The sequence below is a fragment of the Marinobacter zhejiangensis genome (assembly GCF_900114775.1).
Lineage (GTDB): Bacteria > Pseudomonadota > Gammaproteobacteria > Pseudomonadales > Oleiphilaceae > Marinobacter > Marinobacter zhejiangensis.
In genome coordinates this window covers 400,325-514,516 of sequence record NZ_FOUE01000001.1, presented here as the reverse complement: position 1 = coordinate 514,516, position 114,192 = coordinate 400,325, and the positions used below count along the sequence as shown (strand labels likewise).

General features: G+C 60.5%; 101 protein-coding genes and 1 pseudogene (2 of these 102 only partly in view). 51 read left to right on the top strand and 51 right to left on the bottom strand.

The genetic code is table 11. The annotated features are described in order from the left end of the window. Together BMZ67_RS02275 and BMZ67_RS02270 are read right to left on the bottom strand one after the other, a co-directional pair. On the bottom strand, positions 1-620 hold the beginning of the coding sequence (locus BMZ67_RS02275) for a DHA2 family efflux MFS transporter permease subunit (protein ID WP_245749843.1). 904 nt of this gene lie to the left of the window's left edge; 620 of the gene's 1,524 nt are visible here — the first part of the coding sequence; the start codon lies at positions 618-620; its stop codon lies off the left edge, out of view. Continuing rightward, complete coding sequence (locus BMZ67_RS02270; protein ID WP_175481814.1) at positions 617-1,732, bottom strand: HlyD family secretion protein; 1,116 nt, start codon at positions 1,730-1,732, stop codon at positions 617-619. The genes BMZ67_RS02275 and BMZ67_RS02270 overlap by 4 nt, the downstream gene beginning before the upstream one ends. A gap of 237 nt (positions 1,733-1,969) precedes the next feature. On the opposite strand from BMZ67_RS02270, the gene BMZ67_RS02265 reads away from it, so the two are divergent. Next, the gene (locus BMZ67_RS02265) at positions 1,970-2,332 is read left to right on the top strand and encodes a hypothetical protein (protein ID WP_092020285.1); all 363 of its coding nucleotides are present in this window, start codon (positions 1,970-1,972) and stop codon (positions 2,330-2,332) included. A 57-nt stretch (positions 2,333-2,389) separates the two neighbouring features. Here the strand turns inward: BMZ67_RS02265 and BMZ67_RS02260 are convergent, their stop codons facing one another. The 4 genes from BMZ67_RS02260 to BMZ67_RS02245 all read right to left on the bottom strand — a co-directional run bounded on the left by BMZ67_RS02260 (position 2,390) and on the right by BMZ67_RS02245 (position 7,267). After that, positions 2,390-4,897, bottom strand: coding sequence for an acyl-CoA dehydrogenase (locus BMZ67_RS02260; protein ID WP_092020284.1), 2,508 nt, complete (start codon positions 4,895-4,897; stop codon positions 2,390-2,392). Positions 4,898-5,043: 146 nt separating this feature from the next. Continuing rightward, a complete protein-coding gene (locus tag BMZ67_RS02255; RefSeq protein WP_092020283.1) occupies positions 5,044-5,832 on the bottom strand; it encodes an OmpA family protein in 789 nt (262 codons plus the stop codon). Between the two features lie 22 nt (positions 5,833-5,854). After that, positions 5,855-6,232 carry a DUF4398 domain-containing protein gene (locus BMZ67_RS02250; protein WP_092020282.1) on the bottom strand — a complete coding sequence of 126 codons (378 nt, stop codon included), beginning with the start codon at positions 6,230-6,232 and terminating at the stop codon, positions 5,855-5,857. A 147-nt stretch (positions 6,233-6,379) separates the two neighbouring features. Beyond that, positions 6,380-7,267 carry an AEC family transporter gene (locus BMZ67_RS02245; protein WP_092020281.1) on the bottom strand — a complete coding sequence of 296 codons (888 nt, stop codon included), beginning with the start codon at positions 7,265-7,267 and terminating at the stop codon, positions 6,380-6,382. Positions 7,268-7,471: 204 nt separating this feature from the next. Here BMZ67_RS02245 and BMZ67_RS02240 point away from each other — a divergent pair, with 204 nt between their 5' ends. Both BMZ67_RS02240 and BMZ67_RS18805 read left to right on the top strand, forming a co-directional pair. Continuing rightward, the gene (locus BMZ67_RS02240) at positions 7,472-8,650 is read left to right on the top strand and encodes a MalY/PatB family protein (protein WP_092020280.1); all 1,179 of its coding nucleotides are present in this window, start codon (positions 7,472-7,474) and stop codon (positions 8,648-8,650) included. Between the two features lie 732 nt (positions 8,651-9,382). Then, positions 9,383-9,475: pseudogene (locus BMZ67_RS18805) on the top strand (PEP-CTERM sorting domain-containing protein); the annotation flags it as partial. Positions 9,476-9,531: 56 nt separating this feature from the next. On the opposite strand, the gene BMZ67_RS02230 reads toward BMZ67_RS18805, so the two are convergent. Next, on the bottom strand, positions 9,532-10,992 hold the full coding sequence (locus BMZ67_RS02230; RefSeq protein ID WP_092020278.1) for a succinylglutamate desuccinylase/aspartoacylase family protein: 1,461 nt from the start codon (positions 10,990-10,992) through the stop codon (positions 9,532-9,534). 108 nt (positions 10,993-11,100) lie between these two features. After that, on the bottom strand, positions 11,101-12,750 hold the full coding sequence (locus tag BMZ67_RS02225; RefSeq protein ID WP_092020277.1) for an MBL fold metallo-hydrolase: 1,650 nt from the start codon (positions 12,748-12,750) through the stop codon (positions 11,101-11,103). 162 nt (positions 12,751-12,912) lie between these two features. Between BMZ67_RS02225 and BMZ67_RS02220 the strand changes: the two genes are divergently transcribed. After that, positions 12,913-13,338, top strand: a complete 426-nt coding sequence (locus BMZ67_RS02220; RefSeq protein WP_092020276.1) for an acyl-CoA thioesterase — start codon at positions 12,913-12,915, stop codon at positions 13,336-13,338. Here BMZ67_RS02220 and BMZ67_RS02215 read toward each other — a convergent pair. The 5 genes from BMZ67_RS02215 to BMZ67_RS02195 form a co-directional block, all read right to left on the bottom strand. Further along, positions 13,324-14,607, bottom strand: coding sequence for an MATE family efflux transporter (locus BMZ67_RS02215; protein ID WP_092020897.1), 1,284 nt, complete (start codon positions 14,605-14,607; stop codon positions 13,324-13,326). The genes BMZ67_RS02220 and BMZ67_RS02215 overlap by 15 nt on opposite strands. A gap of 165 nt (positions 14,608-14,772) precedes the next feature. Next, complete coding sequence (gene tpx, locus BMZ67_RS02210) at positions 14,773-15,270, bottom strand: thiol peroxidase (RefSeq protein WP_092020275.1); 498 nt, start codon at positions 15,268-15,270, stop codon at positions 14,773-14,775. Positions 15,271-15,365: 95 nt separating this feature from the next. After that, the gene (locus tag BMZ67_RS02205) at positions 15,366-16,598 is read right to left on the bottom strand and encodes a multidrug effflux MFS transporter (RefSeq protein ID WP_092020274.1); all 1,233 of its coding nucleotides are present in this window, start codon (positions 16,596-16,598) and stop codon (positions 15,366-15,368) included. A gap of 110 nt (positions 16,599-16,708) precedes the next feature. Next, complete coding sequence (locus tag BMZ67_RS02200; RefSeq protein WP_092020273.1) at positions 16,709-17,611, bottom strand: LysR family transcriptional regulator; 903 nt, start codon at positions 17,609-17,611, stop codon at positions 16,709-16,711. A 54-nt stretch (positions 17,612-17,665) separates the two neighbouring features. Beyond that, positions 17,666-18,919, bottom strand: a complete 1,254-nt coding sequence (locus BMZ67_RS02195; protein WP_245749842.1) for an alpha/beta fold hydrolase — start codon at positions 18,917-18,919, stop codon at positions 17,666-17,668. A 106-nt stretch (positions 18,920-19,025) separates the two neighbouring features. Here BMZ67_RS02195 and BMZ67_RS02190 point away from each other — a divergent pair, with 106 nt between their 5' ends. Beyond that, positions 19,026-19,916, top strand: a complete 891-nt coding sequence (locus tag BMZ67_RS02190) for an acyltransferase (RefSeq protein WP_092020272.1) — start codon at positions 19,026-19,028, stop codon at positions 19,914-19,916. Positions 19,917-19,947: 31 nt separating this feature from the next. On the opposite strand, the gene BMZ67_RS02185 is transcribed toward BMZ67_RS02190, so the two are convergent. Next, a complete protein-coding gene (locus tag BMZ67_RS02185; protein ID WP_092020271.1) occupies positions 19,948-21,945 on the bottom strand; it encodes a ribonuclease R family protein in 1,998 nt (665 codons plus the stop codon). A gap of 153 nt (positions 21,946-22,098) precedes the next feature. Here BMZ67_RS02185 and BMZ67_RS02180 point away from each other — a divergent pair, with 153 nt between their 5' ends. Beyond that, on the top strand, positions 22,099-22,479 hold the full coding sequence (locus tag BMZ67_RS02180; RefSeq protein ID WP_092020270.1) for an EF-hand domain-containing protein: 381 nt from the start codon (positions 22,099-22,101) through the stop codon (positions 22,477-22,479). Positions 22,480-22,495: 16 nt separating this feature from the next. Here the strand turns inward: BMZ67_RS02180 and BMZ67_RS02175 are convergent, their stop codons facing one another. The 8 genes from BMZ67_RS02175 to folE all read right to left on the bottom strand — a co-directional run bounded on the left by BMZ67_RS02175 (position 22,496) and on the right by folE (position 30,226). Continuing rightward, a complete protein-coding gene (locus BMZ67_RS02175) occupies positions 22,496-22,936 on the bottom strand; it encodes a DUF411 domain-containing protein (protein ID WP_092020269.1) in 441 nt (146 codons plus the stop codon). Positions 22,937-23,060: 124 nt separating this feature from the next. Further along, positions 23,061-25,586 carry a heavy metal translocating P-type ATPase gene (locus BMZ67_RS02170; protein WP_092020268.1) on the bottom strand — a complete coding sequence of 842 codons (2,526 nt, stop codon included), beginning with the start codon at positions 25,584-25,586 and terminating at the stop codon, positions 23,061-23,063. Then, positions 25,579-26,025, bottom strand: a complete 447-nt coding sequence (locus BMZ67_RS02165) for a MerR family transcriptional regulator (protein ID WP_092020267.1) — start codon at positions 26,023-26,025, stop codon at positions 25,579-25,581. The genes BMZ67_RS02170 and BMZ67_RS02165 overlap by 8 nt, the downstream gene beginning before the upstream one ends. Positions 26,026-26,090: 65 nt before the next feature. Next, a complete protein-coding gene (locus BMZ67_RS02160; RefSeq protein ID WP_092020266.1) occupies positions 26,091-26,408 on the bottom strand; it encodes a hypothetical protein in 318 nt (105 codons plus the stop codon). 32 nt (positions 26,409-26,440) lie between these two features. Beyond that, positions 26,441-28,687 (bottom strand): putative bifunctional diguanylate cyclase/phosphodiesterase, encoded by a 2,247-nt coding sequence (locus tag BMZ67_RS02155; RefSeq protein WP_092020265.1) that lies wholly within the window; start codon positions 28,685-28,687, stop codon positions 26,441-26,443. A gap of 104 nt (positions 28,688-28,791) precedes the next feature. Beyond that, positions 28,792-29,262: a CoA-binding protein gene (locus BMZ67_RS02150; protein WP_092020264.1), complete on the bottom strand. Its 471-nt coding sequence runs from the start codon at positions 29,260-29,262 to the stop codon at positions 28,792-28,794. Between the two features lie 2 nt (positions 29,263-29,264). Next, entirely contained in the window at positions 29,265-29,645 is a 381-nt protein-coding gene (gene folX, locus BMZ67_RS02145; RefSeq protein ID WP_092020263.1) for a dihydroneopterin triphosphate 2'-epimerase, read from the bottom strand. A gap of 14 nt (positions 29,646-29,659) precedes the next feature. Further along, positions 29,660-30,226: a GTP cyclohydrolase I FolE gene (gene folE / locus BMZ67_RS02140; protein ID WP_092020262.1), complete on the bottom strand. Its 567-nt coding sequence runs from the start codon at positions 30,224-30,226 to the stop codon at positions 29,660-29,662. Between the two features lie 213 nt (positions 30,227-30,439). Here folE and BMZ67_RS02135 point away from each other — a divergent pair, with 213 nt between their 5' ends. Then, complete coding sequence (locus tag BMZ67_RS02135) at positions 30,440-31,354, top strand: alpha/beta fold hydrolase (RefSeq protein WP_092020261.1); 915 nt, start codon at positions 30,440-30,442, stop codon at positions 31,352-31,354. A gap of 7 nt (positions 31,355-31,361) precedes the next feature. Here the strand turns inward: BMZ67_RS02135 and BMZ67_RS02130 are convergent, their stop codons facing one another. Next, a complete protein-coding gene (locus BMZ67_RS02130; RefSeq protein WP_092020895.1) occupies positions 31,362-32,387 on the bottom strand; it encodes a GGDEF domain-containing protein in 1,026 nt (341 codons plus the stop codon). A gap of 236 nt (positions 32,388-32,623) precedes the next feature. On the opposite strand from BMZ67_RS02130, the gene BMZ67_RS02125 reads away from it, so the two are divergent. Continuing rightward, the gene (locus BMZ67_RS02125; RefSeq protein ID WP_092020260.1) at positions 32,624-33,718 is read left to right on the top strand and encodes a patatin-like phospholipase family protein; all 1,095 of its coding nucleotides are present in this window, start codon (positions 32,624-32,626) and stop codon (positions 33,716-33,718) included. 11 nt (positions 33,719-33,729) lie between these two features. Here the strand turns inward: BMZ67_RS02125 and arsJ are convergent, their stop codons facing one another. The 3 genes from arsJ to BMZ67_RS02110 are packed head-to-tail and all read right to left on the bottom strand — an operon-like array spanning position 33,730 to position 36,724. Then, complete coding sequence (gene arsJ, locus BMZ67_RS02120; RefSeq protein WP_092020259.1) at positions 33,730-34,935, bottom strand: organoarsenical effux MFS transporter ArsJ; 1,206 nt, start codon at positions 34,933-34,935, stop codon at positions 33,730-33,732. Then, a complete protein-coding gene (locus tag BMZ67_RS02115; protein ID WP_092020258.1) occupies positions 34,932-35,942 on the bottom strand; it encodes an ArsJ-associated glyceraldehyde-3-phosphate dehydrogenase in 1,011 nt (336 codons plus the stop codon). Before BMZ67_RS02115 ends, arsJ begins: the two co-directional genes overlap by 4 nt. After that, the gene (locus BMZ67_RS02110; RefSeq protein ID WP_092020257.1) at positions 35,939-36,724 is read right to left on the bottom strand and encodes a metalloregulator ArsR/SmtB family transcription factor; all 786 of its coding nucleotides are present in this window, start codon (positions 36,722-36,724) and stop codon (positions 35,939-35,941) included. Before BMZ67_RS02110 ends, BMZ67_RS02115 begins: the two co-directional genes overlap by 4 nt. Positions 36,725-36,843: 119 nt before the next feature. On the opposite strand from BMZ67_RS02110, the gene BMZ67_RS02105 reads away from it, so the two are divergent. Continuing rightward, positions 36,844-37,095 carry a CDGSH iron-sulfur domain-containing protein gene (locus BMZ67_RS02105; RefSeq protein ID WP_092020256.1) on the top strand — a complete coding sequence of 84 codons (252 nt, stop codon included), beginning with the start codon at positions 36,844-36,846 and terminating at the stop codon, positions 37,093-37,095. 21 nt (positions 37,096-37,116) lie between these two features. Here BMZ67_RS02105 and BMZ67_RS02100 read toward each other — a convergent pair whose 3' ends face one another. The 12 genes from BMZ67_RS02100 to pilG form a co-directional block, all read right to left on the bottom strand. Further along, positions 37,117-38,565 carry a CHASE domain-containing protein gene (locus tag BMZ67_RS02100; RefSeq protein WP_092020255.1) on the bottom strand — a complete coding sequence of 483 codons (1,449 nt, stop codon included), beginning with the start codon at positions 38,563-38,565 and terminating at the stop codon, positions 37,117-37,119. 89 nt (positions 38,566-38,654) lie between these two features. Then, positions 38,655-39,467 (bottom strand): zinc ABC transporter permease subunit ZnuB, encoded by an 813-nt coding sequence (znuB, locus tag BMZ67_RS02095; protein ID WP_092020254.1) that lies wholly within the window; start codon positions 39,465-39,467, stop codon positions 38,655-38,657. Further along, a complete protein-coding gene (gene znuC / locus BMZ67_RS02090) occupies positions 39,454-40,239 on the bottom strand; it encodes a zinc ABC transporter ATP-binding protein ZnuC (protein WP_092020894.1) in 786 nt (261 codons plus the stop codon). Before znuC ends, znuB begins: the two co-directional genes overlap by 14 nt. Further along, positions 40,232-40,723: a Fur family transcriptional regulator gene (locus BMZ67_RS02085; RefSeq protein WP_092020253.1), complete on the bottom strand. Its 492-nt coding sequence runs from the start codon at positions 40,721-40,723 to the stop codon at positions 40,232-40,234. Before BMZ67_RS02085 ends, znuC begins: the two co-directional genes overlap by 8 nt. A 72-nt stretch (positions 40,724-40,795) precedes the next feature. Continuing rightward, entirely contained in the window at positions 40,796-41,260 is a 465-nt protein-coding gene (locus BMZ67_RS02080) for a chemotaxis protein CheW (protein WP_092020252.1), read from the bottom strand. Positions 41,261-41,271: 11 nt separating this feature from the next. Continuing rightward, positions 41,272-42,318, bottom strand: a complete 1,047-nt coding sequence (locus BMZ67_RS02075; protein ID WP_092020251.1) for a chemotaxis protein CheB — start codon at positions 42,316-42,318, stop codon at positions 41,272-41,274. Next, positions 42,318-50,489: an Hpt domain-containing protein gene (locus tag BMZ67_RS02070; protein WP_092020250.1), complete on the bottom strand. Its 8,172-nt coding sequence runs from the start codon at positions 50,487-50,489 to the stop codon at positions 42,318-42,320. Before BMZ67_RS02070 ends, BMZ67_RS02075 begins: the two co-directional genes overlap by 1 nt. A gap of 11 nt (positions 50,490-50,500) precedes the next feature. After that, a complete protein-coding gene (locus BMZ67_RS02065; RefSeq protein ID WP_092020249.1) occupies positions 50,501-51,400 on the bottom strand; it encodes a CheR family methyltransferase in 900 nt (299 codons plus the stop codon). Positions 51,401-51,428: 28 nt separating this feature from the next. Beyond that, positions 51,429-53,504 (bottom strand): methyl-accepting chemotaxis protein, encoded by a 2,076-nt coding sequence (locus tag BMZ67_RS02060; RefSeq protein WP_175481813.1) that lies wholly within the window; start codon positions 53,502-53,504, stop codon positions 51,429-51,431. 81 nt (positions 53,505-53,585) lie between these two features. After that, positions 53,586-54,131, bottom strand: a complete 546-nt coding sequence (locus tag BMZ67_RS02055; RefSeq protein ID WP_092020247.1) for a chemotaxis protein CheW — start codon at positions 54,129-54,131, stop codon at positions 53,586-53,588. A gap of 22 nt (positions 54,132-54,153) precedes the next feature. Next, positions 54,154-54,516, bottom strand: a complete 363-nt coding sequence (gene pilH, locus BMZ67_RS02050) for a twitching motility response regulator PilH (RefSeq protein WP_092020246.1) — start codon at positions 54,514-54,516, stop codon at positions 54,154-54,156. Positions 54,517-54,549: 33 nt separating this feature from the next. Continuing rightward, entirely contained in the window at positions 54,550-54,942 is a 393-nt protein-coding gene (pilG, locus tag BMZ67_RS02045; RefSeq protein ID WP_091812561.1) for a twitching motility response regulator PilG, read from the bottom strand. Positions 54,943-55,318: 376 nt separating this feature from the next. Here pilG and gshB point away from each other — a divergent pair, with 376 nt between their 5' ends. The 8 genes from gshB (at position 55,319) to BMZ67_RS02005 (ending at position 62,332) form a co-directional block, all read left to right on the top strand. After that, positions 55,319-56,266: a glutathione synthase gene (gene gshB / locus BMZ67_RS02040; protein ID WP_092020245.1), complete on the top strand. Its 948-nt coding sequence runs from the start codon at positions 55,319-55,321 to the stop codon at positions 56,264-56,266. 53 nt (positions 56,267-56,319) lie between these two features. Beyond that, positions 56,320-57,183, top strand: a complete 864-nt coding sequence (locus tag BMZ67_RS02035) for an energy transducer TonB (RefSeq protein WP_092020244.1) — start codon at positions 56,320-56,322, stop codon at positions 57,181-57,183. Continuing rightward, positions 57,180-57,743: a YqgE/AlgH family protein gene (locus BMZ67_RS02030; protein WP_092020243.1), complete on the top strand. Its 564-nt coding sequence runs from the start codon at positions 57,180-57,182 to the stop codon at positions 57,741-57,743. The genes BMZ67_RS02035 and BMZ67_RS02030 overlap by 4 nt, the downstream gene beginning before the upstream one ends. Further along, a complete protein-coding gene (gene ruvX, locus BMZ67_RS02025) occupies positions 57,736-58,170 on the top strand; it encodes a Holliday junction resolvase RuvX (protein WP_092020242.1) in 435 nt (144 codons plus the stop codon). The genes BMZ67_RS02030 and ruvX overlap by 8 nt, the downstream gene beginning before the upstream one ends. Before the next feature lie 55 nt (positions 58,171-58,225). Beyond that, positions 58,226-58,732, top strand: coding sequence for a bifunctional pyr operon transcriptional regulator/uracil phosphoribosyltransferase PyrR (pyrR, locus tag BMZ67_RS02020; protein ID WP_092020241.1), 507 nt, complete (start codon positions 58,226-58,228; stop codon positions 58,730-58,732). Between the two features lie 53 nt (positions 58,733-58,785). Further along, positions 58,786-59,793, top strand: coding sequence for an aspartate carbamoyltransferase catalytic subunit (locus BMZ67_RS02015; RefSeq protein ID WP_092020240.1), 1,008 nt, complete (start codon positions 58,786-58,788; stop codon positions 59,791-59,793). Beyond that, entirely contained in the window at positions 59,793-61,088 is a 1,296-nt protein-coding gene (locus tag BMZ67_RS02010) for a dihydroorotase (protein ID WP_092020239.1), read from the top strand. Before BMZ67_RS02015 ends, BMZ67_RS02010 begins: the two co-directional genes overlap by 1 nt. Before the next feature lie 296 nt (positions 61,089-61,384). Continuing rightward, the gene (locus BMZ67_RS02005) at positions 61,385-62,332 is read left to right on the top strand and encodes a putative solute-binding protein (RefSeq protein WP_245749883.1); all 948 of its coding nucleotides are present in this window, start codon (positions 61,385-61,387) and stop codon (positions 62,330-62,332) included. A 66-nt stretch (positions 62,333-62,398) separates the two neighbouring features. On the opposite strand, the gene BMZ67_RS02000 is transcribed toward BMZ67_RS02005, so the two are convergent. Next, positions 62,399-62,671, bottom strand: a complete 273-nt coding sequence (locus tag BMZ67_RS02000) for an HU family DNA-binding protein (protein WP_092020238.1) — start codon at positions 62,669-62,671, stop codon at positions 62,399-62,401. Between the two features lie 254 nt (positions 62,672-62,925). Here BMZ67_RS02000 and BMZ67_RS01995 point away from each other — a divergent pair, with 254 nt between their 5' ends. Both BMZ67_RS01995 and BMZ67_RS01990 read left to right on the top strand, forming a co-directional pair. Next, positions 62,926-63,990, top strand: coding sequence for a hypothetical protein (locus BMZ67_RS01995; RefSeq protein WP_342712795.1), 1,065 nt, complete (start codon positions 62,926-62,928; stop codon positions 63,988-63,990). A gap of 24 nt (positions 63,991-64,014) precedes the next feature. Then, positions 64,015-66,108: a TRAP transporter large permease subunit gene (locus BMZ67_RS01990; RefSeq protein ID WP_092020237.1), complete on the top strand. Its 2,094-nt coding sequence runs from the start codon at positions 64,015-64,017 to the stop codon at positions 66,106-66,108. A gap of 176 nt (positions 66,109-66,284) precedes the next feature. Here the strand turns inward: BMZ67_RS01990 and BMZ67_RS01985 are convergent, their stop codons facing one another. The 6 genes from BMZ67_RS01985 to mutM form a co-directional block, all read right to left on the bottom strand. Beyond that, complete coding sequence (locus BMZ67_RS01985; RefSeq protein WP_092020236.1) at positions 66,285-67,820, bottom strand: phosphoenolpyruvate carboxykinase; 1,536 nt, start codon at positions 67,818-67,820, stop codon at positions 66,285-66,287. A 188-nt stretch (positions 67,821-68,008) separates the two neighbouring features. Continuing rightward, positions 68,009-68,863: an Hsp33 family molecular chaperone HslO gene (gene hslO / locus BMZ67_RS01980; protein ID WP_092020235.1), complete on the bottom strand. Its 855-nt coding sequence runs from the start codon at positions 68,861-68,863 to the stop codon at positions 68,009-68,011. 73 nt (positions 68,864-68,936) lie between these two features. Next, positions 68,937-69,344, bottom strand: coding sequence for a ribosome-associated heat shock protein Hsp15 (gene hslR / locus BMZ67_RS01975; protein WP_092020234.1), 408 nt, complete (start codon positions 69,342-69,344; stop codon positions 68,937-68,939). 46 nt (positions 69,345-69,390) lie between these two features. Further along, a complete protein-coding gene (gene yrfG, locus BMZ67_RS01970; protein ID WP_092020233.1) occupies positions 69,391-70,074 on the bottom strand; it encodes a GMP/IMP nucleotidase in 684 nt (227 codons plus the stop codon). Positions 70,075-70,164: 90 nt separating this feature from the next. Beyond that, a complete protein-coding gene (locus BMZ67_RS01965; protein WP_092020232.1) occupies positions 70,165-70,491 on the bottom strand; it encodes a hypothetical protein in 327 nt (108 codons plus the stop codon). Between the two features lie 169 nt (positions 70,492-70,660). Next, positions 70,661-71,473 (bottom strand): bifunctional DNA-formamidopyrimidine glycosylase/DNA-(apurinic or apyrimidinic site) lyase, encoded by an 813-nt coding sequence (gene mutM / locus BMZ67_RS01960; RefSeq protein WP_092020231.1) that lies wholly within the window; start codon positions 71,471-71,473, stop codon positions 70,661-70,663. A 272-nt stretch (positions 71,474-71,745) separates the two neighbouring features. Between mutM and BMZ67_RS01955 the strand changes: the two genes are divergently transcribed. Continuing rightward, entirely contained in the window at positions 71,746-72,927 is a 1,182-nt protein-coding gene (locus BMZ67_RS01955) for a DesA family fatty acid desaturase (protein ID WP_092020230.1), read from the top strand. A 46-nt stretch (positions 72,928-72,973) separates the two neighbouring features. Here BMZ67_RS01955 and rsmD read toward each other — a convergent pair whose 3' ends face one another. After that, positions 72,974-73,582 carry a 16S rRNA (guanine(966)-N(2))-methyltransferase RsmD gene (gene rsmD, locus BMZ67_RS01950; RefSeq protein WP_092020891.1) on the bottom strand — a complete coding sequence of 203 codons (609 nt, stop codon included), beginning with the start codon at positions 73,580-73,582 and terminating at the stop codon, positions 72,974-72,976. Positions 73,583-73,783: 201 nt separating this feature from the next. On the opposite strand from rsmD, the gene ftsY reads away from it, so the two are divergent. The 8 genes from ftsY (at position 73,784) to BMZ67_RS01910 (ending at position 81,875) form a co-directional block, all read left to right on the top strand. After that, a complete protein-coding gene (ftsY, locus tag BMZ67_RS01945) occupies positions 73,784-75,007 on the top strand; it encodes a signal recognition particle-docking protein FtsY (RefSeq protein WP_092020229.1) in 1,224 nt (407 codons plus the stop codon). Positions 75,008-75,023: 16 nt separating this feature from the next. Then, positions 75,024-75,713 (top strand): cell division ATP-binding protein FtsE, encoded by a 690-nt coding sequence (gene ftsE, locus BMZ67_RS01940; protein WP_092020228.1) that lies wholly within the window; start codon positions 75,024-75,026, stop codon positions 75,711-75,713. Then, positions 75,703-76,707 carry a permease-like cell division protein FtsX gene (gene ftsX, locus BMZ67_RS01935; RefSeq protein WP_092020227.1) on the top strand — a complete coding sequence of 335 codons (1,005 nt, stop codon included), beginning with the start codon at positions 75,703-75,705 and terminating at the stop codon, positions 76,705-76,707. The genes ftsE and ftsX overlap by 11 nt, the downstream gene beginning before the upstream one ends. Positions 76,708-76,909: 202 nt before the next feature. Then, on the top strand, positions 76,910-77,770 hold the full coding sequence (rpoH, locus tag BMZ67_RS01930; RefSeq protein WP_092020226.1) for an RNA polymerase sigma factor RpoH: 861 nt from the start codon (positions 76,910-76,912) through the stop codon (positions 77,768-77,770). A gap of 106 nt (positions 77,771-77,876) precedes the next feature. Then, positions 77,877-78,809: an NAD(P)-dependent oxidoreductase gene (locus tag BMZ67_RS01925; RefSeq protein WP_245749841.1), complete on the top strand. Its 933-nt coding sequence runs from the start codon at positions 77,877-77,879 to the stop codon at positions 78,807-78,809. Between the two features lie 4 nt (positions 78,810-78,813). Continuing rightward, positions 78,814-79,602 carry a hydroxypyruvate isomerase gene (hyi, locus tag BMZ67_RS01920; protein WP_092020225.1) on the top strand — a complete coding sequence of 263 codons (789 nt, stop codon included), beginning with the start codon at positions 78,814-78,816 and terminating at the stop codon, positions 79,600-79,602. A gap of 101 nt (positions 79,603-79,703) precedes the next feature. Continuing rightward, the gene (locus BMZ67_RS01915) at positions 79,704-80,384 is read left to right on the top strand and encodes a winged helix-turn-helix domain-containing protein (RefSeq protein WP_092020224.1); all 681 of its coding nucleotides are present in this window, start codon (positions 79,704-79,706) and stop codon (positions 80,382-80,384) included. A 3-nt stretch (positions 80,385-80,387) separates the two neighbouring features. Further along, complete coding sequence (locus tag BMZ67_RS01910) at positions 80,388-81,875, top strand: HAMP domain-containing sensor histidine kinase (protein WP_092020223.1); 1,488 nt, start codon at positions 80,388-80,390, stop codon at positions 81,873-81,875. Here BMZ67_RS01910 and BMZ67_RS01905 read toward each other — a convergent pair whose 3' ends face one another. Together BMZ67_RS01905 and greB are read right to left on the bottom strand one after the other, a co-directional pair. Next, complete coding sequence (locus BMZ67_RS01905; RefSeq protein ID WP_092020222.1) at positions 81,876-82,163, bottom strand: hypothetical protein; 288 nt, start codon at positions 82,161-82,163, stop codon at positions 81,876-81,878. It abuts the gene before it with no gap. A gap of 245 nt (positions 82,164-82,408) precedes the next feature. After that, positions 82,409-82,918 (bottom strand): transcription elongation factor GreB, encoded by a 510-nt coding sequence (gene greB / locus BMZ67_RS01900; protein ID WP_092020221.1) that lies wholly within the window; start codon positions 82,916-82,918, stop codon positions 82,409-82,411. Between the two features lie 204 nt (positions 82,919-83,122). Between greB and BMZ67_RS01895 the strand changes: the two genes are divergently transcribed. Continuing rightward, complete coding sequence (locus BMZ67_RS01895; protein ID WP_175481812.1) at positions 83,123-84,004, top strand: alpha/beta fold hydrolase; 882 nt, start codon at positions 83,123-83,125, stop codon at positions 84,002-84,004. Here BMZ67_RS01895 and BMZ67_RS01890 read toward each other — a convergent pair. After that, entirely contained in the window at positions 83,988-84,449 is a 462-nt protein-coding gene (locus BMZ67_RS01890) for a MarR family winged helix-turn-helix transcriptional regulator (protein ID WP_092020219.1), read from the bottom strand. The two genes, BMZ67_RS01895 and BMZ67_RS01890, sit on opposite strands and share 17 nt — an antisense overlap. Positions 84,450-84,585: 136 nt before the next feature. Here BMZ67_RS01890 and BMZ67_RS01885 point away from each other — a divergent pair, with 136 nt between their 5' ends. The 3 genes from BMZ67_RS01885 (at position 84,586) to BMZ67_RS01875 (ending at position 89,666) form a co-directional block, all read left to right on the top strand. After that, on the top strand, positions 84,586-87,744 hold the full coding sequence (locus BMZ67_RS01885) for an outer membrane lipoprotein-sorting protein (RefSeq protein WP_092020218.1): 3,159 nt from the start codon (positions 84,586-84,588) through the stop codon (positions 87,742-87,744). Between the two features lie 2 nt (positions 87,745-87,746). Further along, on the top strand, positions 87,747-89,015 hold the full coding sequence (locus tag BMZ67_RS01880) for a DUF1302 family protein (protein ID WP_092020217.1): 1,269 nt from the start codon (positions 87,747-87,749) through the stop codon (positions 89,013-89,015). Positions 89,016-89,225: 210 nt separating this feature from the next. Beyond that, the gene (locus BMZ67_RS01875) at positions 89,226-89,666 is read left to right on the top strand and encodes a hypothetical protein (protein WP_245749840.1); all 441 of its coding nucleotides are present in this window, start codon (positions 89,226-89,228) and stop codon (positions 89,664-89,666) included. Between the two features lie 15 nt (positions 89,667-89,681). Here the strand turns inward: BMZ67_RS01875 and BMZ67_RS01870 are convergent, their stop codons facing one another. Both BMZ67_RS01870 and BMZ67_RS01865 read right to left on the bottom strand, forming a co-directional pair. After that, on the bottom strand, positions 89,682-89,993 hold the full coding sequence (locus BMZ67_RS01870; RefSeq protein WP_139214316.1) for a site-specific integrase: 312 nt from the start codon (positions 89,991-89,993) through the stop codon (positions 89,682-89,684). A 134-nt stretch (positions 89,994-90,127) separates the two neighbouring features. After that, positions 90,128-90,391, bottom strand: coding sequence for an acyl-CoA-binding protein (locus tag BMZ67_RS01865; protein WP_092020216.1), 264 nt, complete (start codon positions 90,389-90,391; stop codon positions 90,128-90,130). A 175-nt stretch (positions 90,392-90,566) separates the two neighbouring features. On the opposite strand from BMZ67_RS01865, the gene BMZ67_RS01860 reads away from it, so the two are divergent. From BMZ67_RS01860 to BMZ67_RS01770, 19 genes are all read left to right on the top strand, one after another. Continuing rightward, a complete protein-coding gene (locus tag BMZ67_RS01860) occupies positions 90,567-91,058 on the top strand; it encodes a DUF4442 domain-containing protein (RefSeq protein ID WP_092020215.1) in 492 nt (163 codons plus the stop codon). Positions 91,059-91,264: 206 nt separating this feature from the next. Continuing rightward, positions 91,265-91,759, top strand: coding sequence for a type VI secretion system contractile sheath small subunit (tssB, locus tag BMZ67_RS01855; RefSeq protein WP_092020214.1), 495 nt, complete (start codon positions 91,265-91,267; stop codon positions 91,757-91,759). 76 nt (positions 91,760-91,835) lie between these two features. Beyond that, on the top strand, positions 91,836-93,317 hold the full coding sequence (gene tssC, locus BMZ67_RS01850; RefSeq protein WP_092020213.1) for a type VI secretion system contractile sheath large subunit: 1,482 nt from the start codon (positions 91,836-91,838) through the stop codon (positions 93,315-93,317). 3 nt (positions 93,318-93,320) lie between these two features. After that, positions 93,321-93,758: a type VI secretion system baseplate subunit TssE gene (gene tssE, locus BMZ67_RS01845; RefSeq protein WP_092020212.1), complete on the top strand. Its 438-nt coding sequence runs from the start codon at positions 93,321-93,323 to the stop codon at positions 93,756-93,758. A gap of 4 nt (positions 93,759-93,762) precedes the next feature. Continuing rightward, a complete protein-coding gene (tssF, locus tag BMZ67_RS01840; RefSeq protein WP_092020211.1) occupies positions 93,763-95,535 on the top strand; it encodes a type VI secretion system baseplate subunit TssF in 1,773 nt (590 codons plus the stop codon). Then, positions 95,499-96,515, top strand: coding sequence for a type VI secretion system baseplate subunit TssG (gene tssG, locus BMZ67_RS01835; protein ID WP_092020210.1), 1,017 nt, complete (start codon positions 95,499-95,501; stop codon positions 96,513-96,515). The genes tssF and tssG overlap by 37 nt, the downstream gene beginning before the upstream one ends. Before the next feature lie 28 nt (positions 96,516-96,543). Continuing rightward, positions 96,544-97,893: a type VI secretion system-associated FHA domain protein TagH gene (tagH, locus tag BMZ67_RS01830; protein ID WP_092020209.1), complete on the top strand. Its 1,350-nt coding sequence runs from the start codon at positions 96,544-96,546 to the stop codon at positions 97,891-97,893. Then, positions 97,890-98,423 (top strand): type VI secretion system lipoprotein TssJ, encoded by a 534-nt coding sequence (tssJ, locus tag BMZ67_RS01825; RefSeq protein WP_092020208.1) that lies wholly within the window; start codon positions 97,890-97,892, stop codon positions 98,421-98,423. The genes tagH and tssJ overlap by 4 nt, the downstream gene beginning before the upstream one ends. Beyond that, positions 98,423-99,757, top strand: a complete 1,335-nt coding sequence (tssK, locus tag BMZ67_RS01820) for a type VI secretion system baseplate subunit TssK (RefSeq protein ID WP_092020207.1) — start codon at positions 98,423-98,425, stop codon at positions 99,755-99,757. The genes tssJ and tssK overlap by 1 nt, the downstream gene beginning before the upstream one ends. 3 nt (positions 99,758-99,760) lie before the next feature. Beyond that, positions 99,761-100,567 (top strand): type IVB secretion system protein IcmH/DotU, encoded by an 807-nt coding sequence (gene icmH / locus BMZ67_RS01815; protein WP_092020206.1) that lies wholly within the window; start codon positions 99,761-99,763, stop codon positions 100,565-100,567. A gap of 10 nt (positions 100,568-100,577) precedes the next feature. Continuing rightward, positions 100,578-103,190, top strand: coding sequence for a type VI secretion system ATPase TssH (tssH, locus tag BMZ67_RS01810; protein ID WP_092020205.1), 2,613 nt, complete (start codon positions 100,578-100,580; stop codon positions 103,188-103,190). 22 nt (positions 103,191-103,212) lie between these two features. Beyond that, entirely contained in the window at positions 103,213-104,799 is a 1,587-nt protein-coding gene (locus BMZ67_RS01805; protein WP_092020888.1) for a sigma-54-dependent Fis family transcriptional regulator, read from the top strand. Continuing rightward, the gene (gene vasI, locus BMZ67_RS01800; RefSeq protein ID WP_092020204.1) at positions 104,799-105,455 is read left to right on the top strand and encodes a type VI secretion system-associated protein VasI; all 657 of its coding nucleotides are present in this window, start codon (positions 104,799-104,801) and stop codon (positions 105,453-105,455) included. The genes BMZ67_RS01805 and vasI overlap by 1 nt, the downstream gene beginning before the upstream one ends. A gap of 16 nt (positions 105,456-105,471) precedes the next feature. Continuing rightward, positions 105,472-106,911, top strand: coding sequence for a type VI secretion system protein TssA (gene tssA, locus BMZ67_RS01795; protein ID WP_092020203.1), 1,440 nt, complete (start codon positions 105,472-105,474; stop codon positions 106,909-106,911). 55 nt (positions 106,912-106,966) lie between these two features. Then, on the top strand, positions 106,967-110,557 hold the full coding sequence (tssM, locus tag BMZ67_RS01790) for a type VI secretion system membrane subunit TssM (protein WP_092020202.1): 3,591 nt from the start codon (positions 106,967-106,969) through the stop codon (positions 110,555-110,557). 68 nt (positions 110,558-110,625) lie between these two features. Next, positions 110,626-110,913, top strand: coding sequence for a type VI secretion system PAAR protein (locus BMZ67_RS01785; RefSeq protein ID WP_092020201.1), 288 nt, complete (start codon positions 110,626-110,628; stop codon positions 110,911-110,913). Positions 110,914-110,974: 61 nt separating this feature from the next. After that, the gene (locus BMZ67_RS01780; RefSeq protein WP_092020200.1) at positions 110,975-113,080 is read left to right on the top strand and encodes a type VI secretion system Vgr family protein; all 2,106 of its coding nucleotides are present in this window, start codon (positions 110,975-110,977) and stop codon (positions 113,078-113,080) included. Further along, the gene (locus tag BMZ67_RS01775) at positions 113,080-113,700 is read left to right on the top strand and encodes a DUF4123 domain-containing protein (protein ID WP_092020199.1); all 621 of its coding nucleotides are present in this window, start codon (positions 113,080-113,082) and stop codon (positions 113,698-113,700) included. Before BMZ67_RS01780 ends, BMZ67_RS01775 begins: the two co-directional genes overlap by 1 nt. Beyond that, positions 113,697-114,192 carry the start of a hypothetical protein gene (locus BMZ67_RS01770; protein WP_092020198.1) on the top strand. 3,194 nt of this gene lie beyond the right edge of the window, so only the first 496 of its 3,690 coding nucleotides appear in the window; the start codon lies at positions 113,697-113,699; the stop codon falls past the right edge of the window. The genes BMZ67_RS01775 and BMZ67_RS01770 overlap by 4 nt, the downstream gene beginning before the upstream one ends.

The window sequence follows — 114,192 nt, the reverse complement described above, 5'->3', positions numbered from 1 at the left end:
CCCGCCAGATCGAAGCGTCGCTGTTCTTTCTCTGTTTCCGGCACAAAGGTGAGAATTCCCAGCAGGGAAATAATGCCGAACGGCAGGTTGATCAGGAAGACCCAGCGCCAATTGATGTACTCGGTCAGGTAGCCGCCCAGGGTAGGGCCAAGAATCGGGCCTACCATCACCCCCACACCCCAGATTGCCATTGCCGAGCCGTGCTTTTCTTTGGGGTAGGTGTCCAGCAGTACTGCTTGGGACAACGGCACCAGACCAGCCCCAAAAATGCCCTGGAGGACGCGGTACAGGACGATTTCCGTCAGGCTGGTGGCGATGCCACACAGGACCGAGGCCAGGGTGAACCCAACGATCGAGATGATGAACAGACGTTTGCGTCCGATCAGCCCTGCGAGGAATCCTGTCAGGGGGATGGTGATGGCAGCCGCCACGATGTAGGACGTGAGTACCCAGGAAATCTGCTCTTCGGTGGCTGCCATGCTGCCTTGCATATGGGGCAGGGCCACGTTGGCAATGGTGGTGTCCAGCGCCTGCATGATGGTGGCGAGCATGATCGAGACCGTGATCATGCCGCGGGTGCGGGGATCGAGACCGCTATACGGGGCCTCGTTAGCGGTCATTCGCCCTGGCCTTCATTGGCCTCAGCGGTACTGGCCAGGCTGCGGACCCAGGCGATGGGGCTGCCGGTGTCGGTGTCCGGGTAGCCGGTATCGACCTCTACATGGACACTCATGCCCGAACGCAGGGGCAGGTTGTCAGGAAACTGGTCCAGCCGGATACGTACCGGAATGCGCTGGACCACCTTGACCCAGTTCCCGGTGGCATTCTGGGCGGGCAGGATGGCGAACTCGGCGCCGGTAGCGTAGGCCAGACTGTCGACGGTGCCGACTAGCGGCTGGTCCGGGTAGGCGTCAACGTCAACGTTCACGCGCTGGCCAGAGCGAACCCGTGTCAGTTCGGTTTCCTTGAAATTGGCTTCGATCCAGAGCTCCTCCGTGCCGATCAGGCTGATCAGCGCAACGCCGGGGCTGGCGTAAGTGCCCGGTTCCGGAACCTTGGCTACAACCCCGCCAAAGGGGGCTTTGAGTTGCGTGCGTTCGAGATCCAGCTGGGCGGAGCGCAGGTTGGTCAAGGCACTCTGGTAATCCGGATGCTGCGCCAGCGGCAGGTTCGGGTTGCCACCAAGGGTGGCGGCGATCTGTTCCAGCTCCCGCGTGATGGTGACTTTCTGGCGCTCTGACGTCGCCAGCTGGTGGCGCAGTGCGTCCAGCTCCGAGCGTGAAGTCAGGTCTCGGGCCGCCAGGGCCTGCTGGCGGTTCAACTCGCGGCGGGCGAATTCGACGTTTTCATCAGCGAGCGCCAGCTCCCCCTGTTTGGAGGCGTAGCTCGCCTTCAGCGTCTGGATGGCGAATTCCGCTTGGCGAAGCCGCGCCTCGGCCTGGCTAACGGCAATTTCAAAAGGCTCGGTGTCGATGCCCAGCAGGACGTCGCCAGCCTTCACCGACTGATTTTCCCGGACCAGTACGGTGCCAATCCGCCCGGACACTTCGGCGGTCAGGTTCACCATTGGCGCCTGGAGATAGGCGTTCTCAGTGCTGACGTAGCGGCCACCAAACACCAGGTATAGGGCAAAGGCGAGGGCAACGACCAGAGGAATGCTGACCAGCAGGATTGGGCCGGTTTTGCGTTTTTTGGCGGTGAGGGGGGCCGGGGTACTCTGCTCTGAAGGCATCGGGGACTCCGTAATCTTCGCGTGCTTGTCGTTCGTTATCATTGTGATTTTGGACAGCGGGGACACCGCTTGCGCAATAGTTTATTAGGAAAATCACGAATAGTTAACTAATTAAATATCTGGTCGTTGTTCAATCTGGGATTCACGAAACCTTACGATTTTCCTAACAACCGTAAATGCTGCCGCGAACACCACTGTGCTAGCGTTAACCAGACAACAACAATGGATGGACGTGCTATGAAGACGGTAGTATCAACCGCACTGATTGTCCTGGCCTTGGCGACAGGTTCGCTACCGGCTACGGCGGGCAATAGCCATCGCGATCATCATTACGACCACTACGACCACTACGACCACTACGACAACCGCGGCTTGAACCTGCCACCGGGGCTGGCGCGACAAGGGGCTCGTGGTGAGCCGCTGCCGCCGGGATGGCAGCGTCGCCTGAACATGAACCGTGGCGACTATCTACCGGAGGAGCTGTATCGGTACGGCCGGAGCTATGATATCGACGATCGTCGTGAGCGGGTGGAAATTGAAGGTCGCGCGTACTACATCCTGCGTGGTACCCGGGAAATCATTGACATCCTGGACCACTGACAGACCGCGCGGGCTGAACTCTACGCCAGCCCGCTTGCCTGGTCCGCTGAGGAGACTCTAGTCCTCTTCCTTGGGCGGGCGCTCCACCACTTGCCGTTTGCCCTTGGCACAACGGGCGAGTTTCTTGATGCCTTCCGCATCAAACGCATCCACCCGGATCACATCGTAAAGCGCTTCCAGCGCCTCCAGTAATTGCCCACACTCTTCGTCCTTGATGATCTGCTGCTCGCAGGCCCAGTCCACCAACTCCTGACGCTGATGGCCCATCAACAGGGCAATGGCATCGAGTTCGTCCTCGTTGCGGCTGCGGATGGCCGTGTGCAGGCGCTCACGCATGTCGTGGGTTTTGTTGGCCAGACGGTAGGCATTCAAGACCCGACCCAATGGGTCGTCAGGGCTGTCGTTGACGTAGCAACCGCGGCTTATGCGGTGGCGTACCGGGGTGTCGCGGACAATGGTTTCTGCCACCCGGGTGCCGAGGCGGTCATCGGGGCCATTGAGGCCGGTGGCGCCCAGGGGGAAGACCAGCAACCGCAGCGGCCAGCGCAGGGCGGCTACGGGGAAGTTGATGATCAGCTCGCGCATTTGCTGCTGCAGGTTGTTCAGACAGGTTTTAAGTCCCCATTCCACCAAGGGGCGTTGGTCCGGTGGGTAGCCCTCTTCATGCCACTGCTTGATCACCGCCGACGCGTAGTAGAGCTGCACCAGACAGTCGGCCATACGCCCGGATAAGCGCTGCCGTGCTTTCAGGCCACCGCCGACACTGAGCAGGGTGACGTCGGTCATCAGTGCGAAGGCCGCCGAGAAGCGGGACAGTTGCTGGTAGCACGGGCGAATGTCACCCAACCGTGGCGCGGATTCCAGCCGCCCAAAGGTCAGCCCGCCGATGAACGCTCGCAGGGCATTGCGAGCGGTGTGGGCCAGGTGACGGTAGAACACGCCATCGAAGCGGTCGGTGGCCGCGCGCTTGTCTTCCATACCGGCGGCTTCAATTTCCTCGACAATGAACGGGTGACAGCGGATGGCCCCCTGGCCGAAGATCATCAGGCTGCGGGTCAGGATGTTGGCGCCTTCCACTGTGATGCCGATGGGCACCGCCTGGTAGGCCCGGGCCAGGAAATTACGGGGGCCTGTGATGACGCCACGACCGGCCACCACGTCCATGGCATGGTTGATGACTTCCCGCATCAGGTCGGTGTTGCGGTATTTCAGCACCGCGGATGGCACCGAGGGGCGTACGCCGCGGTCGAGCATACCGGCGGTCAGCAGACGGGCGGCATCCATCATGTAGGTGTAGCCGGCGATGGGCTCAAGGGCCTCCTGCACACCCTCGAACTGGCTGATGGAGCGACCAAACTGTTCCCTGACCAGCGCATAGGAACCGGTGGCCAGACTCGCCACCTTACCGGCGCCGGTGCCCAGTGCCGGCAGCGAAATGGAGCGGCCGATGGACAGGCATTCCAGCAGCATGGTCCAGCCTTTGCCGAGCATGTCCTGGCCTCCAATGATCTGGTCCATGGGAATGAAGACGTCGGTACCCCAGGTGGGACCGTTCATGAAGACGGTATTCATCGGCAGGTGGCGGGCGCCGGCGTTGACCCCGTCCAGGTCACGGGGAATTAGTACACAGGTAACACCGATGTCGTCGTCACCGCCCAGCAGGCGGTCCGGGTCGTAGACCTTGATGGCGAGCCCGATCAGGGTCGCCACCGGGGCCAGGGTGATGTAGCGCTTGTTCCAGGTGACTTTCAGTCCCAGAACCTCTTCGCCGTTCCAGTCGCCTTTGCAGACGATGCCCTTGTCGGGAATGGCGCCCGCGTCAGAGCCTGCCACCGGTGAGGTCAGGGCAAAACAGGGGATCTCCTTGCCGGAGGCAAGCCGCGGTAGGTAGTGGTTCTTCTGCTCGTCGGTCCCGTATTCCATCAACAGTTCGCCGGGACCCAGGGAGTTGGGCACCATCACGGTGACGGCCCCGGAGACACTGCGGGTGGAGATCTTCATGACGATCTCGGAATGGGCCGTATGGGAAAACCCTTTGCCTCCCATCTCCCGGGAAATCATCAGGCCAAAAAAGCCGTTGTCGCGGATGAACTTCCACACCGGTGCTGGCAGGTCGTAGTGCTCGTGGGTAATGGCCCAGTCATCAAGCATCCCACAGAGCTCCTCCACCGGGCCGTCGATGAAGGCTTGTTCCTCAATGCTCAGGTGGCCAGGGGTGGCGTCCAGCAATCGTTGCCAGTCCGGCTGACCGGAAAACAGTTCACCGTCCCAGTCCACGGTGCCGGATTTGAGAGCCTCGGCTTCGGTATCAGAGAGCCTGGGTAACCGGCTTCGTACCCAGCACAACAGTGGACCGCTGAAGCGTTGTTTGCGCAGGTCTCCACCCAAGAGCAGGATCAGGCTCACCGCGAGCAGGGCGCCCGAAACGATCAGGCTCAGCAAGTGCCAATGGTCATAGAACAGCCCGACCACGGTAGCCAGGCACAACACAATGGCGGCGGTGGTGCCGCCAATGCCCAGGTAGATCAACACCAGTATGCTGGCGAGTAACAGCAATACACTCATCGGCAACCTCCAAAATCCTTCTCGATGTACGACAACTTTTGACCATGCCTGCTCACGGTGACAGCATTGTGATGACGGCTGGCCATAACAAAAACAGTCCGGAGCCTAAGGAGTGACACCGGACTGAAAGGGCCTGATTGAAGGCATTACCGAGTCGGGATGTTGCCCTTCTCGTCGGAAATCACGATCTCCACCCGCCGGTTTTGCTGGCGGCCGCTGGAAGTGTCGTTGGTGGCCTTGGGGTAATTTTCGCCGTAGCCCATGGTGTCGATGCGACTGCGCACAATGCCATTGCCGGCCAGTGCATCACGAACGGAGTTGGCGCGGTCTTCCGAGAGCTTTTGGTTGAAGCCTGCATCACCGGTGCTGTCGGTATACCCCTCGATCAATACCCGGCGTTCCGGGTACTGCCCCATGAAGTCAGCGAGCCGGGTAATGGTCCGCTCCGCAGCAGGCTTAAGGTCGGCTTTGCCCACATCGAACAGGACATCGCCGAGGGTAAGCACCATGCCGCGTTCGGTTTGTTCTGCCTGCATCGCGGCCATCTGCTGCCTCAGGGCTTCGGCTTCCGCTGTGCGGCTGGCCAGCTCAAGCTGGTTGCGCCGTTCCTCTGCTTGGGCGACCTGGGCTTCCAGCTCCGAGCGCATGCCCTGTTGCTGGGCAATCTCGGCGTGACGCAGGGCCAGGTAAGCGGATTGTTCGACTTCGCTCATGTCCGCATCGTCGGCCAGCAGGTTCCTGGCGTCCTCCAGATTCTTGCTGGCACTGCGGAGCTGGGTGGCACCGCTGCGGGCGACGGCCGGGTCGTTGCGGATTTGGTCGTACAGCGCTTGGGCCTGGTCGTAGGTGGCGTTCTGCGGGGGCGCGCTGGCACAGCCAGTCAGTAGCACCACGGTGCCCATCGCAACGCAGGCGATAAGAGTGCGAATCTTCATGATGTGTCCTCCTGAAGCCGGCCTATTGGGCGGAACTTTCCATCTGCATGCGCAGCTGTTCGATGTTTTTGTTGATTTCCTCGACGGCCTGGCGGGCCTTGGCGGTTTCCGAACGGGCCGCTGCAAGCTGGGCATCGACTTCGGCCTGCTTCAGCAAAGCACGGGCCTGATCATTTTCTTCCCGGTCGATCAGCTCACGGGCATCGGCGATCTTGTTCTGGGCTTCGTTCAACAAGACGGGTTCGTATTGACGGGCAAGGGACGCTTCGGCCTGTTCCACCGCGGAAGACGCGGACATCAGTTCGGAATCCGGGCGTGGTCCCTGACTTGCGCATCCCGCAAGCATGGCAGCCAGACCCAGGGCGCAAGCGGCGTGCCACTGGCAGCGATAGGCTCTCATGTAGTTGCTCCTTGTGTTGGTTACGGAACCGTGACCACCACTCGCCGACAACACTGTGTCTACATCGACAACCACTGCAACCGGCATGCCTGTACCGGTTAGGATGTTCAGAACCGGCGGACTGAACAGGAAGACAGGTAATGTTTACTATAGCAGGCCAGAAGAAAAGATCAGGCCGAGGGTAACAGGCATCACCACCAGGCTGCCCAGGTTACCGATCAGGACCAGCGACGCGACCCGGTGAGGCTCCTGGCGGTACTGTTCCGCCACCATATAGTTCAGTACGGCGGGGGGGAGGGCAGCGAATACCCACAATGCCGCCAGTTGCAGCCCGGGCAGGTCCATCAGGCCCACCAGCGGCCAGGCCAGCAGCAGGCCACTGGCGGGGCAGGCAATGGCGCCGAGCAGTCCCAGTTTCCAGTCGGAGAAATCCACGTCCAGCATTCGCACACCGAGGGTGAACAGCATCAGCGGGATGCAGACACCGCCCAGCATGTTCAGGGATTCCAGCAGCCAGGACGGCAGGGCCACGCCACCGAGATTCAGGGTCAAACCGGCAATGCTGGCCACCACCACCGGGATTTTCAGTAAACGCCGCAGCGGTTCGTGTGGGTTGAGCATGTGCAGGCCGACGGTAAAGTGCAGCATCATCTCGACAATAAACAGCACCACCGCGGCCGGCAGCGCCGCTTCGCCAAAGGCCAGTACCATCACCGGAATGCCCATGTTGCCGGAGTTGTTGAACATCATCGGGGGTAGGAAGGTTTTGGGGTTGATCTTGAAAAACCGCGCCAGCGGCCACAACAGCAGCCCCGAACCCAACACGACGATGGTGCCGGCCAGAGCCAGCCAGGCGTAGTCCTGCAATGGCGCCTTCTGGTCGGCCAGCACTGCAAACACCAGCATGGGGACAAACAGTTCCATGTTCAGGGCGTTGATGCCCTGGATATCCGGGCTGCGGTAACGGCCATAGAGGGCGCCGCAGGAGGCGATCAGGAACACTGGCAACAGGGTGGCAAGAATCTGCGTCAGCATGGCAGGCTGGGTCCTTTTGGGTAAGGCTCTAGTGAACCCTGAATAGTAACGATAATCCAGAGCTTGTTCCGGGCTACCGGGAGTGGTGACACAGTGGAATTGTGATCATCCGCGCCGCAGCCGTCATTGCGACCTAAGGCGCAGGTGCCAGTGTGCTAAGGTTCGGGAGAGCTGACAGGCTGGACTAACAGGGAGAACCATCAGGTGGCTGTGAATTTTGACCAGGTGATTGAGCGAGAACGAACCGGTGCCGTTAAATACGACGCCAGAGAGGCTGTGTTCGGTACCGAAGAGGTGATTCCGTTGTGGGTGGCGGACATGGACTTTCCAGCACCGGAGGCGGTAACCCAGGCGCTGGTGGAGCGAGCCCGGCACCCGGTGTACGGCTATACCCTGTTCCGCGACAGCCTCTACGAATCAGTCATCGACTGGTTCCGGGAACGCCATGGCTGGTCCATTGAGCGCGACTGGCTGATGATGGTGCCGGGTGTGGTGCCGTCGTTGCATGCGGCGGCGTTGGCCTTTGCTGGCGAAGGCGAGGGCATCATTATCCAGCCGCCGGTCTACCCGCCGTTCTACAGTGCCATTCGAAAGACCGGCCGGCGGGTGGTGGAAAACCCGCTGCAGCTGAGAGGCGGGGGCTATGAGATGGATCTTGAGCACCTGGAGCGTTGTGCCGCCGACGGCGCCAAAGTTCTGTTCCTGTGCTCGCCCCACAATCCGGTTGGCCGGGTCTGGCGCCGTGACGAGCTGGAAGCGGTGCTGGGGATTTGTCGCCGCCATGGTTTGATTGTGCTGGCGGACGAAATCCATGCCGATCTGGTCTACCCGGACCGCCATTCCCACACCGTGCTTGCGTCTCTGACCGAGGCGCACGACAACCTGATTACCGCGGTGGCTCCGAGCAAAACCTTTAACGTGCCGGGGATGGGGCTGTCGGTTTTGGTGGCGTCAAACCCCGCGCACCGGGAAGCATTGATGGCCCCGTTCGATCGTTTGCACCTGTTGCCCTGTAACCCTTTCAGTGCGGCAGCGCTGGAAGCGGGCTATCGCCAGGGTGGGCCCTGGCTGGACCAGTTGCTTGCCTACCTGACCGGCAACCGGGATTTCGTGTGTGACTATCTGGCCAGACACCTGCCACAACTCTCAGTGACCCAGGCAGAAGGCACCTACCTGCTGTGGATCGACTGCCGTGCGCTGGGCATGAGCGACGTCGAGCTCAAGCGCTTCTTTGTTCAGCAAGCGAGGGTTGGGCTAAGCCCGGGAGCTTCCTTCGGCTCAGGGGGCTCGGGCTTTATGCGGCTGAATCTGGGGACCTCGAGGGCGGTGCTGAAGCAGGCGCTTGATCAACTCAATGAAGCGGTCGCTCATCGGTTGGGATAGTTTATAAGCTGAATTAATTGTTCACCGTAATGTGTCGATAAACTTTCCATGTAGCCATATTTAGATAATGATTTTGTTTTTTTTGTTATTGATATTAAATAAAAATAATAGGTTTGGATTGATTTGTGCTTAATCGGTGCCAAGCCACACACAATGGAGTGGCTGACTTTACGAAGGGCTTTCAAGGAGAAACCTATTATGAAGCAGCTTGCTTCTGCAGCTTTGTTGACGGCAGCCGTCCTGGCGCCGTCCCTGGCCAGCGCAACCATGATTTCCGGATCCTACGATGTTGATCTGAACGAGAATGACCCCGGTCTGGTGGTGAACAGCCAGGATCTGGCCGCCAACCCGTTCAGCTTTGACCTCAATGAAGGTGAGAGTGTTACCTTTGATTTGTTCAAGATCTGGACAGACGAATCAGCGGTGAACGGCGACGACGAGACCGCTCAGCCGATCTCCGTCTTGTTTGACCTCACCTTGCCAGAGGCGATCACCGGCAGTGTCAACGGCGAAACCGTTGGCGATACCTGGGGACTGGGTGGCTTCTATCAGGAAGGTCAGCTGACTTGGAATGGCCCCCTCAACCTCGTGTTCGGCGACAACAACGATGGTTTGATCACCATCGAGCTGTCCGACGAGACCTTCAACGAAGGTTACTGGTGGGGCCTGTATGAAGGGCTCTGCAACGGTGCCAAAGTTGAGGCGACCATTACCCTGGTGAGAGAGGCGACCGCCTCAGTACCCGAGCCGGCCACCCTGGCGCTGATGGGTATGGGCTTGCTGGGCCTGGGTGCTCGCGCACGTCGCAAGCGCCAAGCCGCGTAAGCTGCTTCATCGATCGTCATTGATGCCCGCTGGGGAGCCGATCGGCCCCCAGCGGTTTAATCCTCCACCTGTTCGTCTTCTTCCACCGGCATATCGGTGACGGCACCGATGTGGTACGCCGCAAACCCGGCCATCACTACCTGGTCGACAGCCATACCGATCACCCGACCATTGGCCGGCGCTTCAATCGGATGGCGGGCGTTGGTGATGGGGTCGCTAACGTATCCCAGCACCTCACCAGTGCTGACCCGATCGCCCAGTTCCACCTCACTGAACAGAATGCCGCCGTGCTCGGCACGAATCCAGAACGAGTTGTAGTAGATCGGCTCCGGTTCACCCCAGACAAACATCCGTGAAATCATGCCCTGCTTTTCCATCAGGCTGTTAAGGCTGTTCACCCCGGCCTTGATCTGATGCTCCTGGATACGAAGGGACTCGCCCGCCTCCAGAGTGACGGCGGTGATGCCAGCATTGACCGCGGCGGTGCGGAGCATGCCTTCGGTGCCGGTGCTGTGGACCACGGCCATGCGGTCAAAACCGCGGGTAAAGGCGGCCACTTCCGGCCGGTTCATGTTCGCCCGGAGTTGGGGCAGGTTGGTACGGCGTTGGGAACCGGTATGGATGTCCACCAGCATGTCACAGTGCCGGATCACCTTGTGGAACAGGGAATGGGCGATGCGGTCTGCCAGGCTGCCATACAGGTTGCCGGGAAAATGCCGGTTGAGGTCACGGCGGTCCGGCAGGTAGCGGCTGCCGCGCTCGAAACCGGGGAGGTTGACGATGGGAATGCCGATCACCCGCCCCGCTAATTCCTCCGGGTCCAGGGCGTAAACCGTACGCCGGACGATTTCGATGCCATTGAGTTCATCGCCATGAATGGCGCCGGTCAGGCACAGGGTGGGGCCAGGTTTGGCACCGTTAATCACCAGCACCGGTGTGGGGCTCGACAGCCCCGCCATCTGGATACCGGGAGCCCAGGCCAGGCGGGTCGCGGTGCCGGGCAGCACTTCTGAATTAAGCAGCATCAGGCTGGTTGCCACTGGCTCGGGTTCCGCCACTTCAGGTTCGGCAAGCTCCGCCGGCGTGGTTTCCGTTGGATCAGCGCTGTTATCCAGGGCCACACCCGTAGTGGTTTCGGGTTCCGGTTCAGCGCCGGTAGCCGGGAGCGGCTCGTTGTCCTCGGGTGATGAGGGCTCGGGCGGCAGCTCCGGTGCGGGCGCCACGTCTTTCAGGTCGATGTTTGGTGCGACCTGGGTGGCACGCTCCTCTGGCTCAGGGGCCGTCTCGGATGACAGTGGTTGCGCCGGGGTGGTGGCGATATTCTCTTCCGGCGGCGCGTCATGCCGCGGTTCGGAGGTCACGATATCGGTAACGTTCTCGTCGTCCGCAATGTCCTCTACACCGTCGCTTTCGTCCGGCTCCTGGCTCCAGACCGGAGAGACTGCCAGGGGGCCGAGGGCCAGGGCTGCCAGGGTTGCCGTCAGCCAGTTGCGACAGGTTCGGTGGGGGGTAGGCATAGGACCTCGCTTGCGCCGTTGATCAGTTGGGGAGGCAAGGATAATGTGCCCGGAGCTTGCGGGGTACGGTTGTGACGAAGGTTTAATGCCCCGTTCAGCTTGCCCGGCCTAGCGGCCGTCGCCCGACGACCATAACCAGTGTTGTCCATCCTGCCGGGCTTTGCCATCGGTGCGGAGTTTTTCCAGGTGTGCCAGCAGGGATCGGGTGGCCAGGGGGTGCAAAGCCGCTGGCACGTCGTCGTAGGCAAACGGGGTCAGCTCTTTTGCACTGGCTGGCCCTTGCTGTGTCAGCGCACGTACGACCTTGTGCTCCCGCGCCAGTCGATGAGTGGTGAGGTAGTCCACCACCTGATGGGGGTTGGTCATCAGGAACCCATGGCCAGGGGCAATGTAATGAATGTCCTCCAGCAACAGCGCCTGCAGTGACTTCAGGTAAGCGCTCATGTCGCCATCGGGTGGATTAATGACTACCGTAGAACCCTGCATGATGTGATCGCCGGAGAACAGGATCTGCTCTCCGCCGAGCAGGAAACACAAATGGTTGGATGCGTGCCCGGGGGTATGCAGAACCCTGAGGTCACCGGCCGCCGTGGCAATCACCGAACCGTGCTCAGGTGCCAGGTCGGGAACAAAGCTGTGGTCCTGGCTTGCGTCCGTTGGTGCCGGCAGGCCGACCAGCGTTGCCCCGGTTCGTTGTTTAAGGGCCATCGCCGCAGGGGAATGGTCCCGGTGGGTGTGGGTGACCAGGATCTGGCGGATCTGCCCATCGGTCAGTTGCAGCAGTTGTTCCAGGTGGGCCTCGTCCGCCGGACCGGGGTCGATGATGGTGTAGTCCCCGGGCTGGCCGAGCACATAGCTGTTGGTACCGGGGCCGGTCATCAGCCCGGCGTTGTTGGCGGTCAGGCGAATCAGTCCTGGTGCCAGGGTGACCGGCTGGGTGGCGACGATTTCGGCCAGCGCCTGGCCATCCTGACCGGGGTCCAGTTTGACCACCTCACCATAAGCCGGACTGCCGGACTCCAACACAATTGCCTTGCCGCCCTTACGCGCCGGCCAGGGTGCGGTGGGCACAACTGGTGGCGGATTGGCGTGGGCGTAAGCCAGCGCGGCTTCGCTGCTGGCAAAGTCCCTGAGCTGGCGCAGGGTTCGTAAGGTGGGCGGCCCGATCAGGCGGCGGCCATTTTGGTGGTCGTCCAGCGCTTGCTGGGGTGTCAGCCAGACGTGGTCGATGGTTTCGTTGCCATCGTGGCTGGCCTGTTGGCCATCGGGTGCAGTGGCAATGAAAAAGCGGGTGTCGAAACGGCGGGGCGCACCTTCCGGGGTGATCCAGTGGCTGAGGTAACCCAACCGGTCCAGCGGCAGGGTGAGGCCATGCTGACGGCACAACTGGTCCAGGGTCAGGGTACCTTGGTCCAGCGCCTGGCGCTGATTGGCAAGGGTGGCCAGTAAGGACGCCGATACCGGTTTTCCGTCCTGTGTGGCCAGTAACAGCCCGGCTTCCTCAAAGCATTCGCGAATAGCGGCGATCATGTAGTCGGCGCCCCCTTCATCCAGGCTCATGGTCTGGCTGACGGCTTGGTCGTCTGTGCCTTGCAGATGATCAAGGCAGGCACGGTCGCCCGCGTCCACGGCCCCACCCGGAAAGACGTAGAAGCCGGGCATGAAGGCGGCCTTCCAGGTCCGCTGCAGCAGCAGGACTTCCAGGCCATTGGTGGAGTTTCGGGTGAGAGCGATGGTGGCAGCAGGGCGAATCTTCATGGCGTCGAATCAGGGCTGTTTATTGTTAGTAAGCAACCTTTCTACCACAGTTGCCCCGGGAAAGCGCCGTTTTCGGGTGATGGTTCAACCAAGGTCGGGGTATCATGGCGCCCCAGTCAGCTTTTACTGACTCCAAGCAACCCAGACCTACGGTGATTTCCCATGGCGCGAGTCGTTCTTTCTTTTGCGGATGAGGTGTTTACCTTTGTAACGGAGATGCGGGTACGCATCACTGACATCAACGGCGCCCGTCATCTGGGTAACGATGCCCTGATCTCGATGCTGTCGGAAGCGCGTGCTCAGTTTCTGGTGTCGTTGGGGGTGGAGGAAGGCGATGACGATGGCAATGGCATCATTGTCACTGACCTGGCGACCATGTATCAGGCGGAATCGTTCTTTCCCGAGTTACTGCGGTTTGAAGTTGGTATGACCGATTTCAACAAGTACGGCGGCGACATCGTGTTCCGTGTGACCAAGGCGGACAGCGATCAGGCGGTGGCGCTGGCGAAGTATGGCTTTGTGTTCTTCAACTATCAGCAGAAGCAGGTCATTCCCATGCCCGAAGGTTTCCGGTCACGCTTCGGCTGAACGCAACACCAGCGCCTGCATGCCCTGACGATAGAAGCTGTAGGCCATCACCCCCGCGCCAAGATTGCCAAGCAAGGCGCCGGTCATCAAACCAGTGAGGCCGGCCAGCTCGCCCCCCAGCCACAACAGCGGCAGAAAGCACAGGAACAGGCGCAGGGTAGAGACCATAAGCGCCCGCATCGCCATTCCCAGCGCGTTGCAGATCGACACCATCAGCATGCAGACCCCCAGGCCGCAATAGCTCAGTGGCACTCGCACCAGATAGTCTTCAAGCACGTCGCTGACGGTCATATCGGCACTGAACCACTGTGCCACCAAGCCGGACGCCGCAAGCCACAGCAGGCCGATGGCCAGTTGCCAGGCCACCACAAAACGCACCGACAAACGCACCAGTTGGCGGATGGTGTCGATGTCACCGGCGCCGAGCAGGCGGCCGATCATGGGGGGCAAGGACATGGTCAGGGCGAGTACCACCACAATGGAGAAGAAATCCAGGCGGGTGCCCAGCCCCCAGGCGGCCACAGCTGCTGAGCCAAATCCGGCGACCAGCGCGGTCGCCAGCATGGCGGAAAGCGGGGGCATCAGCTGGCTGACCATGGCCGGGGCCATGATGCCCCCCAGTTGTTTCAGGGCGGGTGCCAGCTCCAGCTTGACCAGGTCGAAACGCAGCCATTGCCAGCCCAGCAGCTTCGGATAGACCATCAGGCAACCGATACTAAAGGCCGCGATGGTGGCCAGTGCTGCACCCGGCAGGCCCCAGTCGAAGACAAAAATGAACAGTGGGTCGAGCGCGATGTTGAGCAGGCTGGTAAAGACCATCAGGTAGCCGGGCAAGCGGGTATTGCCGTGGGAGCGACAGACGCTGTAGCCAAAATACATCATGGCCCCGAGCCAGGCGGCGACCAGCCAGGGAATCCAGTAGCTGTGGATCAGTGGCAGCAGGGCGGCATCGGCCCCCAACAGGGTCATGATCGGATTGCGTAGCAGCCAGAGCAGCAGGCACAGCACCAGTACCAGCACAGCACCAACGGTGACCACCAGCCCGCCCAGCCGCTCCGCGCGAAGTGGGTCGCCCGCGCCCAGGGTGCGGGAAATGATGGCGGTGGTGGCAATGCCGAGACCGACCTGCAGACCTATGATCAACTGCTGCATCGGCAGGGTGAAGCCCAGGGCGGCCAGTGGATCGCGGCCGAGCTGGCCGATGAAAATGCTGTCCGCCAGTTGGAAGGTCATCAGTGACAGCACGCCGAACAGCATCGGCCAGGTCATGCTGAACAGCTGTCTGGGCAGGCTAGTGGCGCTGGTTTGGGTGGTCACAGGAGGGGCTCGGCGCTGGCTGGAAATGTGGCCGTTGATTCTAGCAGGGCGCCCCTGGTACGAGTACCCCTGAGGGCCGGGTACGCCAAAAGCGCCCTGGGTTTGGTCGAACTGAGGTTAGAGCACGGCCAGGGCGGCGTCGTAGTCGGGCTCGTTCTTGATCTCGCTGACCAGTTCGCTGTGGATGACCCTGTTGTCACCGTCGAGCACCACCACGGCCCGGGCACAGAGGCCAGCCAGCGGTCCGCTGGCAATGGCGACGCCGTAGTTCTTCAGGAAGTCGGGGTGGCGGAAGGTGGACAGGGTAACGACGTTATCCAGGCCTTCGGCGCCACAGAAACGGCCGGCGGCAAAGGGCAAATCAGCGGAAACAACCAGTACCACAGTGTTGTCGAGACTGCTGGCCTTTTCGTTGAACTTGCGGGTGGAGGTGGCGCAGACGCTGGTATCAACGCTGGGGATGATGTTGAGGATCTTGCGGCGACTGCCGTAGGTATCGAGACCAACATCCTCTAGGCCCTGGGTAGTCAGGGTTAAGGCCGGTGCGGTACTTCCGGTGGTGGGAAAGCTGCCGCTGATGGCCAGCGGGTTCCCATCCAGTGTGACTTTGCTCATCGGTATCTCCCGGTTGTGGTTGTGCGGAAATGATCAGGTCCACTTATGGTGTAGCCCATTCCCCGCTATCCGTCACGAACCGGAAGGAGGCAATGTCAGGACGCTTGCCCCGGTACGCCCCCTGATACCGGTTCGAACCCGGCTGCCGGGTGGCGCTGTACCAGCAGCAGGTAGGTTGCCAGAGCGGCAACGGCGCTGGCCGCGATGATGACGGCCATAACCAGCGAGGTGCCGTCATGAAGGTGGCCGACCAGGGCGCCGATGCCAGCGGCTACCGCCATCTGGACAAAACCGAACAGCGCCGAGGCAGAGCCGGCGGTGCGGGGGAAATTGGCCAGGGCTCCGGCCATGGTCTGGGGCAGCACCATGCCAACGCCCATCATGAAGATTGCCTGAGGCAAAATCACGGCCCAGACCCGGAACACCTCCATAATGGCGAGACCGGCCATCAGGCTGCCACCAGCCACCGCGATCACCAGACCGCGAACCAGGATCTGGTCGGGCAGCAGGCGTTTGCCCAAGCGAACCGCCGTCAGGTTGCCGGAGATGTAGCCCAGCACCATGACACCAAAATACAGCCCGAACAGTTGTGGCTCGACGCCGAGGAAATCTATCAGCACGAACGATGAGCCCGACAGGAAGGCAAACAGTCCGGCGAAGGTCAGCGAGTTGGTCAGGGTATAGCCGACAAAGCTGAGGTCAGAGCCAATAGATCGGTAGTTCGCCATCAGGGTGCACAGCTTCAGCGGCTGGCGGTTTTCGGACGCCATTGGTTCGGGAATGCCTACCGCGACCACCAGGGCCATCACCAGGGCGTAGCCAGCCAGGGCAATAAAGATGGAGGGCCAGCCCAGATGGTTCAGCATCAGCCCGCCGAGCGTCGGTGCCAGGGCTGGTGCCAAGGCCATGATGCTGGCCAGCAGTGCCATGATCCGGGCGGCGTCTCGCGGGGTGTAGATATCACGGATGGCGGCGCGACCCAGTACTGGCCCGGCGGAACCGCCGATTGCCTGGAGGAAACGGCACAGGATCAGGGTTTCGATGTTGTTGGCCAGCGCACAGCCAATACTGGCCGCGGCAAACAGCACAAAACCGCCAATCATCGCCGGTTTGCGGCCGAAGCGGTCGGCCAGCGGGCCACAGATTAGCTGGGCCAGGGCAAACCCGGCCATGTAGATGCTCAGGGTCAGCTGAACCTGATCGGTGCCAGCGCCCAAGGCGCCGCCAAGGGAAGGTAGGGCCGGAAGGTACATATCGGTTGCCAGTGGACCAAGGGCGACAGCAGCAGCCAGAAGTACGGTGGTCCAGACACTGGTGAGGGCGAGCATGGGCATTCCGGGAATCGGTTGAATCGGAGGAACAGTGTACGCCTCCGGATCGCACAAATAACGACCGTCGCCTTCATACGACCTATGAACAATATCGATAGGTCGTGTTGTCAGTCTCCGAGTTGGTCGGCCACCTCAATCAACTGCTGCCGCAGCCAGCGATGGGCCGGGTCGCTTTGGTTGCGTTGGTGCCAAAGCATCATCAGCGTAAAGGGCTTGTAATCGAAGGGCAGTGGGGCGGAAGCAAAGTTGCTAAGTAAGTGTTTACTCATCATGGAGGGCGCGGTTGCCAGAAGTTGTGTGCCCTTCAGGAAACCAGCGAGTCCGGAAAAGTTGGAGACGGTGACGCGGGTTTTCCGCGCCAGGCCCCGGGCGCTCAGGGAGCCTTCCAGTGCTGTGGGTTCGCCGGTACCGAACAGGATGGCAACATGCTCAGCCTGCAGGTAGTCGGCCAGGGACGTGGGTGCCGTCCGATGCGCAGGATCGTAGAAAATCATCATCTGGTCATCCAGCAGTCGCCTTTGCAGGATATCGCTGGCGGCCGGGGGGTGAGGGGAGATGATCAGGTCGCAGACTTCCTTGCGCAGCATATCGGCGTTGGGAATGCCCGACGGAATGACCTGCAGGCCAATACCGGGTGCCTGCTCCCGCAGCCGTTGCATCAACGGTGGCAGCAACAGGTCACGCTGGTAGTCGTTGGCGGCAATGGTCACGGTAAAGTCGGCGTCGCGGGGAACAAAGGGCGGGCCGGCCGACAGGGTACGCAGATCGTCGAGGATCTGACGCACGTGGGGTCCGATGCGGAGGGTGTAGTGAGTGGGGGCAATGCCACGGCCGGATTTGACGAACAGTGGGTCCCCGAGCGCCTGACGCAGCCGATCGAGGGTATGGCTCACCGCGGACTGGCTAAGCCCGAGCTTGACGGCGGCGCCGGACACGCTGCCGTCGTCGAGTACCGCAAGCAGCACCCGCAGGGAGCGGGCATCGAGATTGAACGTATCAATGGGATTCATGGATCCCAGTGTAGGGCAAAACGGTGACGGGAAGAACCGCCACCGTCGTGAGGGTCAGTCGGAGCGTTGTGCAAGCCAGTCGGCCAGCTCCAGCCAGCTGGCATGGGGGGCTTTGCTGCCAGCGAGAATGCCCATGTGGCCTCCAGGGATGACCCGGAAGGTTTTATCTGCGGAGCTGACATGGTCCATCACCCGACGGGCGGCATCCGGCGTTGCCAGGGTATCGCTGCTGCCAGCGACGGCCATCAGGTTGGCGTTGACGTTCTCCAGCCGGGCCACATCGTCGCCGATCTGGATCTCGCCTTCGGACAGCTGGTTGTCGATCCAGATACGGACCACGGTGTCCTGGATGATGCCGCCCGGGTAGGCCACCATGCGGTCGAGGAAAGCCGATGTTGTGGCGTGGTCACGAACAAACTCGCGGTCGCCCAGGCGGACCACCAGTTCCCAGTAGCCTTTCACGCTGCCAATCGGGTTACTGAGTTTGAAGCCGATGGTGTTGGCCCAGCCGGGGGTATGGAACCAGTGGGGCTGAAGGTCGTGCAGACGGAAGCCCGTGCGGGCGCGCACGAATTCGGCAACATCTGAGATCCGCTGGTACATCAGGCCCAGTACCCCGGACGCATGGCTGTCGATGGGCGAGCCCAGCACGATGGCATTGCGGATGTGCTGGTCTTTACTCAGCGCCGAGTAAAACAGGGTGAACATGCCACCCATGCTCCAGCCGTGCAGCGAGAGCTCCCGCTCGCCGCTGTGCTCGCGCACCCGGTTGAGGTAGTCCGGCAGCAGTTCGGCAACGTAGGTGTGCATGTTGTAATGGGTGTGGTCCCGGGTGGGTACGCCCCAATCAATCAGGTAGACCTCAAAGCCCTTGGCCCGCAGGAACCGGACCAGGCTGCGCTGGGGGAACAGGTCGTAGATCAGCATGTTCACGGCCAGTGGCGGCACGATGACGATGGGCGTCTTGTGGGTCTGGCGCTCGACCGGAATGGTCATGCCTTCCAGCTCGATGGCGTCCTCCAGCAGGGGTGGGTAGTAGCGCAGGGTGACCAGACCATCGCTGTGCAAGGTATCGAAGGGTGTCTGGCCGGCCTGGACCAGGCTGGCGGACCGGAAAACCCGGTCAAAGGCATTGCTGGCGTAGTGGCGGCTCCGACGGGAGAGTCCGGAGGCTTTGTCAATTACGGACCTGGCGAGGTTTGGCATGGCTCTGTTCATCGGGTTCTCTGGAAACGGGTAGGACGACGTCCAGAATATCGGTGGAACGCCGTTGGGCGCCATGGCAAATTCGTCCAGGTCAATTGGCATATTGGCCACCTGAAGTGCCGAATATGCCGTCGTTGGGCTCTGCCCTTCAGGAACCTGGGTTGCTATCATGCCTGCCTTTCAGGCAAAGACAATAACGGATAAATACATGCTGAGTTTCCTTCCTGCGCCACTGATTGGCGTGATCAATGCCCTGTTACTGGGTATCAATACGTTGTTCTGGTGCCTTCTTCTACTCCCCTGGGTGCTGTTGAAGCTGGTGATTCCCGTTCGGGGTGCGCGGGTGTTCTTGTCCCGTGTGCTGATCTGGATCTCTGAATCCTGGGTGGCCTGCAACACCGGCTGGATGAAACTGACCCACAACACCGACTGGCAGGTAACCGGCGCGGATCAGCTGAAGCGGGAAGGCTGGTACCTGGTGATGAGTAATCACCAAAGCTGGGTGGACATCCTGGCCATGCAGCGGGTACTCAATCACAAGGCGCCGTTTCTCAAGTTCTTTCTTAAGAAAGAATTGATCTGGGTACCGGTCATTGGCCTGGCATGGTGGGCGCTGGATTTCCCGTTCATGAAACGTCATTCGAGGGAATACCTGATCAAGCATCCGGAGAAACGTGGTGAAGATCTCAAGGCAACCCGCAAGGCCTGTGAGAAATTCCGCGATACTCCGGTTAGTGTCATGAACTTCGTAGAAGGTACCCGTTTCACGCCGGCCAAGCATAAACACCAGAAATCACCCTACAAGCACCTGCTGGTGCCCAAGGCGGGCGGTGTCGGGTTTGTACTGGATGCGATGGGGGATTCGATTCAGACTCTGGTGGACGTCACCATTGCCTACCCGGGTGGCTCGCCCACGTTCTGGGACTTTCTCTGTGGCCGGATGACCTCGGTGAAGCTGCACATTGACACCGTGGCCATTCCCGAAGATCTCAAAGGCAAGGACTACAGCGCCGACGGCGAACAGCGCCGGCGGGTCAAAGACTGGCTGGCCGAGCTGTGGTCCGCGAAGGACCAGCGGCTGGACGACATGCTCCGCTGATCCCCCGCCAACCCGGCGGTCCCTGGCGGCGTTAAGCCTCTGCCGCCGGGGAAGCCTCCTGCGTCTGCCCGTCCTGGGCCGTATCTTCAACCAGCTTGAAATTGATTTGCTTGCGCTCGCGGTCGACGCCCAGCAGGGCAACGTTCACGGTCTGCTCCAACTGGAACAGGCGGCCGTTCTTGTTGTGGGTCAGGCGCAGGGTGACCGGATCAAAGCTGTATTTGCCTTCCAGGTCCTTGCAGCTGACGAAGCCTTCCAGGCCATTGCTGTCGAGCCGCACGAAGAAACCGGCCGGCACGGTACGGCTGATGACGCCACTTTGTGGCGCCTCGCCCAGGCTGGGAGCGAACTCACATTTGAGCCAGTTCTCCAGGCTGTTGGCGGCCTGGCGGGCCTTGATCTGGGTTTCCTGCAGGGTCTCCAGCTGGCGGTCGTCCAGCGGCTGTAGTGGTTGCTGCCAGAGCGCTGACTTGATGACTCGGTGCACGTAAAAGTCGCTGAATTTGCGCAGTGGGGAGGTGAACGTGGTGTAGGCTCCAAGCCCCATGCCCTGGTGTGGCGCGGCGGTAAACGCCAGCTCCACCCGTGCCAGCTGGCGGGATACGATGGCCTTGAGCGGAACCTCAGCGGTGACGCTATCCGCTTGCTGCATCAGCTGACGGAAGCCATCCGCGGAGGCGGGGTCAAGCCCGGCCAAGTCGGGGGCGAATTGGCTCAGCAGGCTACGGATGTTGTCGGCACGGTCTGCACGCAAACCCGGGTGGGTAATGAACAGGCCATGGCTGAGGCCACTGAGGAAGCCTGCGGCGCAGCGGTTGGCGGCCACCATGCACTCTTCCACCAGGCGGTGAGCCTCATTCTGAACCGCCGGCTCGATTTGGCGAATGTGCTTGTTTTCATCAAGCCGCAGGCGGAATTCCGGGCGCTCGGTGCCAAGCAGGGCATTGGCTTCCCGCCACCGGCGCAGCGCCGTTGCGGCCTGATGTAACTGGTCCAGGCTGGCACTGACGGTCTCTGAAAGGTCGCGGGTGTCGTCACCTTCACGCCCTTCGATGACATGGGCAACCTGCTCGTAACTGAGTTTGCCTTGCGAGCGGATGACCGCTGAGTGAAAACTGTAGTCACCCAGACTGCCGTCGTTATTGACCTGCATGTCGCAGACCAGGGCCAGTCGATGGGCATCCGGTACCAGCGAGCACAAACGGGTGCTGATGGCATCTGGGAACATGGGGCGTGGCTCGCCCGGGAAATAGATGGCGGTGGCGCGGGCCTGGGCCTCCCGTTCAGCCGGGCTGCCGCCCGGAATCAAAGCAGTCGGGTCGGCAATGGCAACCGACACTTTCCAGCCCGTTGCGTTCGGCTCCGCCATCAGGGCGTCGTCCATGTCCTGGGTGCCTGGGCTGTCGATGGTGACATAGGGCTGTTCGGTGCGGTCTTCCCGCTCACCCGCCAGGGCGTCGATGGCGGCTTCGTCCAGCTGGTCCGCCTGCTGGGTGACCGTGTCGGGCCAGTCTTCGGCCAGGTCGAACGAGGCCAGGGTGAAGGCGCGCTCAATGCCGGGTGCACCGGCTTTACCGATGATGTGCAGGACTTTCGCCTGGCCCTTGCCGTCACGGATTGGGTGGCGGTGGATTTGGCAGTAGATGAAGTCATCCTGTTCCGCGCCCATGCGTTCCTTGGGCGGGATGAAGATCCAGCGGTTGATGCCGGGGGTTTCCGGTACCACAAAATGCCCTTTGCCCTTGACCAGGTAGCGGCCCACAAAGGTCGTCAGGCCGGTGTCCAGCAGCTCATCGACAACGCCCTGAAGCTTGCCCTTGTCATCGGTCTGCTCGGTAATCCTGATGCGATCGCCAGGCAGGACCTTTTGCATTTCTTCGGGTGGCAGGAAGACATCACGGCCTTCGTCGAGGGCAACAAAACCAAACCGGCCGTTGGTGGCTTTTACCGTGCCGGCGAAGGTGACTTTGCTGTCTTTGATGTCGGATTTGAGCTGGCGCAACTGACTGAGCGCGTCGGCATTTAGCATGCAATGGAACCTGACTGGCGGGATGGGAAAAATTGGTCTGGCAGTATACCGGTTTTCCGGGCGAACGTCAGAGCGACAAGGGTGTTGGCAGATTCCCTTCGGATAGCGGATAGTTTGAGGGACTGTAGAGCGATAGGAAGAGCAGGGGGCAACATGAAAAAGGATAGCAAGCCTAGGCTGTTGCTGGCGTTGACGCTGGCGCTGGGTGTTGTGATCAGCGGTTGTGCCGGATACGGAACCGGGGGCCAGGATATGGGTGACGATGCGCTGACAGAGGGGGCCAGGGCCCAGTTTGACTGTGCCAACCGCAATGGCAATGAGTTTATTGAGAGCGCGGAGCTGGTGTTCCTGGTTCAGTGTGGGGTTCGGGAGGGGCAGCGTTGCGGCGATATTCCCGATGAGATGAGTGAGCAGCCATCGTCCCGGGAACAATTTCGCCAGGGCCGTCGGCTGCTCGACATCATGGACCTCAACAAGGACCAGAAGATCAGCAAGCTGGAGTTCCGGGCCTTCTGTAACAGTCAGGGCGGCTGATCAGGCCTCGGACTGTTCAGGGGTGGTGGGCAAACGGTTGGGTCTGGCCTGCTTCGTTGAACAGGATCACCGTGTAGTCATCCTGACGGTCGCCCATTTCCATGCCGGGTGATCCAACCGGCATGCCCGGTACCGCAAGGCCCCGGGCTGCCGGGGCTTCCGCCAGCAGGCGCTGGACATCTGACGCCGGAACGTGGCCTTCGATGACGTAGTCGCCAACAAAGGCGGTATGGCAGCTGGCCAGGCCCTGTGGCAGGCCGGCTTCCGCCTTGATCTGGTTGATCCGTTGGGTGTTGATGGCTTCGACGTCAAAGCCATTGTCTTCCATGTGCTTCACCCAATCGGTGCAGCAGCCGCAGCTGGGGGATTTATAGACCGTCACGGTCTCGCCAGCCAGGGCCGGGGCCATGGGGGACAGTCCGAGGGCGAGCCCGAAGGCCAGAGGCAGTCGTTTCATGGTGTGTGTTCCTCTCAGTGATGTTGGGAATCCGTGGGTGTTTCTTTACTGTCGCCGGCGAGCCAGAACCACCAGACGATGGCAGCCATGAGCAGGAGGCCGCCGCCATTGATCAAAAGGTCTGTCATGAGGATTTCCTCCCGGAACTGGTGCGAAACAGGCGCAGTCGGTTGGCGTTAGTGACCACGGTCACGGATGACAATGACATGGCGGCGCCGGCCAGGATCGGGTTCATCAGGATGCCCCACAGTGGATAGAGCAGTCCGGCGGCAACCGGGATGCCAAGGCTGTTATAGATAAAGGCGCCAAACAGGTTCTGGTGGATGTTGCGTACGGTGGCCCGGGAGATTTCGATGGCATCGGCAACCCCATGCAGTGAACCTCGCATCAGTGTGATGGCGGCGCTTTCGATCGCCACATCGGTGCCGGTACCGATCGCAAAGCCGACGTCGGCGGCCGCCAGCGCCGGGGCATCGTTGATGCCATCCCCAACCATGGCGACCCGGAAGCCCTGGCGGCTCATGTCAGTGACGATACCCGCCTTGTCTTCCGGCAGTACCTCTGACCTGATGTCGTCGATACCAACCTGGCTGGCGATGGCGTTAGCGGTCGCCTCGACATCCCCAGTCACCATCATCACCCGAATACCGGCGTCGTGCAGGCGCTGGATGGCCTCGCGGGAATCCGCCTTGATGGCATCGGCGACGCCCAGTACGCCCAGCACTTGCTGGTCCCGGGCAAGAAACAGCGGGGTCCCGGCATTGGCGCTGATGCGGCGCTCCGCTTCCGCCAGAGGCGACAGGTCGACGCCTTGCTGCTCCAGCCAGCGGCGGTTGCCCAGGCGTAGGGTCGCGCCTTCAAACTGTCCGGACACGCCTTTGCCACTGCTGGCTTCAAATCCGCTGACATTCGCCGGAACCACCCGGTCGGCGTCGGCGCGGGCGACGATGGCTTCTGCCAGCGGGTGCTCGGAGTGACGCTCAAGCCCGGCTGCGAGGGCCAGCAGTTGGCTTTCGTCACCCTGGCAGGCTTCCAGGTCGGTCACCGCCGGATGGCCTTCGGTAATGGTTCCGGTCTTGTCGAGGATGACCAGGTCAAGCTTGCCGGCATTCTGTAAAGCGTCGCCCTGGCGAATCAACACGCCATACTCGGCTGCTTTGCCAACGCCAACCATGACCGACATCGGGGTGGCCAGTCCCAGGGCACAGGGACAGGCGATGATCAGCACCGTGGTGGCCGCTACCATCATGTGCACCACAGCGGGCTGCGGGCCGACGTTGTACCAGACCAGGGCGGAGAATACGGCAATCAGCATGACCGTAGGCACAAACACCGCCGAAATGCGGTCAGCCAGCCGCCCAATGGCGGGCTTGGAGCCCTGGGCTCGTTTGACCAGTGCAATGATCTGGGCGAGCGCGGTGTCACTGCCGACCCGTTTGGCGGCGTAGACGATGGCGCCATGCCCGTTCAGGGTGCCGGCGGAAACGGTATCGCCGACGCCCTTGGCCACGGGCATAGGTTCGCCGGTGAGCATGCTTTCATCGATGCGGGTTTCTCCTTCAAGGATGTCGCCATCCACCGGGAGCTGCTCGCCGGGACGAACCCGCAGGCGATCGCCAACCACCACCTGGGCTACCGGGAGGTCCAGCTCCCGACCGTCGCGAATCACCCGGGCGGTCTTGGGGCGAAGGTCCAGCAACCGGCGTACCGCCTGGGAGGTCTTGCCCTTGGCCCGTAACTCCAGCGCCTGACCGAGGTTGATCAGGCCAATAATCATGGCGGATGCCTCAAAGTAGACGTGGCGGGCCATCTCCGGCACCAGTCCCGGGACGCTGGCGACTACCATGGAGTACAGCCAGGCCGTGCCGGTACCCAGGGCGATCAGCGTATCCATATTGGCGTTGTGGTGACGAAAGGCCTTCCAGGCACCGGTAAAGTAATGGCCACCGGTGGCCAGCATGACGACGAGGGTGAGGCCACCGAGCACCAGCCAGGTGGTCTGGTTGCTGGCGGTCACCATCATGTCGCCAAACCCCATACCCCAGATCATCAGGCCAAGACCAAGGCCCAGGCTGACCGCCATCTTGACCAGTAATTCCCGGTAATGACGGCGGTCTTCCTGTTCCCGGCGCTCATCGGCGCTGTCCGGGTCCTCAATTTCGCTGGCGCCGTAGCCGGCGCTTTCGACGGCGGCAACCAGCGCCGGGACTTCCACGCTGCCGTAGACGGTTGCGGTGTTATCGGCCAGGTTCATGTGCGCACCCTGGCTGCCGGGAACCGACATCAGGGCCTTCTCGATGGTGCGGACGCAGGAGGCACAGGTTGCGCCTGTCACCGCAAGCTGCACCTGAGGCACATCGGATTTTATTTCGACGGGCTCTGAGACAGGCGCTTCCGGCTGGCTGGCTGGTATCGGGCACAGGGTGGTTTCCAGGGGTTCTGCCGGGTAACCGGCCGCAGTGACCCGCTTGGCGGCCTGCTCTGGATCTGTGCCTGGCGGCAAGGTGACGGTTTGATGCTCAATATCAACCTCGACGGCCTCGGGGCTGCCGACCAGGTCCGTCAGCGCGGTGCGGATCTTGCGGGCGCAGCCCTGGCAGGAAGCGCCACTGATGGTAAGGCGTACCGGTGCAAGCGGGGTATCAGTCATGGCAGCAGCCCTCCGTGTTTTCAAGGTGGCCATTGGGATCGTCCCAGTGTTCGATCAGACGGCAGATGGTGTGTCCGTCGGGGGTACCGTCTGGCATGGTTTGCCAGGCACCGAGGGCAGCCTGCATCCGGTCCCGAAGCTGGGTCAGTTCCTCGATCTGCTGTTCCACGCTTTGCAGGCGTTGTTCAAAGACCTCGCGGACGATGGGGCAGGGCGAGTGCTGGTCATCCGCCTGTTCCAGGATGGTTTTGATCTCGGGCAGAGAGAACCCCAGGGTGCGGGCCTTACGGGCAAACTTGAGCCGCCGCAGGTCGTCCGGACTGAACTGCTGGTAGTTGTTGTCGGGGTTGCGGCTGGGGCTGAGCAGGCCTTCCCGGGTGTAAAAACGCACGGTGTCGGCGCTGGTTCCGGCGGCTTTGGCCAGTTCATTGACTTTCATTCATCGTCCTCCAGTGGGCGGGATCGATCATGAAGTCAGTTTAAAACCTATGAGCTACTCAAAGGTCAAGGTTTGTCTTTGCTGCTCAGAAAGACACCGCAGCCGGAGCATTGGTCGGGAGCCAGTAGCTTGGCCTGCCAGCCGATTCGTTTGCCGCAGGCCGGGCAGGCCAGGCGCAGTTGCAGGACCACAATGGGACTGACCAGGAGCGTCAGCAACAGGCCCAATGGGCCCCAGCTGTCACCGCTCGACAGGCCGAGCTGACTGCTGAAGACCAATATCAGCAACAGGGTAAAGAACGCAAAAATGAAGTAACTACGGTTCCAGGCTTCCCAGCGGCGGATCTTGCGGTTCTGTTCGGGGGTGAGGTAGCGGGCTTGCATAGAATTCGCCTTCATCGGGGGTTGGGAGCCGGTCATGACTGCTCGGTGAGCGCCAGTTTAAACTGCGGGTTGTCCTGCAACAGGGGCTCCAGAACGCGGGCTTCTACCGGGCGGCTGATCAGGTAACCCTGGGCAAAGTCGCATTTGAGGCCCTTGAGGAACGCCAGTTGCTCCTCGCTCTCAACACCTTCCGCGACCACTTTGACCCCCAGGTTGTGGGCCAGGTTGGTGACCGCCCGGGTAATGATGGCATCATCAGGGCGCTCGGTGATGTTGGTAATGAACGAACGATCGATTTTCAGCAGATCAACAGGGAAATCCCGCAAGTAGGCCAGCGACGAGTAGCCTACGCCGAAGTCGTCAATGGCGAGGTGAACGCCGAGCTCGTGCAGTCGCATCAGCTGGTTGCGGTTGTGCTCGATGTTCTGGATAAAGATTTCCTCGGTCAGCTCAACCTCCAGCTGACGGGGGTCCACCTGGTAGAGGGTGAGCGCCCGCTGGATATGATCCACCAGGTCTTCGTTGTCGAGTTCGCGGCCAGACAGGTTGATGGCGATCTTGATCTGGCTGAGGGGGCCGTTGCGCCATGCCGCCAGCTGACGACAGGCGGCCATGACCACCCAGCGGCCAATATCGGTGATGCGACCACTTTCCTCGGCAAGGGGGATAAACTCAATGGGCGGAATCAGACCGCGCTCGGGGTGGTTCCAGCGTATCAGCGCTTCAGCACTGGCGACTTCCATGGTTTCGAGGTTGAGCTGGGGCTGCAGGTACAAAACAAACTGATCCTGCTCCAGCGCTTTGGCAAGGTCCTTGTCCAGCTCCAGCCGTCGCACTTCCTGATCCAGCATGCCTTCGGTATAGAACTGGTAGGAGTTGCGGCCATTGCCCTTGGCCCGGTGCAGGGCAATGTCGGCGTTGCGCAACAACGTATCGGCATCGGTGCCGCTTTGCGGGTAGATGGCAATGCCCATGGTGGCAGTGATGCTGTAGATGTGACCCTGGATGGCGTAGGGCTCTGCGAAGCATTTCTGGATCTGCCCCAGCAGGTGGATCACGTCATCCACGTTATCGACATGCTGCTGGCACACCATGAACTCATCGCCACCGGCGTAGGCAATCATGACCCGTTCATTGCCAAGGGCCTTCAGGCGCTCAGACACTTTAATCAACAGCTCATCGCCGAACTGATGGCCGAGGGAGTCGTTGAGCATCTGGAAGCGGTCGAGATCAATCATCACCATGGCCGCCTGACGGTTATGACGGTCTGCCAGCATCAGCGTATGGGAGAGGTCTTCCATGAAGAACCGGCGATTGGCCAGCCCGGTCAGGCTGTCGGTGGACTCCAGCCGGGCCAGGTCTCGCTGGGCGATTTGCCGCTGCTGGATTTCCTGGTCCAGTTCGTAACGGGTTTTCAGCAAATCCTGGTTGCGCTTCAGTACCAGCTGGATCAGCAGCCCAGCGAGACTGACCAGCCCGCCCATCAGCAGGAGGGTGTACAGGGTAACGCCGGGAAGCGCGCTCTGGTGTTGCTTCAGCCAGGCCTGAGTGGGGTTCAGGGTCAGGCGCCAGTTACTGCTGAGGAACTGGGCGTCGACGGCAGTGGTGAAGTGCTGGCTGACCGGTTCATCCGGTGTTAACCGGTACACCGGGCGACCGTTGTCCTCGATGACGACCAGAAAATCCGAACGCAGTTGTTCGGACAACAGGGTGCCAGCCAGGTTTTCCAGCAGGAACACGCCCGCGATAAAGCCGTTATTGTGTTCGCCATGGCCCACCGGTGCATAGACCACGAGCCCATTCCCACCCTGATGCAAGGTGATCACGCCTGAGGTATCGAGGGTGCCCTCTGCCGCTGCCGTCGTCAGTGCGTGGAGGCGTTGATCGGAGAAGGCAACGTTGAACCCCACCGCGCTCTCGTTGCCATCAAGAGGTTCCAGCCAACGAATGATAAAATCACGATCGATCCATTCAATGGCCTGGTAGATGCCGAAGTCGTTGAGGTAATTACGGGCATCTTCGCGCCAGGTTTCCTCGGTCATGTCGGGCGTCGCCCTCAGCCGCTGGGCCATGCGCTTGATTGCCTGCTGGTGTGCCTTGAAACGCTCGCCCAATTCGGCCGAGAGGTTACCGGCTTCCTGAGTGATAATGCTCTGAATCTGCTGGTTCTGCTGGCGGTCCATGCTGTGTTTCAGTCCCAGCGCCACTGTGAGGAAGACCAGCATAACGATGGCTGGTAAAGCAGGGCTGAGTAGAATGTTTAGAAATCGTTTGTGCATGTAGATTGCCAATTGCGGCTGGTAATATCGTTAGAACCAGGTGCTGTTGAGTATCCTTATTATTCCTGTTCTTATCAATGACCTACTGACATAAATCGTCCTCTTTAGCGGATCTCTTCGGCAGTTTTGTCATTGCTTGTGCTCGCGCCCGGGCGTGGCGGAATGCCCAGGCGGGGGATCTCCTGTTTCGGGCAACGGTCCATCACCACGGTTGTTCCATGGGCCTCGGCTCGTGCTGCCCCGGCCTCATTGATGACGCCAATCTGTAACCAGACGGCGCCGATCCCCAGGCGAATGGCGTCGTCGATAACCGGGTCGGTCAACTGTGGGGCGAGAAACAGGTCCACCATGTCGATGGAAACGGGAACGGACGCCAGGTCCGGATAAACGGTTTCCCCCAACAGGAGCTGGCCTGCCAGTCTGGGATTGACCGGTATGACCCGGTACCCATGCCCCTGCAGAAACGCCATCACTTCATGGCTGGGGCGGGACGGTTTGTCACTGGCGCCCACCAGGGCAATGGTGTTGATTGTGGTGAGCAGGTTGCGGATCTGCTCTGGATTGTTGCTGGGCATCGTCAGACTTCCCTCCGGGCTTCCAGTGATACCGACACGGATTCGGCATAACGCAGGGCGTGGGGCTTGTCGATTTCGACCCGCGCCCAACGTACCGCTGAATGGTCCATCACGATGGAGAGCACTTCGTGAGTCATGCGCTCCAGCAGCGCAAAGCGATTGCCGTCCACGTGATGAATGATCTGTTTGGTGATGGTGCGATAGTTCAGCGCCGACTCGATTTCGTTGTTGCGGATGGCGTCAGAGGCATCGTAGGTCAGGCAGACATTGATCCGAACGTCCTGCTGATTATTGATCTCTTCGTCTTTGATGCCGATGTAGGTGCGCAGGATCAGGTCCTTGATACGTACCGTTGCCAGATGACTGACGTCGGAAGCGGGCATGGTGTCTCCTGGAATTAACGTTTCTGAATCAGGGTAAGGAATTCGGTCCGGGTCGCCTGGGACGTGCGGAAGGAACCCAGCATCATCGAGGTCTTCATCAGCGAGTTCTGCTTTTCCACCCCGCGCATCATCATGCACATGTGCTGGGCTTCGACGACCACGGCCACCCCACGGGCGTTGGTGACGCGCTCAATGGCTTCGGCGATTTCCCGCGTCAGGTTCTCCTGGATTTGCAGGCGCCGGGCGTACATATCGACGATGCGGGCAAACTTTGACAGCCCGAGCACCTTGCCCTGAGGCATGTAGGCGATGTGGCATTTGCCGATGAACGGCAACAGGTGATGTTCACACAGGCTGTAGAGTTCGATGTCCTGAATCACCACCATCTCATCCATGGACGATTCAAAGACTGCGCCATTCACCAGCTGCTCCAGCGATTCCTGGTAGCCCTTGGTAAGAAACTGCATGGCTTTTCCGGCTCTGGTCGGGGTGTCCAGCAGCCCCTCCCGCTCGGCGTCTTCACCCAAGTGTTGAATGATCTGCCGGTAGTGTCCGGCAATGGCGTTCAGCTTATCAGCCATGGCGTGGTGCCCGTTTGTGTCGTTATTTTTGAAGCGGCCTGAAACTGGCTCAGTAACCGTCGAGCCCTACAGCTTATGATAAAGCGCGCCAGGACGCACCTCGAACGCAAGGGGGCATACTGGGCCGGATTGGGAATTTGCCGACTGGGTGGATGACGGTGGTGGTAACTTTGAACTAAAGTTGCGGTTTACATTTTTATCTGAGGGAGACTGATGGAGCAGGAGATTCCCGTTGCTGTGGATGGCCAGCCAGTATCGTCGGAGGGTTTGACCCTGGATGCCTGGCAACAGCAAGGCAAATGGTTCAACTACGACGGCCATGCCATTTTCAGCCGCATGGAGGGTGAGGGAGAAACGCTGGTGTTGATCCATGGCTACCCGACTGCCAGTTGGGACTGGAGCCGGCTGTGGCCCTACCTGACTCCTCATTACCGGGTCCTGGCGTTGGATATGCTGGGGTTTGGCTTCTCCGACAAACCCGCCCAGCGTCGGTACTCCATTGACGACCAGGCGGACCTGCATCAGGGCTGGCTCGAAGAACTGGGGCTAAAACAGGTTCACCTGCTGGTGCACGATTATGGTTGCAGCGTTGCCCAGGAGTTGATGGCCCGTGCCCAGGAAGGGCGTCTCGGTTTTACCATCGCCAGCGTCTGTTTTCTCAACGGCGCGCTTTTCCCTGAAGTGCATCGCCCGTTGTTGATCCAGAAGCTACTGAGCGGCCCGATGGGGGGGCTGGTAAGCCGGGGGCTGTCCCGGCGCATGTTCGATGTTCAGTTCCGCCGCTTGTTTGGTGGCCGTCACTGGCCATCCCAGGCAGAGCTGGACGATTTCTGGTACCTGCTGACCTACAACAACGGGCGAGGCATCCTTCACCGCCTGATCCGTTTCATGGAAGAGCGCCGTTGCCACCGGAACCGCTGGGTTTCCGCACTGCTCAAGGCCGATATGCCCGTGCGGGTGATTTTTGGCCGGACGGACCCGATTTCCGGGGTTGCCATGGCCCGCCGATATCACGAACTGAGCGATGCCCCAGACACCTGTTGCCTGCCGCGGGTGGGTCACTACCCGCATTACGAAGCACCTGAGTTGGTGTTCGAAGCCTATCAGGCGTTCCGGCATCCGTCCTGAGGTTCAGTCAGGAGGCGGGAGACACTATGGTGGCTGACGCCTGAATCGGCTCCTGACCACCGACCAAACAGTTCCGCCCACGGTGCTTGGCCTGGTAGAGCGCCTGGTCAGCCCGGTTCAGCCAGGTGGACCAGGTATCGCCTTTTTTCACTTCAGTGACGCCGGCGCTGGCCGTCGCCATGATGTTGTCGATAAGGGGGGACGAGGCGATGTTGATCAGCAACTGCTGGGTGAGCTGTTCGGCCTCCCGCTGGCGGGTCTCCGGCAGCACCAGCATGAACTCTTCACCGCCAATGCGGAACATTTTGTCACTTTCCCGCAAGCGGGCTTTCATTCGCGCCGAGATTTCCTTCAATACACGGTCGCCGGTGACGTGTCCCCAGCGATCATTGATGTCTTTGAAGTAATCGAGATCCAGAAGCACAATGCTGGATACCCGCTCGTAGCGTTCGCGCATCTGGATCTGGCTGTTGAGCATGTCGGCCAGCTGGGAGCGGTTGAGGCAGCCGGTCAGTGGATCGGTGGTTGCAATCTGGACGAGTTCTTCCTTGAGGCGTCCAACCAGCCAGGCAAAGATAAGCGCGAAGATGCAGGTTAGCCCCAGAGAGAAAGTGATCCGCCAGAAGTCGGCTTCGGGGAAGCGCTGGAAGGAAACGACCGACATGGTGACGACAAACAGGGCATTGCAGGCTATGGCAGATCGCAGTGGCAGTAAAAAGAACACTGCGGCGGCGGCCGGGTATGCCCAATACAGCCCTGCATGGCCATTGATGACGGTGGAGTACGTCGATGACAGGATCGCCAGTAAGACAAATGGCCAGCCCTGAAGAAAATAGAATTTCCACCAGCGCAGGCATACGATGACGAGTACGGCATTGACACAGAACAGGGCTAACAGGGCCGACAGCAGCAAGTGTCCCTGTTCCCACTGCACCATCACCAGGGGCAGTACCGCGACAAGCGCCCAGAAGTGCAGGTGGTAGACAATCTGGCGGCGGAACCCAAGGACCACCAGGCTGGGGTTGGTTGCCATGGCTTTGGATGTCAGCGATAGAGGTGAGCGTACCACGATAAGTTCCTGCCAGTCCTTGGGTTACTGATCATCGTGAAAAGAATTCAACTGAGTCTAGCACGGCTGAAAACAACAACGTGAGAAACGGCTCGGACTTCCCCGAAATCGGTTGGTGGTTACTCTGTTCCAGTACGGAAGGGTGGTAGCGGTGATATGACCGGTTGGTTACACTCCCGGCTTGTCTCGAAGGAGGTAGAATGACAGCGATACATACGCGCCCCCCGGCGTTGACCGTGCTGGCTGGCCGTCGTGCCATTCAGCGTCTGCGCCAAAAAGACCTGGACCCCGGCGATGTTCATGTGATCCCCGGTGCGGCTGGTGGCCCCAAGGCCCTGGGGTTGACCGGGCTGGACCAGGCCATCTTTGGCGACTGGCTACTGCGGGTGCCCCAGGAGCGGGCGTTGATCGGTGCCTCAATTGGCAGCTGGCGTTTTGCCGCCATTGCCTCCAGTGACGATCCTCGGGCCCAGCTGGCGCGGTTGGCGGAGCTGTATACCAGCCAGCGTTTCCCCAAGGGTAGCAGCATTGCGGATATCACCCGCAAGAGCGTGGAGTTTCTGGAGACGTTGCTGGAAGGCCGTGAGGACTACCTGCTGAATCACCCCCATTACCGGCTCAATATCGTGGTAGTGCGCAGTCGCGGGTTGTTGGAGCACGATACCCGTGGGCGTCTTGTGCTGGGGCTGATGAGTGCGATCAGCGCCAACATGGTGAGTCGCCGGCATCTGGGGCGGTTTATGGAGCGTGGCATTATCCATGACCACCGCCTGCCCACGCCCGTGGCCAAATTGGTGGATTTTCCCAGCCACCAGGTTGAACTGACCCGTGATAACCTGATTCCGGCGTTGCTGGCCTCGGCGTCCATTCCCATGGTGATGTCTGGCGTCAGTAATATCCCAGGCGCTCCGGAAGGGGTTTACCGTGACGGTGGACTGTTGGATTACCACCTGGACCTGCCCTATGAACAGCCCGGGGTGGTGTTGTACCCCCACTTCACCGACAAAGTGATTCCGGGCTGGTTCGACAAGTCGTTACCCTGGCGCCGGGGCGATGCCACCCGTCTGCAGGACGTTCTGCTGGTGGCGCCCTCGAAGGAATACCTGGCGTCCTTGCCGGATGGCAAGCTGCCGGACCGGAAGGATTTTGAGCGATACATGGGCGATGATGCCGGTCGCGAGAAAGCCTGGCGGGCAGCGGTCGCGGAAAGCCAGCGATTGGGGGACGAGTTCCTCGAGCTGGTTGAAAGCGGGCGCCTGAAGGATGTGGTGCGTCCGTTGTCAGGCAAGCACTGAGGCTGGCCCGGTCAGGCGTGCACCGCATCCTGCCTGGGCAGCATACCTGCAAACAGCGCCGCCAGGGCCACCAGTGCGGCGGAAATCCATAAACAGGCTTCCAGACCATAGAGCTGGTATACCCAGCCGGACAGCACCGTGCCGAGCAATCGACCGGCGGCGTTGGACATGTAATAGAAGCCGACATCCAGTGACACGCCGTCTTCCCGGGCATAACTCACGATCAGGTAACTGTGCAGGGACGAGTTGATCGCAAACAGTACCCCGAACAGCAACAAGCCGGTGATCACCACAAGCTGTGGGCTGAGTCCTGCCGCCAGGCCCAGCGCGATGGCCCCCGGAATGGCGGCCAGGATCAGGGCCCAAGTCGTTGCGGCCCCAGCACCAGGGGGGGCTCCGCGATGGCGACCGGTGAGCCTGGGGGCGAGGGCCTGAACCAGCCCATAACCGATGATCCAGCAGGCCATGAAGCCGCCCACGGTCCAGAAATCCCAGCCAAATACGGTGTGCAGGTAAACCGGCAGGGCGACGACGAACCAGACGTCGCGGGCACCAAACAGGAACAGGCGGGCGGCGGACAGCACGTTGATCGCCCGGCTCTTGGACAAGATGTCGGTGAACTTCGGTTTGGCCTTGCTCTTGCCCAACTCCGCCCTGAGCAGCATCAGGCTCGCCAGCCACACCAGCAGCAGGGCACCCCCCATGACGATGACCGCACCCTGGAAGCCGGCCAGCATCAGCAAGGCGCCACCGAGGAAGAACCCCACCCCTTTGAGGGTGTTCTTGGAGCCGGTCAGCAGGGCGACCCACTGGTAAAGACGGCCCTGTTGCGCCCCCGGCACCAGCAGCTTGATGCCGCTTTTGGCCGACATCTTGTTGAGGTCCTTGGCAATGCCGGACAGCGCCTGGGCCGCCATCACCCAGGGCACGGCCAGTGCGGCGGCGGGCACCGCGAGCATCGCCAGCGCTACAATCTGCAGGAAAAGTCCCAGATTCATGGTCCGGTTGAGGCCAAGGCGAGCGCCGAGGTAGCCCCCCACCAGGTTGGTCACCACCCCGAAGAACTCGTAGAACACAAACAGCAGCGCGATGGCCAGCGGGGAGTACCCGAGTTGGTGAAAGTGCAGCACCACCAGCATGCGCAAGGCGCCATCGGTGAGGGTAAAGGCCCAGTAGTTGCCGGTAATGATCAGGTACTGGCGGACATCAGGGCTCATTCGCCGGCGGCTCCCACCTTGCGGACCAGTTCCACAGTGCGGTTGGCATAGCCCCATTCGTTGTCGTACCAGGCGTAGAGCTTCACCTGGGTACCGTTCACCACCAGGGTCGAAGGGGCATCGATGATCACCGAGCGGGGGTCGGTCTTATAGTCAATGGACACCAGTGGCCTTTCCTCGTAGCCAAGGATGCCGTTGAGTTCATCCTCCGCGGCGGACTTCAGCAGGCGGTTGACGGTGTCTGCGTCGGTGGGCGTTTCCACTTCAAATACGCAGTCAGTTAGCGAGGCATTGGTCAGGGGCACCCGCACGGCGTGGCCATCGAGGCGTCCCTTCAGTTCCGGGAAAATCTCGATGATAGCGGTGGCCGATCCGGTACTGGTGGGGATCAGCGAGCTGCCGCAGGCGCGGGCACGACGAAGATCCTTGTGGGGGGCATCGATAATGGTCTGGGTGTTGGTGAGGCTATGGATGGTGGTTATGGAACCGTGTTTGATGCCCAGTTTTTCATGGATCACCTTGACCACTGGCGCCAGGCAGTTGGTGGTACAGGATGCCGCGGTGACAATCCGGTGAACTGCTGGGTCGAACTCGTGGTCGTTGACGCCCATGACAATGTTTTTGGCACCGGCCTCTTTGACCGGCGCGGTCACCACCACCCGCTGAACGCCCTGGTCGAGATAGCCGTTCAACAGCTCGACCTTGCGCATCTTGCCGCTGGCCTCAATAACCACATCGCAATGGGACCAGTCGGTCTCGGTAATGGTGCGATTGGCGGTCACCCGGATGCGCTGGTCACCGATCACCAGGGCATCGTCTTCGGCCCGGGCGGCGTGGTGCCAGTGGCCGTGCACGCTGTCGAAGTTGAGCAGGTGGGCGAGCACCGTTGCATCGGCGCCGGGGTCGTTGATGGCGACGAATTCCACGTCCGGCCAGTCAAACGCGGCACGAAGAGCCAAGCGGCCCATCCGGCCAAAACCGTTAATGCCAATCTTCAGGGTAGTCATGCTTCGTTCTCCTTGGTCTCGCAGCGGCGATCCGGGCGGTCAGCGAGGTTGTGCAGCCGATCAAGCATCGGCGCAATCAGGTGTTGATGGGCGTTGTAGGTGTTGTCGAGAACCTGGCGAATCCACTCTGGCAAGGCCGGGTGCAGCTGGTAGTAGACCCATTGACCGCGGCGTTCATCAGCCACCAGGGCTTGGTCTCGAAGCTGGGCCAGCAACCGGCTGACCCGGGGCTGTGACAGCTCCAGTACGTCGGTGAATTCGCACACGCACAGTTCGGTTTCGCTCACCAGTAACAGGGCGATCGCCAACCGGTTTTCATCCCCAAGCAGCTTGAACAGGCTGGCAGGGGATGTGTGCAGTGCCAGCGGTGGTACTTTCTGATGGACGGTAACAAACAGTTTCACCCGCTCCAGAATCTGGTGCATCACCATGGCGAAGGTGGCAAGGCGATTGGTGGTGGCCGGGTCTGGAAAATCCCAGCTGATTACCTGGCCTGAGAGCGGCACATTCAGGCACTCATCGGCGGCCTTGTCACAGAGCAGAATGACGTAGTCCCACGGTTGCCCGGCTACGGCGGCCAATGGCTGGCTGCTGAGCCCGCTGGTGTCCACTCCCTCCTCCTGCAGGCACTGCAATGCCAGTGGGTGCGGCTCAGTTGGCTTGGTACCGGCGCTGGCAACCTCGAACTGATCCTCGGCCAGTTGCTTGAGGCACGCTTCCGCTATCAGCGAACGGGCGCTGTTGGCGGAACAGACAAAAAGGACTCGACGACGATCCTGCATGCTTTTCTCTGCATATATCAAAAAAGGAATATAAGGATAGTTGCATGTTTGTCTGAGAGCAAGACGATGATTCCAGAGCAGCGGACTATACTGAGGTGAATTCAGCGTGGGAGAGAGCCATGACGCAGACCGATGCTGCTCGGGTTGCACGAACTGGGCCTTACGCCGTCAAGGTGGAAGCCGGTAAAGATTACTTTTGGTGTGCCTGTGGTCGCAGTGCCAGTCAGCCTTTCTGTGACGGCTCCCACCGCGGCACGACGTTTCGCCCGGTGCGGTTTCGCGCTGAGAAAGAAGAGTGGGTGTGGTTCTGTGGCTGCAAGCAGACGGCAACGCCGCCGTGCTGCGATGGCACTCACAAAACCTTGGCGTGATCGTACGGGGTTACTGATGCGTTACTGCCGGGGTATCACTGACAGCCGATACCCGGTAAACCCGTGTACCGGATCCGCAATGGCCTTGACCCGAAGGGTGACCGGCAGGGCACGGCGGGTATCGGTGAGCAGGTTCAGGTCGGCTCGTTCGATGGCTCTGGTTTCCCGGGCTGCGGCCAGGGTGGCTTGATAGGATTCCAGGCTATCGGGAGCAACGTGGGTTTCAAATGGTTGTTCCATCAATGTCGACGGAGGGAGGTCGAGCAAGTCACTGACCTGCTCGGAGACGAAGCCGGTACGTCCACGTTCATCCAGCTCCGCAACAAAGCCCCCGGCCAGTCCAATCAGGTCGCGGGTGCGGTGCCCGGATTCTTCAAGCGCTTTGTGCAGGATGGTTTTTTCGACTTCCAGGTTTTGCTGCCGGGTATCGAGATGGTTTTGCCGTTTTTCGGCCAGGGTCAGCCTGCGCCGGTAAAATTGTCGCAGCAGCAACAGGGTGGTGAGGGCGGCGGCTGCGGCCAGGGCGATGATGAGGCCTGTCATCCATACCCGCCGAACGGTCTGGGTATTGGCCTGAAGGTAGAGGCCTTTGGTGGGCAGGGTGGTGATCATCCAGTGACGGTTACCCGCAGCCACTTCGGAGCGCAGGGCGCGCTCTGACAGCACAGAGCCTTCGGCGGGGGATAGGTACAGCGGTGTCTTGTTGTGCTGATTGAGGTCATGCACGGTAAAGCGGACGCGGGGGTCCTGATAGGCGCCGAACAGCCCCCCCAGCCAATGGGTTGGGTCCATGTCGATGCTGATCACGTCGTCCTGGCTCACTGGCACAAAGATGCGCAGGCTATGGCCGTTCAGGCTTTCGTTGTCGAGGGCCGTCAACGGTGTTGTGGTCACCGTCTGCTGTTCGAATGCGGTTTGCAGGTCCCGGCGCCACTGCGGCACTGACAGTGCCAGCAGGCCCGGGCTGATTCCGTTTTCCTCAATGTCGCTGCGGGCGTAGCTCCAGCGCACCACCAGGTAGTCGTCGCGGGGTTCAAGGGGGACGTTCGCCACCAGTTGTTGCCACTGTCGAAACGGCACGTACTGGTTCAGCTCCGCAGACATCTGCTGCTCAACCTGTTCCCGGCGGTCATGGGGAATCCGGCGGATCAGCTCAACGCCAAGCAGGGTCGGGTGCTGGGCCAGGAGTGCGTTGGCCCGCTGGCGGAACTCAGTGGCATTGCCAATGTGGCCAGCAGCCATGCCTCGGGCACTGGCCACCAGTAATGAGAAATGGGCATCAAAGCGCGCGGCGTGGCCCAGTTGCCGGGTGGCGAGCAGTTGGTTGGTGAGGGTTCGCCCTTCGTCCCTGGCGGTTTGGGCAAGCCAGGCGGTTGCGACTAGGATGATGACCAGTAAAAGCAGCGGTAAGCCTGGCAGCAGAAGCAGGCGACGCGGGAAACGGAATCCTTGTCGGGGCGCGCGGGGCATGTGAGTCTCCGGCTGGGTATGGGCATGGCAAGACCGACCTCAGACTCACTTTAGCCCACGTCCCGGGATCAGGGAAGCCAGAGCGCCGGTCAGGCCTGGGGACGCCGCACCACCCCGTACACCAGCAGGAACATGGTAAAGGCCGCAACCACAACCGAGGGCCCTGCTGGACTGTCGGAAAGCCAGGACAGGCTCAGGCCGCCGGACACCGCCAGCATGCCGATCACCACGGCCAACAGCACCATACGTTCCGGGGTGTTTGCCAAGCGCCGGGCGGTAGCCGCTGGAATGATCAACAGGGCGGTGATCAGCAGCACGCCGACGATTTTCATCGCGACGGCAATGACCAGGGAAAACATCAGCATCAATGCCAGGCGCAGACGTTCAACCGGAAAGCCTTCTACCCGAGCCAGTTCTTCATGGATGGTGGTCATCAACAGTCCCCGCCAGAGCCGGTACAGCAATGTGAGAATGATGGCGGCGCCGCCGTAGATCCATAGCAGGTCGTCGCGGCTCATCGCTAACAGGTCGCCGAACAGGTAACCGCTCAGGTCGAGGCGCACCTCTGGCATGAAACTGAGGGTGACCAGGCCAATGGCCAGGGCACTGTGGGCAAGTATGCCCAGCAGGGTATCGGTTGCCAGGGTACGGCTGCGGGCGAGAATCACCAGCACGATCGCGAGGGCCACGCAGGTGCCGGCGATGGCCAGGTTGAGTGGCAGCTGGAACAGGAAGCCAAGGGCGATACCCAGCAGGGCCGAATGAGCCAGGGTGTCACCAAAATACGCCATCCGCCTCCAGACCACGAAGCAGCCGAGCGGGCCCGCAACCAGTGCGACGCCAAGGCCGCCGATCAGTGCGCGCCAGAAAAAATCGTCCAGGATTGAATCAATGAGTGCCATGGCTGTGGCAGTCCTCGTGCTGGCAGGCGTCACCGTCGCCAGCGACCACGTCGCCGTGAAGGGTGTGCTGGTGGTTATGGTGATGGTGGTAGACCGCAAGGCTTTCTGCGACCTGCTGACCAAAGGTCTCGATGAACGCGGGGTCGGCGGAAATGTCCTCCGGGCGACCGCTGCAACAGATGTGCTGGTTCAAACAGATGACCTGGTCGGTGGCCGCCATGACCAGGTGCAGGTCGTGGGAAATCATGATGACGCCACACTGGAGCTGATCCCGAAGGGTGCGAATCAGGTCATAGAGTGCCGCCTGGCCATTGATGTCGACGCCTTGGGCGGGCTCGTCCAGAACCAGGAGGTCCGGGTTCCGGGCCAGCGCCCTGGCGATCAGCACCCGCTGCTTTTCGCCGCCCGACAGGTGATGGATCGATGCGTCAAACAGGTGGCTGACCCCGGTTTGCGCAAGCGCCTCGCGGCAGCGGGCCTCGGGTTCACCGGTCAGCATCAGGAACCGGCGAACGCTCAGCGGCAGGGTGGGCTGCAGGATCAGATGCTGGGGAACGTAGCCGATACGGGCACCGGGCTTGAGCCAGATCTCGCCGCCTGACAGCTTCTGGATGCTCAGTATGGATTTGATCAGAGTCGTTTTACCGGCGCCGTTGGGGCCGATAATGGTGACGATATCGCCGCGGTTGAGCGTCAGGTTGATGCCATCAATGACCGGTGGGCCGTCAAAGCGAACGGTGGCGTTCTTGAGGGTAACCAGGCATTCAGTCATCAGCATTGGCCGCCTTGCAGGTGGGGCACTGCCCGGCAATCTCGATGGTGGTGTCTTCCGGTGTGAACGCCTGGGCGGCGGCGGCCTGGTGGACGGCGAGTTCAACCTCGGGGGCGGCCAGCTCCAGGGCATTGCGGCAGTTGCGGCAGATCAGGAAAACACTGGTGTGGTTCTGGCCGGCGTGGGTGCAGCCAATGAACGCATTGAGGGAGGCAATCCGGTGAACCAGGCCATGCTGCAGGAGAAAGTCGAGGGCACGATACACCGTGGGCGGTGCCGCATTGTGACCATCCTCCGCCAGTGCCGCCAGCAGGTCATAGGCACCGAGTGGCTTGTGGGATTGCCAGATCAGCTCCAGGACCCGCTCCCGGGTAGGTGTCAGCCGCGCCTGCTGGCTTTGGCAGATCTCACGGGCATCGGCCAGGGCCTGTTGGACGCAGGCGGTGTGGTTGTGGGGCCGGTAAGGAAGGGCACTGTCTGGCATGGCAACGGTATCCGTTCAAATAATGCAACATTATAACGTTTGCCATCAGTGCCGTCACCGCGGTTGTTGATGTCAGCCTTGTTGCGCCTGCAGCGCCAGGGTTTCCAGGTATTCGAGGTTCGGAATGCGGGCGCCTTCGCCGTCAACGTCAACCAGCATCAGGTCGGCGGGACCGGGTTCGCCCTCGCGCTCCTGTACCTGGCTGCTGGCGATTCGGGCCTGGCTGGGAATCCCCTGGGTAACAATGGCCAGGAAGGGCAGAGAGTTATGGTGCTCGCCAATGGTATTGAGGATCGCTACCCGGCCACGACTGCTGGCAGGCGCGCCGGCTTTGCCACCATTGGCAATGTCGTAGGAAATAACCGGCAGGGTCAGGCCACGCCACTGGATATCACCCAACAGCCACAGCGGCGCATTGTCGCGGCGTTCCACGCTGGCGTAATCGACAATTTCGGCGATGGAAACGTTGGGGAGTAACAGCTGTTGCCCGGCCATCGGGATCATAACGCAGGGGAGGAGTTGGCTGTTTTCGCTCATGGTTCAGTTCCTCAGGCGGAATCCCGTTGTTGCCGGCGTTTAAGCAGGCAGGATTCTTCAATGGTTTTAACGAGTTCTTTTGCCAGCTGCTCGGGGGTGCCGATAAAGCTGGTGCAACCAGTGGCGGCCACCGAGTCAGGCATTGAACTGTTGCCACAACTGGCGCTGTCCTGCACCCACACCCGGCTGCCGTGGGCTTTCAGTAACGGCGCCGCGATGGCGCCGTCATTGCCCATGCCAGAGAACAGGATGGCGTTGCAGCGGGCGCCATAATGATCGCCGACATTCAGCAGCACCTGGTCAATGGATGGGCCATAAGGGCCTGGCCAGGGGGTATCCTTGCGGGCAAGGCTGCCGTCGTCATTGATGTACCATTCATGCTCGACGGGCAACAGCACCACATCACCGTTGTTGACCTTGTTACCCACGGCGGCATGCCGGAGTTTGTAGTGGGCGTGCCGGCCCAGCACCCGAGTCAGTACTTCAGTAAAGTTCCCGTCAATGTGCTGGGCGTAAATAAAACCCACCGGGAGTCCCGCTGGCAGATGGTCCAGAAAGGATTTGACCGCCGCCGGCCCACCCAGGGACGCGCCCAGAATCCAGATGTCCTGTGCCGGTTGGCCGGCTTCAGCAGGCGTGACCCACTGGGACAGCGTCGGCGCTTCGGTGGACTCGCCTCGCTCTAACTCAGTAATGCTGTCGACGGAATCCAGTTGTTCGAGCGCGCCGAGGTTCTTTTCCAGCTTGTCCTGAAGGCGACGTTCCCAGCGGAAGTAGTCGGTGGTCCCGGGTTTAGGGGCCGAAGCGACCCCAAACAGCACCGGTGCTTCGGTGCTTTCCAGAAGAAATTCCAGCAGGTCTGGGTGATCGGCCTCATCTTCCAGGGTGACCAGCCAGATGTCGGCTGAGGGTATTTCCGGATAACCCTCCAGGCGGTCAGGGGCGCCGCTGAAGCTGGCGCTCAGGCCGAAGCGGGAAACCGCTTCCTGCAGTCGGTGCCGTTGCAGGACATCGTCCGAAACGATCCCGACCGCAGGCCGGCCAGTGCTGTCGGCCATCACTGGTCACCGGTCAGCCGTTCGATGGTCGCCAGCAGTTCGGCTTCCTGGAAGGGCTTGCCGAGGTACTCGTTAACCCCGATCGACAGTGCACGCTCGCGGTGCTTCTGACCGGTACGGGAGGTGATCATACAGATCGGGGTGTCGCGCAGGGTGTCGTCGTGGCGAACAAAACTGGCCACTTCGAAACCGTCCATCCGCGGCATCTCGATATCGAGCAGGATAATGTCGGGGCGATGGTCCTGAAGCTGGGCCACCGCATCGAGACCGTCTTTGGCGGTAACCACTTCCATGCCATTCCGTTCCAGCAGGCGTGAGGTGACCTTCCGTACCGTGACCGAGTCGTCCACCACCATGACTATGGTCGGCCGCTGTTCGCGACGTGCCGATTCCTGGCCGCCTTCGAGCAGGCGGGCCTGACGCTGACGCTCGGACAGAATGTCGGAGCGGATCATCGCCGGCAGGTCGAGAATCACGACCACATTACCGTCACCGAGAATGGTGGCACCGGATACCCCTCTCACCGAACTGAACTGAGGTCCCAGGGATTTTACGACGATTTCACGGCTACCCAGCAGGCTGTCCACCTGAAGGGCCATGGGTTGCTCCGCACCGCGAACCAGAATCACCGGCAGTGGCAAAGCCTGGCCCTGCAGTTTGGGCTGGTGCTCGCTGTGCAGCAGGTTGCCGAGGTACTGCAGGCGGTATTGCTGGCCGGCGTACTCGTACATCGGGGCGTCCGGCTTGTAGTACTCTTCCAGCTCGTAGGTGCTGACACGCACAATACCCTCGATGGTATTGAGCGGGATGGCGTAGAAATCCTCACCGGTGGTGACCATCAATGCGCGGTTCACCGATACGGTAAACGGCAGCCGAACGGTGAAGGTACTGCCACGGCCCAGTGCCGAGTCAATATCCAGGGATCCGCCAAGCTGTTTGATTTCGCTGCCGACCACATCCATACCGACGCCACGGCCGGAAATCTGGGTGACCTTCTGGGCGGTGGAGAACCCGGGCTGCAGGATGAACTGAAGGATCTCCCGATCGCTCAGTTCTTCGTCTTCCCGCAGCATGCCCTGGCGAATGGCCTTGTCACGGATGACCGGGACCGGGATACCTTTACCGTCGTCCATCATCCGCAATACCACATCGCCCCCTTCACGGGTCAGCGACAGGGTAATTTCTCCGGTTTCCGGCTTACCCGCTGCCTTACGGTCTTCGGGCATCTCGATACCGTGGTCGAGCGCGTTCCGCAGCATGTGCTCCAGTGGCGCGATCATCCGTTCGAGAATGTTGCGGTCCATTTCGCCTTCGGCGTTGCGGACGTCAAATTCAACCTTCTTACCAAGCTCACCGCTGATCTGGCGAACAATCCGACGCAGTCGGGGAACCATCGACGCGAACGGGATCATCCGGGTCTTCATCAGACCTTCTTGCAGCTCGGTATTGATCCGGGACTGCTGGACCAGCAGGGTTTCGGTGTCGCGAATCCGCTCGGCCAGGGTTTCCCGCAGGTCCGCCAAATCCGATGACGACTCGCCGAGGGCCCGGGACAGCTGCTGGATGGAGGAATAACGGTCCATTTCCAGAGGGTCGAAGTCCTCGCCGTAATCTGGGCCGTGCTCCCGCTCGGCCCGGAACAGGATCTGGGCTTCGGTTTCGATGTCCATGCGACGCAGCTGTTCGCGCAGACGTTCGATGGTCGCGGCCATTTCCTCAAGGGTGTAGCCGAAATCACTGGTCTGCTGTTCCAGGCGGCCACGGGTAATACTGGTTTCACCGGCAAGGTTGACCAGCTCATCAAGCAGCGGTGCAGAAACCCGGATCGACTCCTGGGTGCCCGTTCTGGGGCTGGGCGCGGCCTTTTTCGCCGGTTGCGGCGTGGCCTTCACTTCAGCTTGGACGACCGGGGCCGGCGTGGCATCAGTTGGCTCCGGGGATGGTTCAGCGACCGGAAGTTCCGGTACTGCCGGGGTGATGGCTGCGACGGGCTCTTCGGTCGTGATGTCGGGCGCTTTGGCCGGGGCGGCTGCTTCAGGGGCTTCCGCACCCGCTTCAAACTGGCGCTTGACCTCGGCAACCTGCGCCACGATGGCGTCATAATCGTTGGTGATGGCTTGCCACGCCTCGGCGTCCGGCTGGTTGCCCCCCAGATCGATCAGTCGCGTTTCCAGCGCGTGGGACTGGTCGCCCAGTATCTTGAGTTGGGCGAGACGGGCGCCGCCCTTGAGGGTGTGCAGGACCCGTTGGGCTTCCTGGTTGAAGTGATGGTTGCCCGGATCCTTCTGCCAGTCTGCGAGCAGGTGCTCAAGCTGATCCGACAGTTCGCCCGCTTCTTCCAAGAAAATTTCAATAACTTCCGGGTCCACCGGCTCAGCAGCTTCGGCGGTGCCCTCCGCTTCCTGGGCACTGGCTTCCGCGGCGGCGATGTCCGCAAGCAGCGCTGGCGCTGGGATTGGCTTCTGCCCCTCTTCCAAGGCGTTCAGCATCTTCTGCAGTTCGTCGACAGCGCGCTCGCTCAGTGCCAGTACGGTGGCCTGTACGCCGCTTCCCCGAACCACGGAATCCAGGAGGGACTCCCAATGATCGGCGAGGTCTGCAAACGAATCCGCCCCGGCAAGACGGGCGCCGCCCTTGAGGGTATGAATTTCCTGCTGCAGCTGGGTAATGCCGGTCAGTTCTTCCGGCGCTGATTTCCACTGATCCAGGCAGTCGGTGATGGCGGCATGGATCTCCAGGCCTTCATCCAGGAACACGCCCATCAGGTCATCAGTGGGCGCTGCGCTGGCGGGTTCTTCTGCTGGCAACTCTGTTTCGGCGCCGTCGGCTGGCTGGGCGTCCACAACGATTGTTTCGCCGGCATTAGCCGCCTGGTCGCCGGTCAGGATCGCGGTGACCTCGGCCACCAGTTCTTCGGCAGGCGGGCACGGCTTCTGGGTGGCAACCTGCTCGACCATCTGCGCCAGCCGGTCGTGGCAGGCAAACAGCAAATCGATCATCTGCGGTGTGGCGGCAATCTGGCCTTCAGCAACCTTCTCGAACAGATCCTCAAGGACATGGGTCAGGTCGCCAATCGCAGCGACCCCGGCCATGCGGGCACCGCCCTTCAGGGTATGTACTTCCCGCTGCAGTTCAGTGGCGATGTCACGATTGTCCGGCTGTTCACTCCAGGCATGCAGGGAGCTGCCGGTGGAATTGATCAGGTCGTAGGCTTCTTCCAGGAAGATGCCGACTAGCTCGGGATCCAGTGCCGCCAGGTCGTGAACCGGCTGTTCCGGTTCCACGATTGGGATCTCGTCCGTCGGGGTCAGCAGCTCGTGGATGTCCTGTTCGAGCTCGGACATCTCCAGACCGTCAAGCTCGATGTCCAGAGTGGTGCTGTCAGCTTCAACCACCGGTGTTGGCAGTTCAAACTCGGGCTCGGCTGGCTGCGCCGCTGCTGAATCTTCTGCGGCATGGCGAAGCTCCTGCACCAACGCTGGCACGGTGGGGCAGCGGCCACTGTCGGCGATGGATTCAACCAGAGCGGCCAGTTGATCGTGGGCCCGCAGGGCCAGTTCAGTGCGTTCTGTGGTAGCGGGGATGCGACCCTCGACGATACGTTCGAACAGGGTCTCCATCTCGTGAGCAATATCGGCAACCGCGGCGATTTCCGCCATCCGCGCACCACCCTTGAGGGTATGAAGCTCGCGCTGCAGTTCCTTGACCAGCTCCGGCTGATTCGGGTTTTCCTGCCATTGATGCAGTTGCTCAGCGGTGGTGTCGATGATCTCGCCGGCTTCTTCGAGGAAAATCTCGGCCAGCTCGGGGTCCAGCTCGGCCATGGTGCTTTCTTCAACCAGGACCGGCTCTTCCGCTGAAGGTGCTTCTTCAAAACGGATGGCTTCTTCAGGCTCGGGCTCAACGGCAGGCTCTGCCGGTGCGGGCTCAAAATCGGTGAGCTCCACCAGTTCCTCTGTTACCGAAGGCAGCTCTGCGGTTTCCTCAACAGGCAGGGATTCTCCGCTGCCGCCCATGTAGATCTGGATCTCGGAGATCAGGTCCGGGGCCGGTCGGGGCGGCTGGGACTGCTCAAGGGCTTCGATCATGCTGGCAAGCCGGTCGTGGCTTCGGAACAGCAGATCGGCGAGGGAGTCGTCTACCAGCAGTCGATGATCTGAGAGTCCTTCAAACAGGGTTTCCAGCTCGTGGGCAAGATCACCGATGGCGGCGAGTTCGGAGAGCCGGGCGCCACCTTTCAGGGTATGAAGATCCCGTTGCAGGGATTGCAGCAGTTCGGTATTGCTAGGGTTCTCGTTCCAGCGGTGGAGCGACTCGGCGGTGTTGTCGATCAACTCCCGGGCTTCTTCCAGGAAAATGTCGGCAAGCTCCTGGTCGTCTTCGTCCACCTCCATCAGCTGCGGCAGTTCTTCCGCTTCTGGTTCGGGCTCCGCCAGTTCCAGCTCAAAGCTCAGGTCGATTTCTTCAAGCTCGTTGCCGAACTCGTCATTGAAAACGTCGGCTGGCTGTTCATTCTCCGTTACCGGATCTGCTGCGGCGTGGCTTTCCAGAAGCCCTTTCAGGGCATCGTTGAGGAGCGCGTCGGACCTAGTGGCCAGGCCCGCGGCGACCTGGTCCATCATGTTGATCAGGTGCTCGTGGCCGTCCCGAATGGTCTGGATGGCTTCTGCATTCAGGGATCCCATGGCTTGCTTGGGCCCGGAGTATACGTCCGCGAGGATTCGGGCCAGGTCAGAGACGTCGGTGAGGCCGGCCTGGGCGGCACCGATGGCCAGCTGGTTGAGCTCGTGACCCAGGATGTCGAGGGGGCTGGAGTCCTCGGGTGCCTGCGCCCATTGATCAAGGATCCGGTCGGCATCCAGCAGGATATCGAGACCTTCGCTGAGGAACAGTTGCACCAAATGTGCATCCGGCAGTGCTTCGGTGACGTCGGCTTCGACATCGTCAGCGCGCCCGAGGGAGCGGTTGGCGAGCTCTTCCAGGCGCGTCAGGTACTCGTCGGTACCTTCGAGACTGGCCTGGGGCGTCTGCCGCAATTGTGCGAGTCCCTGGGTGAGGAACTGGCAAGCTTCGCTGATCAGTTCCAGGCCCTCACGATCTGCCTTCAGGCCGGCAGCGCGGGCGTCTTTGACGTAGCGTTCCAGCGGTGTAATGACGTTGGCGATCGGCGTGATCGATGCGGTGTGGGCACTACCCTTGAGGGTATGCAGTGCGCGGGATACATCGTCAGTGTACGCCACGGCCGATTTTTCACCGGCGTTAGCCAGGAAGGCCTGGAGCGTTTGCAGGTGAGTCTCGGTTTCGCTTTCGAAGATGCCCAGCAGCACCGAGTCGACGTTGTCTTCGCTGTCGGCACCGGCATCAAAGTCAACATCGATAAGGTATTCCGGCTCTTCGGCTTCGTCCGTTTCGTCGGCAGCAGGCATGGCCTTGGTGTCGGGGATGTCACCACTGGCGAGGGCATTGGCCCGGCTTTCATACGGTGCCGTATCCTGGCTGGCTGGCCGGCGTTCCTCAAAGTCTTTGACGAGCGAAGGCAGTATCGCAGTGACATCCTGCAACAGGGTGACGATGTTTTCGTTCATCAGGATTGAGCCGTCGATCACTCGGTTGAGCATGTTCTCAACGGACCAGGCCAGCTCGCCAACCACCAGGGCACCGACCATGCGGCCGCTGCCTTTGAGGGTATGGAAGGCGCGGCGGACTTCAGCAAGGGCGCTGCGGTCATCGTGCTGGCGAACCAGCATCGGGAGGTATTCGCGAATGGTATCGAGAACCTCACCGGCTTCCTCGACAAATATTTCGAGGATGTCGTCGTCAATCAGGTCATCGTAGTCATTGCCAGTGGCAACAGGCTCCGCAGGTGCTGGCATTGCTTCGACCTGCGCGGGTGCCGGCACTTCCGCTTCCAGAGTGTCGATGTTGTCAGTCTCTGCTGTTTCGGGCTCTTCCGGTTCTTCGGGCTGCTCAGGTGCCGCCGCCACCTTGCTGGTGGTGGCCAGGGCTTCGGCCTGTTGCATCAGGTCGGCCACATCGCCATTGGCGTTGCCGTTGCGGAACTCTTCAATCAGCTGGGGAATCCGGTCATTCACCTGGCTAACCAGGTTGAACAACGCATCTGTGGGTTTGACGGTCTGCTCGATGACCCGGTTCAGCATGTTTTCCACAGACCAGGCCAGCTCGCCCAAGCTGTGGGCATTGACCATGCGGCCACTGCCTTTGAGGGTGTGGAAGGCGCGACGGACTTCGGTCAGCGCTTCACGGTCGTCGTGGTTCTGGTACAGGCGCGGGAAGAAGTCGTGGATGGTTTCGAGAACTTCGGTGGCTTCTTCAACGAATATCTCGAGGATTTCATCGTCGATCAGCTCGTCTTCGTTTTCGACACTTTGCGGTGCGTCGTTGGCCACGACAGGGGCTTCCGCTGGCGTAGCCTCGGTGTTGCTTACCGATGTTTCCTGCCAGGTGGGTTCTTCGCCTGGGGGGAAGCCGAGAAGCTTCAGGCTGTCCTCGGCAACTTCAAGGATAGTCTCGTTGTTGGCTCCGTCCGCAAGTTGTTCCAGGTAGTATTCGACACTGGAGATGGCGTCGGCCAGCGACTCCATCTGCTCCCACTCCGGGGTCAGTGTCTCATTGAACAGCACCTGGGTGATGTAGTTCTTGGCGGCATCCAGTATGTCGGCGACCCGATCCATCGGGATCAGGCGCAGGGCGCCACAGATACTGTGTATCTGGCTTGGTACATCCTGGATTTCCCGTTGATCCCACTGGGACGCCAGGAAGTTGACGAGTGCGGTTTTGATTTGTTCAACCGTGGTGCGGGACTCCCGCAACAGGGCGTGGCTGGCATCGCTGAATTCCAGGCTGCCCATGCGGGGTCTTTCCCCGCTTTCAAGCTCTTCTTCAGGCTCGTCTGCGCGATCACTGTCGAGTTTGGCCAACCGGCCTTCGACATAGAGCAGGGCGCCGGCAATGTCCATCAGGATGTCGTCATCCGCCGGCTCGGACTGGTTGACCAGGCGAGTCACGGTATCCAGTTGCTCGGTCACCATCTGGCGGGCTTCGGCCAGGCCAAGGATGGCGATGGTATTGGCAATCTGGTGCAGCCCGGGTAGTAGTTCCTCGAGTTCCTCGTTGGTGCGGTATTCGGCACGTACGAACAGATCGAGCTGGTCTTTCAGCTTTGCCAGCTCTTCATTTAGGGCGCTGACCACCGAGTGGATGGCTTCCCGTCCCGGGCCGGACACCCGGCTGCGGGCTTCGCTGACATCGTCCTCGGAAGGAAGCGCTTCGTCGAGCTTGTAGTCCGCACGCAGGCGAGTGGCGTAGGGAGTATTCAGGTCACGGGCGCGGGCGACATAATAAAGCAGGTGTTTGAACAGAGCCTGCGGAACCGGTTGTTGCAGGATGTTGGCGTGCTCATCGGTCAGCCTGCGCAGCTCGGTGTCGAGGTTGCGGAGAATGGATTTAACTGCGGTATTGACCGGGTTGTCGCCACTCTGTGCGGACTCTACAAAAGCACCGGCTGCCAGCCATAGCTGCTCGCGTGGGGTGTTCTGACACAGTTTGATCAGCCGCTGGATCACCTTCTGCAGGTAATCGAACTGGGACGGCAGGTCTTCCTCCCGAACCACACCAGCCAGGGCAAACTGATACATTTGCCGTAACTTGCGGATATGGCCCAGCACATTGGGATCCTGAAGGCGCTGAGAGGCGTTGGCGGGTGCCGGCTTCTGGGCCTGAGTCAGGTCTGGCTTGAACAGGGAGGTGTCCGAGAGCAGAGACTCGCCTCGGGCAGCCCGCAGGTCGTTCAGCAACGGCAGCAGTACCAGCGGGAAGTCGTCCCTGCTGGAACCGAGGTGCTCAAGGTACTGAGGCAGCTGGAGAATGGCTTCCATCAGTACTTCGATGGCGTCGTCCACACTGGCGACAGACTCATTCAAAACGGCTTGAGTCAGCTTTTCCATCTCTTCGGTGAGCAGGGCTGCACCAAAGAGTTCTACCATCTGCAGGGTACCGTGGACCTGGTGGAGGTAGTTCAGGCAGAACCGCAGGCGCGCGGTGTCGTCACGGTTCTCGACGAACCCCTCCAACGCCTGCTGACCCCGAATCAGCGTTTCTTGTATTTCGCCCCGAACCCAATCTAGGGCGATGCTGTCATGGTGATTGCCCATAACCACTCCGGTTATTCTTCGTCAGACTGGCGTCGAATCCACGCCAGCACCTTCTCTGAGGGTACCCGTTGCAGGCCGGGAGGCTGCCAGTCGGTCAGCTCTCCCTGGCCGAGGACGAGCAGTCCCCCAGGCGCCAGTCGCTCTGCAAGTCGCGTGACTATTTCTCGCCGCCGCCAGCGGCGGAAATAAATCAGCAGGTTCTGGCAGAAGATAATGTTCATTCCGTGCATGGGGGCCTGCTTCAGGTCCAGGACGTTCAGCCTGGCGAAGCACACCCGCTCACGAATGCTTTCTATAATCTCAACGGAGTTCCGTTCGGCTGGCCGGAAATACCGTGACTTCAACAGTTCATCCATGCCCTCAAGCTTACGGGCATTGAACAGGCCTCTGCGCCCCTTTTCGATGGCCGGCGTACTGATGTCTGAGCCGGTTACCCCGAACAGCGGCGGAAGCTCAAGCTGCCGCATGCTTTCATTGAGCAGCATCGCCAGGGTGTAGGGCTCCTCGCCGGTAGAGCAGCCAACGCTCCAGACCGCCAGCGGGCGCCTGCGCAAGGCCTCGCGGGGCCGGGTCAGGATGTAGTCGGAGACCAGTCTGCAGGCATCCGGGTCACGAAGGAACCGGGTTTCCTGTACGGTGAGGCGGTCCACCAGAGTCGACCATTCAACAACCGCGTCTGGGCTTGAGACCACCTTTTCGTAATAGGCCTGATAGCTGTTGCAGCCAATTTCCCGCATCCGGATGCCAAGGTTGGTTTCGAGGAACGACTTGCGCCCTGAAGCCACGGTAATGCCGGTCCGGTGTTCAAGCAGTGTCTGCCACTGGGTGAACTGCGCTTCATCCATTTCTGGAAGTCGGCGTACGGACCAGATGCCATTGGCGGATGACAGATTGTTGGATGCTTCAGCCATGAACTGTCATTTGCCTCGCCAGTCGTGATCAGCTCACGACCGGCACGTCCTCCATGTCCTCTTCTTCGCTGTGCAGCGCTTCTTCTTCCGGCAGGGTGAAACCTGCTACCGAAGACCGCAGCTCAGACGCCATCTCTGCCAGGTTACCGATGGACTTCGCGGTCGCATTGGTACCGGAGGAAGTTTGCGAAGTGATTTCCTGGATAACGTTCATCGTGTTGGAAATGTGGGCCGCGGACGAAGACTGCTGACGTGCCGCGTTGGAGATGTTCTGGATCAACTCCGCGAGGTTCATCGATACGTTCTCGATTTCCTCAAGTGCAATACCCGCATCCTGGGCGAGACGGGCACCACGAACCACCTCGGCGGTGGTGTGTTCCATGGAGATAACCGCTTCGTTGGTATCGGACTGGATCGTCTTAACCAGAGCTTCAATCTGCTTGGTCGCTGCGGAGGAGCGTTCCGCCAGTCGCTGAACTTCGTCCGCAACTACCGCGAAGCCTCGACCGGCATCACCGGCCATACTTGCCTGGATCGCCGCGTTCAGAGACAGGATGTTGGTCTGGTCGGCAATGTCGTTGATCAACGATACGATGTCACCGATTTCCTGGGAAGATTCACCCAGACGCTTGATCCGTTTGGAGGTTTCCTGGATCTGCTCACGGATGTTGTCCATGCCGCGGATGGTGTTCTGTACCACTTCCGCGCCTTTCTTCGCGATCGCTACCGACCGCTCCGCAACCGCGGAAGATTCGGCGGCGTTGGAAGATACCTGGTCGATGGACACCGCCATCTCGTTAACCGCGGCGGAGGCGCCTGCAATTTCCTGGGCCTGGTGCTCGGAAGCGTCGGCCAGGTGCATGGCCGTGGCCTGGGTTTCCTGGGCTGCCGAAGAAACCCGTACCGCAGTGCCCCGGATGGCCTGTACCAGTCCGCGCATCTGGTCGATCGCGTAGTTGATGGAGTCCGCGATGGCGCCGGTGAAGTCCTCGGTTACCGTGGCCTCGGTGGTCAGGTCACCGTCCGCGAGGTCGGCGAGTTCATCCAGCAGTCGCAGGATCGCGTTCTGGTTCTGTTCGTTCTGTTCCTGGGTGGTGGACAGACGCTCTTGCGCTTCGCGGTAGATGGAGATACCGATCAGGACAACGATACCAATCATGCCAGCCAGGATGGCAAAGGCCAGGGTCGGTCCAACCAGACGGGAATCTGCCTGGTGACGGAGGTCATCGGCCAGGACGGAAATGTTGTCCAGCAGGGTCTGGGAGTTCTGGAAGATGTCGCTGGCTGCGGTACGCACCTTGAAGAGGTCGGGAGAAGCGTCAAGGATTGCGTCTACGTTTTGCGATACGAATTCGAACAGCTCATCTACCGCTTCGAGGCCGTAGATCGCGTCTTCGTCATTTACCCGTGAAATACCCATGGCCGGGTTGCCTTCGACCTGGCCCTGGAGAACCCGTCCGAACAGACTGGCGTCACGACCGAAACGGTCAGCAGCGATAACCGCGTCTTCGTCACCGGACAGTACGTTGTTGACTGAGCGGACAATCCGTTCTGCCAGCAGCGACTGACGCTGGGCCAGGGAGATCTGCTCGGCAGGAGCGCCGTTATCCAGCAGGATCTGAACAATGTCGTCGTATTCCACCTGCAGCTGAGGAATGGTTTCGTTCAGGGTCTGGGCGACCTGGTGCAGGCCGAGTACGGCTTCCCGGGTGGACAGGATGCTGTCGGCGTTGGCCCGTACCGCATCCCATTTCTGCTGAACGCCACTGTCTGCAGCCAGTTCACTGTCAGGAAGGCCGGTGTCTTCGTTGCCGTTGACCATGTAGCCCCAGAGCTGCGCAAACTCGTCACGGGAGCGCCGCAACTGGTCGAAGGCTTCCTCAGTACCGCCAGCCGCTTCGGTGGCGTTCTTTGCGATCTCCTGAGAAAGTACCCTCAGCTCGGAGGCATAAGTGATGTATTCCTGGTCGTGTTGGCTGTCCCTGTTGATAATGAACAGGACCACAACGAGCAGGACGGTCAATGCGATCAGCGCTGCGATCAGGCTGACAACCGTTTTGTTGCCTCCCTGTCCCATGCTGATACTTCCGGCTCTCTTTTTCATTTTCTGGCTCCCGGCCTTTTGTTTGGCAAGTTTAGGTTCTGGGGGTTGCACGTTTGGAGGGTGATGTTCCTGCCATCGCCATCACCACTGGGCAACGTCAAGAAAGCGTTCGTCTTCCACCAGCGCGGTGGTTGAAAACACATTCCAGATTTCTTCATTTCGCTCATAACCGCCCTGGACTAAGGGCTGAACGACTGGGGGGACATCCTTGGGCTGGTCAACAAAGCTCTCGGTGGAGAAGTACTGCATACCCAGTACGCCATCGACAACCAGACCACTGAACACGTCGTCCTGTTCGATAACCAGCACCCGGCGTTCGCGCATGCTGCGGGAACTGTGGGGCAAGTCAAAGAAGTGAGCCAGGTCAACCAGCGGCAGCAGACGTCCGCGAACATTGGCTGCGCCCAGCATGAAGGAGCGTACCCCCGGAATATGGGTGTACCGGGGGACGTGGAGAATTTCGACAACCTCACCCATGGGGGCGACATAGCGCTTCCCGGCCAGAACAAATCCGATGCCATTCCACAGTTCAATGGCTTCCTGTTGTTCCGGCAGACCCGCTGCCAGGGAGCGGCTGCGTTGGGCGATATCCGTCAGAACGGCAAAGGGGGCGGCCTGGGCGGACATGCTTACTCCGTGATTGTGGGAATCAGGCGATCAGACTGTTGATCGTTTTGATCAAGTCGTCTTCGTTGACCGGCTTGACCAGGTAACCCTTGGCACCTTGCCGGGTTCCCCAGACACGGTCGGTTTCCTGATCTTTAGTGGTGACAATAACCACCGGGATTGACGCGGTCTCCGGAGCACGGGTCAGCTGACGGGTTGCCTGGAAACCGTTCAGGCCCGGCATAACCACGTCCATCAGCACCAGGTCCGGTGTTTCTGAGCGGGCTTTCGCTACACCGTCGGCGCCATTGTCAGCGGTCATCACTTCGTGGTTGTGCTTCTCAAGGATGCTTGAGATTTTCTTAACCTCGGTCGGGGAATCGTCAACGATCAGAATGCGGGCCATGTTTTCCTCAGAGTATTTCTTGCGTCAGTCGGCTTATTGTTCCGCTTGCGGAACATACTGGCGAATGGTGTTAAGCAGTTCGTCTTTGCTGAACGGCTTGGTCAGGTACTGGTCGGAACCGACAATCCGGCCTTTAGCCTTGTCGAACAGACCATCCTTGCTGGAGAGCATGATGACCGGCGTCTTCTTGAACGCAGAGTTGTTCTTGATCAGAGCGCAGGTCTGATAGCCATCCAGCCGGGGCATCATGATGTCAACGAAGATGATGTTGGGCTGGGAATCGGCGATCTTGGCTAGAGCGTCAAAGCCGTCGGTGGCGGTGATCACCTCGCAGCCGACCTTCTTGAGGAGGGTTTCGGCGGTGCGACGGATGGTTTTGCTGTCGTCAATCACCATGATCTTCAGGTTTTCGAAGTTGTCATCCATTGTCCAACTGCCTTGCGCTCAGAAAATGTCATTATTTTGGGTCTGGGTTTTAACACACTATTTAAGGGTGTTCTATAAACCACGCTTATTTATAGAGTATCGACGGCCAGAGAAAAAGCATAAGTTTGTGACTAAATGTACTCCTGCGTCTGGGTTCACGCCATAGTCAAACGTATTGACCGGGTGCATTCAAAACACGGGTACACTACCATCTAGGGGATTCCTGAATCTTGGCTTGGATCAAGTCTGCCTGAGCCGACAGCCGATGTCGGTTTTCAATGGATTCAGAATGCCTGGTTTCTCAGCATAGCAGCTATCCAGGTTCGCGCTCTGCTGACCGGTTCCTGTTTTGGAATATTTGGATGTAAGAGGTTTTATGACCGTCCGACTCGGAATAGTGATGGATCCCATCGACGCGATCCACTACAAGAAAGACAGTTCTCTGGCCATGTTGTGGGCTGCGCAGGAGCGTGGCTGGCAGCTGGAATATATGGAATTGCAGGATCTTTACCTGGCTGGTGGCCAGGCTCGCGCCCACACCCGGGATCTGACCGTGCATCATGATCCGGAAAACTGGTTTGCCCTGGGGGGGAGTCAGGACCGGGCGCTGGGGGATCTCGACGTGATCCTGATGCGCAAGGATCCGCCCGTGGACCGCGAATTTCTGATGGCCACTTATATCCTGTCGGCCGCTGAACAGCAGGGTGCCCTGGTGGTGAATCCTCCGGCGGCCCTCCGGGACTGCAACGAAAAACTGTTCGCCACCCAGTTTGAGGATTGCACGCCGCCGTTGATCGTCACCCGTTCGCCCCGGCGACTGCGGGAATTCTATGCCGAGCATGGCGACGTCATCATGAAGCCGTTGGACGGTATGGGCGGTCGCTCCATTTTCCGGGTGCGGGAAGGCGATGCCAACCTGGGGGTGATCATTGAAACCCTGACCAACCATGGTGAACACCAGGCGATGGCCCAGAAGTTCATCCCCGAAATCAGCGACGGTGACAAACGCATCCTGCTGATTGATGGTGAGCCGGTGCCGTATGCACTGGCGCGGATTCCTTCTCACGGCGAGAACCGGGGCAATCTTGCCGCTGGTGGCCGCGGTGAGGGTCGCGAGCTGAGCGCCCGGGACCGCGAGATCTGTGCGCGAGTGGCGCCGGTGATCAAGGAGAAGGGGCTGATCTTTGTTGGCCTGGATGTCATTGGTGACTACCTGACTGAGATTAACGTCACCAGCCCAACCTGTATCCGTGAGCTGGATGCGGCGTTTGGTATCGACATTGCCGGCCAGTTGATGGATGCCATTGCGCGTCGATTGAAGTAAAAGGGATAGCGGAACGTTATGGGAACAATCGGAATGCAGGGTAGTTAACGGGCATGACTGCGCAGGTCAGCGACTTTGATCGCTTTTCATTTATGCTGTTTCTGGCGTTCGCAGTGCATGCGGTGCTGGTGCTGGGGGTAACCTTTGCGCCAGAGCTGCCCCGCACATCAGCGCAGACCATGGAGATCACTCTGGCTCAGTTTGATGATCAGGAGGCGCCCGATAAGGCAGACTTCCTGGCCCAGACCAGTCAGCAGGGCAGCGGTACGGAAGCAGAGGTTCGTGAACTGACCAGTCCACAGCCGATGGAAATGAGCGATGCCAGTGACCAGCCGGTGCAGTTGGAGGCGCCTTCACAGGTGGCCCCGGCGCGGCGGACCGAGCGTGAGCTGGTCCAAACTGAAGGCCGCAGCGGCCGTCAGGTGGCGCAACCGGAGATGGCCGATGAATTTGAAGACGATTTGCCGGTGCGGGAACGGCGCAGCCTGATGGAGCGCAGTCTGGAGATCGCCAATCTGGAAGCCCGCTTTGCCCAGCAGCAACAGGCGTATGCCCGCCGCCCCCGGGTGTTGCGGGTGACGGCGGCCTCAACACTGAGTTCGGACAATGCCTGGTACGTACAGAACTGGGTCGACAAGATCAATCGTGTGGGCAACATCAATTACCCGCAGGAGGCGCGTCAGAACAGCATCTACGGACAGCTGCGGATGTTGGTGCTGTTGCGCAAGGATGGCACCATAAAACGGGTGGAGATCCTCGAGTCTTCGGGCTATACGGTGTTAGATGATGCCGCTATCCGCATTGTGCGAATGGCGTCACCCTTCCAGGCGTTTACCGAACGCATGCAGGAGCAGACCGATGAAATCGAGATTATCCGTACCTGGTCTTTCCAGCCAAAAGGTTTGACATCGGGATGACAGAGTCCAATGTTGGCGACAACCTGCGCGATCATTTCCTGATCGCCTCGCCCTACCTGGCCGACCCCCGCTTCCACGGTTCGGTCATCTACCTGTGTGAGCATGCCTCTGATGGCGCGCTCGGGCTGGTGCTGAACCGGCCGCTGGACATCCAGCTCGGAGAGATCCTGGAACAACTGGGTATGGAAGGCGAGGATCTCGACCTGCCGGTTTTCCTCGGTGGCCCGGTGCAGCCGGAGAGGGGCTTCGTGCTGCACGGTCCTGGCAGTCACTGGCAGAGCACCTCGGTGGTGAGTGACGGCGTCGCGCTGACCACGTCCCGGGACATCCTCGAGGATATTGGCCGCGGGCAGGGGCCGGAGGACTTTCTGGTTGCCCTGGGCTACTCCGGCTGGGGCGAGGGTCAGCTGGAGGAGGAGCTTGCCAGCAACTCCTGGCTGACCTGTCCGGCCAAGACCGAACTGCTGTTTTCCACCCCTTGGCAGGACCTGTATCAGACGGTTCTTGCGGATATGGGGATTGATCTGAACCAGCTGAGTGAGTCGGTGGGGCATGCCTGAGCCAGCAACGCGCCAGGTGATGGCGTTTGATTTTGGTACCCGCCGCATCGGCGTCGCGTTTGGTCAGCAACTGCTGGGTACCGCGCGCCCGCTGACCATGCTGCCGGCTCGTGATGGCAAGCCGGAGTGGGAGCGCATTGAGGCACTGATCAAGGAATGGCAACCGAACCTGTTGGTGGTCGGGTTGCCACTGAACATGGACGGCACCGAAAACGACATGTGCGCCCGAGCCCGCAAGTTTGGCAAACGCCTGCATGGGCGCTTCCACTTGCCGGTGGACATGGTGGATGAGCGGCTGACCAGTTTCGAGGCCAAGGGCGAGGTTATGGCCAGCCGTGGCCATCAGGATTTTGGACGTAACGGCATCGACGACCTGGCCGCTGTGCTGATCCTGGAAACCTGGTTTAACCAGCAGGCGACAGGTTGATTGACGCTCCGGCAGCGTTTGCCGGGGTTAACCGCAAGGCAGAAGCGAGGATGGAATGACGGCATTGCTCAACATGGACCAACTACTGGATCAGCTCGAAGCTGGTTTGCGGGAGCTGATGGCCCGTCGTGGTATCGAGTCGCCAGCGCTGGTTGGCATTCGTACCGGCGGGGTCTGGATCGCCGATGCCCTGAAGAAACGGCTGGGGCTGGACGAACCGTTTGGGGAGCTGGACATCTCGTTTTATCGCGATGATTTCAGCCGTATTGGCCTCAACCCCCGGGTCAAGCCGTCCCACCTTCCGTTTGAAACGGAGGGTCGGGATATTGTGTTGGTGGACGATGTGATCATGAGTGGCCGCACCATTCGTGCCGCGATGAATGAGATCTTCGATTATGGCCGCCCAGCGAGTATCATCCTCGCCACACTGATTGATCTCGGCAACCGCGAGCTGCCCATCCAGCCGGATGTGGTGGCGCAGACGCTGACCCTGAAGGAAACCCAGCGCGTCAAACTGCGTGGACCCGATCCGCTACGCATTGAAATGCGGGAAACCGAGTAACCGCCCCCCGCTCCGGTAAATCGGTGCAAGACAGAACTCACACAGGCACACTGATGACGGCACACGACCCTTCCTCGCATTCCCTGCAGCTGACCTCCAGCGGACAGCTCAAGCACTTTCTGACACTGGATGGCCTCGAACGGGCCTTGTTGACCGACATTCTCGATACCGCCGACTCGTTTATTGAGGTTGGCGAACGCACCATCAAGAAGGTGCCGTTGCTGCGGGGAAAAACCGTGGTCAACCTGTTTTTCGAGTCCAGTACCCGCACCCGAAGCACCTTCGAGCTGGCGGCGAAGCGGCTGTCTGCTGATGTGCTCAATCTTGACATCAGCACCTCGGCCACCTCCAAGGGGGAGTCGCTCTCCGACACTTTGCTGAATCTGGAGGCGATGGCCAGCGACATGTTCGTGGTCCGGCATTCCCAGAGTGGGGCTCCCCACTTTATCGCGGAGTCGGTGACCCCGGGTGTTGCCATCATCAATGCCGGTGACGGCCGCCATGCCCACCCCACACAGGCCATGCTCGACATGCTGACCATCCGTCAGCACAAGGGCGGCTTTGAGGGGCTCAAGGTGGCGATTGTGGGCGATATCCTCCATTCCCGGGTTGCCCGATCCCAGATTCGTGCCCTGAATGCCCTGGGCGCCGAAGAGGTGCGGGTGATTGCTCCCGGCACCCTGTTGCCTCGTGATGTCGAGAGCCTGGGGTGCACGGTGGAGTACGACATGATCCGAGGGATGCGCGACCTGGATGTAGTGATCATGCTGCGACTGCAAAAGGAACGTATGGAAGGAGCTTTGCTGCCCAGTGAGCGCGAATTTTACCGGCTGTACGGCCTCAGCCAGGACAAGCTTGCGCTGGCACGCCCGGACTGCCTGGTGATGCATCCGGGGCCGATCAATCGTGGCGTCGAGATTGAATCCGCGGTGGCGGATGGCCCTCAGTCGGTCATCCTCAATCAAGTCACCAATGGCATCGCGGTACGTATGGCGGTGATGTCCATGGCGATGAGTGGACAGGTTTCAGAGCGGACTCAGGCAGTGGGAGAGCAGGGCTAATGTCGGAACAGCAAACGACGGTTCGGATTATTCATGGGCGCCTGCTGGACGCGGAGCATGATGGCTCCGTCACCGCAAGTCTGCTGCTTCAGGGTGGTCATATCGCCGCCATCGGAGCGGAAGCCGAATTGGGCGACGTCGACCGGGTGATCGATGCCAGTGGCTGTCTGGTCAGCCCTGGATTTATTGACCTCAACTGCAACCTGCGGGAGCCCGGTAACGGTCAGAAGGGCAACATCGCCTCGGAAACCCTGGCTGCGGCCCGGGGTGGATTCAGCACAGTCTGCGCGTCACCAGCCACGTCACCGGTCAATGACTCCAGTGCCGTCACCAATCTCATCAGTGACGTTGCTGAAACCCAGTCCCCGATCCGGGTACTGCCCTTGGGTGCTGCCACCCGGGGCCTGGAGGGCGAGTTACTGAGTGATATGGCCGGGCTGTCCCGGGCCGGCTGTGTGGCACTCAGCAATGCGGGTGCCCAGATGCGCAACTCACGCATCCTGCGTCGTTGCATGGCCTATGCCCGGACCTTCGATTTGACTCTGATGCTGGCGCCGGTCAATCAGGCGCTGGCCGCAGACGGCTATGCCCACGACGGCCTGGTGACGTCACGTCTGGGCCTGTTGGGTATTCCGGAAGTGGCCGAAACCACGGCAGTGATGGAGCTGTTGCTGTTGGCGGAGGAAACCGGGGTTCGCCTTCACCTCAACCAGCTGTCCTGCGGACGCTCGGTGGCTATGGTGGCTGACGCCCAGAAACGGGGTGTGGCGGTCACGGCCGATGTTGCGATGCACCAGTTGTTGTTTACCGAAGACGCTCTGGCGGGCTTTGACAGCCGTTTCCATGTCCGCCCACCGCTGCGTACGGAGGCGGATCGTCAGGGGCTGCTGGCGGGTGTTCGCGATGGCGTCATCGGCGCTATTGTCAGCCAGCACCAACCCCATGATTCGGCCGCCAAGCAGGCGCCACTTGGGGCAACGGAGCCGGGTTTGTCGACAGTGGAAAGCGTGCTCTCCATGGGACTTGAGCTGGTCAATGACGGCGAGCTCTCCCTGCAGCAATTGGTAAGTTCGCTGACCTATGGGCCGGCGGGGGTGCTCGGTGAGACCTCCGCGCTCAGGGTGGGGCAGCGTGCAGACCTGTGTATCTTCGACCCGGACGCCAGCTGGCAGGCTGACGACAGTTCGCTGGTGTCTATCGGCAAGCATGCCCCCGTTCGCCATTGCCCCCTTAAAGGGGTGGTTCGGCATACCTTGTGTGCTGGCAATGAGGCCTGGGGGCCAGGTGGCGACTGAGGTCGCCGACATGGAATGTGGCAGGGGTAGTCAGGCCCCTGTCGAGCCTGTCACAGATTCCCTTATTTTGCTTTAACGCCCTTGAAAGCAGGCACCTGTGCCAACGTATTCTATGTATGGCCAATCTAGGCTGAACCAAAAGGATGTGCTGGGCGCCGGTAGCGGTCGCCTTGATGGTCGATGGCCGTCCAGCTGCCTACAAAAATAATCAGGAGTCATTCCCCGTGAAATCTCGAAACCCTTTCCGCAAGGTGGCGGCGGCGTCTGCGCTGCTGGCCAGTCTGGCACTTCCTGCAATGGCTCAATCCACGCAGGAACCAATCGAACGTAGTTTCTGCGTGTTTGATCCAGTGGGCGCAAACGGGCCGTTGTTTGCGATCACCAAAACCTTCCAGCCTGTTGCCCTGCGTGAAGGCATCAAGTTGAACCTGCGTGCCTATACCGACGAAAAGGTAGCCGCCGAGGACTTCAAGGCCGGTCAGTGTGACGCCGTCCTGCTGACGGGAACCCGGGCGCGGGAGTTCAACCGTTTCACCGGCAGCCTGGAAGCCATGGGTGCTGTTCCTGGCGAAGAAGAAATGCGCTTGTTGTACAACACCCTGGCGCAGCCCAACGCCCGTCAGTTCCTGATTGAGGGCGACTACGAGGTGGCGGGTGTGTTCCCGGGGGGCGCGGTGTACCTCCATACTCGTGACCGCAACATCGATACAGTTGAAGAGTTGCAGGGGCAGAAGATTGCGACCCTGGATTTCGACGAAGCCTCGTTGCGAATGGTTCGCCACGTGGGGGCCTCTGTGGTTGGCTCCAACTCGGCCAACTTTGCCGGCAAGTTCAACAACGGCAGTGTTGACCTCGCCTACGCTCCGGCCGTTGCCTACACCCCGCTGGAACTCTACAAGGGGGTAAGCCCTAACGGTGGTGTGTTCCGCTACGCCCTGGCCTACATGAACTTCCAGGTGATCATCCATCGCGACCGTTTCCCGGAAAACGCTGGCCAGGTGGTGCGTGATGAGGCCATGCGCCGCATTGATGAGGCCTATGAGATTATTGCTCAGGCAGAAGCCGAAATACCGGAGCAGGTGTGGATGACACCGCCGGCTGAGGATGTGGCTGAATACGACAAGATGCTGCAGGAAGTGCGTCTGTCGTTGCTGGCGGATGGTGTATACGACGAGCGGGCAATTCGTTTGATGAGGGCGATTCGCTGTCGGGTCGACGGCACCCGCGCAGAGTGCTCTTCCTGAGAAGTTGAGTCATTCAGGGCCCGCACAAGCGGGCCCTGACGTAGTTACTGGTTACGTGGTGCTTAGTTACTTGATGGCGTCTTTAAGGGCTTTGCCGGCTTTGAAACCAACCGTCTTGCTGGCAGGGATCTCAATGGTGGCGCCGGTTTGCGGGTTACGTCCTGTGCGGGCATTACGAGTGCGGATGTTGAAAGTGCCGAATCCAATCAGGGTGACGTCGTCTCCCCGGGCGGTGGCGGCCGATACCTGATCGGTAAACGCAGTAATCACCTCGCTGGCCTTGTCCTTACTGAGGCCGGTCTGTTCTGCGATAGCCGCGGCTAGTTCTGGTTTGCGCATCAAGTGCTCCTTGTTGTTTTTAACGTTTCTTGGAGTGGCAACGGGCCGCCCCATCAAACACAGGTTTAGCGCTTTCCCGGACAAAGTCAATGGATTGTCGGGGCCAAGCGAGGCTCAGCGCCAGCTTTGAGGCGCTGGTCTCACAACATGAACCGGTTTCGGGGGATAATCATCGCCTGGTTACAATGCGTAACATTTGGTGATGGCGCCCGGGGCGGGTTATTCACAATAAATAAGAAAAGGTAATAGGTGATATGGCGGGTATCCAGGGGTTCGTCCAGCGTTCTGGTCAGGTGTGGAATCGTTATCGTGGTGTGGCGGCAGGGGTTGCAGTCAGTGTCGCAATGAGCGGTTGTGGTGTCGTCAACAACATGATCTACAAGACCACCGGCGACGTCATGCAGGGCTTTGCCAAGAGTCATACCATTCCCTATGTGCTTGAGAGTAATGACCTCTCCATGAGCTGTGCCATGAGCCAGGCAACATCGCCACTGCTGATGTCGTTTGGCCGGGTGACCGATGAGCCCGATCAGCTGGCGGTCATGCTCTACCTTACTTCTGGCGGTTGTATCGACGAACAGGCGCGAGAGTATGAACTCGATAGCTTGATGGCCATGCGTGCGTTGCGGGCAGAAGAGGCGGAAGACGCCATGATCCGTCAGAAGCGGGCCCATGCCCTGGCCGCAGAGCGCTACTTCCTGGGCTGGCAGCACCATAATGCCTATTACGGTCATCCGGATCAAAGCGAGTGCCCGGACTTTGACGACGACATGGATGAGTTCATCTATATGGCTGGACTGCTGTCTGGCCTGCAGGCGTTGAACGCCGAGATCCAGTCGACCTCGTCGATTGGTGTGCCCAAGAACGTGGGTTCTACCGTTTCCCGGGCCACCAGCTGCCTGAACAATGACAAGTGGTGGGGGGCTCCGATGGCCCTGCGTGCGACCGTATGGGCCATGATCCCCGGTGCCTTGCCGCAGGGTGAAAATGCGTTCGAGCGCCTGAATGCGGCTGACCTGCAAGGGGAAGAGGCCGGGGTGCGCCTCAGTCATGTGTTCCATGCCCTCGCCGCGATGAACAAGGGTGACGATGAGATGCTGAGGGATGTGATCCGCCGTCATGCTGAGTCGCTTGATGCAACGCCTTCCAATGAAGACTGGAACATGGTCGACAGTATGGCTACCCAGATGATTGTGGCGATTTCTGATCGGATGTGGGTAGAAAACACCGGACACCGGACCCCGTTCGGCAAGCTTGGTACCTTCTGGGACGACCGGCCCGAAGCCACTGAAGTCATGAATCTGGATGACCTGCTGTAAGTCACGAACTCAAGAGCGTCTGATATGTCCGTTAATACCCTGAGTTCCCAAGGGGCATCGGTTGGTGCCGGTGGCCGTACGGTACGGGAATGGTTCTCCTCACTGCCGGCCTGCCTGCTGTTGTTGGCTGTTGTGCTCTTCTCCACCTCCAGCGACATCCATAACCAGATGTTGCGGGGAGGTGAACAGCTCTGGAGTGGCTACTACAAGCTGCGTAGCGACCCGGTAGAACCGACCTGTAACCCGAACCGGGACATTGAGGCTGCGGTGGCCGCTGAAATGGCCCGGGAAAGTGATCTTGGGGCGATGGCCGACCTGCTGGGAGCGGTTGAAAAGAATCCCGCCGACGTTCGTCGCTCCATTGAGCGTTCGGTGGCGGACTGTCAGGCCAGCCATGCGGTCTATCAGGAGGTCAAAGACAAGCTGACCCCCAGTGTTCGGGCCTATCGGGCGGTAGAGCTGTTTGTGGCCGATGTGATCGCGTTTGGCCTGGAGTCCCAGCGCTACATTCTGATCATTCTGGTGATGCTGTGTGCGGTAACCGCCACGCTGACCCGTCACCACATTGCCATGCGGGCGATGGAGACGACCCTGGATCACAAGGTGTCACTGACCCTCCAGACCATTGCCAACGCCATGTTGCTGGGTTCCAGTCTGATTTTCCGTGCCAACACTGTGGGCGCCGACGCGTCGGTCTCCGCGGAAGAAATGCTGCTGCACAACTTGTGGATCACCGGGTTTGCGGTGCTGACCCTGGCCAGCCTGTATCGGCTGATACGGGTGCCGGAGGGGCTGGCGCCGGGCGGCAGCTTCAATAAGGCGCTGTTGGCCGTGCCGTTGTATACGGTCATGTGCCTGATTTCCGGTACCTACTTCGCGATGATCGGTCACGCCTCCGGCATTGGGATCTACCTGGGCAAGATGATGGAACTGGCGGATATGTTCCTGAACGTTGGCCTGTATGTCTGGGTGGGTATGATGCTGAAGCAAACCCGTCTGGCGACCTTGGTGTTCAACGTCTTTCGGCCCTGGCGCTTGCCTCCGGAAATGCTGGCCGTGGTGGCAGTGCTGGTGGCTGTGGTTCCGACGGCCTACACCGGGGCGTCCGGTATCTTCGTCATTGCCGCTGGCGCGGTGATTTACAGCGAGCTTCGTGCCGCGGGTGCACGTCGTCAGTTGGCGTTGGCCGCAACGGCAATGTCCGGTTCCCTAGGGGTTGTGATCCGGCCCTGCCTGTTGGTGGTGGTCATTGCTTACCTGAACCGGGAAGTGACCACCGACGAGCTGTTTGGCTGGGGAATCTGGGTGTTTGCGCTGACGGCGCTGATGTTTACCACCGTGGCTCTGACGGTGAATCGCCAGAGCCAGTTCAACCTGGCACCGGTGAACGAAGCTATGCCCGCCATGCTGGCTGCGCTGCGGCCACTGATTCCCTATGTCCTGGTGATCATTTCGGTGGTGCTTTTCTACCGCTGGGCGCTGGACGTGCGCATGGACGAGTTTTCCGCGCCACGCCTGCTGCCGGTGATCATGTTTGCCATCCTGCTGTACGAACATTTCAGCCTCAAGGGCCGTAAAGACCGTGACGGTGCTGAGTTCAACCACCAGGGGCTGGAGCGGAGTGTACGAGGTGCCACCAATGACACCACGGCAGAGATCGGGGCGCTGTTGCTGCTGCTTGGCCTGTCAGTCAGTATCGGCGGGGTGATTGAGCGTTCCCACATTATGGAGAGCTTCCCTCAGTCGTTTGACAGTGCCTGGTCGGCGATGTTGTTGATGGTGGTGATCCTGGTGATCCTCGGTATGATCATGGACGCCTTTGGTGCGGTCATTCTGGTGTCTGCGACGGTCGCGACCATTGCCTATTCCAGTGGCATCCACCCGGTGCATTTCTGGATGGTGACGCTGGTGGCGTTTGAGTTGGGCTATCTGAGTCCGCCGGTGGCGCTGAACCACCTGCTGACGCGGCAGGTGGTGGGCGAAGCCGAGGTAGTGGCAGCGCTCAAGGAGCCTGGCACCTTCTATCAGCGCCATGAGCGGGTGATTATGCCGCTGATCGCCATGGGCATATCGCTGGTACTGGTGGCGTTCGTGCCGCTGATGTTCTACGCCAGCTAAAATCCGCACCGGACGTTGGTTCCGGGGGGGCGGAGAACAACAAAGGCGCTCAGTTGAGCGCCTTTGTTGTTTCTGGGTGCTGGGGCCAGTGGTTCCCCGTCGTTGCCGGGTAAAGCTGCAGCGATGGCGCACAAAAAAAGGCAGCCGAAGCTGCCTTTTTTGCTTGCCCTAGTGGATCAGGACAGGCTGGGGCCGGCGGTGATAATGCTGCCGGACACATCGAACTTGTCGAAGTTGTCAACGAACTGAGCGATCAGTTCGCGGGCCTTGGCATCATACTCTTCCGTGCTCTTCCAGGTATTGCGTGGGTTCAGCAGCTTGCTGTCGACGCCTGGAACGCTCAGCGGCACATTCAGGTTCAGCATGGGCAGGTGCTCGGTTTGAGCATCGTCCAGCTCGCCGGTCTGAATGGCGCTAATGATGGCGCGGGTGGTCGGGATGCTGAAACGCTCGCCCACACCGTGAGGGCCACCGGTCCAACCGGTATTGACCAGGAAGACCTTGCTGCCAAATTCTTCCATACGCTTCATCAGCAGTTCGGCGTAAACGCCGGCCGGGCGCGGGAAGAACGGAGCGCCGAAGCAGGTGGAGAAGGTGGACTTCAGCTTGGAAGAGGAACCCATCTCGGTGGAACCAACCAGAGCGGTATAGCCGCTGAGGAAGTGGTACGCGGCGGCTTCTTTGCTGAGGATGGATACCGGAGGCAGAACGCCGGTCATATCGCAGGTCAGGAACACGATATGGGAGGGTTCGCCGGCACGGTTTTCCAGGACACGCTTTTCAACGTGCTCCAGCGGGTAGGCGCAGCGGGAGTTTTCGGTCAGCGACACGTCGGTGTAGTCCGGCTGACGGGTCTCTTCGTCAATCATGACGTTTTCGACGATGGCACCGAAACGGATGGCGTCCCAGATGATCGGCTCGTTCTTCTGGCTCAGGTCAATACACTTGGCGTAGCAGCCGCCTTCGATATTGAACACAGTGCCAGGGCCCCAGCCGTGCTCGTCGTCACCAATCAGGAAACGCTCGGGGTCAGCAGACAGGGTGGTTTTACCGGTGCCGGACAGGCCGAAGAACAGGCAGGTTTCGCCATTCTCGCCAACGTTGGCGGAACAGTGCATGGGCAGAACGTCTTTCTCTGGCAGCAGGAAGTTCTGTACCGAGAACATTGCCTTCTTCATTTCACCCGCGTAGTGCATGCCAGCCAGCAGTACCTTGCGCTTGGCAAAGTTGATGATGACGCAGCCATCGCTGTTGGTGCCATCACGCTCGGGAACGCACTGGAAGTTGGCAGCATTGAGGATCTGCCATTCCTGCTTGTCGGACGGATTGTAGCTTTCCGGGCGGATAAACAGATTGCGGCCAAACAGGTTCTGCCAGGCTGTTTCGGTGGTCATGCGTACCGGCAGGTAGTGCTCGGGATCAGAGCCAACATGAACGTGAGACAGGAACTGTTCCTTCTCGGCGATGTAGGCTTCGACACGGTCCCAGAGGGCATCGAACTTGTCAGCGTCGAACGGACGGTTGATCGGGCCCCAGTGGATCGCATCCGCTGTGCTTGGCTCTTCAACAATGAAGCGGTCCATGGGAGAACGACCAGTACGCTTGCCGGTCTTGACCACCAGCGAACCATTGGCAGCCAGTTGGCCTTCGCCTCTTTCCAGTGCCAGCTCGACCAGTCGTGCTGAACTCAGATCAGTATAAGTGTTGCTCACTTCGACCTCGCCCTCGGGGTGTCTTCATGATTATCAGGAACGCCGTGCGTGGACCAGGATGGTCTCATTTGCTGGCGGAATTCTGAACAATCGGGTCAATTCAGGCGCGCTATTATGCCAGAGATGTCCAGAAAAAACGACTGCCCGGAAAGCCCCGCCAGCAGCGGGTTCCGGGCCAATTGTCAGAGTCAGTGGAGAGAGTGGCCGGTGAAGAGGTGATCAATATCGTTGCGGTTGAACTGGTAGTGGGAGTGGCAGAACTGGCAATCCATTTCGATCGCCCCCTGCTCCTCGATAATGCTGTAGCACTCGTCCTTGCCGATGGATTTGAGGGCACCAAGGGTCCGCTCGCGGGAGCAGCTGCAGCGGAAAACCACCGCGTCAGGCTCGAAAACCCGCACTTCCTCCTCGTGGAACAGCCGGTGCAGGACAGATTCACTGTCCAGGCCCAGCAGTTCTTCTTCCGTCAGGGTAGCAGCCAGGTGGTTGACCCGTTCCCACAGCTCATCATCGGCTTCACTGCTGCCGGGCAGGCGTTGCAAAAGCAGGCCGCCGCTGCGTTCCTCATCTGCAAACAGGATCAGCGTCGTGGCGATTTGCTCGGAGCGTTCGAAATATTCTTCCAGGCAGCCTGCGAGGGTATCTGCTTCCCGGGGTACCACGCCCTGATAGCGCTGCCCGCGTTCCGGGGTGATGGTAATGGCCATGCGGCGATCACCGAGAAGGTCATTAAGTCCGCCTGCCGCCGCTGCGGGGGCGTCGAACCGGGCAAGGCCGCGAATGTGGCGGTCGTGGCTGCATTCAGCCATGAGGGTGCGCAACGGCCCTTCGCCCTGAGCCTGCAGCGACAGCGTGCCTTCAAACTTCAGGGTGCTGCTCATCAGCACACTGGCAACGAGGGTTTGGCCCAGCAGCTGACGGACAGACGCCGGATAGGGCGCCTGGCTGCCAATCTCGGTATAGCTGTCGGCAAGTTGTACCCAGGCCCCACGGATCTGGCTGTGTTCAAAGATAAAGCGTTGGAACTGGTCCTGGGACGCCATGTTTTGCGGTCTCCTGAAAACGCGCTAGCGCGGTGGTCATCGGGGTATGGAACTGCGAACCGGAGTCGGCGGATTACATGCCATTCTGGTCGCGAAAGCGTTGAATATCACGGCGGTCCTTCTTGGATGGCCTGCGTGCGGGCGGCAGTTGTGCAGCCTGCATGGTTTTACGCTGCCACGCCATGTCCTCACGCTTGCTGATGCTGTCTTCGGTTTCGTGGTAGAGGGTTTGCGCTTCCGGGGCACCCCGGCGGCGGTCACTGATCTGATCAACAATCACAATGCGCTCCTGCCACCCCAGGCGCAGGGTCAGCTTGGCGCCGGGTTCGACCAGCTTGCCGGGTTTGCAACGCTGATTGTTGTAGTGAACCTTGCCCCCTTCAATGGCGTCTTTGGCCAGGGAGCGGGTTTTGTAAAATCGGGCGGCCCACAGCCATTTATCCAGTCGTACCCGCTGATCTTCCGGGGTTGCTACGCTCATGTCTCCCACCTGATGTGTGTGCCTTGCCATTATAACCGCATCGATTTCACGATGGCATCTGGCCCAGACCCAGCAAGTGAGGCAGAACTTCGTCAAAGTGGTGGATGGCCGGCAGGCCGGCGGCGTCCTTCCGCGCCGGTTGGCGACTGTCCGGTGCCAGTACCGCCAGGCACTGGCCAATCCCGGCACGGGCGGCACTCTGAAGCACCGGCAGGCTGTCGTCTACCATCAGGGTGTTACCGGGCTGATAGGGTTCCAGTTGATGGAGGTCGTGCCAGAACTCGGCGTCTTCCTTGGGCCTTCTCAGGGTATGGCTGGAAATGACCCTGTCGACGCGCTTATCCAGGCCGGTTCGCTGCAGTTTTAGCGCCAGCGGGTCAGGGTGGCAGTTGGTCACAATGACGGTGCGCAGGCCGGCGGCCTTCGCCGCACTGAGAAACTCCGGGACATGGGGGCGATAGCCAATGCGGTCACCAATCTCAGCCTTGAGCTGGGTAATGTCCAGGTTGAGCAGGTCGCTCCAGTAATCGGTGCAGTACCAGTTCAGGGTTCCCTGTTGCGCCTGAATCATGGGCATCAGCCGGGCTTTGGCCTGGTCCGGTGTTATCGCATGGTGCTCGGCGTAGCGACGGGGCAGGTGTTCCAGCCAGAAGTGGTTGTCAAAGTGCAGGTCCAGCAGGGTGCCGTCCATATCAAGGAACAGCGTGTCGAGGTGAGACCAGTTAACCATAAAACAAAACAGCCTGAAGACAGTGTGCCTTCAGGCTGCCGCAGATCGGAGTGTGACGCAACTCCGGTTTGTACGGATGAGGTGCTGGCCTCAGTTGTTGGCCGGGCCTTCCTGGCGACGACCGGATTGCTCACAGCCCAGGCAGCGTACGAAGGTGGACTTCGCGGGGCCCAGAACCAGCACTTCGCCGGCTTCACCGGCATTACCGCCGAGCAGCGAGAACGGCAGGGAAACAATGTACACCGCAGTGCCAACAACGGTTGTGGCCAGCAACAGCGGCCGGGCGATCACTGCGTCGGCGGTCATGGCCAGCGCCGAGGGGGATTCGTCGACAGCACTGGCATGGCCAACGGAGGCGAAAGCCAGCAGGCAGGCGGCCATCGTGGAGGTCAGGATTCGGGAAAGTCTTGCGGGCATGGCGTGTCTCCTAGAATCAGTTTTGCCCGTAGTGGCACGGGTGCCGGGCACAACGAGTGATGCCAGCACATGGAGGTGCGGCAAACACTGGTCCGGTTTGAAGGTATTCTTAACTATGAATCATATTTACGCATTTTCAAACGGATTTTTTATACCCGTTACTGCGTGATCAGCGCTGGCAGCGGGGGCAATAGACCGTGGTGCGTTGGTTCATACGGATTTCCTTCAGCACCGTTCCGCAGCTCTCGCAGGGCTGGCCGCCGCGACCATAAACCAGCAATGACTGGGCGAAGTAGCCGGGCTTGCCGTCACTGTTGACGAAGTCTTTCAAGGTAGTTCCCCCCTGCAGAATGGCGGCAGCCAGGGTCTCTTTGATGGCCTCGCAGAGCTGGAGGTAGCGGTCGCGGCTGATACGCCCGGCCGCACGGCGAGGGTGAATGCCGGCCTTGAACAGGGACTCGTTGGCGTAGATGTTGCCAACGCCAACGACGACGTGGTTATCCATCAAGAACGATTTAACAGGTGTTTTTCGGTCGCGGGACAGGCGGAACAGGTAGTGTCCGTCAAACTCGGGGGCCAGGGGCTCTGGTCCCAGTTCCGCCAGCAGCGGATGGGCATTGGGGGTTTCCGACCAAAGCCAGCAGCCGAAACGGCGGGGGTCGTTGTAGCGGAGCCGGATGCCGGAGGCGAGGGTCAGCTCCACATGGTCGTGGGTCTGTGGCGGGGTATCATCGGTGATGATTCGCAAACTGCCGGACATTCCCAGGTGAACGATGGCAGTGCCACCGGGAAAATTCAGCAACAGGTACTTGGCGCGGCGCTCAACGCTAAGGATGGGTTGCTGAAGGATGCCTGCCGTCAAAGCATCGGGGATCGGCCAGCGCAGGTTGGGGTTGCGAATGTCCACCTGGGTTACAGTTTGCCCCTGGCAGTGCGGAGCGATGCCCTGTCGGGTGGTTTCAACTTCCGGTAACTCGGGCACGGTAGGCTCCAGCGGTTTGGGGGTGGCCTGATTGTGGAGTTTGGCAACAAAATGTCAACGGCTACCGGCCGGGGAAAACCACACGCTTAGTAAGGGGTTGGCGACGACAGGTGGAGTAAATTGCGATCACTTATTGACCAAAATAGGTGCAGAAGGTAACAATTAAGCAATGAAATCTGCTTGTTTGGCGTACACCCGTAAGCTAGAGTGTGAGCCCTGTAATCAGGGGGCCGGAAACCAGCTCCCGATCGGCTTCACTGAGGTAATTTGGTATGTGGTACAACGGTCTTCTCGACCTGTCTGCGATGCAGCTTATTCTGGTCACCCTGGGTCTCACCCACGTCACGATTGTCAGTGTGACGCTCTACCTGCACCGCCATTCGGCTCATAACTCCCTGGACCTGCACCCGGTGCTGGCTCACTTTTTCCGCTTCTGGTTGTGGCTGACCACCGCCCAGAACACCAAGGAGTGGACCGCCATCCACCGCAAGCACCACGCCAAATGCGAAACGGAAGAAGATCCTCATAGCCCGGTGGTTAAAGGCATCCGGAAGGTGTTGCTGGAAGGTGCGGAGCTTTACGCCGAGGCCGCCACCCCGGAAACCCTGGAGCGTTACGGCCAGCGTACGCCGGAAGACTGGATCGAGCGCAAGCTTTATACCCCCCACAAAGCCTGGGGTATCGCCCTGCTGGCGGTCATTAACCTGGCGTTGTTCGGGGTCAACGGCATCTGGATCTGGGCGGTTCAGATGATGTGGATTCCGGTGTGGGCCGCCGGTGTGGTCAACGGCATTGGCCACTATATTGGCTACCGCAACTTTGAATGCGCCGACAATGCCCGCAATATTTCGCCGATCGGCATTCTCATCGGTGGTGAAGAACTGCACAACAACCACCACACCTATCCGAATTCCTCCAAGCTGTCCCGTCGCTGGTACGAAATCGATATTGGTTGGGGCTACATCCGCCTGTTCCAGCTGTTTGGCCTGGCTCATCCAAAAGGCTATCGTCCGATCGCTCACTTCGTACCCGGCAAACAGGATGTGGATGTTGAAACGGTGCAGGCGATTGCCAACAACCGGTTCGACATCATGCGTCAGTACCGCAAGCGGGTCATGGAGCCGGTATTGAGGCAGCAGAAGTCGGTGGTCGAGGAAAGCATCAAAACCCGCTATCGCAAACTCAAGCAGCTGTTGTCACGGGAGATTACCCTGATCAAACCGAAGGATCAGGCGCACCTGGACTCGGTGCTGGAAAACAATGCCGTGCTCAAGCAGATCTACGACAAGAGTCAGGAACTGCAAGCGCTTTGGCGTCGTCGCGGGCTTAAGCCGCAGGACAAGATTCAGGCGCTGATGGAGTGGTGTCGGGAGGCGGAAGCCAGTGGTATCCGTTACCTGGAGGAGTTTGCTGCTCACCTCAAGGCTTATTCCCTGCGTCCGGCGGCGGCTTGACCGGCCGGCTCCAGCATAAAAAAACCGCCGTATCCCGGCGGTTTTTTTATGCCTCTGGTTCGGCCACCCGGTAGAGGTTGTAGGTCACCTGGCCGGCGGTCTTCTGACGATGCAGTTGCCAGCTGGCCGGCGGTGGTGGCGGCGTCAGTTCGCTTTCATGCTCGACATAGACCCAGCCACCGGGTTTAACCCAGCCTTGCTCTGCAATCAGTGGAAACAGCCGCTCCAGCCAGCCTTGCCGGAATGGCGGGTCCATAAATACCAGATCGAACGGCTGTGGCGGTGAGTCTCGAAGGAACGTCTCCACGGCACTGCAAACCACCGTGGCACGGTCGCAATGAAGCAGTCTGAGGTTTTCCCGCAGGGCCTGGGCCAGTGCCGGCGTATGGTCCACAAAGGTAGCCGAGGCGGCGCCCCGGGACAGCGCTTCAAGACCCAGTACGCCGCTGCCGGCAAACAGGTCGAGGCAGTCCCGGCCTGCCAGGTGGAACGACAGCCAGTTGAACAGGGTCTCGCGGGTACGGGCTGGTGTCGGGCGGACGCCGCCAGCATCGGGGAAGCGCAGCTTGCGGCTTCGCCAGTCGCCACCAATGATGCGTAACTCGCCGCTGGCGGCAGCAGTCGGGCGGTTGGCGGAAGGGCGCTTTCGGGCCATGGTGGTGTTCTCCTGGCGGCGTGATTCGGTCATCCGGTGCGGCAGCATCGGGGATGCCATGGTAACGAAAAGTCGTCCGGCCATGTAGCTGAAAGCGCACTGCATAGCGGAATGCTCATCTGGGTTTGGACGCTGCGGTTGGCTACCGCTAGAATGAGCGCTTCTTATTTCCCCCGCCAATTCCGGACTGATGGTAAGACTATGACGGCTGAATGGATTTCCATAGGGCTTCTGGCCCTTCTCGTGTTGTTGTTTGTGGGTGATGTTGCCGCTAACCGCCGGCGAATTCCCCGGCCGGAGCCGGTACCCCAGAAGCAGCCCAAGGCCCAGCCACGTCCAGAACCGGTAGCTGCACCAACGGAAGCGGCGGCTGCAGAAACGGCCGTTGAGCCCGAAGCGAAGCCTCAACCTGAGCAGCAACCAGAGCCTCAGCCTGAAACGCAACCCGAACCCGCCGTGGAAGCACCCGTTACGGCGGTGCCGGAGGTGGTGGCTGAAGCGCCTCAGCTCAGTGTCTTCGAGCGAATTCGTAATGGTCTGGGCAAGACCCGGGCGAACCTGACAGCCGGGTTGGCAGACCTGTTCTCCATCAGCAAGAAGATTGATGAGGATCTGCTGGAAGAAATCGAAACCATGCTGCTGATGGCAGACGTGGGCGTGACCGCCACCTCCGAAATCATTGAAACCCTGACCGACAAGCTCGAGCGCAATCAGCTCAAGGACGGTCAAGCGCTGCAGGCCGCTTTGCGGGAGGAGTTGCACGGCATCCTGGCACCGGTGACCCGTCCCCTGGAAATCGCGTCTGACAAAAAGCCATACGTCATCCTGGTGGTTGGCGTGAATGGTGTGGGTAAGACCACGACCATTGGCAAGCTCGCCAAGCACTTCCAGCGCGACGGTCACTCGGTCATGCTGGCGGCCGGTGATACCTTCCGGGCAGCGGCGGTCGAGCAGCTTCAGGTCTGGGGCGAGCGCAACCAGGTGCCGGTGGTTGCCCAGCATACCGGCGCAGACAGCGCGTCGGTGATCTACGATGCGGTCCAGTCTGCTCAGGCCAAGGGCGTCGATGTGGTGATCGCCGACACCGCCGGTCGCCTCCAGAACAAGGACAACCTGATGAGCGAGCTGGAGAAGGTGGTCCGGGTCATGAAGAAGCTGGACGATTCTGCGCCCCATGAGGTGATGTTGGTGCTGGATGCCGGCACCGGTCAGAACGCCCTCAGTCAGGCGACGGTATTCCAGCAGGCCGTGGGCGTCAGTGGCGTCACGCTGACCAAACTGGACGGCACCGCCAAAGGCGGCATCGTTTTCGCCATTGCCCGCCAGTTGCAGCTGCCGATCCGTTACATCGGTGTGGGTGAGCAGGTGGACGACCTGCGCAGCTTCGATGCAGAAACCTTTGTTGAGGCGTTGTTTGCCGAGTAACTGAGGCCCTGAACCGATGATTGAGTTCCAGCAGGTTACCAAACGCTATGGCAGCGACCACACCGCCCTGAAACAGGTCAACTTTCACCTGGATCGGGGGGAGCTTGCGTTCCTGACCGGGCATTCCGGTGCCGGCAAGAGTACCCTGCTCAAACTCATCATGCTGATGGAGCGGCCTAGTGCCGGTCAGGTGGTTGTGGGTGGGCAGGTGCTCAACAACATGCCCCGGCGCCAGGTGCCGTACATCCGCCGTCATATTGGTGTGGTCTTCCAGAATCACCAACTGCTGTTTGACCGCACGGTGTTTGATAACGTCGCGTTGCCGCTGGAGGTGATGGGCGTGCCCACACGGGATATTGGTCGCCGGGTCCGGGCCGCGCTCGACAAGGTGGGGCTGTTAAGTAAGGAAAAGATGAACCCAATGCAGTTGTCGGGTGGTGAGCAGCAGCGAGTTGGCATTGCCCGCGCGGTGGTCAACAAGCCGCCGCTGTTGCTGGCCGATGAGCCCACCGGGAACCTGGATCCGGAATTATCTGCTGACATCATGCACCTGTTTGAGCAATTCAGTCAGGTTGGGGTGACCGTGCTGATCGCCAGCCATGATATCTCCCTGATTCACGATATGGGGCGACGAACCCTGACACTGGAGCATGGCCGCCTTGTAAACGGTGGTTCAGCGCTGGGAGGAATGGCTCATGGCCACTGAACCCACTCGACCACGTCAGCAGGGAAGGGGAGCGGCGCAATCCCGAAGTGAGGCCCGTGATGTTGCCGGCAGCTACCTGGCCCATCACCGGAAAGTTGCCCGGGAAAGTGGTCGCCGGTTGTGGCAGGCGCCGGTCGCCAGTCTGATGACCTGGCTGGTGATGGGGGTTGCCATGGCGATGCCCGTGGCGCTGCTATTGTTGCTGACCAGTCTGGAAGGGGTCAGCGCGGGCTGGGAAAGCAGTGCGCGTATCACCACCTACCTGACCGACAATTTGTCGCTGGAGCAGGCCCAGGCCTTGCGCCTGGAGGTCGGCAGCCGGGGTGATGTTGATGATGTCGAACTGATCGATCGTGATTCTGCGCTGGCGGAGTTCCGGGCGACCTCGGGGCTGGCCGATGCCCTTGATTATCTGGATGAAAACCCGTTGCCTCACACATTGCTGGTGACGCCGCCGGAAACTGGACGAACGGCAGCCGGGGTTGAACGGCTGGCGGCGGAACTTGAGGCGTTACCGGGCGTTGCCCGGGTTCAGGTGGATCTGGGCTGGCTGCAACGGCTTAATGTGATGACCCAGTTACTGGCGCGGGCGGTCTGGGTACTGGCCCTGCTCCTGGGGTGTGCGGTGATTTTGGTGATCGGCAACACCATCCGCCTGGCCATCGAAAACCGCCGTGATGAAATTCTGGTGGTCAAACTGGTTGGCGGCACCGATGCGTTTGTTCGTCGCCCCTTCCTTTATACCGGGGTATGGTTCGGTCTGGGCGGAGGTTTGGTGGCCTGGTTCCTGTTGGAACTGTCGCTATGGTGGCTCAGCGGGCCCATTGAGCGATTGGCGGCACTTTACCACAGCAATTTTGCGCTCAGTGGTCTACCCTTGGATGGCGCTCTTGCCCTGCTGGTGTTTGCCATGCTGCTGGGGTGGCTGGGCGCCTGGCTGGCGGTGAAGCGTCATCTGGATGCGATTGAGCCGGGAGTGCCGGCGGGCAGTTAACGGTGGCGATAGCGGAAACACCGTATGTCCGAAACCGGTGGGGCGGGGTAAGTTCGAAAGTCGTGTTATTGTAAAAGTTACCTGAAGTTAAGTTAACTGCATGTTTTAGAAAGTTTATTTTTAAATTCAGGGAACTTTTCAAGACCTTGGCGGTCTTTGGAAGAATTGTTATATTTGCAAGTCCCTAACTAGGAGGGAAAGCATGGGTACAAGTCTACAGTTGGCTGACAAACTGGTTCCGGGCGTTAATCTTGAGGCCTATATTCAGGCCACGAGCCGGATTCCGGTGCTTACTGCCGATGAAGAGCGAGACCTGGCTGAACGTCTGCACTATAAAGATGATGTCGAGGCAGCCCGTCAGCTGGTTCTCTCCCATTTGCGCTTTGTGATTCACATTGCCCGCAGTTACTCCGGGTATGGCCTGCCCCAGGCGGACCTGATCCAAGAAGGTAACGTGGGGTTGATGAAGGCGGTCAAACGCTTCAACCCGGAATACGGCGTACGTCTGGTGTCGTTTGCCGTGCACTGGATCAAGGCAGAGATTCACGAGTACATTCTGCGCAACTGGCGTATCGTCAAGGTGGCAACCACCAAGGCCCAGCGTAAGCTGTTCTTCAACCTGCGCAGCCAGAAGAAACGCCTGGCCTGGTTGAATCATGAAGAGCTTAACGCCGTTGCTCAGGATCTGGGTGTGGAGCCGCAGGTGGTGCGGGAGATGGAAGGTCGTCTGGCCTCTCAGGACACCTCTTTCGACGGCCCGATGGACGACGATGACGACAGTGCCTATCAGGCGCCGGCTCATTATCTGGAAGACCGTCGCGCTGATCCGGCCATGCTGCTGGAACAGTCAGACTGGACCGAGGATTCCAATGGTCGCCTGATGCGGGCGATGGGCAACCTGGACGAACGCAGCCAGGACATCCTGCGGGAACGGTGGTTGTCAGAGAGCAAGTCTACCCTGCATGAACTGGCCGACAAGTATGGTGTATCGGCTGAGCGTATTCGCCAGCTTGAGAAGAACGCCATGAAAAAGATCCGGGCCGAGATGACCGAAGCCGCTTGATCGCGGTAATTCGGTAGCCAGGCCCGCCATTCAGAACGCCATCAGCCCTTTGGGTTGGTGGCGTTTTTGTATGTGCTTTTGAAACGAACTCTGGAGAACTGACCCGATGACGGAATCAATGCCTGCGGACACGTCGCGACACCTGCGCGTTGCCTTTCTTGGGATTGGCCTGATGGGGGCGCCGATGACGGCAAACCTGCTTAAGGCTGGTTTCGATCTGGTGCTGTGGAATCGCACCGCCAGCAAGTGCGAGCCTTTCGCCAGCCAGGCGGAAATAGCGGCCACACCAGCCCAGGCAGCAGCCGGTGCAGACGTGGTGATCACCATGCTGGAAAACGGTCAGGTGGTGAACGAAGTTCTGGTTCACCAGGGGGTGATCGAAGCGGCGAAGCCCGGAGCGGTGATCATCGATATGAGCTCTGTCCAGCCGTCATTGGCGCGGGACCACGCCCAGCGGGCGGAAGTCCGGGGCGCTGGCTATCTCGACGCGCCGGTGTCAGGGGGGACGCGAGGGGCTGAAGCCGCCGTGCTCAGTATCATGGCGGGTGGCTGTGACGAGCACCTGGAAAAAGTCCGGGGCGTGCTGGAGGCGATGGGATCGGTGACTCATATCGGCCCGGTTGGGGCTGGTCAGCTGGCAAAACTGGCGAACCAGGCGATTGTGGGTATCACCATCGGCGCCGTGTCCGAAGCCATGCTGTTGGCTGCCAAAGGCGGTGCCGACCCGGTTGCGGTGCGGCAGGCGTTGCTGGGAGGCTTTGCCGGAAGCAAGATTCTGGAACAACACGGCCAGCGGATGATTGATCGGGACTTTGCCCCTGGTGCGCCGGCCCGAATCCAGCTCAAGGACATGCGGATGATCCTGGATGAAGCGCGGGCCGAGGGGCTGACCCTGCCCCTGGCGCAACAGGTGCACAATGAATACCTGTCGCTGGTGGCCAACGGGCACAGCGAAGTAGACCACAGTGGTCTGTTACTGGAGCTGGAACATCTCAATGGAACCCGCCTGGGCTCTGTGGGCCCCGGACCGAAGGAGTGATGCCATGCCGAAGTTTGCTGCCAACCTCACCATGCTGTTCAACGAACACGATTTCCTCGATCGCTTCGCGGCGGCCAGGGCGGCTGGCTTTGAAGGGGTGGAATACCTGTTTCCCTATGCTTGGCGCCGGAACGAGCTGAAAGACAGGCTGCAGGACCAGGGGCTGACCCAGGTGTTGTTTAACCTGCCGCCAGGCGACTGGGATGGAGGGGAGCGGGGCATTGCCTGCCTGCCCGACCGGGTGGATGAGTTTCGCCGCGGCGTGGAGCAGGCCATTGGCTATGCCCAGGCGCTTGATTGCCGCCAGTTGAACTGTCTGGCTGGGCTGCTGCCAGCGTCGGTGCCCTGGCAGCAGGGTTGGGATACCCTGGTGGCCAATGTGACCTGGGCGAATGAACAACTGCAGCGGGAAGGCATTGCCCTGTGTGTTGAGGCGATCAACTCCCGAGTCGATATGCCGGGGTTCCTGCTGGATACCTCCGCCAAGGTTATTGAGCTGATAGAGGCGGTGGGATCGGACAACGTCCGGCTGCAGTATGACCTGTACCACATGCAGATCATGGAAGGTGACCTGATCCGGACCCTGGAGCGGCTGATGCCCCGGATTGGCCATATCCAGTTCGCCGATAACCCGGGCCGACACGAGCCGGGAACCGGTGAAATCCATTTTGCCAACGTCTTCGCAGCGCTGGATCGCCTATCCTATAAAGGGTGGGTCAGTGCCGAGTACCGACCGGCGACGGAAACCACGGCGGGGTTAGGGTGGCTGCAGGAATGGCGCGGCGATCGCTGACCGTCGCCAATGGCGACACCCTCTTACAAGATCGTAACTGGCTGTTGCCGTAGGTAGGCCGTACTCTGTTTTTCAGAAATCCCTGAACCTGGAGGCTGTGAGTGAAAGCTCTGGTAATTGAAGACGATCAGGATGTTGCAAATTACCTGATCAAAGGGCTGAAGGAGTCCGACTTCGTCGTGGATCATGCGGCGGAGGGCAAGGAAGGCATGATGATGGCGGCCAGCGAAGACTACGACATCATGATCGTGGACAGGATGCTACCGGGTATGGATGGCCTGTCGATCATCAAAACGGTTCGGGCGACCGGAAACCAGGTCCCGGTGCTGATCCTCAGCGCCCTGGGCGATGTTGATGACCGGGTGGAAGGGCTGCGGGGCGGTGGTGATGATTACCTGACCAAGCCGTTTTCGTTCACCGAACTGTTGGCGCGTATCGAGTCACTGATCCGCCGCAATCGCCAGACTGCAGAAACCGAAACCGTACTGCGGGTGGCCGACCTGGAAATGGATCTGCTGGCGCGTACCGTTAAACGTGCTGGCCAGAACATCGACGTCCAGCCGCGGGAGTTTCGCCTGCTGGAGTACCTGATGCGTAATGCCGGCCAGGTGGTGACCCGCACCATGCTGCTGGAGAAAGTGTGGGATTACCATTTTGATCCCCAGACCAACGTGATCGATGTTCATATCAGCCGGTTGCGTGCCAAGATCGACAAAGAGTTCGAAACCCCACTGCTGCAAACCATCCGGGGTGCCGGTTACATGCTTCGTGAGTCCGCCTGACCCGTGAAACTGATCAGCCAGCTCAGAACATCCACCTTCCAGCTCGCCCTGTTGTACATGGTGGTGTTTGCGACCTCGGTTTTTCTGTTGCTGGCATTTATCTATTGGCGGACGGCGGGCTTCATGGCGGCCCAGACCGATGAAACCATTGAGGCGGAAATCGCGGGTCTGGCTGAGCAGTATCGCGGCCGTGGTATCAACGGCCTGATCACCATCATCCGCGAGCGGGTGGCTCGAGAGCCCAACGCCAAGTCCCTGTACCTGGTCACCACCGAAGATTACATGAAGCTGGCGGGTAACCTGACGGCCTGGCCTGAGGGCAGTCAGTCTCAGAGTGGCTGGATCAACTTTACCCTGGATGATCGGGTTGGCTGGGTGGGGCAGCCTCGCCTGGCGCGTGCCCGGATCTTTGAGGTTCAGGGAGGGTTGAGGCTGCTGGTGGGACGGGACATTGACGACCTGGCGGCACTCAAGCGAGTCATCGAAATAGCCATCAACTGGGGTATGGGTATTACCCTGGGGTTGGCATTGCTGGGCGGTTTCATGATCAGCCGCAGCACCACCCGCCGCATCGAAGTGATCAACAATACCTCCCGCAAGATCATGAATGGTCACCTGTCCCAGCGCATTCCGACGCGGGGCACCGGTGACGACTTTGACCAGCTGGCGGAAAACCTCAACCAGATGCTGGATCGGATCGTTTACCTCATGGAGGGGATCCGACATGTGTCAGACAGCATCGCCCACGACCTTCGCACGCCGTTAACCCGGCTTCGTAACCAGCTTGAAAACACCCTGATGTCGGTGGACAACGATGAGGCCCGGGAGCAGGCGGGAAGGGCGGTTGCTGAGGCCGACCAGCTGCTGGCTACGTTCAATGCGCTGCTGCGGATTGCCAGACTGGAGACCCGGGGCAACACGGCAGATATGCAGCCGGTATCGCTGGGCGTACTCGCCAGTGATGCCTGTGAGCTTTATGAAGCGGTGGCAGAGGACAAATCCCAGTCGTTTGAGCAGGCGCTGGACAATGAGGCGGTCATCGAAGGGGATCGTGATCTGTTGTTCCAGATGGTCAGCAACCTGATCGACAATGCCATCAAGTACACCCCGGAGCATGGTGATATTCGGGTGGCGGTGTACGGTCGCGATGGAAATACCGTGTTTGAGGTCAGTGACAGCGGTATTGGCATACCCGATGAAGAGAAGGAAAACGTGTTCCAGCGGTTCTACCGGGTTGGCAAAAGCCGTTCATTGCCGGGTAACGGACTCGGGCTGAGTCTGGTCAGCGCGGTCGCTGAAATTCATCAGGGGACGATCGAGCTTAGCGATCGGAATCCGGGTGCGGAACAGCCGGGATTGACGGTGAGAGTCGTGCTGCCGACCTATCAGCCCGGGAGCCGGCGGCTGAAATCGGCGCCGGCCCGACCGGAGCCGGAGGGAGCAGCGGGCAGTGGCGATACCAGCTCGCCGCTGTCCCGCCAGCAGGCCTGATCAGCCGCGAACTGCGCCTCGCAGCTGCTCGATGCGGCTCAGCACTGGGCGAAGTACCGCATCAGCGCGCTCTTCAACGCTGCTCACCAGCGCTTCTACCTGGGAGCGACGACGGTCGATACGGGCCTGAATGCTGTCCCACTCACCTTCCAGATGCTTCTGCTCGTTCATAACGAAGGCCGCCAGGTTGTGACGGTTGACCTTGCCGGTGATGCCCAGCTGGTCGAGCTGGAAACCCAGGGTGTCGAGGCCATTCAGGGCGGTGTCGATGAGCTTCTTGGTGTTCATGTCAGATACCTGTCACTGTGTTTGCAAACGGTTCATAGTCTGAGGGTGGCCAACGTTAGTGAGAAACTCTAGAGTGCGCAACCTAATTCCGGGGCGCTATGGCCAACCCCAGACCAATCCCTGTCCAATCGTTAATGCCTTGGCCACCTGCCAGTAACGGCGAGGGGAGATAATGGCTATAACCAAGCACCGGATCTTGCCGGTGTTGTGGTGCCCTCCAGCAAAGCGCTAGCCTTACCCCGTTTTTACGGGGTTTTTTTGTGGTCGTCATTGGCCCCGCTGTCCTTGGGGTATTCAATGTCGGTGACCACCCAGTACGCCGGCCCATTCGGGGTTTGAACCTCGACCTCATCATCCAGTTGTTTCTTTAGCAGGGCTCGGGCCATTGGCGTGTCAATGGAAATGTAGTCCTTGCGGTCAAAGATCTCGTCGTAACCGACGATGCGGAAATGCTTGATGTCACCCTCGTCATTCTCAACTTCTACCCAGGCGCCAAAAAACACGCGGCCTTCCTGTTCCGGGGCATAGTCTACGACTGTCAGTTCACTGAGGACCCGGCGCAGGTAACGTACCCGTCGGTCGATTTGCCGCAGCAGCTTTTTGTTGTACTGGTAGTCGGCATTTTCGCTGCGATCCCCCAGGCTGGCGGCCCATTGCACCTTCTTGGTGATCTCGGGACGATGTTCGCGCCACAGGTAGTCCAGCTCTTTTTTTAGGGCTTCGAAGCCGTCACGGGTAATCAGTTTTGCGCGCATGAGACCGGAATACCAAATAGCTCGATGGATTGGCGGCCAGTGTATCAGAGTCAGAATCCAGGCTTGTTGAAATATAAAAGTGCATATACACTTAATGGTATGTTTCGTACCGGGAGTGTTTGTAGAACACTGGTGGTTCCTCGTACGGCAATCCCATGATGTTCCTTTGTAACTCAAATAGTGTATATACACTAGGAGGCAATGATGACGATTGGAATGCGAGCGTTTCAGTGGGCCTTTTCCACCTATAGCCAGGCGTTACCGACCCTGGCCGCCGGCACGGCGACCCGTTTGATGACCAAGCCACGGGTACCGGATCAGTTGCGCAAACGCAGTGTAGTTGCTGGCGAGGATGTGGTGGCGCTGGCGGGTGGCGGGTATCTTTCGGTGCGCCCCGGAGGCGCACGTAATGCCCTGTTGGTGCATGGCTGGTCGTCAGGGGCAGGCATGTTTGAAGGAGTGGCGCAGGCGCTATCACAGCGGGGCTACACCCTGTACTCGGTTCACCCCGCCGGGCATGGCCCGTCCACTGAACCCAGTTCCCACCCGGGGCGGTTTATCGAGGCCATCGAAGCAGCGCTGGCGTATATCGATGGTCCCGTTGACCTGGCGGTGGGCCATTCCATGGGGGCGGGAACGTTGGCTTACGTGGTGGCAGGAACAGAACGAATCCACCGCCTGGCGCTGGTATCAGGCCCCGCTACGTTCGAAGGGTTGCTGCGGCGGTTTGCCCGCCTGATGCGGATGTCATCCCGGGCGGAACAGCGGTTCCTGTCGCAAATGGAGCGTACGGTGGGGCTGCCGTTGTCGGCGCTGGATATCACCGAGCGGGCAAAGCTGATCCATGTCCCGACGCTGGTGATTCATGATCGTAACGACCGAGAAGTGCCCTTTGAGTGTGCCGGGCGCCTGGCGCAATCGTTGTCGAGGTCTGAGGTGTTTCCAACGGACGGACTGGGGCACAACCGCATTCTGCGTGACGCCGAGGTGGTTCTTCGTATTGCCGAGTTTGCCGATGGCTCTTCCATTGATGAGCCATCGGCTGGGCAGGATCCGGAGGGGCGGTATGCTACAGCGTCGTCTTGACCTGTTTGCTGAGGTGGTGAAGTTGTCCAGCCACAGCGTCCCAGTTGTCTTGCCCGACCAGATCGGTGAACTCGTCGTGGGCCTTTTGCCAGCGCAGGACCGCCAGCCGGTAGATCTCGTCACCTTCCGGTGTCAGGGAAAGGCCCAGCGAGCGTTTATGGCCACTGGGTTCGGACCGGACCAGTCCCTTTTTGATCAGCATCTCCACGGTTCGCTGGAGCGAGGTGCGTTCCATGCCCAGGGTGTCCGCCAGCTGGTGGATGGACTCGGGGGGGCAGACCTTGATGGCATTGAGCACAGTAAACTGGGTAATGCGCAGCCCCAGGTCGGCCAAACGGCTGTTGTAGTGGCGAGTGATCAGACGCGAAAACACCCGGGAATGGAGTGCCGCACACTGGCGGGCAATGTCCATCGGTTGGGGGGAGGTGTCGGCGGTATCGGTCATGGCGGGGCGCTCTGTCGAACAATAAGTGTATATACACAATTATCGGAGACAAGGTTGGCGCTGTCCAGCCGCAAATAATTTTAATCACCCATTAAAGTGTAAATACACTTAATTGGAGTTGAAACAGGAGATCAACATGAAACCAGCCAATGAATTTGCTTCAAGGTTCTTTCGGCAAGTGGTCCGGTGGCGCTGGCTTGTACTGGGGCTGTCGCTCCTGCTGATAGCGGGTGCCGCGAGCCAGCTGGGGCAGTTGCAGAAGAACACCCAGGCGGATGCGTTCATTGACGAGAACAACCCTGCACTGATCTACCGGAAAGCGGTGGAGGAGCGCTTCAATCTGAAAGACCCCATCGTCATCGCGGTAGCGGATGGCGGCGAGTCCGGCGTTTATCGCAGTGAAACCCTCGCGTTGGTGCAGTGGCTCTCGGCGCGGCTGAAGTTGGTGGAGAACATTGACCCGGATGGCATCACCAGTCTGGCGACGGAATCCAATATTGAGGGTGATGCTGCCGGGATGGCGGTAGAGAAGTTCCTTGATGGTGATCTGGACGCGGCCAGGGTTAACTGGATAAGGGAGGGTATTGGTGACTTCCCGCTGTATCAGGGCACCCTGGTCGCCCGCGACCGTTCGACCACCCTGATTGTTGCGGAGTTGCTGGATGAAAACGATGCCGAGGCTACCTATCAGCGGGTGATGGCGCTGGTCGGGCAGGCTCCGGTCCCGGATGGCGTTCAGCTCCATGTGGCAGGGGAGGGCGCGGTTGCGGGTTACCTGTCATCCTATGTGGACCAGGACGCTCGCAGGCTCAACCCGCTGGCCGGGTTGATCATCACGGTTGTCCTGATCCTGGCCTTCCTCACGCCCCGGGCGGCGTTGATACCCAACCTGGTTGTGGCCGGAACGGTTGCGGTTACGTTGGGGGTAATGGCCGGTGCTGGTGTGGAATTCTACGTGATCACCAACGGCCTGATTGTCTGCATGATCGGGGTCGCGGTCGCGGATTCGGTGCATATCTTTTCAGACTACTACGAAGCTGGGGCGCGAGCCGTGGCCGCCGGCGAGAGCCCTGACCACCATGCCCTCATCGTCCAAACCATGGTGCGGATGTGGCGACCGGTGACCTTGACCACCCTGACCACGGCTGCTGGTTTCCTTGCGCTTTACCCCAGCAATGACATGCCGCCGTTGCAGTATTTTGGCGTGTTCGGCGCGCTGGCGGTGGTGGCTGCCTGGCTGCTGACCCTGCTGGTCATTCCGGCGCTGCTGGCGGTGCTGCGCTTCCGGCCCAGCCGGCGCCTGCGGGCTGAGGGCGTTATCCGGCCAGCGTCGTCTCTGTTAGTGCGTGCTTTGTCGTTTGCCAGCCTGCGTCGCCCGGGTTGGACCCTCTGCGTTGGTTTAGTGTTGGCACTGGCGGCGGGAGCCGGTACCAGCCTGGTGGTGGTGAACGAGGAGCGAATTGAAAACTTCCAGCACCATGAGCCGATCTATCAGGCGGATAAGCTGATCAACCAGCGTATGGACGGCAGTCATTACCTGGATGTGGTGATTGAGACGACGGCCCCGGAAGGTCTCTACGATCCGGGCGTTCTGCGCCAGATTGAAGACCTCCAGGTGTTCCTGGCGTCGTTGTCAGCGGTACAGGGCACCACGTCCATCGTTGATTACATCAAGCAGATGAACAAGGCGGTCAACGAAGATGACAGCCGTTTTTACCGGATTCCGGATGACCCTAACCTGATCGCCCAGCTGTTCCTGCTCTACAGCGCATCGGCCGATCCCACCGACTTCGAGAACCGGATCGACTCCCCCCGTCAGACCGCACTGGTGCGGGCCACCCTGCAGAGTGGTTCATATCTGGTGTCCCGCGAACTGGTGCCACAGGTCGAGGCGTACTTGAACGACCGCTTCGATGGTGCAGTACGGGCGAACCTGAGTGGCCGGGTCAACGTTGACTACCACTGGATTGGCGGGATTGCTGCCAGCCACCTTAACAGTGTGCTGATCTCATTCCTGGCCGTGTTGACCATGGCGGCGTTGCTGTTTCGTTCGTTTGCTGCCGGGGTTATGGCTGCCTTGCCGGTAGGACTGGCCATCCTGGTGATCTATGCGGTGATGGCGATCCGGGGAATCTGGCTGGGTGTGGGTACTTCCATGTTCGCTGCTATCGCCATCGGGCTGGGTGTGGATTTCGCTATCCATACGCTGGACAGGCTGCGTCAGGAACTGTCGGCTCAAGGTAAGGCATCGCTGGCGGACCGCATCGGTACTGTATTTGCCTCCACCGGCCGGGCGCTCTGGTACAACCTGCTGGCTGTGGCTCTGGGCTTCGGTGTGCTGATGACCAGCCAGGTGCCGCCGCTGGTGAACTTTGGCTTGCTGGTGGCGTTGTCCGTGTCCATCGCCTTTGTGGCGAGCCTGGTGTTGTTGCCGGCGCTGGCGGTGGTGTTTCGTCCGGCGTTCCTGTTTGGCCGCTCCGGCAGTCTGTGGAAAACCGCGGCCTGGGTGGCCTTGTTGGTCGCAATCGCGGGCTCGATCCAGCTGGCCAGCGCCAGTGAAGAGCCTCCCGAGGTGATGGCGATCATCGAACGAATGAACGCCCGTGACGATGGTGAATCGGTCCAGCGGGACATGATCCTCACACTGACAGACCGCCACGGCAATGAGCGGGTGGAGCAGACCCGGGCTTTCCGCCGCTATGACGGGGATACCAAAAAAACCATCATCTTCTATACCGAACCGGCCAGTGTCAGCGGCACCGGGTTTCTCACCTGGGACTACCCGGATGCCAATCAGGACGATGACCAGTGGCTGTACCTGCCGGCCCTGCGCAAGGTGCGTCGAATCTCTGCGTCTGACCGCGGTGACTACTTCCTGGGTACTGATTTCACTTACGAGGAAATCAAGAAGGAAAGCAAGATCGAGGCGGCCGACTATGTGTTCTCCCTGGAGGGCGAGGCCCAGGTGGATGGGTATCATACCTGGGTGGTGGAGGCGTTGCCGCGCACGCCCGAAATTGCCGAAGCCCTGGGTTATAGCCGGGTCCTGATGCGCATTGATTCCACCATCTGGATGCCACGCCTGTGGGAATTCTGGGATGAAGGTGGAAACTTCCTCAAGACGGTTCATGCCATGGGTATCGAGCAGATTGACGGTATCTGGTCAGTGCTGGAGGTGCGGGCAGAGAACCACAAGACCGGCCATACCACCCGTATGCAGTTTGTAGACACTGATTATCATGCCGAGGTGCCGCCACGCCTGTTTGAAACCCACGCCCTGACGCGGGGGTACTGATTATGGGTACCAAGGTGCGAGCCTGCGGGCTGGTGGCGTTGTTGAGCGGGCTGGGCTGGCTGGGGCCGGTCCAGGCCCTCGACTGGTCGTCGACCCTGGCGCTGGAGTCGGCCTACAGCTATGAATCCGGCGACTGGCAAAAGAACAGTGTCACATGGCGGCCGCAGATTGTTGGTCGTCTGGGCTACGGCACTAAGGTAACCGCGGAAGGCCTGGTTCGGGTGGATGTAGAGGACAACCTCGATCCGGGCCAGCCATCACAGCCATTTCGGGCGCGGGATTCTCGCGCCTACTTTCCCAATGATCTGACGGATCTGGAGTTGCGCGAGCTGTATCTGGATCACTACCTCGGCTCAGCGTTTATCCGGATTGGGCGGCAGCAGATTGTCTGGGGGCAGGCCGACGGCCTGAGGGTGCTGGACGTCATCAACCCGCTGACCTACCGGGAGTTCATTATGCCGGATCTGGAAGAACGGCGAGTTCCCCTGTGGTCGGCCCAGGCAGAAATCCCGGTGTCGGGATGGACTGTGCAGTTGGTCTGGGTGCCGGATGGGTCTGTCACAGAGTCTATGTTGCCTGGGGCGACCTATGCCCTGTTCGAGGATCCGTTTGACGGCCAGGGTGAGTTCCGGGTTAATCGGCCCGAATCGGGCCGGCAGGGTGATGGTGGGCTGCGGGCCAGCGCGTTTGCTGGCGGCTGGGACCTGACTCTGAACTACCTGTTCCATACGGTGGATGATCCGCTGGTTCAGGTTGACCCGGTGGCTATGGTCACGACGTTCAACTACAACCGTTCCCACCTGTTTGGCGCCACGGCGGCCCGCGCTTTTGGCAGCCTGACACTGCGGGGAGAGATCGGCAGCGAGAGCCAGAGGCGTTACGCCCAGGCTGGTTACCAGGGTTGGCAGAGCACCCGCGAGACCAGCTATGTCGTGGGGCTGGATTACAGTGTCTCCGGTGATTTGCTGCTTAGCGCCCAGCTATTCCAGAGATGGCGTCACCAGGCTGACGCTGATCTGGAGCGGCACCGGGAACAACTGACGTTCCTGGCGCGGCAGGAGCTGATGAACGATGCCCTGATCATGGAGCTGTTGACCATTTACGATGTTCAGGATCAGGAGGCCCTGAGCCAGTTGTCTGCCAACTATCGGGTCAGCTCTCGCTGGGAGTTGTCGGCTGGGGGGGATGTCTTCAGTGGCGACCGGTCCGGCACCTTTGGTCGCTTCCATGACAGCAGCCGGATTTACATCGGTGCGATGCTCAGTTGGTGATTTTGGGTAAACGCTGTGGGCATTAAAACGATACATTGGCCCAAAATGTCCAGTGAATATCGTCACAAATTTGGCGACAAACCAAACACCCTGTTAGATTTGCCGATAAACTGTTCAAAAAATGACACCCGGACTTGACGCTTGCTGGTTTGTGTCGATGTCCGGTTGCTTGTGTCAAAGTCTGGTGAACGGTGCGCTGGGGTTACGGGTATGGATCGCGTGTACAAATCAATCGGGTGTGGCTTGGTGATGGTCTGTCTGGCCGGGCCGTGGAACGTCTGGGCCCAGGATGGGGCGGGACAGCCAGTAGGTGATCCTGCGTTTCGCTATCAGGAAAGAACCACGGTGCATACCATTGGCCTGACGTCGATGGCGGAGGATTCACTGTCCGATACCGTTATTGAAGGGGGGCTGTCTGCACCCGCGGCCGGGGTGCCGGTGGCCACCAGCGAGGAGAATTTCTACCTTGATCCGCTGGCGCTGCAGCCCAATGACAGCCGCACCGACCTGGGGCGTTCCGAGATTCCTGCCGACATTCGCTTCAGTAACCCCAGAAACATTCCCGGCCAGGTGCATGGGAATAACTACGCTATCCAGCCGCCAACCAACCGAACCTATGGGAGCTTCGGCGCCAGCGTATCCGAACGCTGACGGCTGCAGTCCTGATCAGGCTGCAGCCGTTGTGGCCACTTGCGGTTTTTCCAGCACATCTTCGTAGAAAAATGTCAGGGCCTGGCGGGCCTGGTTCAGTCGCGCCCGCGACAGCTGGATACGGTCACTCAGGTAATGGAGGAACTGCTGGCGGTCATCGTTTTCCAGCGCGGTGACGTCTTTCTGCTCGTGGAACAGCACAAAGCGGGTAATCCAGTGCAGGTAAGTCTGTTCGGTTCGCTGATTCAACTGATGCTTGTGAATGGCCAGGGTAACTCGCTGGAACAGGCCTGGCTGCGTGTGTTCCAACGCTTCGATCGGATGCATGGTGAGTTCTTCCGGGTACATTGTTGTTGTTATATTCGCCGCATCATATGACAAACGTTTGAACGTCGCAAAGGTCGATGGGCAAGGTGATGGCGGATCGCCCCGATTGCGGTCCGCCATCAGCAAGGCGCTGATCAGCCTTTCAGGGCACCCAGGCGGTCGATGTACTTCTGCATGGCGTCGTCAGCGGACATGCCTTTGACCTTTTCCCAAGCGTCATACTTGGCGCGGCCAACAAAGTCCATCATGCCGGGGCGCTTGCCGTTTACATCGCCTTCGGTGGCTTGCTTGTACAGGGCGTAGAATTCCAGTTTCAGTTCGTTGGACGGCTTGGTGTCGCCTTCCGCTGTCTGGATGAAATTGACGGCTTCTTCGAATTTGGCTTTCAGGTCACTCATGTTCTTATCCCTTTGATTGTCAGGTGTCTCTTGCGCCGCTAGTCAGCGTGACTGGCATTCTAGGTCAGTCGGGTCCGGAGCGTCATTGTCCTTTCATTTCTTTCCTTGGACGAATGGGTTATTGTCCCGCGCCGGATTATAAGCTAGCCAACTGAAATTATGGAGGGAAGGTCCCGTGGCCGCAACCAATCGACTTGCTGGAATTGTCAGCAAAATTAATCAATTGCCAGAATTTGCCCGGTCCCGTGCCTTGTCGCTGTTTTTTGGCAAGGCGGTGCCGTTTACCGGAACCGCAGGCATTCGTATCGAATCCCTGGACGATAGCCGTTGCGTCATCAGCATCGCCAACAAGCGCCGGGTCCAGAACCATATCGGCGGCGTCCACGCTGTGGCATCACTGTTGCTGGCAGAGTCGGCCACCGGCTTCCTGGTTGGCCTGAACGTGCCGGATGACAAAGTACCGGTGATCAAGACCGTTAAGGCTGAGTACACCAAGCGCGCCAAAGGCGACATGCGGGTGGAAGCTCACCTGACAGACGAGCAGAAGCAGCGCATGCGTTCTGAAGAAAAAGGCGATACCGCCGTTGCAGTCACCATCCACGACAGCGAGGCGAAAGAGCCCATCGAGGTTGAGATGGTGTGGGCCTGGACGCCGAAGAAGCGTTAACAGGCCAGACTCTGGCCGGCTGCCAGTGCACTGTTTAAGCGATATGACTGGGGCAAAATTTTGCCCCAGAATGCGCCTGAGTTCATAAAACTGGCGATTTGTTGCTTGAGTAGGGCCAGAGACCTGTGTAGAGTTTGGCCGTCGCGTACCGGGAGGGTACGCCCGAAGGATCGAATCAACCCTAAAGGATCAAGGGAGCAAAGGCCATGTCTAAGGACGGTTCCGTCGCGCCTAAAGAGCGCATCAATATCAAGTATGTCCCCGCCACCGGTGATCAGCAGGCAGAAATGGAACTGCCGCTGAAAATGTTTGTTGTTGGCGACTTCAAGGGACAGCCTGAAGAAACCCCCATCGAAGACCGCAAGGCGATTTCCGTCGATAAGAACAACTTCCAGTCGGTGATGAAAGAGGCGGGCCTGACCCTGACCACCACCGTTGCCAACAAGCTGGAAGATGACGCCGAAGAACTCCCCGTCAATCTCGAATTCCAGAGCCTGGAAGACTTTTCTCCTGACAGCATTGCCCGCCAGGTGCCTGAGCTGCGCAAGCTGATCGAACTCCGTGAAGCGCTGGTGGCACTGAAAGGCCCGCTGGGTAATGTGCCGGCGTTCCGCAGCAAGCTGCAGGAACTGCTCGACAACGAAACCGCGCGTGAGCAGCTGCTTGGTGAGCTGGACCTGGCCACCGGCGATGCCGGCTGACCGGTAGCGATATCTGCCGCCAGGGTGGTGGCAGTTCTCTGATTTTATCTGACACAACGTACTGAAGGGATGTGGTATGTCTGATACTGCTGTGCAGCAATCCGCTGCCTCCGAATCCGTAACCGAAGGATCTCTGCTCGACCAGGTGATGGCCAACAGCCGTATGGCGCCGGCCGATGAGGGCTATGACGTCGCCCGCCGTGGTGTTGCCACGTTCATCGCCAACCTGCTGAAGAGCGACGAAAAAGGCCAGCCGGTCAACAAGGCGCTGGTGGACCAGATGGTGGTTGAGCTTGACCGCAAGATCAGCGCCCAGATGGATGAAGTTCTGCACGCGACCAAGCTGCAGGAACTGGAATCATCCTGGCGCGGCCTGAAGCTGATGGTTGACCGCACCGACTTCCGCGAAAACATCAAGGTGGACATCCTGCACGCCACCAAGGAAGAGTTGCTGGAAGACTTCGAATTCGCCCCTGATGTCACTCAGACCGGATTCTACAAGCACGTTTACTCGACCGAGTACGGCCAGTTTGGTGGTGAGCCGGTGGGTGCTGTGGTGGGCAACTACGCCTTCAGCCCATCGTCCCCGGACATGAAGCTGCTGCAGTTTGTGTCATCGGTTGGCGCCATGGCTCATGCGCCGTTCCTGTCATCTGTGGCGCCGTCTTTCTTCGGGGTCGACAGCTATCAGGAGCTGCCGGCCATCAAGGAACTGAAGGCGGTATTCGAAGGCCCCCGGTATGCCAAGTGGCGCTCCCTGCGGGAGTCGGAAGATGCCCGTTACCTGGGGCTGACAGCGCCGCGCTTCCTGCTGCGTACGCCCTACGATCCGTCCGAGAACCCGGTGCGCAGCTTCAATTACAAGGAAGATGTCAGCGCTGACCACGAGCACTACCTGTGGGGCAATACCGCCTACCTGCTGGCGACCCGCCTGACCGAAAGCTTCGCCAAGTATCGCTGGTGTCCGAACATCATTGGGCCGCAGAGCGGCGGTGCGGTGGAAGACCTGCCGGTGCACCTGTTCGAGTCCTTTGGCCAGCTCGAAGCCAAGATTCCCACCGAAGTGCTGATCACCGACCGCCGTGAGTATGAAATGGCGGACGAGGGCTTTATTGCCCTGACCATGCGCAAGGGTAGCGACAACGCGGCCTTCTTCTCCGCCAACTCGGTGCAGAAGCCCAAACAGTTCCCGAACACCAAGGAAGGCAAGGAAGCGGAAACCAACTACAAGTTGGGCACCCAGTTGCCGTACATGATGATCGTGAACCGCCTGGCGCACTACATCAAGGTGCTGCAGCGCGAGCAGATTGGCTCCTGGAAGGAGCGTCAGGATCTTGAGCGGGAACTGAACACCTGGATTCGCCAGTATGTAGCCGACCAGGAAAACCCGCCTGCGGACGTTCGTAGCCGTCGCCCACTGCGGGCCGCCAAGGTTATCGTTTCTGACGTGGAAGGCGATCCGGGCTGGTACCAGGTCTCGCTGGCGGTGCGTCCGCACTTCAAGTACATGGGAGCCAACTTCGAGCTGTCATTGGTCGGTCGTCTCGACAAGGAGTAAACCATGGCCAGGGACACCGCTGAGGGTGTTCAGGTCATGGGCGGCAGCCTGTTCGAACGTCTCGAACGGGCCGCCGATCCCGCCGGGCAGGGCATGGGGGAAATGGCCCATGTGGTGGAATCCATCAAGCGTCACCTGGTGCGGCTGCTGAATGCCCATCCGGGTAACAGTGCCAGCGCGCCGGACTTGGGCTTGCTGGATTTCAATGACGCTACCCTGGGTACCCACGACCTGAATATCCAGATCCGCAGCGCGATCCGCCAGTGCATTGAACGCTTCGAACCCAGGGTTAACCGGGTCGATGTGGTTGCTTTGCCGCAAGGGCCGGATCCACTTCAGCTGCGGTTCCAGGTGACGGTGTACCTGCGTGTGGGCTCCGCTGACGATAAGACCACCATTGACCTGCTGTTGGACGACAAACGCTATTATCGCGTGGTGTAACGTCGTGAAGTTAAACAGATTCTATCGGGATGAACTGAGCTTCCTCCGGCTTCAGGGGCGGGAGTTTGCCGAGGCCCACCCACAACTGAGCCGGTTCCTGTCGGAACAGAGCACCGATCCGGATGTGGAACGGTTACTGGAGGGCTTTGCCTTCCTGACCGGCAAGCTGCGGGAGAAGGTCGAGGACGAGTTCCCGGAAATTACCCACTCGCTGCTGAACATGCTGTGGCCCAACTACCTGCGGCCGGTACCGAGCTGCACCATCATGCGGTTTGATCCGCAGCTCCATGCCATCAGCGAACGTCAGGGCGTGCCGCGCCATACCGAGGTTCGTAGCCGTCCGGTGGGGGATCATCAGCGCCAGGTCCAGTGCCGGTTCCGTACCTGCCGTGATGTCGAAGTGTTTCCGCTGACGCTGGCCGAGGCCCGTGCCGAGCACACCCGCGAGATGTCGGTAGTGACCCTGGCGCTGGCATTGCACACCGACCAGCCGCTGTCCCAGCTTGGGCTCGAACGGTTGCGGTTTTTCCTGGGGGGCGACAGCCATGTAGGCGAGACGCTGTACCTGTGGCTCAACCATTACCTGCAGGGCATGGAGTTGGTGGTGGGCGATCAGGTGATTAACCTGCCGGTCAGCGGACTGACCCCCGTGGGTTTTGCCGAAGACGAAGCGCTGTTGCCATACCCCAAGAATGCCTATCCGGGTTATCGGATTATCCAGGAGTACCTGAGTTTTCCGGACGCGTTTCGCTTTGTTGATGTGGCCGGCCTGAAAGGGCGGTTGCCAGCGGCGCAGGTGGATGAGATCAGCCTGCGTTTTCGCTTTAGCCGGTTGTTGCCGCCGGAAGCCAAGATCCATAACGACAGCTTTCAGCTCTATTGCACCCCGGCCATCAACCTGTTCAGCCATGAGGCCGATCCGGTGGATCTCAATGGTCGCCAGACCGAGTACCGGATTTCGCCGTCGAGCCGTTCACCGGAGCACTACGAAGTGTTCAGTGTCGATCAGGTGGAAGGCTGGCTGGAGGGCCGCTCTGGGCGAGGGGAGCGACGCCTCTACACCGCCTTTGAGAGTTTCCAGCACGAGGTGGAACGGGAGCATGGCCGTAACGCGCTGTATTACCGGAGCCGGGTGCGTGAGAGTGTCCGGGGCGATGGTTTCGATCATTACATTGCCTTCGTTCGCGGCGATGAGTCGGACTGCCTCAGTCGCCAGGAAGCCGTGTCGCTGACCCTGACCTGCAGCAATCGCCAGTTACCGGAGCAACTGGCGGTGGGGGAGGTCTGCATGGCGTCGGAAAGTACACCGGCGTTTGCCACCTTCAGCAACGTGACCCGGCCGTCAAGGTCGTTACGGCCATCGCTGGATGGCAGCCTGTTGTGGACGTTGATCTCCAACCTGTCGCTGAATTACCTGTCACTGCTGGATGAAGACGCCTTGCGCACGGTTCTGCGGGTGTATGACTTCCGGGCGCTGGCCGATCGCCAGGCCGAGCGGATTTCACAGAAGCGGCTGGCGGGTATTCGTGGCATCGAGACCAAGCCGGTGGACCGGATGGTCCGTGGGCTGCCGGTGAGAGGGATCCGGTCGGTGCTGCAGCTGGACCAGCAGGCGTTCGCCAGTGAAGGCGACCTGTACCTGTTTGGCACGGTGCTGAGCCGGTTCTTTTCCCTGTACGCAAGTATCAATGCCTTTCACCACCTGGACGTGGTGAATACCGATAACCAGGAACGGTACACATGGACGTTACAGCAAGGGCAACAGCCGCTGATGTAGCCGAACTGCAGCCCGTTCTGGGCAATGCACGGCGTTACAGCTTTTTCCAGCTGGTGGACCTGATCCACCGGCACCATGGCGATGATCTGGAACGTGGCGTGGACCAGCGCCCCAGTCAGGAGCGTATCCGCTTTTCCGCGTCTGCTGGCCTAGGGTTTCCGGGCAGTGATGTGGTGTCGGCGCTGTCGCCGGAACATGAGCACGCGCCCTACCAGATGGAAGTGAGCTTCCTTGGCCTGCACGGATCGCAGTCGCCGTTGCCGGGCTATTACCTGGAAGATCTGGCCTGGGAGGCGGGCCAGCAGACCGGCATCCGCCGGCATTTCCTGGACTTCTTCAATCACCGCCTGCTGACGCTGTTTCACCGCAGCTGGCGCAAGTACCGCTATTACGTCCGCTACCAGCCGGGCGCCAGTGATGGCTTTTCCGACCACATTTTTGCGTTGGTGGGACTGGGTGACCGTCATTTGCGCGGTGAAACCCCGGTGCCCTGGTCGAAGATGCTGGCCTACGCCGGGCTGATGGCCGGGCGCAGCCGGTCTCCCGATGTGGTGAGTGGCATCGTGGCCCATTGTTTCGACCTGGAACGGGTGGACATCGAGCAGTGGGTGCTGCGCAAGGTTGCTATTCCCCGTGACCAGCAGACCGCGCTCGGCCGCAGCAACGCCAGCCTGGGTGTGGATACCCTGGCGGGGAGGTCGGTGCGGGATCGCAGTGGCAAATTTGTGCTGCGGTTGCAGGATCTCAGCAAGGAACGCTTTGCCGATTTTCTGCCCAACGGCCGCGATCACCAGCGTCTGGTGAAGCTGGTGGAATTCTGCACCCGCGACCAGCTGGCCTATGACCTGGAACTGGTCATGCGTAACCAGGACGTGCGACCGATGAAACTCGGGCAGGAGATGCGTCTGGGCTGGAACTCCTTTGTGGAACCGGACAAAGCGCGGGAAACGCCCGCAGTGCGGATCCAGATCCGACGATAACGGCCATACCAGGCAGGGAAAGGCAACCATGGCAGAGACAGCAGCAACCAACTTACGGCTCATCATCGCCAATTCGGCGGCGGTGGCCAGTGGGGTCGGCAGTGACTACCTGTTCACACCCCAGGGTGGCTCGATCGGCACCGCACCCAGTGACAGCTGGCAGCTGTCGGGGCATCGCACCGGAGCGATGGCCGGTCATGCCGAGATTCGCTTCATCGATGGCGGGTATTGCCTGATTGATCGCAGCGGCCGTACCTACATTAACAGCGCCAGCCAGCCGGTTGGTCGCGGGCGGCGGGCACGGCTGACCAGCGGTGATGTGATCAGTATTGGCCGCTACCAGCTTAAGGCCGAGCTGGTCACTGGACCTGCCATCGAGATGCCGGCACTGGATGCCTCCGCCGGTATGGGTGAATCGCTGGTGGATGGCCCGGAAGGTGCGCTGCGCCGGCCATTGTCTGCCAACGAGTTTGGAGGGGCAGGACGCGAGCCCCTGTCGGGCCTGCCGACGGCCCCGGCCCAAACGGTCAGCGATGACCCCCTGGCCGGCCTGACGCGTGGGGATGAGCCCGCGTCAGCAGGGTCGCTGGAGGGCGGCACCATGCTCGCCCACCAGGCCAGCTGGTTTGCCGATGCCAGCCCGGTGACGGATGAGTACCGGGATAACCGTGACGTCGCGCTGGGCCTGCCGGTAAACCCGCAACAACTGAACAGGAATGACAGGATGTCAGAACCAACACCGGGCCAGGAGCCCACCACGACGGACAGTCCGGGTGATGCCAGTCGCCAGCACATCAGCGGTGCGCCGTTGCTGAAAGGCATGGCGGCCGAACTGAGTTTCGCCGACAGCGACGATATGCGGCTGTTCCTGGAGGAGGCCGGCGCCACCCTGAAAGCCACCATCAACGGGCTGTTGTCCCTGCATCAGCAGGAAGACAGTCGTCACCGTGCCTTGCGGACGCGGCTGCAGCCTATTGAGGACAACCCGCTACGCCTGCCGCAGGACTACAACGGCACCATACAGACGCTGTTTGCCGGCGAGCGTAGCCCGGTTCACCTGTCGGCCCCGGCTGCGGTGGCGGAGAGCCTGGAAGGCCTGCGGCAACACCAACAGGCGACACAGGCCGCCATTGCCGAGGCCCTTGAGGCCATCCTTCATGCGTTCTCGCCTGCTGCGCTGCTGCGCCGGTTTCACGGCTATCGCCGGGGCTTGCAGGCGGACGAGAACGAGGCGGAGTGGGCCTGGCAGATGTATCAACACTACTACCGGGAGCTTAGCTCCAGTCGTCAGCAAGGGTTTGAACGCCTGTTTCAGGAGGTGTTTGAACAGGCTTACGACCAACACCTGCGACAACTGCAAAGGGAGAACCTGTCGTGAAGTACTGCAAATGGAGTTTGCTCGTCGCTGTGCTGGCCCTGGCCGGGTGCAGCACGCCCTACAACGCCGTGACCAAGACCGCCCAGGTGCTGTGGGACCCCGACATTCCGGTGGGCTATCCCGAGGACCTGCCTAGCCGGGTTGACCTGACCATGCTGGCGGAGCCGGACGTGAACCCCAACGAATCCCTGGCGCCCACTCCTATTGCCTTCCAGATTGTGGAGCTTAGGGACAGTTCGCGAATTATGGCGGCAGATTTCGACCAGTTGCTGACGGAGCTGGAAGACTCCCTGGGCCGCAACTACGTCGATCACGCCGACTACACCCTGGTGCCGGGCCAGTTCAAGTTTGTTGAACCTTTTGAAATCAGCGATGAAACCCGCTTTATCGGGGTTATTGCCTTCTACGCCTACCCCAACATGTCCCAGTGGAAGAAGGTGGTGCGGGTGGACCCCATGGGCGGTCGTTATCACCTGCTGGTGAACCTGCGTGAGCGGGAAGTGCAACTGACGCGTTCGGATGAATCCTGATGACCATGAATAACCGGGTAATCTGGAGCGACGGGCTGTTCATCAAGCCCCAGCATTTCCAGCAGCAGCAACGATACCTGGAGCATCAGATCCATGAACGGGGTCTGGCGCTCTCTGACTACCTCTACGGCTTCAGCAGTCTGGAGCTTAACGCCGAGTACCTGAGCTTTGGTCGCATTGGTCTGGTAAGGGCCAATGGCCTGTTCCCTGACGGCACGCGCTTCAGCCTGCCCCAGGACGATGTGATGCCGGAGCCGCTGGAAATCACCGACGACTCAGTGGCCAATCAGGTGGTGTACCTGGCGCTGCCACTGGGTAGCGACAACCTGGCGGAAGTGGCCTGGCCGGAGTCGGCGGTGAGCGGGCGCTTCCGGGCTCAGGGTGCCGAAATCCGTGACCTCCATTCCATTGATGGCGACAGCCACACCATCGATGTGGCGAAAGTGGCTCCGCGACTGATGCTGGAACGAGAGGACATGAGCGCCTACGCCGCCCTGGCGATTGGCCGTATCCTGGAAAAACGCCCCGACGGCAGTCTGGTGATGGACACCAACTTCCTGCCCACCATGCTCAGTGTCCGTGCGGCGCCGCGGCTGCAGCGCTTCGTGGGCGAGATGGCGGGGCTGATGCGGGAGCGGGCCCGTAACATCGCCGACCGGGTTGGTGCACCGGGGCAAGGGGGCGTGGCCGATGTCGCCGACTTCATGTTGCTGCAGCTGCTGAATCGGGCTCACCCCCGCCTCATGCACCTGGCCCGGCTGCGCCAGCTCCACCCGGAGCGGCTGTTCGAGGCACTGCTGGAGCTGTGTGGTGAACTGGTGACTTTCACCGACGAGAGCCGGCTGCCGCAGGAGTATGCCGCTTACGATCACGACCTTCCGGAGCCGACGTTTACCCCGTTGATGCAGGTACTGAGGCAGGCCCTCAGTACGGTGCTGGAGCCCCGTGCCCTGTCGATCCAGCTCCAGCAGCGGCAGTACGGCCTGACTGTGGCACCCATCCAGGATCGCCAGCTGATCGGCAACGCCGAGTTCATTCTGGCGGTGAAGGCGGACATGCCGCTGGACGACTTGCGCAAGCAGTTTGTGCAGCAGTGCAAGGTGGCGTCGGTCGAGAAAATTCGCGACCTCATCAGCCTGCAATTGCCCGGTGTACCCCTGGCGCCGTTGCCGGTGGCTCCGCGGCAGTTGCCTTACCACGCCGGCTTTATCTACTTCCGTCTGGACGAACAGAGCCAGGCTTGGCAGATGCTGGACAACGCCAGCGGATTCGCCTTCCACGTGGCCGGGGATTTCCCGGGCATGGAAATGCAATTCTGGGCAATCAGGAGTTAAGCCATGGCAGATGCAGCGGTGATGGATGCACCCAATGGATATCGCAAGGACAGCGGATTCAGCGAGTTGCTGTTCGCCGACAGTCGCGCTGAGTCGCCGGCGCTCGCCGACGACGGTTTCCTGCTACGGGGGCGCGAGGATAACCGTCTGATCGATGCTGCCAACCCACTGCTGGGGCTGGTGGTGCGGGTCCGCCGGCTGGCGGATTTCCAGCGTGTGCCCGCCCTCTACCAGCAGGTGGTGGACGAGATCGCGGATATCGACCGGGAACTGGTGGAGCAGGGCTACGAACGGCCGACGGTGGTGGCCTATCGCTATGTGCTTTGCGCGTTTATCGACGAGGCGGTGCTGGGGACCGACTGGGGTGCCCACAGCGTCTGGTCACAGCAGTCCCTGCTGTCGCGCTTCCACAACGAAACCTGGGGCGGCGAAAAGGTGTTTGCCATCCTGTCGCGAATGGAACAGGAGCCCTCGCGCTACCGCGACATGCTGGAGTTTATCTACCTGTGTCTCTGCCTGGGGTTCGAGGGGCGTTACAAGGTGATGACCAATGGTCGCGACGAATACGACCAGGTCATTCGCGGGCTCTACGACCAGCTGAAGGAACTGGCCGGTGCTGAAGCGGCGCCGTTGAGCCAGCCGCTGGATAACGTCGCCCCGGCCCGCAACCGTATTCGCCGTGGCCTGCCGTTGTGGGTGATGGGGGGGCTGTTTGCGGCCGCGATGGCGGGTGTCTACCACCTCTACAACATGGCGCTGAACGAACGCATCAAGGACGTGCTCAGCGTACTGGAACAACTCCCGAAATAAGGAGATCACTGTGATTCGGGTAGAACTGCCGGCGCTGATCGGGCGCCTGAACGAGTTTTGCCGTGAGGGGCTGGAAGCCTCTGCGGCGCTGTGCATCAGCCGACAGGGTGCGGAGATCACCCCGGCCCACCTGCTGTTCAAATTGCTGGAAACCCCGTTTTCCGATGTGCGCCAGATCCTTGAGCACACCGGAGTGGATGCCCTGGCCCTGCAACCGGTGGTCGGCGACAGCCTGTCTGGCGAGCCTCGGACGGCCGAGCCTTACCCTTCGTTTTCACCACTGCTGATTGAGCTGCTGCAGGACGCCTGGCTACTGGCGTCCACCGAGCTGGGCCATACCCAGCTGCGTTCCGGTGCGGTACTGCTGGCGTTGCTGTTGAATGCCGACCGTTACCTCGCGCCGGTCATCAGCCAGCCCCTGGTGGACATCAATCGTGAACAGCTGCGCAAGCAGTTCAACCGGCTCACTGAAGGCTCGGTGGAGCAGCCCCAGGAGACCGGAGCTGGCGGAGCCGCGCCTTCCGCACCGGCCGACCTCGATGTCCTGAGCCGTTACGCCACGGATTTCACCCGTCTGGCGCGGGAGGGGCGGCTGGACCCGGTGGTGTGCCGCGACAGCGAGATCGACCAGATGATCGACATCCTCTGCCGCCGCCGGAAGAACAACCCCATCGTGGTGGGTGACGCCGGAGTAGGGAAAAGTGCCGTGGTGGAAGGTCTGGCCCGGCGCATTGTGGAAGGTAATGTGCCAGAGCGGTTGCAGAAGGTCGAATTGTGGACCCTCGATCTGGGCGCCCTGCAAGCCGGCGCCTCGGTAAAGGGGGAATTCGAGAAACGCCTGAAAGGCGTGATCGAGGCGGTGAAGGCATCCGCGACGCCGATCATCCTGTTTATTGATGAAGCGCATACCCTGGTGGGTGCGGGCAACAGCGAAGGGGGCTCTGATGCGGCCAACCTGCTGAAACCAGCGCTGGCGCGGGGAGAGCTGCGTACCATCGCCGCCACCACCTGGCGCGAGTACAAGAAGTATTTCGAGAAAGACCCGGCGCTGAGCCGTCGCTTCCAGCCAGTGGCTCTGGACGAGCCGACCCCGACGCAGGCGGTCCATATCCTCAGGGGCCTGCGAACGGTGTACGAAGAAGCTCACGCGGTGCTGATTGCCGACGACGCCCTCCAGGCTGCGGCCAACCTGTCGGCCCGCTACCTGGCCGGGCGCCAGTTGCCGGACAAGGCCATCGACGTACTCGACACCGCCTGTGCCCGGGTCAGCCTCAACCTGACCACTCCGCCCCGTCGCCTCAGTCACGTGCGCAGCGAGTTGCATCAGCTGCAGATGGAGCGTGACCTGCTGGCACGGGAAAGCCGTCTTGGACAGGCGACCGATAACGACCGCAGTGAGGCGCTCACCCATCAGCTGACGGCCCTGGAATCCGAAGCCGGGGATTTGGAACAGCGCTGGGACACCCAACGGTCGCTGGTGTCACAGCTGGTGGACGTTCGCCAGCGCCTGTTAGCGGGCAGTGACGACAACGAGGCGGAAGACGGCGACGACCTGGTGACCCTGCAACACACCGCGGCGGCCCTGGAGCAGGAGCTGGACGCCCTGCAACAGGACGAGCCCCTGGTGCATGCCCGTGTCGATGCCCGCCAGGTGGCGGAAGTGATTGCGGACTGGACCGGAATTCCGGTGAACCGCATGACCGCGGACGAGCTGGAAAAGATCACCCATTTGCCCCAGTACCTGGAAGCACACATCAAGGGCCAGGACCTGGCCATACACTGCTTGCACCAGCACCTGCTGACTGCCCGCGCCGACCTTCGTCGTCCTGGCCGTCCCCTGGGTGCCTTCCTGTTGGTCGGCCCCAGTGGCGTCGGCAAAACCGAGACGGTGGTGCAGCTGGCCGAACTCCTCTACGGCGGCCGTCAGTTCCTCACCACCATCAACATGTCGGAGTACCAGGAGAAACACACGGTATCACGGCTGATCGGCTCGCCGCCTGGCTACGTCGGCTTTGGCGAGGGCGGTGTCCTGACCGAGGCTATTCGCCAGAAACCCTATTCGGTGGTGTTGCTGGACGAGGTGGAAAAAGCCCACCCCGAGGTTCTCAACCTGTTCTATCAGGCCTTCGACAAGGGTGAGCTGGCCGACGGCGAAGGGCGCCTGATCGACTGCAAGAACGTGGTGTTCTTCCTCACCTCCAACCTTGGCTACCAGACCATCGTCGACCAGGCACAGACCCCGGAAGCCATTGAGGAGGCGCTCTACCCGGAACTGGCCCGGTTCTTCAAACCGGCGCTGCTGGCGCGGATGGAAGTGGTGCCCTACCTGCCGCTGGGTGAAGACACTCTGGACCGCATCGTGGCCGACAAACTGGGCCGCCTGGCCGACCAGATCCGCGACCGCTACCACACCGAGGTGGTGCTGGAAGACGGCCTGGTCACCGCGATCCGCAGTCGCGCCACCCGCAGCGAAAACGGGGCGCGGATGCTGGAATCGATTATTGAGGGCGAACTGCTGCCGCCGGTGTCTCTGGCCCTGCTGGAGAAACTCGCCAGCCGCGAGCCGGTCAGCGAGGTCCGTCTGGGGGTCTTGGATGGCCGCTTTAGCGGCACCGTGAACTGATTGGGACAACATCATGGGACAGATGCAGAAGGAACTGCACACCGGTATTGAGCTGGCGGTTGCGCTGATTCGCCAGGGCGACCTGCCGTCGCTGTTCCGGGAAGCAACCACGCAGGTAGAGCGGCTGTTTGCGGTGGACCATTGCTGGCTGCTGGAACTGGAACACAGCGGCCGGGCGCTGCGCTGCGAGGCCCTGGCCGCCGTCAGTGCGGTTGAGGCGACCTTTGATTGCCGGGATTTCAGCCACCCGTTTGCCCATGTTCTGCAGCAGGGCCAGCCCCGGGAGCTGTCGCGGGCGGCCGGTTACCGACTTGACCACCCGGGCTTCCAGGCGCTGCTGGAGGCCAGTGGCAATGCGGATTCCCTGTGGCTGCAGCCGGTATGCGCCGAGACTGGCAAGGTGCTCGGCATACTGGTGATGTGCCACCGGACCACAGTGTGGCCGGGCATTGTCTCGCAGCCCTTGTTCCAGGGTGTGCTGACCCTGCTGGCGTTCCAGTGGGCGGCGGAACTGCAACGGAATGACCAGGTCTGGCAGCGGCGTCTGCTGAAACGCTCCCTCGACCAGCTGCATTCCAGTGAAAGCATCCGTAGTCGCAGCGAACAGCTGGCCACGACCCTGGTGGGTGGCTCCGTCGCTATGGCGGACCTCCGGGCCCAGGTCATCCGCGCTGCCGGCAGCCAGCTGTCGGTGCTGATCCAGGGGGAAACCGGTTGCGGCAAGGATCTGGTGGCGAGGGGGCTGCACCAGTTTTCCAATCGGGCCGACGGCCCCTTTGTGGTGGTCAACTGCGCGGCGATCCCGGACTCGCTGTTGGAAAACGAGCTGTTCGGCCACACCAAGGGCGCGTTTTCGGGCGCGGACCGGGCCAAACAGGGGCTACTGGCCCAGGCGGATGGGGGCACCCTGTTCCTCGATGAAATTGGTGATATGCCGATGAGCCTGCAATCAAAGTTGCTGCGGGTACTGGAAACCCGGCAGTTCAGGCCGCTGGGTGCCCAGCAGGAGCAGCACTCGGATTTCCGCCTGGTGGCGGCCACCCACCAGCCGTTGCAAGCCTGCATCCGCGATGGCGGGTTCCGCCGGGACCTGTTTTACCGGCTCAACCAGGTTCCACTGACTGTGACGCCGTTGCGGGAGCGTTCAGATGACCTGGAACCCCTGTGCCGGCACTTTATCCGTCAGTACCAGCAACGGGAAGGGCAGGGGCCCATGGGCATCAGCAGTCAGGCTCTGCAAGTCCTGGCGGGTCACCCGTTCCCTGGCAATGTCCGGGAGTTGCGGAACGTCGTTGAGTTTGCCTGCCTGCAAACCCCGGCCGGGGACGATATCCAGCCCGAAACACTTTGGCTAGACCCGCTGGCGGTGGTGGAGCCGGAGCATGAAGAGGCTGGCCAGGCGGCGGCCGTGGCGGTTGCCTCGGGGGTGCCGCCAACCCGTGATATCGACAACCTGCGGGAGGCTTCCCAAGCGTTTGAGGCGGCGGTGATCGCTGAACGTTTGCGGCACTACAACGGCAATCGTGCCCAGGCCGCAGAGAGCCTGGGGCTACCCAAGCGCACCCTGGCGCACAAGTGCCAGAAGTACAACGTGTCGGAGGCTGGGTGATGGTGATCAATCTGCGCCTTGGGCTGGCGTCATTGGGTCTTTGTCTTGCCCTGCAGGCGGTTCCGGCCTGGGCCGAGGACCAGAACCGCTTGGAGGCGGCCCTGGCCTGCACCGATGAGCCCCAGCGCCTGGTCCGGCTGGCCTGTTTCGATGCGGTGTTCAACACACCGGTGTCAATCCAGCAGGTGGCAACGCCGGAAGTCCCGCGTTCCCCCCGCTGGCGGGAAGCCTTTGCTCAGGAGCAGGGGCGTACACCGGAAACCGGAGCCCTGTATCGCGATACCGGCTCAGTGGCGGGTCACCTGGTCACCATTGCAGCCCTTGGCGTCACGCCCCCGCGTCCGCTGTTACTGGCCCAGTGCCACAACAACATCACCGAGCTGGCGGTGATGCTGCCCCGGCCGTCCGACGATGAACGGGTGGCACTGACCCTGGTCGCGGAGGGGGTGAGCGAACGCCAGCTTTGGCGGGTCCGTGACGGTGGGTATGCGGTCAGTGGCGGGCGCGGCCTGCCAGCCATCCATACCCTCAAAGCGCTGGGACGGGCCAACCAGTTCCGGATTGAATCCGATGCGGCCGGCATTGATGGCCTGGTCTTTGACCTGAGTGGCTTGTCGCAGGCGTTGCAGCCGCTGCGTCAGGATTGTGGATGGTAGTGGGAAGGACGGACACATGCAGGCAGTAGAACAACATCCCTATGTCACCCAGGTGCTCGACCCGCTGATCGGGGAGCAGGCATTGGGAGGCGCATTGGGCGAGGACCCGGTGCTGGAGTTCCTGGAAAACGAGATCATGAAAATCGGCTCCCTGGCCCATACCGGTATCGACTGGGGGCGGGTCGAACGGGAGTCCCTGCAATTGCTGGCGGACCGCAGCAAGGACTTGAAGGTGCTGGGGTTCCTGCTGCTGTGCCTGCAGCGGGGCGGTAATGGCGAGCGCTATGCCCTGTCCCTGTACCTGTTGCACCGGGTATTGGATGGTTGGTGGAGTGAGGCCTGGCCCTATCCCGCCGCCAAGGGCGCCCGGGCTCGCAAGCTGTTGTTCGGACAGGTTCTCCAGCGGGCCAGCGCGGAGGTGGAAAAACTCAGCTTCGATCCCGGCCTGGGGGACGGCCGCAGCTATTGCCTGACGCTGATGGAACGCCTGATTGCCCAGGCCACCGCACAGGGTCTGCCGGATGACGGCTTGTATGACCTGAAGCGGCAGATCGAGCGTTTACCGGCGGCCAATGAGGCACCGAGTGAGCAACCATCGGCACCCACGGTAACAGGCCCGGCATCCTCCCCGGCGGCGGTCACTGCGGCCGCTAAGGATGCCCCGGTGGCCGCCGCAACGCCGTCCCTTGGCGACCTGACCCTGGATGCCGGCAACGAGCGGGCGACCCGCCAGAGCCTGCTCAAGGTCGCAGATCTGCTGACCGAATTGTCCCCCACGGAAACCTTGGGATACCAGTTGCGCCGCTACGCAATCTGGAACGGCATCAGTGCCGAGCCGCCCAGCCGTGATGGCGTCAAGACCGACCTGGCGGCGGTGAGCGCCGACCGGGTGGCGGATTATCGCGAAGCCCTGGCCAAGGGGGCGGACCTGGCGCTTTGGCAACGAATCGAGCAGAGCCTGTCATTAAGCCCATTCTGGCTGGAAGGCCACTGGCTCAGTGCGCAGGTTGCGGATGCCCTCGGCCATGGTGACTGCAGTGAGGCGATCCGCCTGGCGTTGCGTCGTTTCCTCGACCGCTTGCCCAAGCTGGAGGCGCTGACATTTAACGACGGTACGCCGTTTTTGCCCAAGGCGGTGGCCGACTGGCTATTGGCATCACCGGCCAAATCCGGCAGCAGCGGGGCGGGCTGGCAGCAGGCTTATGAACAGGCGGCGGACCTGCTGCCCCGGGACGGGCTTGGCCCGGCCATGCAGCGGCTGGAAGACGGCCTGGCCGACGCTAAGGAGCCCCGGGACCGCTTTTACTGGCGATTGATGTGTACCGAGCTGCTTCGTGAAAGCGGCATGAAAACCCTGGCCCGCCAGCAGGTACGAGACCTTCAGGAACAGACCCGGGCGCTGACCCTGGACGACTGGGAACCGGGGCTGATCGCTCGCCTGGAACGGTTGATGTAGTACGGAATTGGGCAGAGACGAAATTGCACAGAGACGGACGATAGGAAAAAGCGGAATGGAAACCATGTGGAGAAAAGCATTACTCGTGGGCCGCTGGCTGCTGCCTTACCTCAGGAACGCGGCCCCGGTCACCCTGGTACTGGGTGTGTTGGGACTGTTGGTAGCGACCTGGTGGCTGGGGCCGCGCTGGGAGATCAACCATGAATACCCGCTGGCGGCCTGGCAGATGCGGGCGCTGGTCAGTCTGGGGCTGGTCCTGCTACTGGTGTTAGTGTGGGGCACGGTGCTCGCCCGGCGCCTGGGCCGGGTCAACAAGGCCCAGGCCGAGGAGAAAATGGAACAGGAAGACCCGGTACTGGTGTACGAACGACGCCAGCAACGGTTGCTGGATCGCCAGCTCAAATCGCTGAAAGACAACCTGCCGGGCCGGCATGGCATTTACCGGCTGCCGTGGTACCTGGTGATGGGCCTGGAGGACGCGGGTAAGAGCAGCCTGATCCAGCGCTCGGGGCAGACCTACACCCTGAGCAACGTCACCCGTAACACCCGTAGCGAACGCAACCCGCTGGGCTTTGAGTGGTGGGTGGGTGACCAGGGTGTGTTGATCGACCCGGATGGCGAACTGCTGAGCCAAGGCAGTGGTGATGGCGCTGGCGGTGCGATGGAAGAGCGGCTCTGGCATCACTTTATCCAGTGGCTGGAGCAGAATCGCTCCCGTCGCCCGCTGAATGGCGTGGTCCTTGCCGTTGACCTGGCTCGTCTGAGTGTCAGCACCCCGGACCAACGCAAGGCCCAGGCGGTCTTGTTGCGGACCCGATTGCGGGAACTGATGGAGCGGCTGGGGGCCCGGTTGCCGGTGTACATCAGCTTCACCAAGATGGACCTGCTCCATGGCTTTTCTGCCTATTTTCGTGGCATCGGCAAGGACGAGCGCCAGCAGCCCTTCGGGTTTACCTTCCGGGTGGACAGCCGTGATCCGGACGAGTGGCTCAGTCAGTTTGACGAGCAGTACCGGGACATGGTGGAGCAGCTGAACGACCGTCTGCCGGACGTCCTGATGGCCATTCGTGACAGCGAGGAACGCAGCGCGGCCTACTCCTTCACCCGCCAGGTCGCGGGATTGCAGCCCGCGTTGGCCCAGTTCCTGACAGATGCCCTGTGCGCGGATGCGTTTTCCACCCCGGCCCTGGTGCGTGGCACGTTCTTTACCTCGGTGTATCAGGAAGGGGTGCCGGAAGACGCCTTTATCTCGGCAGCGGCGGCCAGCTACGGCCTGGCTGCCCCGATCCAGCCGGCCCAGCGCGGTGGCCAGTCCCAGAGCTACTTTACCGATGCACTGTTCCCGTCAGTCATCTATCCGGAAGCCGGGCTCGCTGGTGACAATCTGCGGGTGGTGCGCCAACGCCGGCGCCGGGTGGCCATGGCCGCCGTGGTTGCCCTGGCGGCAGGCCTCGGAATGACCGCCGGTTGGCAGCATTACTTCCTCAAAAACGCCGAAACCGCAGCCAAAGTGGAGCAGGATGTCCGCCAGTTCCTCGCAAACTGGCAACCGATAGGTTACGAGCCCGACACCACCGGTCGTAACCTGCTGGACCCGCTGGACCAGCTCCGGCAGGCCACCCTGGCGTTTGGTGATTACCGGGAGCAATGGCCGGTGGTGGCCGATATGGGGTTGTACCAGGGCCGCCGGGTTGGCCCGGCGGTGGAAGCCTCTTACCTGGATATGCTGGCGTACCAGTTCATGCCGGCGCTGATGCTTGGGGTCAGTGAAGAGATGAGCCGGGCCCCGGACAGCAGCAGCGAGCGCCTGCGTCATTTGCGGGTCTTGCGGATGCTCTACGATGGCAGTGGGCGACGTACCGACATTGTGGTGGGGTATATGGACGGTTTCTGGCAGCAGCGATTCCCTGGCCAGCGCAGTGTCCAGCAGCGACTTCGTCGTCACCTCGACTATGCCCTGCAGTATACCGACCTGGCGGCCATGGTTGCCGCCGGCGACCGGGCGGCGGACATGGCGCTGACGCCATTCCGCAGCAGCGTGCAATGGGCCCAGGATGAACTCGGCCGGGTGGCGACCTCCGACCGTGTCTACCAGACACTGGAACAGGATGCGCTGGAGCAGTTCCAGACCCCCATGAACCTGGGCCGGGAATCTGGTCCGGCGTTCAGCGCGGTGTTTGCGCGCTTGGACGAAGTGGGCCGGCCTCTGCCGGATGACATCGATGACGAGGTCGATCCGCTGCGTATTCCCGGCATGCTGACCCGCGATGGCCTGGAACGCTTCTTCCTGCGTGAGTCAGGGGCGGCCACGGAGCTGGCGCTGATCGATGCCTGGGTGCTGGGGCGCCGGGATAACATCGACTTCAGTACCGCCGACGAGGAACAGCTGCTGGCTGAACTTCAGGACCAATACGCTCGCCAATACGCCGACACCTGGCGTCTGGCCCTGAGCCGATTGGACATCTACCAGTTTGAGGACCTGAACCATGGGGTACGGATACTGGAAAGTCTGACCAGTGGTCACCAGCCTTTGCGACAGTTGTTGACCCAGGTTCGCCAGAACACCGTGCTGATGCCTGAGTCTGCGATGGGTGGGGAACTGAGGGATACCGTGCTGGCCCAATCCTCCCACTACCGCATGACCCAGGGCATCGAACGCCAGTTCACCGACCTCAATGAACTCCTGGACAAGGACGGCGACCAGCCCAGTGGCCTCGACCAGATCATGGAGGTACTCACCAGCCTGCACATCTACCTGCGGGGTATCCAGGAAGCGCCGGATCAGGGCAAGGCCGCCTTGGCCGCGGCCCGGGCCCGAATGGGACTGCAGGGCGCCGACCCCATCTTCACCCTGCAACGGCTGGCGGATAACCAGCCAGCCCCGCTGGACCGAATGCTGGAGAAGCTCGCGACGGAAAGCTGGCGGGTGGTGTTGAACCGGGCGGTCGCCCAGCTGGAGCGGCAGTGGTACCGGGATGTCTATCAGCCCTTCCAGCAGACCCTGGCACGCCACTATCCGTTCACCCCGGAAGCCGGCCGAGACGCGGCGTTACAGGACTTCGAGCGGTTCTTCGGGCCGGATGGTGTGCTCAACAGCTTCTACAATGACAACCTCAAGCTGTTTTTGGAAGACCACCCGGAACACGTGCTGATGTCGCGGCGAGCGTCTCTGGTCCGGCGGGATGTATTGGCAGCGCTGGAGCAGGCGGAGCAGATTCGTCAGGCGTTCTTCACTCGCAGCGGAACCCTGGATGTGGAGTTCGCCATGGAGCCGGTTAACCTGTCGTCCAACAAGCGCCGCAGTGTGGTCAACATTGATGGCCAGCTGGTGGAATTCAGCCACGGCCCCCGTCAGAGTATCCCGCTGGTGTGGCCGAACACCCTGCGTGACAGTGTGGAAAGTCGCATCACCCTGGTACCGACGGCGTTCAACCGCTCACCCCGCAGCCTGTCGACCACCGGACCCTGGGCCCTGTTCCGGCTACTGGATCGGGCCGACATTACCGGGGTTAGCGCAAGCGCTGTGGATGTGAAGTTCCAGCTGGATGACGGCGAGATGCGCTACCGGCTTCATGCCGCCAGCAATACCAACCCGTTCACACAGCAGCTGCTTGCAGGGTACCGGATACCCCGCAGTCTGTATTAAACTAGTGCGCACGTTTTATGCCCTGGCCAGGACGGTCGGGGCATTGCCGCTAACAAGGAGGTAATCCCATGGCCAGGAACATTGTCCTGCTGGGCGATATCGGTACCGACCACGAAGGTTTCCCGCCAACTCCGGTGATTGCCGGCAGTGCTACCGTGCTGCTGGATGGCAAGCCCATTGCCCGTCAGGGGGATCCGTTGGCGATCCACTCCAAACCCAAGCATCCACCGCACCCACGATTTGTGGCCGCAGGCAACCCCACCGTGTTGATTGAAGGCAAACCCGTTGCCCTGACTGGCGATGCCGTGACCTGTGGCGGCGTGCTGATCGGCAGCGGCAGCGGCGTCAGCAACTGACCTATGGCCGGGGACAGCATTCAATGTCCCCATCCTGAGAAACTCTTCAAGGACTGAAGACATGCTCCAGGCAACCGGACTGCAATTCACTGTGCGTGTCGGCGAACTTCCCGCTGACCTGTTCACCGTGGTCGGCTTTGAATTTACCGAAGCCCTGTCCCAGCTATTCCATGGCAAGTTGGAACTGGCCAGCTTTGACCCCGCCGTTGCGGTTAACGAGGTGTTGGAACAACCGGTCGAACTGGCCGTGTGGCAGGACGGCCAGTTGCTGCGCCGTTTCACCGGTGTGGTGTCCGAATTCGCCCGCGGCGACAGCGGCCACCGCCGTACCCGTTACGAGGTGGTGGTGGAACCCCCGCTGTGGCGGCTGGGGCTGATGCACAACAGCCGCATCTTCCAGACCCAGACCCCGGACCAGATCCTGAAAACCCTGCTGGAAGAGCGGGGTATCGCCGATACCGTCTTCGACCTCAAACGCACCCCCGCAGAACGGGAATACTGCGTCCAGCACCGGGAAAGCGACCTGGCGTTCCTCCAGCGCCTCGCCGCCGAGGAAGGCTGGCACTATAGATTTGATATCGAGTCCGATAACCAGCCACTGACGATTTCAGACCATCACGGCGACACCCTCACCCTGCCAGAGGTCACCTACAACGCCACCGCCGGCGGTAGCAGCCGGCAACCGGCGGTCTTTGCGTTCAACTACCGGGGACGGGTTCGCGCCGCCTCGGTGGCGATGAAGGACTACACCTTCCAGAACCCCGCCTACGCCCTGATGCACGAACGTGCTGCCACCAATCTGGATGGCCAGCGCGACGATTACCAACATTACGACTACCCGGGCCGCTTCAAGGCCGATGCCAGCGGCACCGCCTTCACCCAGGCCAAACTGGACGCCCTGCGTAACAACGCCAGCGTGGCCAGCGGCAAGAGCAACCGCCCCGACGTCGCTGCGGGCACCAAGCTGCCGCTGACCGGCCACAGCCAGGACAACCTCAACCGCGACTGGCTGATCACCGGGGTCGAGCATACCGGCCGCCAACCCCAGGCCCTGGAAGAAGAGGGCGGGAGCGAGCCCACCACCTACCACAACGAATTCAAGGCCATCCCGGCGGATCGCACCTGGCGGCCACAAGCCAGCCACCGACCGCTGATGGACGGCCCCCAGATCGCCATCGTCACCGGCCCGGCCGGGGAAGAAATCCACTGCGACGAACACGGCCGGGTGAAAGTGCGTTTCCCCTGGGACCGCTATTCAGGCAACGACGAACACTCAAGTGCCTGGCTCCGAGTCAGCCAGGGTTGGGCCGGTGGCCAGTACGGCTTTATGGCACTGCCACGGATCGGCCACGAAGTCATCGTCAGCTTCCTCGACGGTGACCCGGACCAACCCATCATCACCGGTCGCACCTACCACGCCACCAACACGCCGCCCTACGCACTGCCGGAACACAAAACCCGAACGGTGCTGAAAACCCAGACCCACAAGGGCGAGGGCAGCAACGAGCTGCGGTTTGAAGACGAAGCCAATCAGGAGCAAATCTACCTCCACGCCCAGAAAGACCTGGACCTGCTCACCGAAAACGACCGCACCGAAGTCATCAAACACGACAGCCACCTGACGGTGGAGAACGAACGGATCAGCCACATCAAAGCCAGTGACCACCTGACCATAGACGGCGAACGCCGCGAACAGGTCGGCCAGGATCACAGTTTCAACGTCACCGGCACTCTTCATCTAAAAGCCGGCACCGCCTGGCTCACCGACTCCGGCACCGAACTCCATATCAAGGTCGGCCAGAAAGCCGTCATCGAAGCCGGCGCCGAAATCACCCTCAAAGCCGGTGGCAGCTTCGTCAAAATCGACCCCAGCGGCGTCGCCCTCAGCGGCCCAGCGATCAAACTCAACGGCGGTGGTTCGCCGGGGAGTGGGTCGGGGCAGGGGGTACAGATGCCGGGAATGCCGGGGTTGGTGGATGTTAATGGCGGGGCGGTGGTGCCGGTGGCCTTGGCGAATATGCCAGTACGCCCGATTGGAAAACCGGATGAAACCATTGCACTGCTGGAGTTGGCTGCAGTAGAGGATTTGGCTTTAGTCGACAAGTGCATGGAGCAGCCCGATGGTAGCTGCCCTCTTGAAGATTGCCCGTGTAGGGGAACGGCCTAATGATCAGATTAGAAGGCTCTGAGCTACGAGCTGATGAAGGCATTGTGTTTGATCGAAAATTGCAATGGTTCGCCGTTCTCGAAGGCGCACATCCAAGTTATGACACTCGAGAGCTCATATACAGATACATCTCAGTGCCGGAATGGATACCTGTTTATCAAACTGCTGAGTATGCGGCTCTGACCAAAGTCAGCCCGATTTTGTTGAAGCTGGAAGAGCCTCAGGACTGGCACGTGAAGTGGGTGACCCTTTTTCCTGGTCTCTCTAGTTCATATCTGGCCACGAATCAGAGCATGGAATGCGTGGCGGAGCACCTCCAAACATTGAGCTCGGTTGGCGTCGAAAAGGGGGGAGAAGCCATTTTTCGGTTTCACGATTCCTGGATTATGAGTTCGCTATATTCTGCGTTGAGCGAATCCGACAGGGGTAAGCTCCATGGCCCAATCAATAAGTGGCTGTGGGTTCGGGGGAACCGCTTCGAGGAAAGTGAAAACAGGGGGTATAACCCAACGGAAGGGCTTTCGTTGGAACCCGGATGGCTGACCCTGGATCGGGAAAAACAGGACGCAATCTACGAAGGAATCGTCGCCAAGCGGACATGGAAGGAGAGTCAACAGTGACGGAATCATGCATTTCAGCCGGTTCACCATGTAAAGAACCCGATAAGCTCTATGTAGAAGTGGCAGGAGCTAACATTCATGAAGGCTATGGGCTGGTTCTGGAAAAGGACGGTGAGCTTGTTAGTCAGCTGACCATGGAGCAAAAGGAAAACCATCAGCTCTATCAGTGCGACTATGCTGTCAGCCCTGGGGATGGACTACGCCATACCTTGACACTGACCGTTGATCGCTTGCAGGGCGAGCCCCTACGCTTTCCCTTGCAGGATGCACCGCGTGCTACCCGACAATCGCCTCGCATTCAGCCCAACCTTCTGTTTCCTGTCTATCCACTTGCCCGTTTGCCCAGGGTGCAAACAGAACCCGGACATGCACTCTTGCGTCCCGGCTATTTGTATGTTTTTTGGAAGGGGGTTTTGTGGCGGGAACTCAAGACGGATGAAAATGGCAAGCTGCAGGATATCGACTTGGCTCATTGGCGTCACCTGGCCAGGG

What these genes read in the sequence shown, in the direction of transcription:
- hslO (WP_092020235.1), bottom strand. Translation starts at nt 68,863, where the DNA reads ATGGCGTCCCAGGACCAGTTCCAACGCTTTATCTTTGAACACAGCCAG.
- tssC (WP_092020213.1), top strand. Translation starts at nt 91,836, where the DNA reads ATGTCTGATACTGCTGTGCAGCAATCCGCTGCCTCCGAATCCGTAACC.
- greB (WP_092020221.1), bottom strand. Translation starts at nt 82,918, where the DNA reads ATGCGCGCAAAACTGATTACCCGTGACGGCTTCGAAGCCCTAAAAAAA.
- BMZ67_RS02270 (WP_175481814.1), bottom strand. Translation starts at nt 1,732, where the DNA reads ATGCCTTCAGAGCAGAGTACCCCGGCCCCCCTCACCGCCAAAAAACGC.
- BMZ67_RS01905 (WP_092020222.1), bottom strand. Translation starts at nt 82,163, where the DNA reads ATGAACACCAAGAAGCTCATCGACACCGCCCTGAATGGCCTCGACACC.
- BMZ67_RS02170 (WP_092020268.1), bottom strand. Translation starts at nt 25,586, where the DNA reads ATGACTGATACCCCGCTTGCACCGGTACGCCTTACCATCAGTGGCGCT.
- BMZ67_RS01880 (WP_092020217.1), top strand. Translation starts at nt 87,747, where the DNA reads ATGGGTACCAAGGTGCGAGCCTGCGGGCTGGTGGCGTTGTTGAGCGGG.
- BMZ67_RS01780 (WP_092020200.1), top strand. Translation starts at nt 110,975, where the DNA reads ATGCTCCAGGCAACCGGACTGCAATTCACTGTGCGTGTCGGCGAACTT.
- BMZ67_RS02110 (WP_092020257.1), bottom strand. Translation starts at nt 36,724, where the DNA reads ATGCAGGATCGTCGTCGAGTCCTTTTTGTCTGTTCCGCCAACAGCGCC.
- BMZ67_RS02135 (WP_092020261.1), top strand. Translation starts at nt 30,440, where the DNA reads ATGGAGCAGGAGATTCCCGTTGCTGTGGATGGCCAGCCAGTATCGTCG.
- BMZ67_RS02080 (WP_092020252.1), bottom strand. Translation starts at nt 41,260, where the DNA reads ATGAGCGAAAACAGCCAACTCCTCCCCTGCGTTATGATCCCGATGGCC.
- folX (WP_092020263.1), bottom strand. Translation starts at nt 29,645, where the DNA reads ATGCCCGCTTCCGACGTCAGTCATCTGGCAACGGTACGTATCAAGGAC.
- BMZ67_RS02185 (WP_092020271.1), bottom strand. Translation starts at nt 21,945, where the DNA reads ATGCTAAATGCCGACGCGCTCAGTCAGTTGCGCCAGCTCAAATCCGAC.
- BMZ67_RS02150 (WP_092020264.1), bottom strand. Translation starts at nt 29,262, where the DNA reads ATGCCCAGCAACAATCCAGAGCAGATCCGCAACCTGCTCACCACAATC.
- BMZ67_RS02130 (WP_092020895.1), bottom strand. Translation starts at nt 32,387, where the DNA reads ATGGCAACCAACCCCAGCCTGGTGGTCCTTGGGTTCCGCCGCCAGATT.
- BMZ67_RS02010 (WP_092020239.1), top strand. Translation starts at nt 59,793, where the DNA reads ATGTCGGAACAGCAAACGACGGTTCGGATTATTCATGGGCGCCTGCTG.
- BMZ67_RS02165 (WP_092020267.1), bottom strand. Translation starts at nt 26,025, where the DNA reads ATGAAAGTCAATGAACTGGCCAAAGCCGCCGGAACCAGCGCCGACACC.
- BMZ67_RS02015 (WP_092020240.1), top strand. Translation starts at nt 58,786, where the DNA reads ATGACGGCACACGACCCTTCCTCGCATTCCCTGCAGCTGACCTCCAGC.
- znuB (WP_092020254.1), bottom strand. Translation starts at nt 39,467, where the DNA reads ATGGCACTCATTGATTCAATCCTGGACGATTTTTTCTGGCGCGCACTG.
- BMZ67_RS02215 (WP_092020897.1), bottom strand. Translation starts at nt 14,607, where the DNA reads ATGACCTGGCCGATGCTGTTCGGCGTGCTGTCACTGATGACCTTCCAA.
- rpoH (WP_092020226.1), top strand. Translation starts at nt 76,910, where the DNA reads ATGGGTACAAGTCTACAGTTGGCTGACAAACTGGTTCCGGGCGTTAAT.
- BMZ67_RS01875 (WP_245749840.1), top strand. Translation starts at nt 89,226, where the DNA reads ATGGATCGCGTGTACAAATCAATCGGGTGTGGCTTGGTGATGGTCTGT.
- tssA (WP_092020203.1), top strand. Translation starts at nt 105,472, where the DNA reads ATGCAGGCAGTAGAACAACATCCCTATGTCACCCAGGTGCTCGACCCG.
- gshB (WP_092020245.1), top strand. Translation starts at nt 55,319, where the DNA reads ATGACCGTCCGACTCGGAATAGTGATGGATCCCATCGACGCGATCCAC.
- BMZ67_RS01995 (WP_342712795.1), top strand. Translation starts at nt 62,926, where the DNA reads ATGGCGGGTATCCAGGGGTTCGTCCAGCGTTCTGGTCAGGTGTGGAAT.
- BMZ67_RS02030 (WP_092020243.1), top strand. Translation starts at nt 57,180, where the DNA reads ATGACAGAGTCCAATGTTGGCGACAACCTGCGCGATCATTTCCTGATC.
- BMZ67_RS02245 (WP_092020281.1), bottom strand. Translation starts at nt 7,267, where the DNA reads ATGCTGACGCAGATTCTTGCCACCCTGTTGCCAGTGTTCCTGATCGCC.
- BMZ67_RS02180 (WP_092020270.1), top strand. Translation starts at nt 22,099, where the DNA reads ATGAAAAAGGATAGCAAGCCTAGGCTGTTGCTGGCGTTGACGCTGGCG.
- BMZ67_RS02205 (WP_092020274.1), bottom strand. Translation starts at nt 16,598, where the DNA reads ATGCTCGCCCTCACCAGTGTCTGGACCACCGTACTTCTGGCTGCTGCT.
- BMZ67_RS01925 (WP_245749841.1), top strand. Translation starts at nt 77,877, where the DNA reads ATGACGGAATCAATGCCTGCGGACACGTCGCGACACCTGCGCGTTGCC.
- BMZ67_RS02220 (WP_092020276.1), top strand. Translation starts at nt 12,913, where the DNA reads ATGGCGCGAGTCGTTCTTTCTTTTGCGGATGAGGTGTTTACCTTTGTA.
- vasI (WP_092020204.1), top strand. Translation starts at nt 104,799, where the DNA reads ATGGTGATCAATCTGCGCCTTGGGCTGGCGTCATTGGGTCTTTGTCTT.
- BMZ67_RS01775 (WP_092020199.1), top strand. Translation starts at nt 113,080, where the DNA reads ATGATCAGATTAGAAGGCTCTGAGCTACGAGCTGATGAAGGCATTGTG.
- BMZ67_RS02105 (WP_092020256.1), top strand. Translation starts at nt 36,844, where the DNA reads ATGACGCAGACCGATGCTGCTCGGGTTGCACGAACTGGGCCTTACGCC.
- BMZ67_RS02200 (WP_092020273.1), bottom strand. Translation starts at nt 17,611, where the DNA reads ATGAATCCCATTGATACGTTCAATCTCGATGCCCGCTCCCTGCGGGTG.
- BMZ67_RS01870 (WP_139214316.1), bottom strand. Translation starts at nt 89,993, where the DNA reads ATGCATCCGATCGAAGCGTTGGAACACACGCAGCCAGGCCTGTTCCAG.
- icmH (WP_092020206.1), top strand. Translation starts at nt 99,761, where the DNA reads ATGGCAGATGCAGCGGTGATGGATGCACCCAATGGATATCGCAAGGAC.
- pyrR (WP_092020241.1), top strand. Translation starts at nt 58,226, where the DNA reads ATGACGGCATTGCTCAACATGGACCAACTACTGGATCAGCTCGAAGCT.
- BMZ67_RS02260 (WP_092020284.1), bottom strand. Translation starts at nt 4,897, where the DNA reads ATGAGTGTATTGCTGTTACTCGCCAGCATACTGGTGTTGATCTACCTG.
- BMZ67_RS02070 (WP_092020250.1), bottom strand. Translation starts at nt 50,489, where the DNA reads ATGGGCAATCACCATGACAGCATCGCCCTAGATTGGGTTCGGGGCGAA.
- BMZ67_RS01865 (WP_092020216.1), bottom strand. Translation starts at nt 90,391, where the DNA reads ATGAGTGACCTGAAAGCCAAATTCGAAGAAGCCGTCAATTTCATCCAG.
- tssE (WP_092020212.1), top strand. Translation starts at nt 93,321, where the DNA reads ATGGCCAGGGACACCGCTGAGGGTGTTCAGGTCATGGGCGGCAGCCTG.
- BMZ67_RS02190 (WP_092020272.1), top strand. Translation starts at nt 19,026, where the DNA reads ATGCTGAGTTTCCTTCCTGCGCCACTGATTGGCGTGATCAATGCCCTG.
- hslR (WP_092020234.1), bottom strand. Translation starts at nt 69,344, where the DNA reads ATGAGCGTAGCAACCCCGGAAGATCAGCGGGTACGACTGGATAAATGG.
- tssK (WP_092020207.1), top strand. Translation starts at nt 98,423, where the DNA reads ATGACCATGAATAACCGGGTAATCTGGAGCGACGGGCTGTTCATCAAG.
- tpx (WP_092020275.1), bottom strand. Translation starts at nt 15,270, where the DNA reads ATGAGCAAAGTCACACTGGATGGGAACCCGCTGGCCATCAGCGGCAGC.
- BMZ67_RS02085 (WP_092020253.1), bottom strand. Translation starts at nt 40,723, where the DNA reads ATGCCAGACAGTGCCCTTCCTTACCGGCCCCACAACCACACCGCCTGC.
- pilG (WP_091812561.1), bottom strand. Translation starts at nt 54,942, where the DNA reads ATGGATGACAACTTCGAAAACCTGAAGATCATGGTGATTGACGACAGC.
- BMZ67_RS02100 (WP_092020255.1), bottom strand. Translation starts at nt 38,565, where the DNA reads ATGCCCCGCGCGCCCCGACAAGGATTCCGTTTCCCGCGTCGCCTGCTT.
- BMZ67_RS02175 (WP_092020269.1), bottom strand. Translation starts at nt 22,936, where the DNA reads ATGAAACGACTGCCTCTGGCCTTCGGGCTCGCCCTCGGACTGTCCCCC.
- BMZ67_RS02125 (WP_092020260.1), top strand. Translation starts at nt 32,624, where the DNA reads ATGACAGCGATACATACGCGCCCCCCGGCGTTGACCGTGCTGGCTGGC.
- ruvX (WP_092020242.1), top strand. Translation starts at nt 57,736, where the DNA reads ATGCCTGAGCCAGCAACGCGCCAGGTGATGGCGTTTGATTTTGGTACC.
- BMZ67_RS02160 (WP_092020266.1), bottom strand. Translation starts at nt 26,408, where the DNA reads ATGCAAGCCCGCTACCTCACCCCCGAACAGAACCGCAAGATCCGCCGC.
- ftsX (WP_092020227.1), top strand. Translation starts at nt 75,703, where the DNA reads ATGGCCACTGAACCCACTCGACCACGTCAGCAGGGAAGGGGAGCGGCG.
- BMZ67_RS02055 (WP_092020247.1), bottom strand. Translation starts at nt 54,131, where the DNA reads ATGTCCGCCCAGGCCGCCCCCTTTGCCGTTCTGACGGATATCGCCCAA.
- BMZ67_RS01785 (WP_092020201.1), top strand. Translation starts at nt 110,626, where the DNA reads ATGGCCAGGAACATTGTCCTGCTGGGCGATATCGGTACCGACCACGAA.
- yrfG (WP_092020233.1), bottom strand. Translation starts at nt 70,074, where the DNA reads ATGGTTAACTGGTCTCACCTCGACACGCTGTTCCTTGATATGGACGGC.
- BMZ67_RS02060 (WP_175481813.1), bottom strand. Translation starts at nt 53,504, where the DNA reads ATGAAAAAGAGAGCCGGAAGTATCAGCATGGGACAGGGAGGCAACAAA.
- BMZ67_RS02155 (WP_092020265.1), bottom strand. Translation starts at nt 28,687, where the DNA reads ATGCACAAACGATTTCTAAACATTCTACTCAGCCCTGCTTTACCAGCC.
- BMZ67_RS01885 (WP_092020218.1), top strand. Translation starts at nt 84,586, where the DNA reads ATGAAACCAGCCAATGAATTTGCTTCAAGGTTCTTTCGGCAAGTGGTC.
- ftsY (WP_092020229.1), top strand. Translation starts at nt 73,784, where the DNA reads ATGACGGCTGAATGGATTTCCATAGGGCTTCTGGCCCTTCTCGTGTTG.
- BMZ67_RS02075 (WP_092020251.1), bottom strand. Translation starts at nt 42,318, where the DNA reads ATGGCCGACAGCACTGGCCGGCCTGCGGTCGGGATCGTTTCGGACGAT.
- BMZ67_RS02255 (WP_092020283.1), bottom strand. Translation starts at nt 5,832, where the DNA reads ATGAAGATTCGCACTCTTATCGCCTGCGTTGCGATGGGCACCGTGGTG.
- BMZ67_RS02000 (WP_092020238.1), bottom strand. Translation starts at nt 62,671, where the DNA reads ATGCGCAAACCAGAACTAGCCGCGGCTATCGCAGAACAGACCGGCCTC.
- BMZ67_RS02230 (WP_092020278.1), bottom strand. Translation starts at nt 10,992, where the DNA reads ATGCCTACCCCCCACCGAACCTGTCGCAACTGGCTGACGGCAACCCTG.
- arsJ (WP_092020259.1), bottom strand. Translation starts at nt 34,935, where the DNA reads ATGAGCCCTGATGTCCGCCAGTACCTGATCATTACCGGCAACTACTGG.
- BMZ67_RS02195 (WP_245749842.1), bottom strand. Translation starts at nt 18,919, where the DNA reads ATGCCAATTGACCTGGACGAATTTGCCATGGCGCCCAACGGCGTTCCA.
- BMZ67_RS01805 (WP_092020888.1), top strand. Translation starts at nt 103,213, where the DNA reads ATGCAGAAGGAACTGCACACCGGTATTGAGCTGGCGGTTGCGCTGATT.
- BMZ67_RS01890 (WP_092020219.1), bottom strand. Translation starts at nt 84,449, where the DNA reads ATGACCGATACCGCCGACACCTCCCCCCAACCGATGGACATTGCCCGC.
- pilH (WP_092020246.1), bottom strand. Translation starts at nt 54,516, where the DNA reads ATGGCCCGCATTCTGATCGTTGACGATTCCCCGACCGAGGTTAAGAAA.
- BMZ67_RS02115 (WP_092020258.1), bottom strand. Translation starts at nt 35,942, where the DNA reads ATGACTACCCTGAAGATTGGCATTAACGGTTTTGGCCGGATGGGCCGC.
- BMZ67_RS01955 (WP_092020230.1), top strand. Translation starts at nt 71,746, where the DNA reads ATGTGGTACAACGGTCTTCTCGACCTGTCTGCGATGCAGCTTATTCTG.
- znuC (WP_092020894.1), bottom strand. Translation starts at nt 40,239, where the DNA reads ATGACTGAATGCCTGGTTACCCTCAAGAACGCCACCGTTCGCTTTGAC.
- BMZ67_RS02065 (WP_092020249.1), bottom strand. Translation starts at nt 51,400, where the DNA reads ATGGCTGAAGCATCCAACAATCTGTCATCCGCCAATGGCATCTGGTCC.
- ftsE (WP_092020228.1), top strand. Translation starts at nt 75,024, where the DNA reads ATGATTGAGTTCCAGCAGGTTACCAAACGCTATGGCAGCGACCACACC.
- hyi (WP_092020225.1), top strand. Translation starts at nt 78,814, where the DNA reads ATGCCGAAGTTTGCTGCCAACCTCACCATGCTGTTCAACGAACACGAT.
- BMZ67_RS02265 (WP_092020285.1), top strand. Translation starts at nt 1,970, where the DNA reads ATGAAGACGGTAGTATCAACCGCACTGATTGTCCTGGCCTTGGCGACA.
- tssM (WP_092020202.1), top strand. Translation starts at nt 106,967, where the DNA reads ATGGAAACCATGTGGAGAAAAGCATTACTCGTGGGCCGCTGGCTGCTG.
- tssG (WP_092020210.1), top strand. Translation starts at nt 95,499, where the DNA reads ATGGACGTTACAGCAAGGGCAACAGCCGCTGATGTAGCCGAACTGCAG.
- BMZ67_RS01990 (WP_092020237.1), top strand. Translation starts at nt 64,015, where the DNA reads ATGTCCGTTAATACCCTGAGTTCCCAAGGGGCATCGGTTGGTGCCGGT.
- folE (WP_092020262.1), bottom strand. Translation starts at nt 30,226, where the DNA reads ATGGCTGATAAGCTGAACGCCATTGCCGGACACTACCGGCAGATCATT.
- tagH (WP_092020209.1), top strand. Translation starts at nt 96,544, where the DNA reads ATGGCAGAGACAGCAGCAACCAACTTACGGCTCATCATCGCCAATTCG.
- BMZ67_RS02250 (WP_092020282.1), bottom strand. Translation starts at nt 6,232, where the DNA reads ATGAGAGCCTATCGCTGCCAGTGGCACGCCGCTTGCGCCCTGGGTCTG.
- BMZ67_RS02225 (WP_092020277.1), bottom strand. Translation starts at nt 12,750, where the DNA reads ATGAAGATTCGCCCTGCTGCCACCATCGCTCTCACCCGAAACTCCACC.
- BMZ67_RS02005 (WP_245749883.1), top strand. Translation starts at nt 61,385, where the DNA reads ATGGCTCAATCCACGCAGGAACCAATCGAACGTAGTTTCTGCGTGTTT.
- BMZ67_RS01965 (WP_092020232.1), bottom strand. Translation starts at nt 70,491, where the DNA reads ATGCCCGCAAGACTTTCCCGAATCCTGACCTCCACGATGGCCGCCTGC.
- tssB (WP_092020214.1), top strand. Translation starts at nt 91,265, where the DNA reads ATGTCTAAGGACGGTTCCGTCGCGCCTAAAGAGCGCATCAATATCAAG.
- BMZ67_RS01895 (WP_175481812.1), top strand. Translation starts at nt 83,123, where the DNA reads ATGACGATTGGAATGCGAGCGTTTCAGTGGGCCTTTTCCACCTATAGC.
- BMZ67_RS02035 (WP_092020244.1), top strand. Translation starts at nt 56,320, where the DNA reads ATGACTGCGCAGGTCAGCGACTTTGATCGCTTTTCATTTATGCTGTTT.
- rsmD (WP_092020891.1), bottom strand. Translation starts at nt 73,582, where the DNA reads ATGGCCCGAAAGCGCCCTTCCGCCAACCGCCCGACTGCTGCCGCCAGC.